We start from the raw sequence: 115,343 nt of genomic DNA on the forward strand, positions 1-115,343 counted from the left end.
TGGGTTTGCTCGAAATGATGCGCGGAGACCTTAATAATACTGTATAATGGAAGCCTTCAAAATTACGTTTTCTCCATTTGCAATCTTTGTAAAAATCAAAAATTGTTCCTGATCTGACTTGATTTTATATTTCTTAATCAAATCCTCAGGCTTTGCCGGATAGTTCCGGACAATTACATTCCCTTTTAAATTTGTCTCCTTTTTCAGTTCTCCCGTGTTTAATATGGCCTCGATTTTAAATATACGTCCAGGAAAATCTGTTTTGATTACATCAGCAGTAAATAACTGCGTTTGATTATATAGTTTTAAAAGATTGTAAGTTGTGCCAATTAAATTAAAAGCACCTGATTTTAATAAAGCAGCATCGGGTTCATATAAGTAATCATCGATATTTAAGCTTTCTGCAAATTGTGCTGAACCATTTGAAGATGATCTGTGAAAGGAAAAATATTTTTCAATTCCATTATTTAAAGTCACAGCTATAATTTTCGTGTCTTCGCTGTAATTTTTATCAATTACCCATAAAAGTTCTTTACACTCGTTTTTTATACTTACAATGTGTATTTCACTCACCTGGCTCAATTCGGCTAATCCAGCTGAAATATCAAGCAATGGAGCTGTTTTAATGATTATTCTTGAAGACTTTTCTAATAATATATCCAGATTGCCTGCAATATCTGGGGTACAATCTTTTAACATAAAAACTTTGCCCTTTTCGGCTCTTCGGGCTGGATCTACATAGATCGTATCAAAAGTAGTATCACTATTTTTAATGTACGCAATGCCATCTACTGCTTTAAATTCGATATTGGTTGCATGTAAGGCCTGTGCATTATGCTGGGCTATGGCAGATAGTTCGAAATTGATTTCGCAATGTGTAACTGTTTTTACCTTTTGCGAAAAGTAATAACTGTCAATTCCGAAGCCTCCGGTAATATCAATCAATGTATCACCTTTAGCAAGCTTTGATTTGTAATTTGCTGTAATTTCTGAAGAAGTTTGTTCGATAGACAATACGGGCGGATAATAAATATTTTCTGTATGGAACCAGGTTGGTAATTTCTTCTCCGATTTCTTTTTTGCGGTAATCTGTGTAGCTAATTCTGCCGAAGTGATACCTTCGAAAGGACTTTTAGCCAGAGCAATCTGATTGACATCAGCATTTAAGTTGGCGCTGATATAATCTTGTACGGCTTTGGCTAAAAGTTTATTGTTCATGTTAGGATAGTATCAGGTATTAGGTAGCGAGTATCAAGACGGAATCATATCTTCTCACCTCGGACTTTCTGCTATTTATTTTTCATCACCATCTGACAGGTGTGCCGGCTCTTCACCTCTAATAAAATATCTTTATCAACTGTTACACGATCGATGGTTTGCTGGTTGTAATAACGGATGGTAACCAGTTCCAGGCCTTTATTATATTTTACGGTAAATTCTTCCGAAAGGTCTTTAATCAGTTTTTCAATCTGGACAGGATGATCATCAACACTTACCGAAAAGCTGATCGCAGAGTTAAGCATGGTATTGATTTTGATCCTGTGTGTATGGAAAAGTTCAAAAATATTGCTCAGATTTTCTTCAATAATAAACGAATAGTCTTTTGGGAAAATAGAAATCAGTGCCTGGTTTATCTTAAAAATAAAAGAGGGGATAGGTAAGGGGTTATTATCTTTGGTAATTGCTGTTCCAGAGCCTTCTGGCTGAATAAATGACCTTACAAAAAGCGGAATCCCTTTGTTTTGAAGTGGTTTTATAGTTTTTGGGTGGATTACCGTTGCACCGTAATAAGTAAGCTCAATGGCATCATGGTAAGAAAGTTGAGCAATTTTTTCTGTCTCATCAAACCATTTTGGATCTGCATTTAATACCCCGGGAACGTCTTTCCAGATCGTTAAAGCCGCTGCATCGAGACAGGAAGCAAATATGGCTGCCGAATAATCAGAACCTTCTCTACCTAATGTTGTGGTGTAATTTTCGCTCGTTCCGCCTATAAATCCTTGTGTTACAATAATATTTTCGACTAATAACGGCAATAAGTCTTTTTGGATAATCTGGTTGGTTTTTGACCAGTCTACTTTTCCTTCTTTATAAGTATTATCAGTCTGGATGTAGTTGCGTGCATCTGCCCAAAGGGTTTTATTGCCCGTTTCATTTAACCAGGCTGCCACAATTTTAGTAGAAACGACCTCACCGATGGATACAATCTGATCATAAATATAATCAGGATTGTTATCTGGTTCATCCTCAATCAACCAATCGATTTCTACAAAGGTATTAGCCACATCATCATAAACAGGATGGTGTTTCCCCTGAAATAGTTCGTCTATGATGCTAAAATGGAAATGTTTAATTTCTTCAAAAATTGCATGTGCCTCATCATTTTGTGAGAGGAAAGCACGGGTTAGGTCTTCCAATCTGTTGGTAATTTTGCCCATAGCAGAAATTACGATCAGCAGATTCCCTTTTTTATAATCGCGAACGATATTGGCCAGATTTTTAACACCTGCCGCATCTTTTACCGAGGCACCTCCAAATTTAAAAATATCCATATTAAAATGCCTTGATCTGTTCTTTAGAGAAAGCCGCGTTTAACCAACCACTTTCCAAATTTGCTTTATATTTATTGTAGAAGTTGATTGCTAGTTCGTTCCAGTCTAATACTTGCCAAACCATGCCACTGTAGTTGCCATTTTTAGCCTCCTCTATTACTTTTTCGAACAATACTTTACCCAAGCCTTTTCCTCTAAATTCTTCTGTTACAATAAAATCTTCGAGGTATAATCTGCAGCCTTTCCAGGTGGAGTAGCGAGTATAGTATAATGCAAAACCTACAATCGTATCATTTACTTCGGCTACGTAAGCTTTCCATACAGGATTTTTACCAAAACCAGCATCAATAAAATGCTCCAGACTAACCGTTACTTCTTCAGGAGCCCGCTCATAAACAGCCAGCTCATTAATCAGTTCCAATATTCTTGGACAATCTTCCGCAGTTGCAAATCTGATATTGAAATCCATATTAGTTGGCTGAAATATCATTCTTGAAATGTTTGATTATCCTTTTTCCGAAAATACTGCTGCCAATGCGGACCATGGTACTGCCTTCCGCGATCGCGATTTTATAGTCGGCACTCATTCCGGTCGATATTTCTTTAAAAGAATCCTCTTTACGGAAGAAACTCACTTTTATGCCGTCAAAAAACACTTTTAACTCATGAAATTCGATCGTAATCTGCTTTTCATTCTTTGTATTGGTGGCAATTGCCATTAATCCGACAATACGAACGTTTTTTAATTCAGCAAACGCTGCATCACGCAAAAGTTCAATTACTTCATCAAAGCCGAGTCCAAATTTAGTGTCTTCATCAGCAATGTAAACCTGTAATAAACAATCGATTATGCGTTTGTTTTTTTTCGCTTGCTTATCTATTTCCTGCAGTAGTTTCAAACTGTCTACTCCATGTATCAGTTTTACAAAAGGCGCAATGTATTTTACTTTATTGGTCTGTAAGTGGCCAATCAGGTGCCATTCGATATCTTTAGGGAGTTGCGCTTCTTTATCAACCATTTCCTGTACATGGTTTTCTCCAAAAATGCGCTGTCCGGCATGGTATGCTTCTAAAATTGATTCTATTGGCTGTGTTTTTGAAACTGCAATCAGTTTTACTCCATCTGATTCAACTTCGCTTTTATATTGTTTAAGATTATCAGCTATGCTCATTTATAACTATTTTTGGTAAAATTAATAACCTTGTCGCAATTTGGGCAAAAAATAATATTTAAATTAAGCATGAAGAGATTAATATGGGTTTTAATGACAGCTATATTATGGTTTGGCTGTAAGCCTGGTATACCTGATGGCATTATTAAACCTGATAAGATGGAGAAGATTTTATACGATATGCATATTGTTGATGGGTATCTTTCCAGCATTTATGTAGTAGATTCTGCGAAGAAGGTAGCCGCAGGTTATTATAAAGGGATTTATAAAAAATTTGGTACAGATTCTGTCCAATACAATAAAAGTTTACTCTGGTATAATACCAATCCGGTAGCGTTGGAGGCTATGTATAAAAACATTCAAAAAATGTTGACTAAGCAAAAAAAAGGAACGGAGCTAGCCGATTTAATGATTAGGAAAAAACAATTTAAAACTGATTCGTTGGTAATAGCAAAGAAATTTAAGGCCGATTCTCTTGCCATTAGAAAAAAAATGAAACCAGATTCTTTATCAAAGGTTAAAGCGGTGGCGGCAATTGCCAAAAAGAAAAAACAGGCCGATTCTCTTATCAATATAAAAAAAGCTGGAGTAGCGAGCGCAATGCCTGCACCAGCCGTAGTACAATAATATGTTATATCCCGAAAATTGTTTAGAACGTTTAGGTTTTGTGGAAATCAGGCAACTGATCAGCAAGCATTGTTTGAGCCCCATGGGCCAAACGATGGTGGAAAAGATGCAAGTGATGAACCGTTTTGATCAGATTGATAAATTTTTACGTCAAACAAACGAGTTTAAGAGTATCCTTCAAAATCAGGAACCCTTACAGATCAATACCTTTTTTGATATTAAATCGCTGGTTGAAAAAATCAGGGTTGAAGGCACTTATCTTTTAGAAGATGAGTGGTTTCAGGTATATACTTCATTGCAAACTGTCTTTTCTGTTCTCCGTTTCTTCGAAGAGCGCGCGGAAGTATACCCAACATTGGAAGCTTTATTTGAGCACCTGCCGATCGAAAAAAACATCCTGCGAAAAATAGAAACCGTAATCGATGCCAAAGGAAAGATTAAACCCAATGCATCAAAAGAATTGCAGGAGATTACCTCCGCTATTTCGAAGGCGGAGCAAGATGTGCGTAAGCGGATGGATTCTATTTATAAACAGGCCATTGCTAATAACTGGGTTGCTGATGGTAGCCTAACTATTCGTGATGGCAGGATGTGTATCCCGGTTCTGGCCGAGAATAAACGCAAACTTAAAGGTTTTGTGCACGACGAATCGGCCACAGGGCAAACGGTTTATATTGAGCCGGAAGAGGTTTTCACTTTAAATAATAAGTTACGCGATTTAGAATTTGATAAACGCCGCGAAATCATCAAGATTTTAATTGCGTTAACAGACGATCTTCGTCCGTATTCGCCATTATTGCTTTCTTACCATGGTTTCCTGACCAAGCTTGATTTTGTGCGTGCAAAAGCATTATTTGCTTTAGATATTGAAGCGGAAATGCCTGGGTTATTAAAGGAACCGAAAACCAAACTGATTAATGCGAGGCATCCTTTATTATCAATTTCTTTTGCAGCCGAAAGAAAAACGGTTACACCATTAAATATCCATATCGATGCCGAAACGCGTATAGTTTTGGTCTCAGGGCCGAATGCTGGTGGTAAATCGGTTTGTATGAAAACGGTTGGCCTTTTGCAGATTATGTTACAGACAGGTTTGTTAATTCCCGTTGACGCCAATAGTGAGGTTGGTATTTTTGAAAATATTTTTGCAGATATCGGCGATGACCAATCGATAGAAAGTGATTTGAGTACTTACAGTGCGCACCTTAAAAAGATGCGTTATTTTGTAGAACACGCCTCGCCAAAAACAATGGTATTGATTGATGAGTTTGGTACAGGTACTGATCCGCAGTTTGGCGGACCAATGGCTGAGGCTGTTCTTGAGGTGTTGAACAATAAAAAGGTGAGAGGTGTAATTACCACCCACTATTCTAATTTAAAACTGTTTGCAGGAAATACACCTGGATTGGAAAATGCATCGATGCTTTTTGATAATGCAAAGATGAAACCGCTTTACATTTTAGAAATGGGCAAACCTGGAAGTTCTTACGCTTTCGAAATTGCACAGAATATTGGCTTACCAAAAGAAGTGATCCAGCTGGCGAAAGAGAAAACAGGATCTAACCAGAACCGGGTTGATACAATGCTTGTGGATCTGGAAAGAGAGAAGAAAAATATTTATGATGCGAAAGTAAGTTTGGCCAATCAGCAGAATAAAGCCAAAAACCTGGTTGCGGAAAATGAAAAGCTAAAAACATTTTTAGAGGAAAATAAAAAAATCCTGATTAAGGAAGCGAAACAAGAGGCGCAAAACATCATTAAAAATGCCAATAAACTGGTAGAAAATACCATTGCCGAGATCAAGGAAAAACAGGCTGATAAGGAAGTAACCAAGGAACTCCGCCAAAACCTGCAGCGCGAACTCGTTAAAAATACTGTACCAAAAGAGCGTCCTAAGCCAGTACCAGTAGTTGTAGGAGGTGAAATTGGAGTGGGGGATCTGGTTAAATTTACAGATAGCGAAACCATCGGTCAGGTTTTAGAAATTAACCGCAATGAACTGGTTTTGGCTATTGGCGATTTACGTTCTACCGTTAAAAAGAGCCGGGTACAAAAGGTGAGTAACCGGGAAGCTAAAAAAGTGGTTCAGAGCAGTGCCAATTCTTTTGCAGGGCGCATGAATGAGGCAGTCTCTGGCTTTAGGGCTGAACTCGACCTTCGTGGGAAGCGAACAGAAGATGCCCTGTTCGAAGTAGAGAAATATTTAGACAAAGCTATTATGCTGGGTTTTCCATCTATTAAACTGATTCATGGTAAAGGTGATGGGATTTTGAGAAAAATGATCAGGGAGTATTTACGGAAATATAGCCAGGTGAATAGAATGGAAGATGAGCATGCGGATAGAGGCGGAGACGGCATTACCTATGTGTATTTGAATTGATTCGGATGGGTATTGTAAGATGTAAAATGGATGATGGAGATTTTTGACTTTCATTCGCCTATTCCGTCATTGCGAGGCACGAAGCAATCTTACCGCTATGGGGGATGGCGAACGTTTTAACATTGCTTCTTCGTTTCTTCTCTCAATGACGACTATTCTTATTTGCGATAAAATCGCAAAATTATTTAAGCGCTCCTTTCTAAGGAGCGCAAGTAGATAAACCTTCATTTCCAACTTGATTGGAAATTTTAACGCCATATAATACTTGAGTCTAAGCTCCTGTCTGCGCAAGAATGATGGTAAGGGTGAAATATTCGTGTAATCGTCATTTCGACCGCAGTGGAGAAATCTTTGAATATGATGTTAAGCACCTTTTAAAGATTTCTCGGCTGCGCTGTGCTTCGCCCGAAATGACGTCTGCCCAATAAAATAATAAAACTTTTATAGTCGTAACTATGTTATTTTTAAAATGTTACGGTTATGAAAAAAATCTTACTCTGCCTTTTTGTGGTATTGTTTGCCACAACTTGCAAAAAGAATGATGACGATAGTAATGGAGACCCAGGTACCTTACCAGATGTAGAATTAAAATCAACAGTTGTTGTTTCTGGATTAACTTTACCATGGGAAATGGTTTACGGACCCGATAATTTCATCTGGTTTACTGAAAAAGCAGGGAAAATCAGCCGTTTGAATCCTTCTACAGGTCAAGTTACACCTTTACTAACCATTTCAGAAGTACGTACCAATGGAGAAGGTGGCTTATTGGGCATGGCCTTACATCCTGATTTCACTACTAATCCTTATGTTTATGTGGTTTATGGATATGGTAGCACTTATAAGGCTAAAGTGGTCCGTTATACTTATGGCGGAGGTAATTTAACCAATCCATTAGTTTTACTCGATCAGATTCCAGCTGGCTCCATACACAATGGCTCACGCTTATTGATCAGCGGTGGTAAATTGTTTATCAGTACAGGTGATGCATCCGATACAGCCAATCCTCAAAATATAAATTCATTGGCTGGCAAAATTTTAAGGATCAATTTAGATGGTTCTATTCCTACAGATAATCCTTACCCAAATAATCCTGTTTGGAGTTTGGGACATCGTAATGCGCAGGGATTGGTTCAGGTGGTGGGCAACAAAATATTTTCCTCTGAACATGGACCGGATTCTGATGATGAAATAAATATTATCGAAAAAGGAAGGAATTATGGATGGCCGAACATCAAGGGTTTTTGTAACGAAAGTGGAGAACAGTCGTTCTGCAGTTTGAACAATGTGGCAGAGCCATTAATCAACTGGACACCTACCATTGCACCAAGCGGTTTAGCATATTACAACAATGATTATATTCCGCAGTTTAAAAATTCGTTGTTGTTAGCGGTGTTAAAAGGCACGAAACTGATGCAGTTAAAATTAGATGATGCACAAACAAAAATTACGGCTACTAAAGATTTTTATGTTAATACGTATGGAAGAATACGAGCTGTTTGCCAATCACCGGAAGGAAAAATCTATCTATGTACCAGTAATGGAAATGATGATAAAATTATTGAAATTGCGAAATAAGCTTATTTAGTTTTATTACCCGGGCACTTTTTACAGCGTTTGCCCTTTTTAAATTTCTCACAACATTTTTTATGCTCAGCCGTGCAGCTAAAAATAAATCCCATGCCCTTCTGGAATTCAGGGTCTGTAGGTAATATAAACAGGCTTTCTTCTCTCTCGTAAATCATTGCAATACAAAGGTAGTGGTTATTTAGATTAATTCCAATCAATTTATATTCCTGATAGATTTAAAAATTTAAATGCTGCATTTTTGAAGGCAATTTGTAATTTAGCGAACTAACCAAAAATTCATAAAATGATAAATAAAGTGGTATCTGGAGCTGAAGAGGCGATCAAAGATATATCAGATGGTGCAACCCTAATGCTGGGTGGTTTCGGGCTTTGTGGTATTCCAGAAAATTGTATCAATGCTTTGGTGAGCAAACAGGTCAAAAATTTAACCTGCATTTCCAACAATGCTGGTGTTGATGATTTTGGTATCGGTTTAATGCTAAAACAACGTCAGGTTAAAAAAATGATTTCTTCTTACGTAGGTGAAAACGCTGAGTTTGAGAGGCAGTTGTTAAGCGGCGAACTGGAAGTAGACCTTATTCCTCAGGGTACTTTGGCTACCCGTTGTCTTGCAGCCGGATATGGTATGCCTGCAATTTTTACCCCTGCAGGTGTAGGAACTGAAGTAGCAGAAGGTAAAGAAGTACGTAATTTTGATGGTAAGGATTATTTGATGGAATACGCATTTGATGCTGATTTCGCTATTGTAAAAGCCTGGAAAGGCGATACCGCAGGAAATTTAATCTTCAGGTCTACCAGCCGGAATTTTAATCCGGTAATGGCTATGGCAGGTAAAGTTACCATCGCTGAGGTGGAAGAGCTGGTGGAAGCTGGCGAATTAGATCCGGATTATATTCATACCCCTGGTATTTATGTGCACCGCATTTTTCAGGGCAAAGACTACGAGAAAAGAATTGAGCAGCGCACGGTGAGGAAGTCTGAAGTATAATAGCAGATTAGAACATTACTCATTCTATCAATCAAAATTCAAACATTTAAATTTATGTTTTCAAAAGAAGAAATCGCACAGCGTATCGCTAAAGAGATAAAAGATGGATATTATGTTAACCTGGGGATTGGCATACCTACACTGGTGGCCAACTATATCCCTAAAGGAATTAATGTAGTATTACAATCAGAAAATGGTTTGCTGGGCATGGGACCATTTCCTTTTGAAGGGGAAGAAGATGCTGATTTAATTAATGCAGGAAAACAAACCATTACCACTTTGCCTGGATCATCTATTTTTGATTCAGCAATGAGTTTTGGGATGATCCGTGCTCAAAAAGTAGATTTAACCATTCTGGGAGCCATGGAGGTGTCGGAAAACGGAGACATTGCCAACTGGAAAATTCCGGGTAAAATGGTTAAAGGAATGGGCGGAGCAATGGATTTGGTTGCCTCGGCTAAAAACATCATCGTAGCCATGCAGCACATTAATAAAGCTGGTGAAAGTAAATTATTGCCAAAATGCACCTTGCCGTTAACAGGTGTGAAATGTATTAAAAAAATAGTTACCGAACTGGCGGTTTTGGATATTTTACCTGAAGGTGGTTTTAAACTTTTGGAGCGTGCACCAGGCGTGAGTATCGAATTTATACAGCAATCTACGGCAGGTAGATTGGTTGTGGAAGGTGATATACCTGAAATGAGACTGGATTAATTAGTGGTTTGTGGCGACACAAACCACGGCAATTAGAATGATCGTCATTCTCGCGCAGGCGGAATCTTAATAGAGCATGTAAACCTATCAGGGCATTACGATTCCCAATCAAGTTGGGAATGACGGTTCCTCTCGCAAAAAAGAGAAGTCAAGTTTTTAAAACTTGACTTCTCTGGTGTTTACTGTATATCCACCAAAATACTATTCCTCAAATCGTTCGAAATATCTTCTGTGATGGCGATAATTTCGTCGGGCTCATTGGTATTATTCATCACTACCTTATTGCATTGTTCGCGGTAGGGTAGCAGGTACTCTTTATAAGCGGGTACTACATGGTTGTGCCATTTGTACAATACGTCATCTTCCGGATAACCTCGTTCTAAACCATCACGTTTAATACGGCGATCTAAAGCAACCTGTTCATCCGCATCAACAAAAATGGTATGATCCAGTAAAGCCGCGATTTCTTTAAAATGGAGGATAAAAAGCCCCTCTACAATAATAATAGGTGCTGATTTAATTTCCAGTATTTTAACTACAGCCAAAGGGTTATTAAAGTTATATTCTTTTTTATAAACCACTTCACCGCTCATTAATTGCTTAATATCTCTCAAAAACTGTTCGCTGTCAATGGTTGAGGGAAGATCGAAGTTGTATAACTTGTTTTCTTCCTGTGTCATGTCACCGGCAGGGATGTAATAATCATCCTGGGATACCAGTGTTACTTCATCCTGTTTAAAATGATGAAGAAAGCAGTTTAAGAAAAATGTTTTGCCCGATCCGCTACCACCGGCAATACCAATTATAAAAGGCTTTTTGTTTGAACTCATTGAGCACTATAGGTTAAATTGCAGAAAAAACGTTTGTCTAAAGCGCCTAATGAATCGGCTACAGCTTTAGTCATTACAATGATAACATCTTTTGTAGATTCGTTCTCTGTAAATTTACCAACAACTTTGGCAAAGGTAGTGCGGTTGGTCATTGGGTTGGTAATTTTAATTACCCTGCCCACAGGCGCTGTACGGTGCAAAACCAACATTTTTGTTCCATCCATATCTTGGTCTTCAATCCAAACTGCAGCTCCTTTTTCTTCGATCTGACTTAAACCATATACGCTCGGATCGCGGCGAAGTTTAGGATCTTTAACCATGGTACTGTCAGGTTCATTTTCCTGTTCTTCTTTTGATAAATCATTTACCGATTTAGGCTGTGGTGGTTTAGGAATGATCAGTTTCTGGCCTACCTTGATGTTGTTATCGTCCAGTTTATTTGCTGTTCTGATCTGATAAGCCGTTAAATTATATTTTTTAGCTATAGAGAAAATGTTTTCGCCAGTGGCTACGGTATGGATAAAACTTTCTTCTTTAGTTGCTACTGGTATATCTTTGGTTTTGGTTTCAGTTTCAGCCTGTTTTTCTTTGGGTACCTGAACATCTGCAATGATGCCGCCAGGAACTTTTAAAACCTGCCCGATAGTAATAGCATTATCAGGAAGATTGTTCATTGTTCTGATCTGATAGGCAGTAATGCCATATTGCCTGGCAATGGTGAAAATGGTTTCGTTCCTTAAAACGGTGTGTGTACCTGCTGTATCGTTGGATTTATTCTCTTGTGTCGGCTTTTCTTCAATAGCAGCTGAAACTACTTTAGTTTCGTCGATGTTTTTTGTCGCCGGGATTTTAAGTTTCTGACCAATACGGAGGTTATTGCCCGAAAGATTGTTGGCTTTTTTTACTTCTTCAACCGTAGTGCCATATTTTTCGGCAATTTTTCCTAAAAATTCTTTACGCGCAACAGTATGCTCAATCATAGTTTGATCTGAAGCCGGAGTATTGTTTACAGGTGATTCTGTATTGTTTTTTGCAGGCGGCGTAACCGTCTCAGGTACTGGGCTCTGTACTCCGTTTTTTGCCGGTATTTTTAAAACCTGACCGATGCTTAAATTACTGCCCTTTAAGTTGTTTAAAGCCTTAATTTCATTTATGGTTGTGCCATATTTTTCGGCCAGCATATTTAAATTTTCTTTTGGCTTAATGGTATGCTCAATCACATTGCCAGTTGCAGTAGTTTGAGTCTGCGTATTGTTAGATGGTCCTGTTGCTGTAAAAGGAATATTTGTAGGAACTTTGATGATCACACCAACCTGTAGATATTTGTTTTCGTTAAAAGCCATAATATCTTTTGGCGATACATTGTATCTTCTTCCGATAGAATAGTAAGTGTCTTTTGCTACGGTTTGGTGAACGATCAGTTTTTTGCCTTTATTATTTTCTACACCGATAGAGTCTCTTGCTGTGTTAGCTTTGGCATTTGCAATATTAAGTGCAAATAACACTACAGCAGATAAATATATTTTATGCATTTATTTTTATCTAATTTTCTAAGTCAAAGGGAGCAATTATACGAATAATATTGTTAACCATCTTAAGTCGGGCTGTTGGTTTTTAAGTAAAACTAAGATGATTTTATTTTTTTTGAATTGATATGTAATTCATATACAAATATTTATAATATCCCTGTTTTGTTTTTGTTAAATATTAAACGATTTAATAAATAACGTATTGTTCAAGAGACAAAATTGAGTAAAACTTTTATAAATTTGGTTTGTTACGTTGACAATAAAAACATTATAAATCATAACAAAATGGACGCTAAAGAAATAAGCTTAAACGAGAAAGAAGTTAAACCAGTTGTAGATCTGTTAAATGATTATTTGGCTAATTACCACATTCATTATCAAAAATTAAGAGGTTGCCATTGGAACATTAAAGGTCAGAATTTTTTTACACTTCATGTTAAGTTTGAAGAGTTATATACCAATGCTCAACTAACTATTGACGAAATTGCTGAGCGTGTATTAACCTTAGGTAAAGCACCGCATAGCCGTTTTGCTGATTATATTAAAGAATCTAAAATCCAAGAGATTGATACCATTGGCATGAAAGACCTTGATATGGTTGATGCCATTTTAGATGATATGGCTGCATTGATCGAATTGGAAAGAGAACTCTTGGAAGCTACTGATACTGCCGGAGACGATGGTTCTAACGATATGGTTAACCGTTTTATGCAGTTTAAAGAGAAAAATACCTGGATGTTACGCTCTTTCGCAGGTAAGAAATAATATCTTATTAGTAGGTTAAGTGGCCCTATATAAGTAGATTTATTGTAAAATCTGCTTATACAGGGCTTTTTTGTTTCATAGAAAGTCTAATTATTTATCTTTGGACATGGCATACAAAAGTTTAGCAGAATGTGTTTCCGATCTTGAAAAGCACGGTCATTTAATCAGAATAAAAGAAGAAGTAGATCCTTATTTAGAAATGGCAGCCATCCATTTGAGGGTTTACGAAAATCAAGGACCGGCACTGTTATTCGAAAAAGTTAAAGGAAGTCCTTTTCCTGCGGTTTCTAATCTGTTCGGAACGTTAGAAAGATCTAAATTTATTTTTAGGGATACTTTGCCGAAGGTACAGCAATTGGTTTCATTAAGAAACGATCCTATAAAAGCCTTAAAAAATCCGTTTAAATATGCAGGTTCTGCAATGTCGGCTTTATCGGCTCTGCCTTTAAAAACACCTTCTGCGAAAAATAAGTTTTTGAAAACAAGCATCAGTCAGTTACCGCAGATTGTAAACTGGCCTATGGATGGTGGTCCATTTGTTACCATGCCACAGGTTTATACCGAAGATGTAGATAAACCAGGTGTATTAAATGCCAATTTAGGGATGTACCGCATTCAATTAGGTGGAAACGATTATATCCAAGATAAAGAAATTGGTTTACATTACCAGATTCACAGGGGAATAGGGGTGCATCAATCGAAAGCAAACGCCCTTGGACGGCCTTTAAAAGTGAGCATTTTTGTCGGAGGTCCGCCTTCGCATCCTTTGGCAGCAGTAATGCCATTGCCTGAAGGTTTGTCGGAAATGACTTTTGCCGGGGCTCTTGGCGACAGGCGCTTCCGTTATTTTTATGATGATGAAGGTTTCTGTATCTCTGCTGATGCCGATTTTATCATCACCGGTACCGTTTATCCAAACGAAAATAAACCAGAAGGGCCTTTTGGCGATCATTTGGGCTATTATAGCTTAACACATCCATTCCCTTTAATGAAAGTGCACAATGTGTACCATAAAAAAGATGCAATATGGTCGTTTACTGTGGTTGGTCGCCCGCCGCAGGAGGATACCAGTTTTGGCGCTTTGATTCATGAGATTACCGGTTCAGCCATTCCGCAGGAAATACATGGTTTAAAAGAAGTCCATGCGGTTGATGCTGCTGGTGTGCATCCATTGCTTTTTGCCATTGGTAGCGAACGTTATACGCCATATTTAAAAGAAAGAAGACCACAGGAAATTTTAACCATTGCCAACCACATTCTGGGTAAAAACCAGTTGAGTTTGGCCAAATACCTTTTTATATCGGCTAAAGAAGATAATCAGCAACTGAGTACGCATCACATTGAAGATTTCATCAAACATATATTAGAACGGGTTGATTTAACAAGAGACATCCATTTTTATACCAACACCACCATCGATACGCTGGATTATAGTGGCGACGGATTAAACAGTGGTTCGAAAGTGGTGATTGCAGCCGCAGGTAATCAAAAAAGAGAATTGTGGAGCCATGTCCCTGAAGGACTGAAACTAAGTGATGCTTTTTATCAGCCCAAAATTGCTATGCCAGGTGTTTTGGTTTTAGCGGCTAATAAATACCTGAATCCAGAGAAAACAGCTGCAGAAATTGCGATGCTGAACATGGCCCTGATCGATCAGGATTTATCCGGCCTGCCTTTGATTATATTGGCCGATGATGCTGAGTTTACTGCTGCAACGATTGATAACTTTGTTTGGGTAGCTTTTACAAGAAGTAATCCGGCAGCCGATATTTATGGTATTAACGATTTTACCATCAATAAACATTGGGGCTGTAAGGGTTCGATGGTTATCGATGCACGAAAAAAGCCCCACCACGCACCTGAATTGATTAAGGATGGAGTGGTAGAGGCTAAGATTGATGAAATGGGTAAAGAAGGTGGAGCGTTATTTGGGGTTTTGTAGTTTTATCACCTAAAAAGCTTTGATTTTAGATTTAGATATTCCAAAATTTATTCCAGCTAATGCGATAATATTATTTGTTTCACTGAAATTTTTTCCAAATGTGGTTGTAAAATAAATGTTATCAGAAAGCTTGTAACTGCCTATTATTGCAATCCTATTATCAGAATCATTGTTTTTAGACAGATTAAATCTTTGCAGATATTCAAGTGAAACACAGATATTTAAAATATCGTAATTCAATCTGGTTCCAATATCTAATAAATCTGCTTTAGCGGTATAATCTTCAAATTTTTCATTATTCATATACCTTGTTAGCGCCGTAATATAAAAATTATCGCCTTTGGGTCGCCAGTTAAAGGATAGCCATGCTGCCCACCTGTTTATTTTTGCATCATGGAAAGAGTTTGTGTTAGAACCTCCACCAATCGCTCCCGCAACATCTATGGTAAAAATTGGGTTTTCAAGTAACCCTGCGTACATTTTTTGTAATACTTTGATTTTTGTTGTATCAAGGTCAGCAAGTGCATCTTCAATTTTAGTTTTAATCGAATCGAGTCTATTAATGATTCCTTTGTTGTACGATTGAAATAATCTTGTTCTGATACCACCAGCGATATAACTAACAGTATCTGTTTTTACTGTGGCCGCCGAGATTGAAAAATTATATAAAACGGGCATTTTATTCTTATACATTTTTTCTGCTGAAAGTTTAGGATGATTGACCAACCAAAAAGGAGCAAATTCCATTGCACCACCCTTACCTTGCAACAGGCCTAATACACTTACCCCAAAGCCCTGGGGTGTAGTAGGCTTTTCAATTGATGATGGTGTTTTATCAAGTAGAACAAAACCCGGCGAGGAGGGTGTTTCTAAATTTTGAAAAGTAATTTTATCTGATACCGATTGTGCGGATACCTTATTGGTGTTAAAACTAAAAATAAACAATAAAAATAATAAGAGCATAAGCCTGTATTTGCCATTAAAGCTTGCAATTCCATTTTCTGGTGCTTCTCCAATATCGATTTTTGTGAATAAAATTTTATTGTCCTGATTGAGAAAGGTCGTCGTAATTACGCATTTATTGGTAAATTGATTTACGTCCAGTACGTTTGTTTCTATCTCTATTTCTTTATTTATTAGATTGTTGGAATCGCCTATAAAAGTGTGTTGCGTTAAATTCCCTTTGGCAAGTTGTTGTGCATCAAGCATAACTTTAGAACCGCCAATCTGTCCGTTTCCAATTTGAATAGACAGAAAAATTTTGTCCTGCTCAGCAATTCCATTGAATTGTCTTACTTCTGGCTCAAGTTGATATTTTTTGATTTCCATTTTAGTTGAATTAAAAGGTAAGTACTTGTAAGAAAGGTTGGTGAAGTGATTTTTGTGAAATTATTTTTTAATCAAATAATTTTAGTTTAGTTATCATCCTGATTGGCAGAAGGAGCCAGTAAGCCTGCCAATGCTCCAATTACCGCAGAACCAATAGAGGCTATTATAGTAATTACTTTATCTGCAGCTTGTATTTCTTTAACATTGATTAAAATACCAGTGGTAACTACTAATAAAACCAAGCTTAATGCACTAACAACCAGTCTGTATATCCAAACATCATTTTTGGGATTGGTGGCTGTGTTTTTGATTAAGGTGTCCTGTGGATTGGCTTCAAATTCCTGTTTTAGTCCTGGCTTTTGGTCAAGATCTTTAATAAAAGATTCGACTTTGTTTAATGAGAGTTTTGTCATGATTTTAGGTTTTTTGGTTTATGATTAATCAACCCATCATATTTTATAATGGGATTCAAAGAATGATCGATTTTACTCTGCTATCTTTCTTACTCAAAGCTAGTTGTACAGACCTATCCAAATCAAGCGTGAAAACGTTGGAATTTATACGCGTGAAAAGCGCAATGATATACCGTAAAATCGCGGTATTTTAAAATAAATGGAAGTAAGTATAATTAACAGTAAATTCAGATAGAAGCTATTTCTGGCAGTTTTAATGCTTGAAAATGAGTTTTTTTGTATGCTCTTTATCAATGCATCGATTTTCTATTTCAAATAAGGTTAGTGTATATTTAGGTGTAAATCATTTTAAAAATCTCAAACTAAATTAAAAGCTATGAATTATCTAAAATTAATTGATCTTGGAAGAAAGACAATCGGTCAAACGCTATTGATGTGTATTATCGCACTTATATTTACCGCATGCGAAGGACGGCAGACAACTACTCTTGCTTCGACTAAAGCAGATTCTTTGTTATTGCCACGTACTTATATAACTACTGATGAAAGTAACAGAAGAGAAGATTGGTTTAATACCCATAAATTACCAATAATAAATGACTTAACAATAGATGATACCGGAGATCCCGGAATGAATAAACTAAATTTCAACAATTTATTTGAGGCCATAGGTTTTTTAAATTTTCTTATTGATAATAAAAGTTATAACGATCAGGACACTATAACCGGTGTTCGTGTTTATTTTGCATCACCAACAATAAAACAGGGGAAATGCGGTAAACTTACTTTGATTTTTAGTCCTACAAGCAATGGCAAACATGACATAAAAAATTACTATGCGTTTAGAAATGGAAAGCTAGATGAAAAGATGCTTGAGCTGGATACTGCAAAAGCTTGGGTCAATAATTACCAATTAAATATCAGAGAGAAACTTTCAGATTCAACAATGGATCCTAAAGATACCTGTAAAAAAGAGACAAAACATATTTGGTTTTCTAAAGAGCAAATTGAATCGATAGTTGAAGAGATGAAATATCAAATCAAAACTCATGGTGATAGTGTTGAAAAATTAGGTGTCCGTTTCATTTCATATACCGATAAAGATTATGTATTTAAACATTTTCCAATTGTTCGTCACCATCAAAGAATGACAATTTGTTTTACTTTTATAAATAAACAAGGTAAGGATGTAGGGATTGAGCAGATTGATTCTGCAGAATTCCAAAAAAGATTAGATTATACTATAAAAAATAAGCGCGCAGGTGACACTTTTGATACAGGGGATCCCACTCCACCTCCATCAACCGGTAATAAGGCAGCACTTGATGTTTCAGATCAATAGTAAATGCTTATTTTAGATACATATTTAAATTTATGTTTCTCAAGAATTTATATCTAGTCTCTTTAGCAATTTCTGCGGTAGCAGGTATCTGCCTGCAATCAAAATTAACAAAGCAACTTAAAGCGGTTGCTTTGTTATGTGTTTATACTTTTCTGCTTGAACTTAGTGTGTTTTTTTTTAAACAAGAATTTGGTTATGAGGGGAATACGTTACCTCAATACAATTTTTTTATTTTGGTGGAATTTATATTTTATGCCTATTTCTTTAAACTGATTGTCAAAAATGTTTACTTACAAAAAGTAATAAAATTATTCTTATTTATGTTCCCGGTTCTTTGGTATACATTTAGTTTTTACAGTTTTAACATATTACAATGGAATAGCTATGCTTTTGTGTTTGGCGGAACATTTATTATCTTTTTTGCACTTATTTATTGCTACGAAAAATTAACTTCTGAAGAAACTACATCACTTTTTAATGAAGGCGAATTCTGGATTGCCATAGGTTTAATTGTTTATTACACCTGCGTTGTACCGTATATGGGGATGTTCCACTATCTGACGGAAAATTACGAGCAACTAGCCGTTAAACTAAAGAAATTAAATTTGATTACTAATATCATTATGTATTGTTTATTTGCCTATGCCTTTTTATGCAGAACGATCAAGACAGAGAAGTCCTCTTTGTAATTATACCAAGTATAATTATTTTTTTTGCACTGAGTAGTGCGATCGTTTTCTTTATGCTCTATTTTCAGAAAAAGAAATTCCAGTATGCAAAAGAAAAAGGAGAAATGGAAAAGCAATATGGCGAGCAATTGTTACAATCGAGGCTCGAAATGCAGGAGCAAACATTTGAAATGATAAGTGAGGAAATACATGATAATGTTGGACAGTTACTAAGTTTGGCTAAACTACAATTGAGCATTCTGGAGCAAAAAGAAACCAGTGATAAATCATTGATCACTGAAATTAAAGGAAATTTGGGCAATGCCCTTACTGATTTACGTGATATTGCAAAAAGTTTGAACACAAGCCGTATCCAGGAATTAAGTTTGTTGCAGGCGGTAGAACAGGAACTACAGCGCATAGGCAGGGCAGGAGTTATTGTTTGCAAGGTTGAGGTAACCGGTAACGAACAGCAGATTGCAGAACAGAAGAAAATCATCATCTTCCGGATTGTGCAGGAAAGTTTACAAAACATATTAAAACATGCCCAAGCCACCACAATTGATGTTGGATTTGATTTTTCGGAACAGCTCAGCATAACCATCGAGGATAATGGTGTTGGTTTTAGTGCAGGTGAAAAAGAAAAACTGGAGACTGGCTTGGGGCTTCAGAATATTGTAAAACGCGCTACACTGATTATGGGAGAAGCTACTATCGATAGTGTGATTAATAATGGAACTAAAATTACCTTAACCATTCCTTATGTCTGACCAGATTAAAAATATAGCCCTAGTTGATGATCATGTTTTGTTTAGAAAAGGGTTGGCCGCTCTAATCAGCTATTTCCCATCCTACAACATTTTATTTGAGGCTGCTAACGGAAAAGATTTTATCAGGCAGTTAAAAATATACGACGTACCTGATATCGTATTGCTTGATATCAACATGCCCGAAATGGATGGATATAGTACGGCTTCATGGCTGCGTACAAATCATCCGGAAGTAAACATACTTGCTTTGAGTACCATGGATGCAGAAACTGCTATTATTAAAATGATTACCAATGGAGCCAAAGGTTATGTGCTAAAAGATGCTGAGCCAGAAGAACTTAAGCGTGCTTTTGACGAGGTAATCAGCAAAGGGTATTTTTATAATGATCTGGTTACGAGAAAAGTCATGCAGTCGCTCAGTTCGTTAGCTACAAATTCCAAAATATCAGACTTCGTAAAACTTACCGAAAGGGAAATGGAGTTTCTGAAATATACCTGTACCGAAAAAACGTATAATGAAATTGCAGCTGAAATGTTTGTGAGTCCACGTACCATTGATGGGTATAGAAATTCTTTGTGCGAAAAACTACAATTAAAAAGCCGGACAGGATTGGCTTTGTATGCGGTGAAGCATGGAATCGTTAAAATTTAGAGGTTTTTAAATCATAAATCTTGACAAACTGTTCTGAAAATTATGTCACTAATTGGAGATAATTTGAGATTATAGCTAAAAATTTCGATTTTTAGCTATATCATCCAAATATGCTTTCAAAATTTCAAATTCTCTTTACCTGTATTGTGCTTTTATTAGTAAAGGCAAAAGCGCAGGATGTAAAACTTGATAGTGTGGCGTTAAATATTAATCGCTATGGCTTAAAAGCGGCTCAATCTAATCTGTTCGTTCATTTCGACAAAACTATTTATACCAATAACGATCAGGTTTGGTTTAGCGGGTACTTGCTAAAAAACATGACCAACTTAGATCAATACCATACACTTTATTTATCGCTAATCAATAATCGTGATAGTAGCGTCGTAATACAGGATAAATTTCTGATTGAAAAAGGATTTGCATTCGGTGCGCTTACCTTGCCTGATTCGCTGCCGGGAGGTTCCTATCGTTTTGTGGCGAATACCAATATTAAAAAGAATAATCAGCCAGATGGAAAATTTGTACAGCCCATTATCATTAGATCTACTACTGTAAATCCATTAACGGCCAATGTTTCTATTTTTAAAGCTTATGATGAGCAAAGCAAAAATGGGATAGCATTGTTGAAAATTTTATCCAGTGACAACCGTTTCGTTGAAAATGCAGAAATAAAATATCATATCGGTAAGGATAAACAAACACTGCTCACCGGTACAGCTAAAAGTAGTGTAATCGGTGAACTGATGATTAACTTTCCTGCGGATAAAATTACAGCAAGTAATAATCAACTTAATGTCTCCATCAAAAAAGGTAAAGATATTAGATACATCAAGTTTAATCTTCCGGTAAGGAACCGCTCTAATTATCAGGTTCAATTTTACCCCGAAGGAGGTTACCTGGTAGATCGCTTAAACTCGAAGGTAGGTTTTGAAATTAAAGACCTGGAAGGCGCTGCAATAAAAGCAACAGGTTTTCTGTACGAAAATGACAGGGTAATTGATACCCTCCAGAGCAATTCTACAGGGCTTGGTTCATTTTCAATCTGCCCACAGCCATCAAAAACATATTACGTTAAACTTTTTGGCAGTGAACAGGAAGGTAACAGTTATCGTTTACCTGCGGCATTAAAACACGGAGCTGTTTTAACAGCGGGCACAGCAATAGCCGAAAATGATTTCAGACTACAGCTGGCGGCCAATAATAATCAAAAAGTTCATGTTCTGGTGCATAATTTCGCTGATGTTTTTTTGCATGCCGATTTGATATTAGCGGCTAACAAAACCCAAAATATAAGGTTTAAATTAGATTCCGTGCCAATTGGATTAAATACCGTCACCATTTTAGATAGCAATTATCGCCCAATGGCCGAAAGGATTTTCTTTGCACATTATGATCAGCTTAATCAGATCGAACTATCCACAGATAAAAATGAGTATAGTACAAGAGATCAGGTGAATTTAAAATTGAATGTAACCGGTAAAAATAAAACTCCACTCACAGCACTGGTTTCTATTGCGTGTACCCAAGCCAATAGGATTTCAGTTGTTAATAACCAGAACATTATCGATTATTTTTACTTACAACAACATTTAAAACCACTTCCTAGCCGACCGATGGGGTTAAAGTATGTGGATCAGGATTATCTGAATGATGTACTCCTGGTTAAAACCTGGAGCAGGTATAAATGGCCTGAAACGGAAGTGATCAATAAGAAAGAAGTGCTCTCGAGCTTTGAATACCATGGCGAAATAACCAGAAAAAATAAGCCATTAGATCAGCCGATTGAGTTAACAATCATCGCCGGAGAAAATCTGAACTTTCTGAATACCGATAGCACTGGGAAATTTAATTTACCCTTTGCCAATCTTGTTATTAAAGAACCAAAGCGGCCTGTTTGGTTAGGGATGACAACAGCTAAGTATAACCTGTATAAAGTTAGAATGGACAATCCACAGGATGAACTAAAGAAATATTTAATAAAGCAAAATTTAGAACAATTAAATGCTAAAAGCGGTCTGTTTAGTGAAGATAATCAAAGTCTAACCTCAATTACTGGTACGCAGCTAAAAGAAGTAACGATTAAGAAAAAAAGGGATGAAAGAATCGAATTTATTAAAAATTCTTACGTTAACAGATGCGGAGATTATGTTTGCATGAATAATATTTTAAATTGTCCTAACCATATGGCCGACAGTGGTAATAAAAACCCAGTAAAAGGTGAAGTTTATGTTAACGAAATTGGACTTGCAATCATGTACCATGGATGTGTGGAGCTTGAGTCTAAACCTAATGTGATTCTCTTGGAAGGAATCAACCTTCCTAAAGATTTTTATGTATCTGATATTACCAATAAAAATGAGCCTATCAATTTTTCGACTGTTTATTGGAACTATCAGATGAAGATAAAAGGTGATACATCCATTAGTTTTAATACTGGAGATTTAACAGGACCGTTTAAAATTATTGTACAGGGCGTAACAGATAAGGGAGCGGTTTATGGAGAGAAAGAGATTATAGTGAAGAGCAAATAAAAATTTTTAGCATAAACAGGTTATACTTTCAACTTCCTAATTAACTACTTTTATTGATGCTACTTTGTGTATCTGCAAATCGCCTGATTTTAACTAACAGAAATCGGTGCTGAAAATCTGGTTGGTGCGAAAAACAATGAGTAGGCAGTAGGCCTAAATATCAATATATTGCTTCAACATCAGTTCAGTTGTTCAAATATTATTTGATTAGATAAATAAATCACAGTTTATTCACTTATTTAAGAAGATTGTAACATTTGCGTTAATTTCTGGTTAATACGTGTTAAAATCAGCATTCTATCTGGCTTTTTATAAGGCTAATTTTGGTCATACTACTAACTAAACTGAATACAATGACCAGATTAAAGATTACTTTGTTCATTTTGACTATGCTCTGTTGCGTGCAGATTTATGGTCAAACGCCGCTGATTAGCGGCAAAATTATAGATGTATCGGGGCAACCAATTCCGGGTATATCGGTAAAAGTTAAAGGAACCGCTGTTGGCAGCTCTTCCGATGCAAAAGGGCTATTCTCAATTAAAAGCGGAAACCCGGCTATACTGGTTTTTAGTGGCATTGGTTATACCACCAAAGAATTTTCGTATAGCGGACAAAGCAACATAACCATCACTTTAAGTGAAGATCAGCAAAACCTGAATGAGATTGTAGTGACTGCTCTAGGTGTAAAGCGGGAAAAACGTAACCTTACCTATAGTTCTCAAGAGGTAAAAGGTGAGCAATTGACCCAGACCAAAGAGCCTAATTTGGTAAATGCCCTGGCCGGTAAGGTTTCGGGTGTTCAGATTACAAGTTCTTCGGGTACTCCGGGTAGTTCATCGCGTATTGTAATCAGAGGAGCCAATTCCCTGTTCGGAAACAACGAAGCTTTGATGGTAATTGATGGTATTCCGGTTAACAATGATGAAACAGGTAATCTCAACTCGGGTCCAGGCACCAACCGTATTGCTGATCTTGACCCTAATATTATTGAAAGCATAAATGTGTTAAAAGGTGGTGCAGCAACGGCGCTATATGGATCTGATGGTGCAAAAGGAGTAATTATCATTACAACCAAAGCAGGAAGCCTGAATAAAAAGCCTTCCTTGAGTTTTTCATCATCGTTTTCTATGGAGAAACCACTTTTGCCCGAAATCCAGAATAAATATTCATTAGGATCTAACGGCGTATATTTTGATGGTGTGAACCAGAAAACAAGTACTTCATGGGGAGCAAGGATGGATACCCTGAAAATTAATGGTCAGCCTGCACAGGTATATGATCAGTCTGACCTATTTTTCAAAACCGGAAAAACATATACCAACACGGTAGCCGTAAATGGGGGTGGAGCTTACAATTCTTATTTTATATCGTATACCAATTTTGCTCAGGATGGAACGGTACCTACCACTTCTTTCGACCGGAATACCGTTTTTGGGAAATTCACCACACAAATTATTAAGGATTTGAATGTTACTTTCTCCTTGAATTACGCCAATACCAAAAACACCAGGTTACCTGAAGGATATGCTCTTGAAAGCCCTGTATGGACTATTTTTACAGCACCAGTTTCCTATAATCTACAGCCTGCCCTCAACCCGGACGGCACGCAGAGGTTGTTCCGTTTTTCCAGGAATAACCCATATTGGGTATTGGATAACATCAGCAATACTTCGGTAGTAAACAGGTTTTTGCCAACTTTTAATGCTGATTACAAAGTATTGAACTGGTTAACTATAACGGAACGTTTTGGTGCTGATGTTTATGTTGAACAGGGCAAATATCATGAATCGTTACTCTCGGTTTCAAACCCTAACGGCCGGATCGTAAACAACAACACCAATTTCAGGCAATATAATAATGATCTGATCATCGGTGCCAACAAAAGTTTTGGTGATTTTACCATCGATGCGCTATTGGGCAACAACATATTATCAACCTATACTGAAACTGCCTATGCCAACGGCTTGGGTATAACCGTTCCGGGGTTTGATAACATTGGATCTACATCAAATATAAATTTTAAGGAAACAAGTTATCTGACCAGAAAAATAGGATTCTATTTACAGTCCAATATCGATTATAAAAAGTTCTTAATCCTCTCTCTTACCGGAAGGTACGACGGTACTTCTGTACTGGCCAAAAACAACAGTTTTTATCCTTATGGTTCTGCTGCTACAAGTTTTATCTTTTCCAATTTCTTTTCGAAAGAACTTTCGGATATCATGAGCTTTGGAAAATTAAGATTATCCTATAGTACAGTGGGGAATGCCAGCATTGGACCATATAGCCTGCTTACGCCGTACGAATCACTGCCGGTAAGAAACATTGCCTTTCCCTATCAGCAACAGGCGGGCTTTTTGATCAGTCAAACCCTAGGCAATCCGAACTTAAAAAATGAGCGGATCAATGAATTTGAGATCGGTTTAGAAACAGGTTTCTTTAAAAACCGTTTAAGCCTGGAGGTTACCTATTTCGATAAAAAGACAAAAAACGGGATTATTCCCACTGTAGCACTGGCTCCGTCAACCGGGTTTAACGCTACGAGTGTAAATACAGCCGTAATGCGCAACAAGGGTATCGAGCTGCTTTTAAATGCAAAACCTATAAAAACTGAGAATTTTAGCTGGGATCTAACCTTGAATTATAGCAGGATTAGAAATAAGGTCCTTTCGATCGGCGGTAATCTGGAGCGCCTCGACAACGGATTTACTACCATTTTTCCAAACCAGCCATATGGGGTAATCTCTGGTACCCATTACGCCAGAAACAGTGAAGGAAAATTGTTAATCGGTAATGATGGGTTACCATTTGCTGCAGATGAACAGGGTATAATCGGCGATATCAATCCTGATTGGATGGCAGGTATAGTTAATAATTTCAGGTATAAGCAGTTTACTTTGAGTTTCTCTTTTGATATGAAAAAGGGAGGCGATATCCAAAACAATGTGGATGGCTACGGCTATTTCTATGGCACACCAAAAGTTACCGAAGACCGTGGCCCACGTGTTGTTGAGGGTGTAAATGCAACTACAGGTTTGCCGAATACAGTGTCTGTTTCAGGACAGGCCTATTATCAGAGGGCCAATGGCGTATTGGAATCGGTTATCCAGGATGGTACTTATGTAAAATTGAGAAATGTTAGCTTAGGCTATAACCTAAAACCAACATGGCTGCAAAAAACACCTTTCAAAACTATTGGTTTGCAGGTTACGGGTAGAAATTTATGGATATATGCACCACACTTTACAGGTGGGGATCCTGAAGTAAGTTCTTTTGGTTCTTCAAACAGATCTCAGGGGATTTATTCCTTCTCAACCCCAACATCCCGCTCGGTAGATTTCAGTTTAAGATTAACATTATAGGCCCAATACATAAAAAAGAATCAACATGAAAAAGATATATTTCATTTTAAGTTTTGCATTTATGATGGCTTTTGCCGGGTGCAAAAAATACATAGATGTTAACTATGACCCCAACAGACCGATAGATGTTAAAGAATCGCTCATGTTACCGCCTCTACAAATGCTGATTTCACAAAATATCAGCGCATCAGGCGACGGGAATTTAAGTGTGGTATTGCAGCAATATTTGCAGGTAATGGCGCTCAACCAGGTGGCACCAAACTTCGGTACTTATCAGATGTACAATATTGATATGGACGGTGACTGGAACAACGTATATGTGCGTACGCTGAACAACCTAAGCCTCCTAAATGTAAAAGCAGCTGCAAACGGCAATTCTAATTATATTGCGATTTCTAAAATACTCACTGCATATACTTTGGGCTACGCGACCGATGCATGGGGAGATATCCCTTACAGTCAGGCTTTCAAGGGAATTGATGTTGCCAATCCTACTTACGATACCCAGCAACAAATATATACCCAGCTACAGCGCTTGTTAGATGATGGGATTGCAGATATCGGTCGCAATGCTGGTTTAGCGCCTGGCAGTGACGATCTGATGTACGCTGGCGATATGGCAAAGTGGAGAAAATTGGCTTATACTTTAAAAGCACGTTATTACATGCACCTGAGTAAAGCACCTGGAAATACAGCTTCTGCACAGGCACAACTGGCTTTGACTGCACTAACAAATGGTATGCAGAGCAATAATGATGATGCTAAAATTGCTTTCGGTGGTGCAGCAGGAGCAGAAAATCCATGGCAGCAGAATTTTCTGCCAGGCACTACATTTGTGCTGGCCAATACCTTTGTTGATGCTTTTACTACCAGAAACGATCCAAGATTAAGCAAAATGGTTAAACCCGCCAAACAAACCGGTTTATATACGGGCCGGCAGATTGGTTTAGACGAAATTGGAAGTCTGGAGGCTTACTCAATCCCTGCCGATTTTTATGCAGGTGCCAACGCCAATAATTACCTGGTGAATTACACCGAAGCATTATTCATAAAAGCCGAAGCTACACTGGTAGTATCAGGTTTTGCAGCTGCACAACCTTTTTATCAGGATGGTATTAAACAGCACATGACTAAGGTAGGAGTAAGCACAACTGATATGGATACCTACATTGCTTCGCGTGGAACACTCAGCAGTACAAATGCACTCCGTTTAATTATGGAAGAAAAGTCGGTTGCTAACTTTCTTAATGCTGAAAATTATACAGATTGGCGCCGTACCGGATTCCCTGCTTTAACCAAAGTTAAAAATGCACTCTCTGAAATTCCGAGAAGGGTACTTTATCCAAATACCGAAATTACTGCAAACCCACAGCCCCAACAAAAGGCTAAAATTACCGACAGGTTATGGTGGGATGTTAATTAAATAGGTGCTAATTATTTAATAACATTGAGGATACCCTATTGGGTATCCTTTTTTGTTGTAAAAAAAGCGCCAGTTCTTTTGTCGAAAACTGGCGCTTTTTAATTATTTAGTCGTTCCTTAAAAGTCATACAAGCCATTGTTGTCAATATCCTGTTGATAAAATATGGTGTTTAATCTGTAAGTTTTTTTATATTTATCTTAAAAGCTCGCAGATATTTATGCTTAACAGACCGATCAATACAGCCCAGTTAGGTTTTTTTTAAGCCTGGATTAAAGGAACAATTGTCGAATAGACATCCTTTATATATTTCAGCTGATGTAATTAACGGGCAATTGTTCGAGGATAGCTTTAAGAAGCATTATAAAGAGAACTTTGGTCGCCCGGCCAAGCGCCGATCCGCCTGATGACAGCCTTGTTGATGTTAAATCATATCCGCAACTTGAGTGATGAAAGCGTGGTAGAGCAATGGGCAAAGAACGCTTATTACCAATATTTTAGTGGAGGGCAGGTGTTTAAAGCAAAAGCTCCTTGCGAGGCTTCGGAACTGGTACATTTCCGTAAGCGTATCGGTGTCGAAGGTGTGAAACTCAACTACAGTAAAGCATCCGTATCAATGGAAAAGGAGGCAAAAAAGCTAAGGCCAGACATAGTGAAATTACCAGAAGAAAGAAGTTACTGACAAGCCGCCTGGGTTTAACAATAATAGCCAGGGAAAATCTTAATTTTCCTGATATCAATAACAAAAATGAATATATCAATTTTCAACTGTTTATTGGAACTATCAAAGATAAAGGTGACAAATCCATTAGTTTTAATACGGGCGATTTAACCGTACCGTTTAAATTATTGTGCAGGGCGCGTAACTGATAGGGGAGTGTTTTATGGAGAGAAAGTGATTACAGTTAGGGATAAATGAAAAGAAGAGGCCGTATCATAAGTCATTTGGTCTTTGAGGACGCGAAATAATATATTTTTTCGTGGCAACCATCTTAACAAAAAACGGCAATTTTCTGTATGGAAAAAATTGCCGTTGGTTGTATATTGTTCCCTTCAGAGACCGTCAAAATTAAATTCTTTTTGCGAATTATGATTTTGACTTATGATACAGCCTAAATGTAAATGGTAAGAAGTTAGAGAGCTAAACCATTACCATGATAAGTATTCAAATTGAATTATATTTTCCGAGGCTCAATTGCAAGATAGATGGTTCCGCAGCTTACCTCATTCGTAATATAATTATATCCAATAACGGTACCATTTCTGCCTGAATAAGTATATTGTTCTTTTTTTAAGATTATTGGCGATCCAAACTCTAATATTCCTTCACCAAGTTCATCAGAGCCCCTTGTTGTTTTATACTGATATGTTGAACTTGATGTCGTCTCTAGGCTTATACCGAATTTATAGCCAACTTTAACTTTCTCCTCGAAGCCTAATTCATAATTGAAATTTGTTGCGAACTTTGAAGATTCATTATAAGTTGTTATGATTTCTTCGGATGGATCGTATTCACTAACAATAAATTTCCATGCTGCCCCGTAATTTTGAAGATCCCATGCTGCTATGGGCTCATTTATAATATAATCTTTTGGCGTTAATCCATCAAACCTAAGTTGCGTACTTCCCGATCGACCTGGTATACCTTCAGTTCTATATTTAATGTCATATAGGTCAGAACCTTTTGCGGATATTACTTTATTTAATTGAGTACCAGCACCATTTTTAGCATTAATCAAAATAGAAATTCTTATATCAAAATATCCATCAGTCCAATTTGTGACGTAGCCACCTCTTTCAGGTCTTGGTTGTACCCATTGTTCACTAACTGTAGGATCTTGGGTCTGATCGCTGATTCTATTATAATTACCATCTTTCATTCTGATTGAAACGATATGTTCGATCATTCTATTATTGAATTTTCCTTTATTAATGCCAAGGTTAGGATTCAAACCATAATATATATAGTCCCTATGCCAATCTAAATTAATATTAAATGCCTCTATTACCGAAGGATCTATTGAGTTAGGTTCATTGGTTAAATTTACATTAACAGTTCTACTGATTTTATTATCGTTAGTTAGGGATAATTTAGCAGAGCTAGACATGTTAACCTTATTAAAAGATGATGTTTTCATTCCATTGAAAGCCTCATTGCTAAAAATGAATTTCATATTATCTTTTGAAAGAAAGCTTGATTGGTTAGATTCAGTAGAATTTCTTAACAATGTCGCCGATATCGGTGATTTATCAATATTGTTAACGCTCACATTAACTCTTTCATTTTCTTTTACTACAACAACTGGGAAGTTCGGTATAGCTCCATATGCAATTTTTGTTAGTTCACCTTTTGAATTATATAAATCAATGTCCTTGAAGTTTTTGTTTTCCGGGGATATCGCTACTTGCGGTACTTCAGATTCTGTTTTCCAATTATTAGGCGTAAAGTTTGGTAATTCTGGAACCATGATCGTTAAAGTGGGTAAGCTATTGATTGCTGAATCTAATTTTTCCTTTGATTTAGCATACTTAGATATTACCTGATGAAAAGTTTGATCGGTTGTAACTTTTTCATCCTTTATCATTTGGAAAAGAACATCGTTATCCCTATCAAATTGCTTTAAGGCCTCGTTTTTTATGAATAATCTTAAATTGGGTTCTTTTTCCAACGCGATAGCTAAGATCTTTGAAAAAATAACTTTAGCATCTTGCTTTTCATTAGACGCTGGAGCAGGAGACAGGTTCTCTTTTTTAATTTCTTTCTTGCATGAGAATAATAGCGCAAGAATCAATAAATAATAGATTTTATGTTTCATATAAGGTTTTTTATTTAGCAGCAATATTAGTTAAAATACCTGATATGTAATTTTTGTTTTTTTATAATGTAAGTAAAAATTTATAAAATTTGTATTTTAATGCTTGTTTTTAATAGTATGTCTTTAAATATTTATAATGAAAAAAAGCCACAAAACTTTTCAGTTTTATGGCTTTTTTTTGGCGTAATTTATATTTAGAACCTAACTCCAAAAGTTAGGAATATATTGTTTCTATTGCTTTTAACCTCAGCAAGAGGCTCGGTACCATCGTTAAGTTCGTATGGACTTGAATAGAAATTGTTTTTGTAGTTTTGATATGCTACGTCGAAGTAGTAATTATCTATACGATACCCAAGCCCACCAGTATAGTACTGACTTTGAAAAAATTTATTATCACCGTCTTTTACACCGTTTCCATTTACACCGTAACCAGCACGTAAACTCAATTCATTGGTTACTTTTACTTCTGCACCAACTCTATAATTAACAGCTTCTTTATATGAAGTTTTGATAAAAGCGTTATTATCGCTTATTGTCGATGGATCTGAGCCATTAGAGGCTGAAAAACGCATTGAAGAATAATCTACATAATCCACATCAGCTGATATTAATGCAGTACCTGCAATCACATAACTGATACCTGCCGAAGCTTTTAACGGTGTACGCAAATTATAAGTAAATGAATAATATTGAGTTGGATTGTTCGATTGAGTTGGTCCGGTATTAGCATTTCCAGCAGTAGTAGCCTGTAAAGTCTCACTGGTATTGTCTTCAATGTTCATCCAGGTTGGTGTTTGGAAATTCAAACCAATCCTTAACTCACTAACCGGTCTGAAAATAGCACCTAATTTTAAATTGAATCCACCGCCTTTAGTTTCTTGGTTTCTAAAGTGGTTAAGACTGTAATTTTCATTTCCATTGTATGTAGGCACCGCATCACCATCATTATAGGAGTTAACCACACCTGATTCTGTGAAAGTAGCATCGCTGGTATATTTCACATTCACAAAACTGGCTGTCGCACCAAGATATACTTTGTTACCAAAATTTAATGCCCCCGCTACGTTAAATTCTGAGGTAGAACCTAAACGTGATTCATCCCAGTTTTGTTTAAAATTAGCATTGTTATAGGGTTCTGCAGAAAATTGATTTGGAAAAGTAGGCGTGTTTTTATTGATCAGATAACTGCTGTAAGCATCGCCAGCGATGCTGTTTGTTATGCCAGAATTATTGGCCTGATCTACGTAAGAATCCCTGATCGAGCTGTTTGTATTGGTACCGTTGTAACTGATATTATTTAAAAAGTCGTTATTGCGGGTATAGCTTAATCCAAATACTGTACTCACTAAACCTTTATCTACATCAGATCCTTTCATTTTGGCAGCAGGGCTGTAAAACACTGCGCCAATATTGTTCAGATTAATCTGACTTTTATTAGCTTTCGTATTATTCCCTAAATATCCGCTATTATTAGATACTGAATTAAATTCTGGAGTGATGCTAAATTCCGATTTGGTAAATAAACCTAAACCAGCAGGGTTGGCATTAATTGAACCAATATCGCCACCAACACCAATTTGTGCGCCGCCCATTCCTTTAAACCTTGCCGAACTTCCATAATTGGTTTGCGAAAAACGGAACGCATCGGGTGCATAACTTTGGGCATATGTTGTTCCCATAGCAGCTACTGTAGCTACTAGAGAAGCCAGGATGATTTTTTTCATTTGTGTGTTTAGATTTTATAATTAACCTCTTCCAGCTCTTGATGGTCTTGAACCACCACCGCCTCCGCCGCCATTAGAACCACCGCCTCCGCCATTTGATGGTGGGGGTGAATAACTTGGTCTGCTCTCTGTTCTTGCAGGAGGAGTATAGCTCTCGTTTCTTGTAGGTCTGCTGCTTTGTGTACCTTGAGGTGAGTAACCATCATTCCTGGTAGGTCTGCCACTTTGATTTCCCTGGTTTTGAGTATAACCACCCTGGTTTCTTGTTGGTCTGCCTGCATTATTGTTTGGTGCATAAGATACACCGTTTGGATTGCTTACACCAGATCTACTTGGTCTGCCTACGTTTCCTGCATTACCGTTTCCATATCTTGGCACGCCCCTGTCATTACTTCCAGGTCTGGGTCTGTAACTTCCTCTGTTGGTATAAACGCCACCACCATAGTAGCCGCCTCCAATACCCCAGCCTCCGCCGTAGTATCCACCGCCACCCCAACCGTAACGGTCGTAGTATGAATTTGGTCCCCATGAGTTCCAGCCATAAGGATTGTTCCATCCGTAACCATAATTGCCATAATAGAACGGGTTATTCCAAATGCTTCCGTATCCATAACCAACACCGAATCCACCGCCCCAGCCACCTAAGCCATAACCGTTGCCCCAGCCCAATCCAATCCCTAAATAATTGGATGGTCCGTAACTGCTGCCGTAATAATAATTGTCAAAATATGGATCATAGTAGCCTTGAAAGCTGTATCCATTATAAAAACGGTTAATCCTCGAAGAATAATCCATGTCGTAATATGGATTACTGGTGCCATAATATTCATCATATTCTTCCTGACCCTGGGCCTGATATTGCTGGCCTTGTCGGTTCTGAGGTTGAGGTGCCATTTCCACCTCCCTGGCTTTCGCCACAGAATTATAAACATCATCAGCAGGCTTAGTTTGAGCCAACTTTGATGTAGAGCATGAGGCCACCAACCCTGCAGCGGCAATCATGACAATTGGTAAAAATTTAATTGGTTTCATTGTGTTTATATTTAGTTGTGTGTGTTCACGAATTTAATAAACAAGTTCCAAAAGTAGTTAATTCCTAACTATTTACTTATTCTAAAAATGTTAAATCACAATTGATATTAATTGTTGATCGTTTGTAGGCATAAATTTATAAATTTGCCATCGAATTTTACACTTTTTAACTTACAAATTACGTTCCAAATACATAAGATGAGCAAAGAAATTACAAGTAGAGAAGCCGATTATTCCCAGTGGTATAATGATATTGTGTTAAAAGCGGATTTAGCAGAGCACTCTGCTGTGCGTGGTTGCATGGTTATAAAGCCAAATGGCTATGCTATATGGGAAAAAATGCAGGCAGTACTGGATAAAATGTTTAAGGATACCGGGCATCAAAATGCCTACTTTCCATTATTCATCCCAAAGTCATTTTTCTCTAAGGAAGCCTCTCATGTTGAGGGGTTTGCGACAGAATGTGCAGTTGTAACACATTACCGGTTAAAAAATGACGGTAATGGAAATATCGTAGTTGATGAAACTGCCAAATTGGAAGAAGAATTAATTGTTCGCCCTACATCTGAAACCATCATTTGGAATACTTATAAAGGCTGGATCCAGTCATACCGTGATTTACCCATACTCATCAATCAATGGGCCAATGTGGTAAGATGGGAAATGCGGACAAGATTATTTCTGCGTACAGCCGAATTTTTGTGGCAAGAAGGGCATACTGCACATGCTACAGCTGAAGAGGCAATTGAGGAAACAGAACGCATGTTGCATATCTACGCCGATTTTGCCGAAAACTGGTTAGCCGTTCCGGTAATCAGGGGTCGTAAATCGCCAAATGAACGTTTTGCTGGGGCTTTAGATACTTATTGTATTGAAGCCTTAATGCAGGATGGTAAAGCTTTACAAGCAGGAACATCTCACTTTTTAGGTCAGAATTTTGCAAAAGCCTTTGATGTTAAATTTACAGGTAAAGATGGAAAATTAGATCATGTTTGGGCTACTTCGTGGGGCGTTTCTACCCGTTTAATGGGGGCATTAATTATGGCTCACAGTGATGATTCAGGATTGATTATTCCACCAAAACTGGCACCAATTCAGGTGGTTATTGTTCCGATTTATAAAGGGGATGAAGATTTAGCCAAAATATCAACTTATGTAAATGAATTGACCATGCGTTTAAAAGGATTAGGCGTTTCGGTGAAATATGATGACAGGGATACACAACGCCCGGGATTTAAATTTGCTGACTATGAACTAAAAGGTGTGCCGATCCGTATTGCAATCGGTGGCCGTGATTTGGAGAATAAAACAGTAGAAGTTGCCCGCAGGGATACCAAATTAAAGCAGACCATACCTCAGGAAGGATTGGATATTTACATCGTAAAATTGTTGGAAGATATTCAGCAAAGTATGTTCAACAAAGCATTAGCTTATCGTGATGAGCATATTACTGAAGCTAACAGTTACGAAGAGTTTCAGGAATTGTTAGATACCAAAGCTGGTTTTATTTCTGCACATTGGGACGGAACGCCAGAAACGGAACAAAAAATAAAAGAAGAAACGAAAGCAACTATACGTTGTATTCCTTTAGATAATAAACTGGAAGATGGGGTTTGTATTTATTCAGGCAAACCATCAATCCAGAGAGTGTTGTTTGCAAGAGCTTATTAGGTAGGTTTGAGATGTGAGATTTGAGAAGAAATATAAATCTCATATCTATTGTCTCAAATCTCATGTCTATTGTCTCAAATCTCAAATTAAAAAAAATGAAATTCGCAACTAAAGCTATCCATGCAGGCCAGGAGCCTGATCCAACAACAGGTGCCGTAATGACACCAATATACCAAACCTCTACCTATTGGCAAAAATCTCCCGGAGATAACAAAGGGTATGAGTATTCGAGAGGCACCAATCCAACGCGTAAAGCTTTGGAAGATTGTTTGGCTGCTTTGGAAAATGCTAAATATGGTTTGGCATTTTCGAGTGGAATGGGCGCTACAGATGCGGTATTAAAGTTACTGCAGCCAGGCGATGAAGTAATTACCGGAAATGACCTTTATGGTGGTTCTTACCGTATTTTTACTAAAATCTATGCCAAATACGGAATCAAATTTCATTTCCTGGATCTTTCTAAACCAGAGAATATGCTGCCGTACATTAACGATAAAACGAAACTGGTATGGATTGAAACGCCAACCAACCCAACCATGCAGATTATCGACATTGAAGGGGTAGCAAAAATTACCAAAGAGAAAAATTTAATATTGACAGTTGATAATACTTTTGCGTCGCCATATCTGCAGAACCCTATCGATTTAGGCGCTGATATTGTGATGCATTCGGTAACCAAATATATTGGTGGTCACTCTGATGTGGTAATGGGCGCTTTGGTAACCAATGATGAGCAATTGTATAAAGACCTTTGGTTTATTTACAATGCCTGCGGTGCAACGCCAGGTCCGCAAGATGCTTTTTTGGTTTTGAGAGGCATTAAAACACTTCATTTAAGGATGAAAGCACATTGCGAAAACGGCGAACGTATTGCGCACTATTTAAAAACACATCCAAAAGTTGATAAAATCTATTGGCCGGGTTTCGAAGATCATCCTAACCATGATGTAGCTAAAAAACAGATGCGTGGCTTTGGAGGTATGATTTCGATTACCTTGAAAGGCGCTGATCTGGAAGAAACATTTAGGATCTCCTCTAATTTTAAGGTGTTTACCCTTGCTGAATCTTTAGGCGGCGTAGAATCACTGATCAATCACCCGGCTACTATGACACATGGTTCTATTCCGAAAGAGGAAAGAGAAAAAGTTGGTGTTACCGATAACTTACTTCGTTTAAGTGTTGGGGTAGAAGATATCGATGATCTTTTAGAAGACCTGGAAAGGGCATTGGCATAAAACTTCAATCGGGCATTATGATCAGCATTTGCCCGGTTTTTTATTTTTTTGTAAAGCCAGTTCTGTTCTATAATTTAATGTTTGTTCCGGCTTTACACTAATCTTTTTTGTTGAAGTGCCTGCTTCATTAAAATCTGCAAAACAAAAAAGGATACCGTTTCAATCCGGTTTAGGTGGCCAGTGTTGTGCTGCTATTTTTGTTTAAATAATTACTGATATGCAATTTCTGGAGCTGAAGAATTTTCTTGATAGCAAAGTTGAACAATATAACCAGCCTAATTTTATAGCAAACGATCCGGTTTGTATTCCGCATCTTTTTGAGAAAAAACAGGATATTGAAATTTCGGGTTTTTTTGCTGCGGTTTTGGCTTGGGGGCAACGTAAAACAATTATCAATAAATGCCGGGAGTTGCTTGACCGGATGGATAATGCACCCCACGATTTTGTGTTAAACCACAGTGATGATGATTTAAAACGTTTGCTGAATTTTAAACACCGCACCTTTAACGATACGGATCTGCTTTATTTTATTTCGTTTTTTAAACAGCATTATGAAAATTTCGAGAGCCTGGAACAGGCTTTTATTCCTCAGCAGGATAATTATAGAGCTGAATACCTGGAGATTTCTTCAACAGAGCGGAGCGTAGCGCTTTCTTCTGAAGTTTGTTACACCGCCGATCTTAATTTTTCAATAGAGCAGGCACTGAACCATTTCAGGTCCTATTTCTTCTCCTTGGAAGATTTTCCGCACCGTACCAGGAAACATATCTCTTCGCCGCAACAAAAATCGACCTGCAAACGCTTGAACATGTTTTTAAGATGGATGGTAAGAACTGATAATAAAGGTGTCGATTTTGGGATCTGGAATACGCTAAACCCTAAAGATCTGATTTGCCCATGTGACGTGCACGTAGACAGGGTTGGGCGCTTGCTCGGTCTCATTAACCGGAAGCAAACGGATTGGTTAACCGCCGTAGAACTAACCACTCAATTAAGAGCGTTTGATCCTTTAGATCCGGTTAAATATGATTTTGCTTTATTTGGTCTTGGTGTTGAAAAGGAGTTTTAGCTGTTTTTAAATTATAAATAAATAAAAACTTCTTTTTTAAAATCAATGTTCTTATTATTACGCAATAATTCTATTATTTAAAAGCGAGGATCGTCTATCCAAGCAATAATTTCTATGATCGCAGTTAACTTGTCTGATGAGGAGAGGTGGAAGGAATACAATAATTTTTCACCTTTAATTGATGTTTTTAAAAAGTTTCATCCACTAAATGATGAAATAGAAAGTCGCATTAACCAACATACATTTCCCGTTAGTTATAAGAAGAATAAATACCTGCTTTCGCCACTTGACCGCAATAAATTCTTGTTTTTGATTGTAAAAGGGGTGGTAAGGGGATTTATAAAAGATGGAAGTACGGAAATTACCACCTGGATTTCAAAAGAAAACGAAGTGGTAGGAACGATACGTAATTTATGGGGGGAAGGCGATTCGGAAGAGTATTTGCAGGCATTGGAAGATGTAGATTTAATTGCTATTCCGCATGTTTTATCAGATTACCTGTTTGAAAACTTCACTGAAGCCAACATTGTAGGCAGGAAAATGATGGAGTTATATTACCGCTCGGCAGAGGAGCGTGCTTATCTTTGTAGAATTTCTTCTGCTGAAAAAAGATATAAACGATTCCTGGCTTCTTTCCCTGACCTGATAAACCGCGTTTCTTTAAAACACATTGCATCTTTTCTGGCCATCAGGCTGGAAACACTCAGTCGTATCCGGGCTAAGCTCTAATCATTATTTTACAAATTCTCAGTAATCAGTACCAATAGAATAGGGATTGTAACCCATTACCATTCTTTTTTGCATCTGAAGTTTGGTGCTTAAAATTATTCTGCGTCACTGATTATATAGCTTCATCGGGTGTTCCTCAAGTCGATACTACTTGACGTATTGGCAATGGTAACAGCTGTACAATTGATTAGGCATTCGGGGTATCATTACTGCTTGCCTATTAATTGCCACAATATCTTAGCATTGACTACAGGTTTAAGAGCTTTGGTATTAAATTATAGTATTATGACATTTGGTAATACTATTTTGACCGTTAACAACTGCGGTTACACTTACGATTTCTCAGTTGGCTATTAATAGGTTATAAGAGTGGAATGCATGAGATTTTCTAATCCAAATTCGTCTATTAAGTCTAACATTATATTGGCAACTCTTATGTTTTATTAACAAAATTATTGAATTGTGTATAATAATATTTACATTTTTCACCGAAAAATTAGCTACAATTGCGTAAAAAAATAACTTTTTACTAACTTGCGCAATATCCTTAATTATAATGAAAACAAAAAATGCCGTAAGTACTTTCACTGTACTCATCGCTGATGATCATGAAATCATCCGGCGTGGATTAAAAGGTTTAATATCAGACTTTTGGCCTGGTGTTGAAATCATTCATGCATCTACTTTAGAGCAGGCGCTTGTGGAAGTAGAAAAATCACCAAGTTTAATCATAATTGATGTAAACTTGCCTGGAGGTAACAACCTTAAGGTAATCGATCAAATTAAGTTGGTTCAGCCTAATGCTAAAATCCTGGTATTTTCTTCTTTAAATGAAAATATTTATGCTGTTCCTTATTTAAAGTCGGGGGCTTCTGGTTACCTGACCAAAAATGCTGAAGAATCGGAGATTGTGACTGCAATTACTACAATTTTAGCTGGTAGCCGCTACTCAAGCCGAAATGTTAAAGAGAATATGTTCAACAGCATATTAGGTAATGATGCCGATAATCCTTTCACTAAACTTTCGGGCAGAGAACTTGAAGTGGCAGAACTTTTAACAAAAGGTATTGGTGTATTGGAAATTTCTAACCAGTTAAAGCTTCAAATGGGTACCGTAAGTACGTATAAATTGAGACTTTTTCAAAAGTTGAAAATAAAAAGCATTATAGAACTAGCTGAAAAGATGAGTATTTACGAAAGATAAAAGAGTATAATACTCTTTTATCTTTCTAAGCTTTTTTGCTTTTATCTACAGTACCAGGTCCACTCTCTCCTGATTCATTAGGTGTAGAGCCGGCCTGACCAAATTTTTCTGAAGAACCCTTCCCATTTTGATCGAAGGAGGCCTTTTCTTTTGAGCTTCCTTCACTTTTATGATTTTTTTTTGGCGTGTTTTTATTGTCTTTAGTTTCCATAGTATAAATGTTTATTACTAGCTAACATTTTAAAACAGACAAAGTTTTTATTAACTCTTTGAGTTGATTGCATTCCCACATTCCACTGTGTTATTTTAGTGCTTCTTATATGTTCGTGAGTCTGGGTACTTATTAACCAACGATCGTGATGGTTTTCTAGCGAATATCAAACATTTTAGTAGTCTTATAACATTTCTAGCTCGCTGTAGTATTACGCTAAAAACTAAAATTGTTAGTATTTTGTTAGGAATTAATCTACTTTAAGCCTTTGTTAAGCTAAAATTATTAGTAATTTTGATTTCAATCATCCCCTTATAATACGAGAATGGATAAAGAAAGGCAGATTATTCATATGGATCAGGATGCATTTTTTGTATCTGTGGAAATCAGAAAAAATCCCAGGTTGTTGGGTAAACCTGTAATCATCGGTGGCGGCGGCGACAGAGGGGTGGTAGCTTCTTGCAGTTACGAGGCCCGCCAGTACGGCATACATGCTGCGATGCCCGGCAGGACGGCAAAATTATTGTGCCCCCAGGCTATATTTTTAAAAGGCGATATGGAGGAATATTCCAGGGCATCGCACGAGATTACCGAGATTATTGCCGATAAAGTTCCTCTTTTCGAAAAAGCCAGTATTGATGAGCATTATATCGATATGACGGGTATGGATCGCTTTTTTGGCTGCATGAAATTCGCATCAGAACTCAGGCAAACCCTTATTAAAGAGATGAAATTGCCCATTTCCTTTGGTTTGTCGATCAATAAAACCGTAGCCAAAATAGCCACCAACGAATCTAAGCCCGGTGGTGAACGGCAGGTTACTTTTCCTGAGTTGCGGCCCTTTCTCGATCCCCTGGCTATTCATAAAATTCCGGGTATTGGCCATGCTACCTATAAAAAATTAAGCGAAATGGGTGTTCGTGAAATCCTTACGCTTACGCAGATTCCACAACAGCTCATGTTTAAAATTTTAGGGCAACATGGTTTAAGTTTGTGGCAAAAAGCAAACGGGATCGATCTTTCGCCCGTGGTGCCTTACCGCGAAAGAAAATCAATCGGTACACAGGCCACGTTCGAAAGTGATACCATGGATATGGCTAAATTGAAGGCTATTATAACCGGAATGGTTAGCGGACTAACCTTTCAACTGCGTAATCAGAAAAAACTAACCGCCTGCATTACGGTAACTGTGCGTTACACCAATTTTGAAACCGTTACCCAGCAGGAGCGAATTCCTTATACCTCGCTTGATTCATTTCTGATTAGCAAAGCACATAGCCTGTTCGAAAAGGTATATTCAAAACGGATGCTGCTGCGCTTGGTGGGCGTAAAACTTTCGCACCTGGTGAGTGGTTACGAACAGATTGGTTTATATGATATCGCCGAAGAAGAATATAGTCTTTGCCAGGCCATGGATAAGGTGCGTAACAGTTATGGTGCCGAAGCCGTAGTAAAAGCCTCTATTGTTACCCAACCACCCCGCGATGAAAAAGGAAAAATAATTAAGTACAATCCCCGTAAAAAGAAAATTTTAATCGAAAACCAAACAGAAGAAGAAGAGCCGGAAGTAAGGAAACGTTCGAAAATCAGGAGTTTTATGAGCGAAAAAGGAATAACAGGTACCAAATCTTACGAGTAGTTATGTTTTTGAATATTCATTCTTCTTACAGCCTGAAATATGGTACGCAGAGCATTGATCAACTGATTGCTACTGCACGGCGTTTAGGGATTCATCAAATGGTTCTTACCGATATCAACAACTCAACCGGTGCAGTAGAGTTTATTCGCGAGTGTTATAAGCAAGGCATTGCCAAAGAAGCCGACGAAATACACAGGGGCAATATTCCTTATCAGATTAAACCTGTTGCCGGAATCGAATTTCGAATCGATAACAAGCTGTTATATGTAGGCATTGCCAAAAACAGAGAAGGCATGCGCGAGCTGAATGAATTTTTAAGTCACCACAACATCTACAACCTTCCATTGCCAGAGCTTCCGCCCAAAATGGAAAATGTGTACATTATTTATCCCTTTCATAAAACTTTTAATCAAACGTTAAAAGCAAACGAATATATAGGTGTGCGTGGAAAACAGCTGAATCTTTTGTACAAACATCCGCTTTTGGGCCAGAAAGAAAAACTGCTGGTGTGGCATCCCGTTACGGTGGGCGACAAAATTACTTATCGGTTACACGAATATTTAAGGGCTATAGAACGCAATACGCTTTTAAGTAAAGTAACTGATGAACAAAAATGCGATCCCGATGAATTTCTGATTCCTGAAGCCGAACTAACCCAGCAATTTGAACAATATCCTTTTATTGTTCAAAATACGCAAAAGCTGATCAATAGCTGCGATTTAAGTGTTTATTTTGAGGATGGTAATACACCTACCTCCAAAAACAAGTTTTTTTATACAGGAGATTTCGAAGGAGATAAAAAAATGCTTCGGGAGCTGGCCGAAGAAGGACTTAGATATCGTTATGTCGAAAATAATGAAGAAGCCCTTAAGCGTTTGGAAAAAGAACTGCGGATTATCGAACTTAAAAATTTCTGTGCCTATTTTCTCATTACCTATGATATCGTACATTATGCAATGTATGAGCGGGGTTTTTATCACGTAGGCCGTGGCTCGGGCGCCAACAGCATTGTAGCCTATTGTTTGCGCATTACTGACGTAGATCCGATTGATCTCGATCTGTATTTCGAACGGTTTTTACACGAAAAACGGACAAGCCCACCAGATTTTGATATCGATTTTTCATGGGATGAAAGAGAAGTGATACAGCGTTATATTTTTGAACGCTATCCTAAATGGCATGTTGCTTTTTTGGGTACCATGAGCACTTTCAAAGACCGGGCAATCATCAGGGAGATTGGTAAGGTTTTAGGTTTGCCCAAAGGCGAAATAGATAGTTTTACCGATCCTACTAAAGAGCGTGAAAATTTGCTTAATGCCACTTACCAGAAGCTTTTGGCCGTGCACCGCTATATGAAAAGTATGCCCAATCAACGTTCTATCCATGCAGGAGGAATTTTAATTTCAGAAGAGCCGATTACCTATTATACCGCATTGGATATGCCGCCAAAAGGTTTTCCAACAGTGCAATGGGATATGTATGAGGCCGAAGCCATAGGTTATGAAAAATTCGATATTTTAAGTCAGCGGGGTATCGGACACATCCGTGAGGCCGTGCAATTGGTCAAAAAGAATAAAGGAACAGATATTGATATCCACGATTTTCCAGCTTTTAAAAAAGATCAAAAACTAAACAATATCCTTAAAGAAGGGCAGCCCATAGGGTGTTTTTACATCGAATCGCCAGCCATGCGGCAATTGCTTAAAAAGCTGAAATGCGATAACTACCTTACCCTGGTGGCCGCCAGTTCAATCATCCGTCCCGGAGTGGCCAGTTCTGGTATGATGAAATCGTATATCGAGCGTTACCATGCGCCCGATAAAGTGGTGTACCTCTGCGAGGTGATGAAAGAGCGGCTTAGCGAAACCTATGGCGTAATGGTGTATCAGGAAGATGTGATCAAAGTTTGCCATTATTTTGCAGGCTTAGATCTGGCCGATGCCGATGTGTTGCGCAAGGCCATGAGTGGTAAATACCGATCTAAATTGGCTTTTGATGAATTGGTGAACAAATTTAAGGTTTCGGCCCGACAGCAGGGGCATTCAGAAGAATTGGTTAACGAAGTATGGCGTCAGATTTCTTCTTTTGCCGGCTACAGTTTTTCAAAAGCGCATTCAGCTTCCTTTGCCGTTGAAAGCTACCAGAGCTTATTTTTGAAAACGTATTACCCCATGGAATTTATGGTTGCGGTACTAAATAACTATGGTGGTTTTTACAGTCGATGGGTTTACGTGCACGAACTGCAAAAAACAGGCGTCAGGGTGCATTTACCTTGTGTTAACCATAGCGATGAAGTAGTGAATATAAAAGGTGAAGACGCCTATCTAGGGTTTATCGGCGTCCAGGGATTAGAAGAAAAAAATATCAAAATCATCCCGCACGAACGTAAGGCAAACGGTCCATATCTCGACCTCGAAGATTTTGTAAAACGGAGCTGTATTTCGCTGGAGCAAGCGATTATTTTAATTCGTTTGGGCGCGTTACGTTTTACCGAAAAAGACCGGAAAACCCTGCTTTGGGATGTGCATAACTACCTTGGGTTTAAACAGAAGAAAGTGAATCATGCCGAGCTTTTTAAGCTGAGTTACAAAACCTATCAGCTCCCCGTACTGGCCGATTCCGAACTTGAAAATGCTTACACAGAACTAGAGTTATTGGGTTATCCACTCAATTATAAAATGTTCGATTTTCTGAAAACACCTTATCGAGGCGATACCATGGCAGCCGATATGCATAAACATTTGGGTAAAACGGTAAGGATGGTAGGAAACTATGTTTGCGAAAAAACGGTACACACTATTAAAAATACCAAAATGTGGTTCGGCACTTTTTTAGATGCCAACGGAGATTTTTTTGATACTACCCATTTTCCCAATACAACTCCCATGTATCCTTTTAAAGGAAAGGGCTGTTACCTTATTTTAGGTAAAGTGGTAGAAGATTTTGGCTTTCAGAGCATTGAAGTATTAAAGTTTGCAAAGTTAGATATCCAGATGAACCCGGTGGCAATTTAAATCGTTTCATTGTCATTGCAAAGGCTTTTCCAGCCGCCGAAGCAATTTTATAACGGTCGCCACAAGCGTACGCTTTAATATTGCTTCCCCAAAAAACAGGGATAGGTTGTGCCGCGCAATTACGGCTAATCCTATTAAGGCCTGTCATTCTGAGCGTAGCGAAGAATCTTTCTTAATGAAGTGAGCGTGCAAATGGTGGCAATTTCGACTGCAGCCGAGAAATCTGCTCCACTGAATATAAGGTAGAGATCTCTCCGATTCGCGTTGCTTCATTCTATTCGAGTCTGTAAATGGCGACAGACTCGAAGGATCTTTTCATAACAAAACTTATATGTTCCTTAAATGTCTTATATGGTCAAAACAATAAAAGTTCAATCGTTATAACTTTTCAAAATACATTAACATCATGAGCCGATTAATCTTGCTAATCGGCTCATGATTTGGCTTTTTTTTGAGCCGATTATAAGTACGACGGATTGTCATTTCGAGTGCAGCCGAGAAATCTGCTCCACTGAATATAAGGTAGAGATCTCTCCATTTCGCGGCGTTTCATCCGATAGCTATCGGATCGAGATGACGAAATTTCTAAAGTTTACGTTGTTTCTAACGGGTGCACAAAAATAGCCTAACCATTTAATCGTTTACTTGTTTAAACATAATTTTTATCTTTAAACCATGATGCACTTCAAAGCAGAAATAGAGCGTTTCGAAACCATGGGCGAAAAAACCGGCTGGAGTTATGTGTTTATTCCGGCAGCACTGGCCAACGAAATAAAACCCGATTGTAAAAAGAGTTTCAGGGTAAAAGGAACGATAGATCAATTGGAGATTAGCGGTATGGCAGCTATGCCCATGGGAGAGGGCGATTTTATTATTGCCTTAAAGGGCGAAGTCCGTAAAAAATTAAGAAAAGAAGCCGGAGCAAGTGTCGAACTTTATTTAGAAGAAGATAAGGATTTTAAAATCGAAATGCCTGAAGACCTGGAAATATGCTTGTCAGAAGAAGAACATTTAATCCAAAATTTTTTAAAACAGCCTAAATCGCATCAGAACTATTATATCAACTGGATTAACCAGGCTAAAACTGAACCTACCCGTACCAAAAGAATTGTAATGACGGTTAAAGCCATGGATAAAGGACAGGATTTCGGCGCAATGATCAGAGAATCTCAAGGGAAGTCTTAATTTATTATCTTAAGTCTTTGGTCCTTAGTAGGAAGTGAATAGAACCAGGCGATGTGGATTTAAGACTCTGGACTTCGGACTCCTGACTTAGGACTCCCGACTCCTGACTCCCTTTTATAACTTCTAAACCAGCTCCAAACTTTCATCTGGATTACACCTAAAAAAGCTTCTCTGAAAATACGGGTACTCATTTTTGATGTTCCTTCGGTACGATCGGTGAAGATGATAGGAACTTCCACTACTTTAAAGCCAAATTTAATGGCGGTGAATTTCATTTCGATCTGAAACGCATAACCAACAAACTTAATTTTATTTAATGGAATGGTTTCCAGTACAATTTTACGGTAACATTTAAAACCCGCCGTAGCATCCTGAATGTTGATCCGGGTAATCATACGCACATACATTGAAGCAAAATACGACATTAGAACCCTGCCCATTGGCCAGTTTACTACATTTACACCCTTAACGTACCTGGAACCAATGGCTACATCTGCACCATTTACACAGGCTTCGCGTAAGCGAGCCAGATCATCCGGGTTGTGAGAGAAATCGGCATCCATTTCAAATATGTAGGCATAATCATGTTGTAATGCCCAGTTAAAGCCATAAATATATGCTGTACCCAGGCCTTGTTTACCCGCACGCTCTTCAATAAATAAATGCCCTTCGTATTCTTTTTGCAACGATTTTACAATTTCAGCAGTTCCATCAGGAGAACCATCATCAATAATTAAAACATGAAAAGGTTGTGTTAAAGAAAAAACCTTTCTAATGATTTTTTCGATGTTTTCCTTCTCGTTGTAGGTTGGAATGATGACTAAACTATCTGACACGTTTGTTGTGGTTTTTAATAATATAAGCTTTTGGCCTTTGTATTTGATATTTGTAGTTGGCAATTGCTTTTAAACTGCGAAAGTAAATATTAAATATGAAACCGTTATGAATTTTCATGAATTCCACGTAATTTATCCCCCGCGGTAGTCATCCTGAACTTGTTTCAGGATCTATTTAATGCCGTTATTCCTCAATATATCTTAGGCCTTATTGTTTCCCGCTGATTTCGTAGATCTGCGCAGAATTAGATTTTAAGTCACTGAACCGTTGTTCCTAAACCCGACAGCAGCGGTAGCTCCCGATTGAAAAGAGGGACTATAGCGAATGGCGGGACAGCAGGCCTCCAAGAACGACTGTCCGTTCATTTCCAAATCTTATTGAATATGCTTCTTAAACAATGTCAGTCTGAGCGTAGTCGAAGACTCTTTTATTTACACTTTATACGATATAAAAAGATTTGCTCCGCAGAGCCTTCGGGTTCTTCACTACGTTCAGAATGACAAAGAACTATTACCGTACTTCCTGCATCAATCTCTTAACCAGTTGGGAAAAAATAATCAATGCCAAACCTGCAATTAAAGAATATAAGGCTAATGCTTTGTAACCTTCGGTATAAGCCATTAATTTAGTTGGTAGTGAAGCATTGTCGATACTTGACATTTCTGCACCCAGTTTTCCGGCAGCCAATTGACCAAAAGCACTTGATAAAAACCAAAGTCCCATCATCATGCCGAACATTTTCTTTGGCGAGAGTTTCGTAATAATCGACATCCCAATTGGCCCCAAGCAAAGCTCGCCAAGGGTTAACAATAAATAAGCTAGCGTAAATACATTTAACGAACTAATGCCCTGTACATTGGCGAAGAACCTTGTGGCATAAAAAACGTAAAAACTCAAAGCCAATAAAAGAAAACCGATTCCAAATTTTACCACGGTATTGGGCTCTATTTTACGCTTGTAAAGGCCTAGCCATAAAATGCCTACAATCGGACTAAAAACAATAACAAAAAACGAGTTGACACTATTGTTTACCACATTGGGGTCGATATTAAAAAAGAGGATTTTATGATCCAGGTTATCTTTTGCAAACAATGAAAGCGAACCGCCACTCTGTTCAGATATGGCCATAAAAATGAAGTAACAGAAGATAAAGACGAATGCCGCCAATAGTTTATATTGTGCTTTTTTATCTTTTATTTTAAAGGTTTCGTATAGGAAATAAACCAGAGCAACAACACCTATGGTGTACATGAAATAATCAGTAAAGGCCGTGTTTTTTACCATGATATAAATCAATGGAATACAAAGTATCGAACCCGCATAAACGACTATTTCCCATAACTGCTGTTTTGATTTTTTAAGATGCAGCAACGGTGAGCTCCCGATAGGACCTAAGTGTTTTTTTGTAAAAATGAACGTGCCTAAGCCAAACATCATTACCAGTGCGGCAGATAAAAAACACAAATGCCAGTTGTAATATTTACCCAGATAAATACACATGGCACCACCCAGTAAGCCACCTACATTAATACCGGCATAAAAAAGTCCGTATCCTGCATCTCTGCGATTATCTTTCTCGTGGTATAATTCGCCAACCATTGATGAAACATTGGGTTTAAAAAAACCGGTTCCGATAATAGATAGGGTAATACCGATATAAAATAAATCGTGTGGAGAGAAAGCCAGGATTAAGTTTCCGATGATCATTAGCGTTCCACCCCAAAAAAGAGATTTTCTGAATCCTAAAATCTTATCGGCAAAAATGCCACCTATAAAAGTGAAGGCATAAACAAAGGCTTGTATAGCACCGTACTGCAAGTTCGATTTTTGGTCGCTTAAACCCAGTTGTTCTACCATAAAGAAAGCCAATACTCCCCGCATTCCGTAAAAGCAGAAACGCTCCCACATTTCTACCAACGATAAATGCCAGAGCTGTTTCGGGTATTTTCCTTCAAAATTCTGAATCTCTTCTATTGAAACTGTTTTTTCCATTAAATAGGTTTAAAAATTAAAAGCCCGATGAAAATCGGGCTTTTGGGTAAAAGTTATTTTTTTTATTAGTGAACACCGTGCATCCATTTGCGCAGAATAGGGCTTATGGCAAACATAATTAAACCTGCTACAATTGGTATTATGGTGAATATCAGGAAGAAAGTTGAAATTGAATAAGCGGCGCTTATTTTGTCAATTAATGATCCTGTAGCTCCGGCCAGGTAGTTACCAATAGCAGTACAGGTAAAAAATACACCAAACATTAAACCCACAAGGTTCGAAGGTGCAAGCTTACTTACATACGATAGTCCAACGGGAGAGATACATAACTCGCCAACAGTATGGAAGAAATAGGCAAAAATTAACCAGAATAAACTTACTTCTGCTGAAGTGGCCCCTTGTGGAATAGATGAACCGCCATAAGCTAAGCCTGCGAAACCAATACCTACAAAAATTAAACCGAAGCCAAATTTTACAGGCCCGCTTGGGTTAAATTTGGTTTCCCATATTTTGGAAACAATAGGCGCCAGTGATACGATAAAGAATGAGTTTAATACACTAAACCAGGAAGCCGGAACTTCGGTACTTACCGATCCCATTTCTCTGCTTACTTTCCAGATGGCCAATACCCAGATAATGGCAAAACTCAATAACGTAAATAAAATAGTTGCCGGATACTTCTTGAAAATTTTGCGCGCTAATGAAAACAGCACAAAAGTTACGGCTACCAATGGAAATATGGTCAGGATGGCATCTACCCATTTAAAGGTTGTAGCTGCTCCTCCTGTTAAGTTTCTTAAGGTGTAATCTTTTGCAAAAATCGTCATCGATCCGCCTGCCTGTTCAAATACCATCCAGAAGAAAATGGTAAAAATAGACAAAATGGCGATTACCCATAAACGTTGACTTCTAACTTTTTTAGGAATTTCTTCTACCGTTGGATCTGCTTTTTCTACGGCTTTAGTTTTATCAACTGCCGAACCGATTACGCCGAATATTTTTTGTCCGAAATAGAACTGTAGCATTCCGAAAAGCATAAATACGCCAGCTAAACCGAAACCATAATGCCAGCCTACTTTTTCGCCGATATAACCGCACATCAACATCCCGATAAATGCACCGGAATTAATACCCATGTAAAATATGGCATAAGCACTATCTTTTTTATCGCTAATAGGTGGATAAAGTTTACCTACAATTGAAGAAATATTTGGTTTAAAAAATCCGTTACCAATAATTAATAAAAGCAAACCAACATAGAAAAAATTGGTGCTAACCCCTTCAAGAGCCATTGCGGCATGACCGAGCGTCATAATAAAAGCACCTATGATCACTGCTTTTCTATAACCTGTAAATCTATCGGCAATTAAACCACCAAGTATTGGTGTAAAGTATACCAAACCGGTATAAATAGCATAAAGCTGTAAGGCTTCCGGCCGTGGCCAACCCCAACCGTTTTTGCTCAAATCGCTAATCAGGAACAAAACCAAAATGGCCCGCATTCCGTAATAACTGAATCTCTCCCACATTTCGGTAAAAAAGAGTACAAAAAGGCCAACCGGATGGCTAAATAATTTTTCTGGAGAAACCCCTTGACTGGTTAAGTGGAGGTTTAGTTCCTTATCATGGTCAATACTAATGGTTTCATTAGATGTTTGCATAAAACATTTGTTGGTTTTAGTTTATGAATTCAGAATTTGTGTGTTGTTTAAGCTAGTTAGCAGGGCGCAATATAGTGAGCGATTGCCAAACTCACAAATTTTTAAGTAAGGAGTAAGGTAAATGGTTTGTTAAGAATTAAAACTTTCTGATGGGTTTAACATTTTTCTTTGGATCTGCATAAAACTCATCACTCGAATTTGGATCATTGTTAAGCGTAATATCTTCTTGGAATTTCAGCCTTCCACCGATAATTTTAAAGCCATCAAAAGTGCCGTCTGATCCATAATATTCAAACTTTCCCTTAATTTCGGGATCAAAAGAAGCAAGATGGTCAAATACAATCATGCCTGCTTTCAGATCCGTTTTTAAAGTCATCGCATTGGATTTAGCATACTCAAATATGATCCTGTTTTTTCCTTTTAGTTCTTTGCCGTCAAAAACAGGCGCACCAAAGGTGAGGTTATCCTTATCGAAAGAAAGAATATCGATTACCTTTTTAGTCGTTATTTGTGTATTACCCTTCCAACCTAAAATTACATAATAAGGCAAGCGGTTTCCGCTGGTTACCGGAACAATTTCATAATACCTGGCACCGAACCATTTCTGATTATTAGTAATGCTGTTGGCATCGCCAAGATTATCGGTCTGATCGATTAAGGGGTAAAGTTTCAACGGGCCGCTTTTTGTATTCATCTGGATGGCGCCATAATAGCGGTATGTACCGTTTTCGAGCAGTACATACCAACTTAAAACCCTAAAAGCTTGATCTGGTGATTTAATTACAGATACATTTTTAAGCGAATCGAAAGGGTAAGAAAAAGAATTGGAAACTTTTAAAGCTTCAACCAATGTTTTCACAAAATTGCCGTTTATTTCTAATTTTTGAGCATCGTTTTGCGCAGCAACAACTCTTGCCGATATTTTAATCAGTGTATCCTGTAAAACATTTAAAGTGTTTGGTGATTGCTGTGCTTTTACACTAAAGCCTAGCGTTCCAATGATTAAAAGGATGTAAAATCTGATAACTTTCATACAATCAAATGCGCCATACGCTGCAAAACCAAAGATTACAATTTCTCGATAACGAGGGCACTTGCACCACCACCACCATTACAGATTCCGGCTACACCGATTTTTCCGTTATTTTGCGCCAAAACCGAAAGTAAGGTAACTACAATCCGGGCGCCCGATGCACCAAGTGGGTGACCTAAGGAAACGGCACCACCATTAACGTTAACCTGGCTCTCACTTAACTTTAAAAGTTGATTATTTGCGATAGAAACTACAGAAAATGCTTCATTGATCTCAAAATAATCTACATCTTTTATGTTGATACCGGCTTTGTGTAATGCTAATGGAATTGCTTTTGAAGGTGCAGTTGTAAACCATTCTGGCGCTTGTTGTGCATCAGCGTAACCCAAAATTTTAGCCAAAGGTATTAAACCCAGTTCTTTTGCTTTATCTGCACTCATTAAAACCAATGCTGCTGCGCCATCGTTTAAAGTCGAAGCATTTGCTGCAGTTACAGTTCCATCTTTTTTGAAAACCGGTTTCAATGACGGGATTTTATCAAATTTGACCGCTGTGGGCTCATCATCGGTATCAACCAATATAATCTCTCCTTTACGGTCTTTAACCTCAATGGCTACAATTTCATTGGCAAATTTACCTGAGGTTTGTGCGGCCTGTGCTCTTTTGTACGATTCGATAGCGAAATTATCCTGTTCCTCGCGACTGATGCGGCATTCGGTAGCGCAAAGTTCGGCTGCAGCCCCCATGTGGTAATCGTTGTAAACATCCCAAAGGCCATCTTTTACTAAACCGTCTGTAATTTGTCCGTGGCCCAGGCGATAACCGTTTCTTGCCTTATCCAGGTAGTATGGAACATTGCTCATGCTTTCCATGCCGCCGGCAACAATAATTTCATTATCGCCATTTGCAATACTTTGTGCGGCAAGCATGATTGCTTTAGTGCCCGAAGCACATACTTTATTTATGGTTGTGGCAGGTAAATCTGGTAATCCGGCAAATTTTGCAGCCTGTGTAGCAGGTGCTTGTCCAACGTTAGCCGATAAAACATTGCCCATATATACTTCCTGGATCTGTTCTGGTTTTAGTCCAGCTTTTTCAATGGCTGCTTTAATGGCAAAACCACCGAGTTGAGTAGCGGAAAATTGAGCTAATGAGCCTCCAAAACTGCCTATAGGCGTTCTCACAGCTGATACAATTACAACTTCTTTCATGTAAACTAATTTTTATGAATTTTTTGGTTAGGCCGCTAAGTTAGTCAAACCTCGCAGGTTTCCAAAACCTATTGAGGTTTAAAAATAACGTTGAGGAAATGATTTTAGCGCATTTGAAATAATAAGTTTTGGAAAAGTGCTTTAGTAGTACTTGGGTTTATTCAGTCCTGCTTCGCTTTAGCCCTCATAATCGGGGCTGCCGCTGCCATTAGGTTTAAATTACCTTGGCTGGTGCTGCTTGGGTAGAAATAAAACCTCGCAGGTTTCCAAAACCTGCGAGGTTTAAAATACGGTATAGGAAATGATTTTAGCACATTTGAAATAATAAGTTTTTAATAGGTTTTGGAAAGGTGCTTTAGTAGTGCTTGGGTTTATTCAGTCCTGCTGTTCGCTGTAGCCCTCATGCTTCGGGGCTGCCGCTGCCATCAGGTTTAAATTACCTGGGCTGGTGCTGCTTGGGTAGAAATAAAAACCTCGCAGGTTTCCAAAACCTGCGAGGTTTAAAATACGGTATAGGAAATGATTTTAGCACATTTGAAATAATAAGTTTTAATAGCTTTTTGGAAAGGTGCTGTAGTGTTTCTTGGGGTTAGTTCAGTCCTGCTGTTCGCTGTAGCCCTCATTCTTCGGGGCTGTCGCTGCCATCAGGTTTAAATTAATGGGTTTGGTGCTGCTTGAGTTTGGTTGCTGGGTGGAGGAAATTTATTAATGTACAAACCTATCAGGTTTCAGAAACCTGATAGGTTTTATTTAAACTGTGGGTTCGCGTTAGGGATTGTAAGGGTTCAGTACCGATCCTTCATCGGTACCGGAGCGAAGCGCAGCCCTGAAATGCCCGACCCTTGCGCAGCTTGGGGAACGCCCAGATATTAACAGACTTCCGAAGTTTGCTGATGCCCTGGGCCTTGAAAACTTCGGAAGTCTTGCTTTTATTCCTCTTTCGCCTTGCCTTTCTTTCTCGATTTTAATGCCTGAGTAAGTAAAAATTCAATCTGTCCGTTTGTACTTCTAAACTCATCGGCAGCCCAGGTTTCTACTTCTTTTAATAAAGCAGGACTAATTCTTAATACAAAAGCTTTTTTATCTTTCTCCGCCATTCTTATTGTATTGCTTGTATATTATACCTCGTTTTTAAATTAATCAAAAACATCTCCAGATCCTCTATTTTATTAGAACTGAACAACAGCTTTTTGCCGTTTTTAAATTCCAGTTGCAACCCTCTGTTTTTATCGTTTAATAAATAAGCCTTATCTTTAAATTTAAACCAGAGCCGGTTTTTTATGCCATAGCCCCCGTATTCAGAAAATGCATCGTACTTTCTGATGTAAGCTTTTTCAATGCGCTCCCAACGGAAATGACTTGATGTGAAGTGAAAGGGGGGATACCGGAAAGAAACCTCTTCAGTTGTTATTTTTAGGGTGAGCTTATGCTGTTGCACTAAAAAAATGATTAAAAGCGGAGATAGGAGCGCTAAAACCGGGGCGAAGTACATCTCTTTAAGTTCAGCGATACTTAAGCTATTATTCTGAAAAATAAGTAGGGCCGCTGTTGGAAATATAGTGGCCGCTGTAACCAGATAAAGCCACCAGATCTTCAATCCATGTTTTTCTTCAAATTCCATTAGCTTAATTATACAAAGTTCCGGTGTTTACTACAGGTTGTACATGGCGATCTCCGCATAAAACCACCAATAAATTGCTTACCATAGCTGCTTTACGCTCTTCATCCAGTTCAACAATTCCTTTTTGCGATAATTTCTCTAATGCCATTTCTACCATACCTACGGCACCTTCTACAATTAATTTACGGGCTGCAATTACTGCTGTGGCCTGTTGGCGCTGTAACATGGCGCTGGCGATTTCCGGCGCATAAGCCAAATGCGAAATCCTGGCCTCTAAAACTTCGATGCCTGCGCGGGATAAACGTTCGTTCAGTTCGTTTTCTAAAAGTTCACTTACTTTTTCAGCGCCATCTTTCAAGGTAATGCTGGTTTCTTCCCCTTCAGCATGGTCGTATGGGAAGATATTGGCTAAATGCCTTACAGCTGCTTCACTCTGGATGTTTACATATTGCATGTAGTTTTCTACAGAGAAAACGGCTTTGGCAGTTTCTTTTACTTTCCAAACCACCACGGCGGCAATTTCGATCGGGTTGCCCAGTTTATCATTAACCTTTAATTGCTGCCCGTTTAAATTGTTGGCTTTTAATGATAAGCGTCTTTTTGTGGTTAAGGGATTTACCCAGAAAAAACCATCGGCTTTTACTGTACCAATATATTTCCCGAACAGGGTAAGTACCATCGATTGGTTGGGGTTAATGATTAAAAAGCCCGGAAATAGTAAAAATATATCTATGGCTAATAAAATTCCTCCCCAGAGAAAAATTTCTGAAACAAAACAGAAAATGGAAGCAGCCAGCAACAATATGCTTATTGCGAATGTTAAATAGCCAGATGGCGGATTGATAATTTTTTCTTGATACATAATTGATATTAATTTGATATCATAAAGTAAAATATAAAATCCGGTAATTGCAAACAAAACCGGTAAAATGTATATTAGATAAAAATGCTATTTTTGACAGTACAATAATTACATCGTTTTGGCTAAAATCAAGAGAAATTCACACAAGATCCTTTACCGGAAATATTCATCAAACCTGAAATATGTGATGATGATATTTACCGTTTTCATTATTACGCTATTCCTGCCCAAACAACCCCGGTTTAGATATGAGTTCGAAAAAAATGCGGTATGGAAAAACAAGGATCTGATTTCGCCTTTCAGCTTTGCTATTTTAAAAACCAACCCGCAGGTTAGTGCAGATAAAAAAAATGCCTTAAAAGATATTTTGCCAGTTTACCAATTGGATAGGGGCATTACAGCAAATGCATTGGAAGAGTTTGCCAATGAATTTGATGTGAAATGGAAATCAAAACAGCTTAACGAAAAAGACAGGGATATATATAAAAGTGCTGCCTATAAATTGTTGCAGCGTATTTACCAGAGAGGAATTATTGGTTTGAATGTGAAACACCAGGCCGGGGGTAAAAACTACGACTTTTCTTTGCTTGAAAACAATGTGGCACAGGAGAAAAATACACAGGATGTTTTTACCGCAGAATCGGCCCTGATGTTTTTTAAAAATAATTTTAAGGCCCCTAACCAGGTAATGGGCGATCTGGTGGCAAACCTCGCAATTGATCATATCACTCCGAATATTGTATTTGATGAGCGGTTAACGCAAACCATACAGGATAATACAGTTAACAATATCTCTACTACGAAAGGGATGGTGCAAAAAGGAGAACTTATTGTGGCCAAGAATGATGTGATTGACGAAGAAATTTATCAAAAACTGGAATCTTACAAAGCTACTTACGATGCACAAACCAAAACAATCGGCAGCAGGGCATTGGTTTACCTGGGGCAGGTGATATTGGTTGGCTTTATACTGGCTATTTTAATGTCGTTCCTTTTTCTTTTCCGGAAGGATATTTTTGCCGATAACCGTCAGCTCTCCCTAATCCTCATTGTAACTACAGGGATGCTGCTTGCTTTAACCTGGGCCATTAAGATGGAAATCCCAAGTTTGTACTACATTCCGTTCTGTGTGGTGCCTATTATCATCAGGATCCTGTTTGATACGCGTTTGGCACTTTACCTCCATATGCTGGTGATTTTAATTGCCGGTTTCTTTGTAGCCAATAGTTTCGAATTTGTATTTTATCAGGTTACTGCGGGTATGGTTGCCATATTCAGTATAAAAAACTTTGTCAAACGCGAAAGATTCCTGGTTTCGGCCTTATTTATTCTGCTGGCTTATTTTGTTTCTTTTGTAGGTATTGCCTTACTCCGCGAAGGATCTTTCCGCGAAATAGAATGGTTGAATTTTATTCCTTTTGTTTTTAGTGTACTTTTATCGCTTTTGGCTTATCCGTTAATTTACCTGTTCGAACGGATTTTTGGTATCACTTCGGATGTGGCCTTAATTGAGTTGACCAATACCAATAATAAACTGTTAAGAGAGCTTGCTTTTAAAGCGCCTGGAACCTTTCAGCACTCTTTACAGGTGGCCAACCTTGCTGAAGCTGCGATATTTAAAATTGGCGGTAATTCTGTGCTGGTAAGGGCAGGGGCCTTATACCACGATATTGGTAAAGTAGATAATCCACAGTATTTTATTGAAAACCAAAATACGGCTGTGAGTCCACATGATAAATTACCTTATGAGCAAAGTGCGCAGATCATTATTCAGCATGTGCATAAAGGAATTGAAATTTTAAGAAAAAATCAGATTCCTGAAGCGATTATCGATTTTATCAGAACACATCATGGAAATACCCGGGTTGATTATTTTTATCAATCGTTTTTGAAAAATACACCTGAAAAATTTGTCGACGAAAACATTTTTCGCTACCCCGGCCCTATACCTTTTAGCAAAGAAACAGGTGTGTTAATGCTCGCCGATTCGGTAGAAGCTGCCTCAAGAAGTCTGAAAAATCCCGATGCGCAGAACATAAATGACATCGTTGAACGTATAATTAACTACAAATTGGAGCAAAATCAGTTAGATGACTGCGATTTGACGTTAAAAGATATTGAGACTATCAAATTGATATTCAAGACGATGCTGATGAGTATCTATCATGTGCGTATAGATTATCAACAAATTTTATAATTTTTTTTTGTTGGATAACTTGTTTTACTATATTTGCAGACCTCAAAACAACGCCGGTAGGGCAGAAATGAGAGGTTTGAAGGAGAGGTGCCTGAGTGGCCGAAAGGAACAGTTTGCTAAACTGTCGTACTGGTAACGGTACCGCGGGTTCGAATCCCGCCCTCTCCGCAAAGAATAAAAATTTGCAAATAAAAATGGAATTGTCAATTTAAATCCGTTACTTTGCAATCCCTTCGAAAAAGGGAAATAAAAAAAGAAGATACCAAGTTCGGGATGTAGCGTAGCCCGGTATCGCGCCTGCTTTGGGAGCAGGAGGTCGTAGGTTCGAATCCTGCCATCCCGACAAAAAGTTGATCCACTTTTAAAACAGGATTAAAAGATCGATACCAAGTTCGGGATGTAGCGTAGCCCGGTATCGCGCCTGCTTTGGGAGCAGGAGGTCGTAGGTTCGAATCCTGCCATCCCGACGAAAAAACGGATTTAAAATCCAATGAAAACCCTCTAAATCAATTGATTAGAGGGTTTTTTGTTTTTATTTCATATCAGTTAGGTGCTAAGAAAAACAAGATATTTGGCACCTATTTCAGCACCAAAATCTTATTTCTATCATTGTAGAATTCCGAGTCGGATATTTTTTTAATCCTTTAAAAATAATTTGCACGATATTGCTATTACTTGGCTTTTACTGTTTTCCAGGTGCTAGAATAGGTGCACAGCTTAGGAAGAAACCCAGCACACTTTCGCCCTCTCATTCTATTTAAAGAGGGAAAGCGAGGTAAGCTGTGTACCTTGTTAAAGATTTGGTATTGGTTGCTCTTTATATTTGTTTTTATTTTCGTTATATTTGTAAATAATATGCAAGAAAGGTAAAAATGATTCAGTATATCAGGATAAAGAACTTTGGCCCTATCAAAGATGAGGTCGAACTCAGCTTCGAAGCCAGCCTGCCCGGCGAGCTCTCGGATGATAGTTATTCGGTAGTGATGCCGGATGGGGTGCGTATATTGAGACTTGCCTATATCTACGGGGCAAACGCGTCGGGCAAAACGACCGTGCTCAATGCTCTGGAATTTCTGAAAAGATTGCTACTTAGTCCGCTCTATGATAAATCCGAAGGATTGGATTATGAGCCATTTCTTTTTTGCGCCGAGCCTAAAAAATCTCATTCCACTATTGAAATGGCTTTTTATGTTAACGCCGTTCGACATATTTATGAGGTTGTATTCAATTACGAGGCTGTGCTTGACGAAAAACTGGTGTTTTTTAATTCGGCCAAACCTACCGAACTTTTTAGCCGCAAAACCGATGTTGATAAAAGACTGGCGACTATTCAGTTTGGGAGCCGTATAAAGGTTCCGGCGAAGGAACGTGACCGTCTGGAAAGCAATACGTTGCATAACAATACCGTTCTTGGTGCATTTACCAAGACTAATACCGATATCCCTGAGCTGGAAGAACTGAACGTCTGGTTGAAAACGTTTCTATTAGGCATGATTAGCAGTGCGACCAATGTAGTTGAAGAAACAGCTATGATGATTGCGGGTAATCCCAAGGCGAATGAATGGATGGATAGGTTTATGAACAAAGCCGATCAGCAGATCAGCGGGGTCAGGGCGGAAAAGGAGAAGTCTTTGGGCAAGAAAATCAATATGGCCGCAACTACAGGATCAGAAGTTATTGAGCCGGTTATCCGTGGGGTTTCCATTAAGTCATCACTTGGTAGTTCAGTAACAGGACGTTTTCTTGGAAAGATGTATGGGGGGAGCGATGGATATGAATTCAGAAGGAAAATCGAATTTACGCACCTTACCGAAGAAGGGGAATTTAAGTTGCCTATTCAGGTGGAAAGTGCTGGGACACAACGTTACTTCTCGCTAGGCGGGCCACTTTATAGCCTGGTTCACAGTAATGCAATCTTACTGGTGGATGAGCTGGAAAGTTCACTGCATCCGGATCTGATGAAGCATTTTCTGCAGACCTTTTTGGCCAATGCTGGACAGTCACAGATGCTCGTTACCACCCATAATGTAGCGCTGATGGAAGAAATTGATTTTATTCGCCGGGATGCATTATGGTTCAGTGAGAAGAAGGCAGACGGTTCAGTTGATCTTTATTCTGCTGCCGATTTTGACAGTGGTGTGCTGCGCAAGGGTGCAAGTTTGATCAATGCGTATCGTTCGGGAAGGTTGGGAGCAAAACCAAACCTTGGCTCACCTTTTATTGCTGCTAAATAATGGGTAGAAAAAACCAAAAAAGACAGGTCCGTTATACCGTGGCCCTGGTTGGGGACGGTTTTACTGAAAGGATTTACTTTTCCGATTTCAGGGACACCGAGCGTCCTGCTAACCTGCATATCCTGCCGGATTATCCGGGAAAGATAGGGAGTTTTAAAGGTGTTTTGGAAAGGGCAGTTGAACTCAGTGCTGATTATGCCCGGGTATATGCCCTAATTGACATGGATGCTGTGATTGCCCAGAGTCAACAACAATCATATGCCAGTTTAAAACGGGCGGCTGAGCGTCGTGGTGTTATTGTGCTGGAAAACAATCCCTGCTTTGAGTTCTGGCTGCTCCTGCATTTCCGTAGGACGGGAAGGCTTTTCCAGAACTGTGAGCAGGCCGTTACAGAACTGCGCAAACACATCCCTGGTTATGATAAAAGCATGAGGTTTTTGGAAGCGGCAAGGTTATTTGCGAACCTACAGGAAAGACTGCCGCAAGCAATCAGGAATGCTGAACTGCTGGAAGAAAACAGGGATGAACATGATGAGTTATATCCAAGGGCTGAAATTTATAAATTTTTTGAGTGGTATACCGGTTATAATAACGGAAACCAAGGTTAAATTCGTATTACACGGCCATTAACCTCTCTGGATAGGAGATTGGGATAGTCGTATCTTTAAAATGATAAGTTTTGCTCGAATCAAATAGATCAAGATAATTTTTGGCTACATGTGTTTTACACAGCTTCATTTTACCTACAGCCTGTACTAAATGATGTTGTCCTTGTTAATAATGTCATTTTTAACCAGGATTCTAATCAGCCCCACTCTGCTTTTAACGTTGAATTTCGAAAATATGGATTCGCGGTACTTGTCTATTGATTTATAGCTTACCCCCATTTGGTCTGCCATTTCCTGATAATTCATTTCTGTAGCTACAAGTTTGAGAAACTGTAGCTCTTTTGAATTTAGCTGATCAATTACATCTGAAGCCTCAGCTATTTTTGAATAGGGGTTTAATGCTCGAATGGCAATATTCGAGATCCATTCGGGAAAGAACTGGCCCTGTTCATGAACCTGATTTAATGCATGTATTAATTCTCCTGGCGTAGTTTCTTTGAGTAGGTAGCTTTTTACACCATGTTTTAACATCTTTAATACCGCATTTTCATCCTCGAGCATTGATAACACCAATACCTTGACGCTAGGATAATTAATGGCCAGTAGCCTTGCCGTTTCGATACCGTCCATTTCCGGCATGTTGATGTCCAGTAGCAAAAGTTCCGGGATGGTACCCGAGGCGAGTTTTTCCATCAGTTGGATACCTGATGCTGCTTGAAAAAGCATGTTATAACGGCCTGGGGCGGCTTCTTCTAGGAGGGTCGAAAGGCCGAGGCGAAAAAGGGTGTGGTCATCGACAAGGGCAAGTGTGATTTTTTTTCTCATGGTGTCAGGTTTTATGTGTTGTTTAATTCCCGGTTGGAGTTGGTCAGTAGTTTTATTTTCATGTTTGTTCAGGAGTAGTGCGCTAATGAGCGGGATACAGATTAGGAGTACTCGCCATATCCAGAAGCCAGTGATATCGATCAGTACGGCACGGCGATCTACCGGACTGATACCGCTGATATCAATCCTTTTGCTCTTGTAATGGAAGGGCTGGTCAATGGAGTTCTTTTTCATTTCAGGAGCTCTACTCGTTTTATAACTTGATCTTAATTGTAATACGGGTACCTTCACCCGGAATACTCTGTGTTTTGAGATTTCCATGTAAAAATTCGACCCTGGATTTTATTGTTCTAAGGCCCATGCCTCGTTTACTGCTTTTGCTTTTTTCCATAGCATGGTAATTGAATCCTATACCATCATCTGCAATTGTCAGAATCAGGGCTCCGAACTTTTTTTGAACGCTCACGTCAATTGTGGAAGCTTTTGCATGTTTTACAACATTATTGATGATTTCTTGGCAGATCCTGAAGAGCACAAGCCCGGTCTGGTGCACAAGCGTGGCTTTGTCGCCTTCGAGAAAATAATTTACTGATAATAGTTTGGAATTGGTCAACCTGTCCAGTTCCATTTCTAGGCAATCGTAGAAATCGAAATACTCCATGTCAAATGCCTGCATACTCCTTGATATATTCCTTATTTCTATTGAGGTTTTTTCTGCGAGCGAAATAGCCTCATCGAATTGCACTCTGTTTTTTTCGTCTGCATTAACTCTAAGCCTTTTTAGCGACATTAACAGAAGGCTTTGATAGGAACCGATGTTGTCATGTAGTTCAGAGGCAATGTTGTGGGAAACCTGTTCCTGGATTTCGATCCTGGTCTCCAACAATTCCTTGTTATGGTATCTGACCAGCTTTTTGATCTTATCAGAAAAAATCAGGTTCATGAAGAAACCAACTAGGCAACCAACCAAAATATTTATACCTAGTTCCGAAATAAAGCCGATCATTCCAATTATCAATTAGTTATTGTAAAGTTAGGGAATAATCCATTTGGAACTAAGGAAATATCCTAATTTATTTTTTGTAAAAATAGGAAATTTCCTAATTATGTGAGAGGGTGATTTCCTTTTTTTTATTTGAGCAAAATTCATTTAGAATATTGTTCCGTATCAAGGCTTAAGAGGTTTCCATAATGAAGATTTCAGGTAAAGATGGGATTTGATTTTTTTACAGTTGGTTAATCCAGTGGTTCACACTATTCTAATAAGCCCATTTCGATATTATTTATGGTTAGGTGTAACTCGGCATTTATTGCGCAGACGATACTGACGATAAGTTCCGATGGAATATCCGATAGTAGCTGTTCAAGACTTGGTATCTCGCCTGGAAATATATCCTTATATGTTATAACCGGGACCATGTTCATATTGTAGAATTAAAAGTAATGATAGTGTATAATAAATAGGTGATCAAACGCATCAGCGGCAACGAAAACTATAACGGATTTTCGAGATATCCTCTGAATCCCGAGAGGTTCAGGAAAATCTTGAAGTGTATTAGCATCGTTCGGTAATCTGTACCGATATGATGTTCCTTTATCAGCCTAAGCATGGTGCCTGGTACAAACCAGACACTTTGATGCCAGTTTGAGCTGACGCCACGTGCACATAGTGCACGTTGGAGCATTGAGTTTATATTTGCGCTGATTTCTGTACTGCTGAAGGCATCAAAGAGATCCGGATCAGTGAGTACCGCCCCATAGCTGTTTGAAAATCCCGCAACTTCGGACGCGACCAGGCCTTTCTGTTTGATCACTGATTTATTTTCATGGGTTAAAATACCTTCAGAGAACCTTTTCTCCCCATCCCGCTGAGCATGTCCGGGCCGTTCATCCTCATAGGTTTTTATGGGAAAACCCATTGTTTTGAGCCTATTAACCTGATCATCATTTGCTTCCAGAGATATCGAATAGCCATACTGCCTGACGATCCTGCGGAATTCCCCGTTGAAATCAGAGTTTAGCAAATTGGTGACATCCCGTAAAGGTATGCCCCGGTCGTAGTTATGGTACTTGAGCAGCTTCCCAACGCCGATCTGGAATAAACCGATAGGAAATACATTGATAAACCTAACTGGCAGCTCAAACCAGTCTATGATGAGCGCTTCGGGATCAAAAGCAGAGATCAGATCTGCCAAAAAAGATAGGGGGTGCTGGACGATATACTCTTGTAACAGACTATGGTAACCTTTCTCAGATATCTCCTGCAGGTGATGGATGAAACCGACCGATACCTTCCAGTCGATGATTCCCTTCTCTTCGAAAACGCTGAGTACCTGATCCAGGCAGTTAAGGGAGTGGTCACGGCGGATATAGTATTTTGTCCAAAATGTCGACAATGCGCCGATCTCCACCTTCCTTTTTTGCTCCAGGGCAAGTCTGAGATAACTGTGGATGCCATTGCACAGTGTAAAGCTGCTTTTATCCATATGCCTGGCAATATACTCGGGTAGCGAAAGCAAAAGGAAGTCGTTTTCATCTTCAAGATGGCCCAGGGACTGTAGGTTCTTTTTAACGTTTTCCAATATCCAATCCGGTTGGTGCGGAGAAAGATAGGGTAGGCGTTCCTTTAGTTGTTGTTTACAAGAGTTGTCTCCTTTCAGATAAGTGGATACAATATCTAAAAGGTCGCCATTCTGTTTCACCTTTTTCCTGTATATGTAAAGATTCTCTAAGATATAAACTAGGTCTTGTTCCCAGTGGTGGTTTTTAGTATCCGCAAGGGCCCGTTTGATACGCACGGGGCTTAGTATCCTGGTATGCCGGTAAAAATAGTCGACCTCTTCCTGTACCTCTGACCTGAGATTCCGGTAAAAATCCTTGATTTCGTAATTGCTATCAGCATTAAGGTTGAACATTAGAGTACCGTCATCAGTCCTTATAAAATATAGCATCGCGAAAAGATAGCCACTGCTGGTCACATCTTCCTCATGATAGCCATTTTCCAGTAAAGCTTTGACTAGGGTAAAATGAAATGCATTCATCGCCGAGATGTGATCACGGATCACAATGTTCAAAATCATGCTAAGATCAAAGTATCCCACAAGGTCCAGATCCTCCGCTTCCATTTCGTCAAGCCAATCCCGAATATGTCCATAAAATCCCCTTACTGCTTCAAAATCTACGACACCCGACATCAGTTCCTCAAAATAACAGATATTTGCATATTGCCTGATGATGACCAGGCGGTCAGCCGGCTCGATCTCAAAAAGACCGAAACGGGACTGGAATCTTTTCTCTCCGTTGCGCAGTGAATCGGCGACGATCCTGCCCACATGCAATATCAATTCGTTATTGCCGATACCGGTTATCCTCAAGAAAGTGAGAAAACTATCATGGAAAAGTGACACCCTGTTGAGCCTGATTTCAAACAGATAGGGATGCTCCTGGATGAATTCCCGTACATAGGAGGCGGGATATTGTTCAAGGAATATGTCCAGCTCACTGAGCATCAGGAAACCCTTGCAACACAAGAAAACTGCCAAGGCCTGCTTGCCTTTCTGGCTTTTGATCAGTCCGTTATAATAGATATTCACATCGCTGATCTGCTTCAATTCCGGCAAGCTACCGTCCCTCCTGAAATGCTCTGCAATGTAACGCACCAATATCGGATAGCCCGCAGTGATCAGGTAGATATCATTGCAGGTCTGATAACTATCAATCCGGTAGAGTTCGGCCAATACCCGTCTGGTCTCCACCTCATTCCAGTTTGCCAGTGCCTGTTTTTTCCATTCCAGCTTCCTGGTCAGCGGCCTGCTCAGGACGATGATCTTGACCAGCTTACTAGCCTTTTCGATAAAGGAGATAAAATCTTCCAGATCCTCAGGTTCATAATTTTCCACGTGGTCCAGTCCGTCAATGATCAGCGTTTTTCCTTTTTTAATTAGTCCTGCGATAACTTCGTCCCCGGATCTGCGCAGAATATCGTCAAAGAGTTTTTTGCTCACGTCGGACAAGAAGTTGGCAAACCGGAGCCTTTCGCGGTAGTCCTTATCCTGGTTGGAGATCCAAAAACGGTAAACCAGTACAGGGTCTAGGCGCTTTTCGAGGTTAGCTACTAAGTGGCTCTTTCCTGAGCCCGGTTTGCCTTCGATCAGCAGTAGATTCTCAAAGGCGAGTACCTCCCTTGCCAGATCGATCGTTGGTTCAATTAGCACTGTACTGAATACTTCGATGCTCGGCAGTTGACTGGAGGAGATTTCGAACTCCCTTGCATCAAGCCTATCCTTTAAAAACCGGTCCAACCTAAATCTCGAAGAATAATTGTCACTATATAATTCTTCCAGCAGGTCCTCCATTTCCAATCGGTCCATAGAGACCAGGTGTAAGCCATAGAAGTCTTCCGCCTGAAAACCGAGTACCTGATGGTCTGCCTTAAGTTTAATACCCTTTGCAAAAAGGATGTTCACACCATCCGAGAGCAGGTGGGGTTTGCCACGGATCAAGAGTGCATTTCCCTCAATCTTGAGATCCGAGCGTTTAAGGTCAAAAATATCCTTGGTCTGGAAACAGTAGCTTACCCCTTCCAAAGTGATTTTAACATCATCGAACTGATGCCCTTCCTGAGCCTCCATAACTAGGGAAGATATCTTTCGTTCTACGTCCATCTTTCCCAAAAGCAGGCTGATCACTTGCTGCTGATAAGTGTAACCAATAAGTGCATTTCTCATATGAATAGAAGCTTTTGCTTAGAATTAACCTTATGGCATTTTTAGGCTTTTGTTCCCAGTTCAGCCTGAGGCTTCAAAGATAACCAAACCACTGAGCTGCTTCTAAAAGAATTATCCACACGGGCCGACAGAACAATGTTTATTGTGTTTTACACTTAGATTAATTCAGGCTATCCAACTTAGTCAGGATTTTGAGAATGAAAGCCGACTGTCTAAAGACTAAATTAATAAGCGATGGAGAATGGAAATTTATTTATATTGGAGTTGTCTGTAAGTGTAGATAAGAAATAGGTAAAATTTTGACTAAAAATGTGCTATTTTAATTAACTTTATGCCAGTTAAATAGTTTTAGACCTGGGAAAATACCCTGGTAGAAATGTTATTTTCCTGGCTGAAATTGGGCTAAAAATAGGCAATCCCCTATTATAGCACCACTAAAATTATGGGTGAGTAAGATTCTGATATTCAATTTGTTATATAGATGGGTTTTCGTCCTGCCATTCCGACACAAAATGTTAAAAACTGAAAAAAGAGGCAAAAGCCTCTTTTTTCGTTTATACAGCTCAGTAATGGCTATTTTTCTGAAATTCGAAGTAAATTGCACCTGATTTTTAGTATTTTTAAAGTGGCTTTAAGCATGTTTAATTGATGTATTGATCTATTTTTATGGATAGACTTAATAGGATTCGAACCCTTTTAACTTTAAAAAGGTTTCATTATGCTAAAGCCCCGAATAGCCGTTTATTGCCCCTTTGTGCGGGCTGCTCCGACACAGCTATACACCAACAATACCTTAGGTTAACTTTCTCCTTACCTTTCATTTAGCTATAGTTAACCCGCCAATCAAAAGTGACGCAAATCTTTGACCTACCGAATCTACACGAGGACTATAACTCAACCGAAGCAAGTGTAAAGTTGAGTGCAAGCAGGTACGAAGCAGACCTGGCCGGAAGGCGGCCTGAACGTGGGGTAAATGTGGCGTGAAGGTGGAATTTGGAATATTGTTTTTGGAGTTTTTTAATCAGATGGATCGATTTGGGTGATCATCCCTTGTTGATTATCCTAAGATACTAAAATTTTGGTTTTTCGGGGTTGTCATGATCAAAATTAAAGGGCAAACGGGGTCTTGTTTCTGCTTACCTCGTCATGGAATCCTATCGGGGAATTAGGGCGTTCAATTGGTCCTCCTTCTCTCCTCATCATTTCCAAACTCCCTTTGTTTTACCTTGATATCTTTATTGCCAAAGCTATAGGCGAACGACAGCCTGAAATAGCGGCTGCTATTGTTCTCATTGTATACCTGCCTGGTACCGTTGACCACAGAACTATAGTTCCTGAGGTAGGCCCGGTTGAACACGTCGTTGGCCAACAGCGACACCGAAACCTTTTCCTTCCACAGGCTCTGTCTGAGCCCAAGGTTCAGACTGAAAAGATTGCCAAAACTATAAAGCCCCCTGGTATAGGCAGTGTGATAGCGGTAGTCCACCTGTACCTTGGTACTCTTGCCAATGGAAAGACTATTGTTGCTCGACAGATAGAGCTGTGCCTGATCAGAAGGAATGGCATTGATGCCATTGATGAAACTGGTCCTGGAACCCAGCAGGTAAACCAGGTTCTGGCTCTGCCACCAGGGCGTGATGTCGTTGGTCAGGGTTACCCCCAGGCCATAATCAAGACCCTTATAGTAGTTCTCCCGGGTGATGACCAGCGTGTTGCCGTCAGAATTGGATGTGAATATCGGACCAAACCCATTGGCGGTCCTATTGATAAAGAGCTCCGTCCTGATCAGCCCCTTATAGCTGTGGGTCAGGTCGAAATTGTCACTGAAGGAGGGCTGCAGGAAAGGGTTTCCCTCCGAATAGCTGTTGCTGTTGATATAGGAACGGAACGGATTGAGAAGGGCAAAGCCCGGGCGGGTGATCCGTCTGCCGTAGTTGATGCTGAAGTTATGGCTGCTACTGGCCTTAAAGGTGATGTCCAGGGTGGGGAAGAGCTTGAGGTAACTGGTCTTTGTCGACCGGGCCAAATCGGCGGAACGTCCGGTGGTCTGGGTATTCTCGAGCCTCAGTCCCAGGTTCAGGCCAAACTTTGGCCCGATGTTTCCCGCACCGCTGAGATAAACGGCCTGGTTGTTCTCCCGGTAGGAAAAGGAATTGGACCTGGAGGGATCAGGAACCGGTGAGCCGCTGATGGTATTGAAATACCGGACATCGGCACTGCTGGCAATGCTGCTGAGTTTTGCGCCATAAGCCAGGTTCAAGCCCTTTACCGGATGTTCCATGTCTACCTTTGCACTGTAGTTATCAATATGCTGCGCAGAGCTGTTATTCGCGCTCTGGTCATTTCGGACAAAGTCCATTTGAGGAGTAAAGACGGTTGCTCTGAAATCGTTATCAAAGCCTGAACGGAAGCTAAAATAGTCAAGATCAAAGGAGAGTATTCTTTTCATCGTATCCAGCGTAGAGACCAGATGCGCATTGTAGGTATGGCTGGTCGAGCCCAGCATCCTGGTGCCCTGGTTAACCAGCACCGAATCCAGCCCTCCAGAAGCATTGTGAATCAGTATATCGGTGTGGTCGCTGGTGCCAGGGGTCTGGCGGCTGCCAAAATACTGCAGACCTACCGATGTATTTTTACTAAGGTCATAATCCAGTGCCAAACGGCCTAAGTGCTTATTTTCGTCCTGCTTTCCCGTATAGTCCAGGTTCCACAAACCGGAAGGATAATAGGTATCCAGGCGCTGGGAAACTCTGGAATGGCCCAACTGGCCGTTGCCACTTAGGGACAGCCTGAACCTTTCCCTATTGTACAACAACACATTGCTGAGCGAAAGAACGTCATAGCTGTTCCGGTCATAGGTTGCCGTGGTCGAGTTCTTCCAGGAATTCCCGCTTCCCTTTTTCAGGTTGATATTGATGAGGCCCCCGTTTCCGGCAGATTGATATTTGGCCGGGGGATTGCCGATAACCTCAATGTTCCTGATGTCGGATGAAGGGATCGATTTCAGGAAGCCCATCAGTTCGGCTCCCGACAGCTCGACCATGCGCCCGTCTACCATGACCCTTGAAGCCCCTTTGCCCAGCATGCTGACCATATTGTTCTCCACGATTACCCCTGGCGCGGAACTGAGGGCATTGACCGCATTGCCCCCGCTGGCAGCAACACTGTTCTGCACATCGAACACCAGTCCTCCCGGCGTGAACTGCACCAGTTTCCTGCGCCCGATAATGGAAACCTCCGACAGGCTTTTGGTATCCGCCCTAAGGGAGATGTTGCCCAGACTGGTATCGCCCCGCAATAGCAGGGCGTTTCGAAAATCGGTATAGCCGATCGCAGAGATCCTGAGGGTAAAACTGCCCGTTCTGACTGCAGCTCGAAAGAGCCGTCCTCTTTGCTCGTCGTTCCACTGGCGATCTTGCCAACACTGTCTAACAGCATCACATTGGCCCATCCAAGGGCGGCCTGTTTTTCATCGGTCACCCTGCCGCTCAGTTTGGCCTGTGGTTTGGCCAGAATCGGCAAAAGCAGCAATATCACAACCAGGTTCTTAAGCATTGTATTTTTCATGTCTCATTTTTTTGAATGTGACAAAGGTGTGGCCAGCGCAGGCCAAAAACGTCCGAATGCGGAAAGTCGAACCAATTTAGTGGTAGTACTTTTAGCTAATCCACTGCTGGAGCGGTGTTCCGGTACTGCCTGGGGGTAAGGTTGGTCAGCTTTTTGAAAGCGGTGTTAAAGGAGGACTTGGAATTGAAGCCTACCTCATAGAAGATTTCCTGCACGGTCCGTTCCCGTTGCAGATCATCCCGCAGGAGTTCCATGGCCTTACGTACACGGTAGCCGTTGACAAAATCAAAAAAATGCTGGCCCAGGTGCAGGTTGATCAGAACGGACAGTTCCTTCATCGGCATCTTTAGCTGCCTGGCCAGTTGCTGGATGGTGAGCGAGGGATCAAGAAAAGGCTCCCGCTCGAGCATATATGTCTTCAGTAGATCGATCTTTTGCCGGGTTTGTTCATTAATGGCCGTTACGGCCTGCCGCCTCAGCGGTTCCAGACGGAAACTGACCCCCCGGAACAGGTCCGGATTGTAAAGTGCCTTGAATACGAACCAGCACAGGATGAACACCGCATTGATCCCCACCAGCAGCTGCAGGCTGTCCGACCAGCTGCCCCAGTTGCCTAGTTTCAACAGGTCCTTGGCCAGCACGATGCTATGGGCAACGGTATCTACCATTACCAGCTGGAACAACCAGCGGTAAGTGATGATCGCCGGATCGGCATAGTTTTCCTGGTACAGCTTCCTGTACTTTTTCAGCACCAGGAATATCGCGGTGATATAATAGACGAACTGCAGGTTCCCGATAACGATCAACCATCCAAGTTCGGGTATGCTGGCGTAGCTTTCGAGCATACCGAGCTTTTCGCCGTGCCCCGCCAGATAGAACCTCGGAATCAGCTCAACGTTGATCAGGATAAAAGGAACGGCATGCCATAAATGCACAAGCCGGAGCCTAAAGTCCGAATCGCAGGCCGATCTTGCATACAGGTAAAAAACAGGGTTGTTCAACAGGGAGACGGTGATCAGCAGCACCAGCGCACCAGGGTATTGCTGAAGCCATTGGCCCAGAAACAGCATGCTCAGGTCCAGGCCATTGATCAGGATAAATGCCGCCAATAGCACATTGCTAAGCTTGTGGCGTGTGCTGACCGTAAATAGAAAAACGCCCAGGATCAGCGAAACCGCCACGGCGACAACCGCCAGCACACGTATGAGATCCAGACCGTTCATTCAGTTCAAAATATTTCCGCTAAGGTAGGTAATATTTTTGCCCGGGCCATCAGCCTCATCGACCAAATATGGAAAACAAAAAGCCGGGAACAGGAATTTATTCGGAAATTTATTCAGCATAAAACACTGAATGCATGGAAACCGCCGAAAAAACATCAAACAGTTGGCACAGATCAGGAGCATGATCTTTTATAGCTGAATCACCTAAGTGGAATACAATGCCAGATCACAGGGCAATAGGGATACATCGGACAAGTTAAGGTATACAAGGGAAGAAAGAAGGAAATATTTATTACTGCAGCCGGTGCTGATGGCGGTGACAGTTATGAGGTAGCATAGTGTATAAAAAATAATAAGGTTTTTACGATGACTGTGATGCAAACCATACCTTAGCTAATAATAAGAAACATGATGATAGATAGTAAGTGGTTTATCGCATTTCTGGCTTTGTTGATAACAACCGGGAATATCAATGCGCAGTCAGCTCTTAAGCCTAAGCAAACAGATCAAAAAAGATTTGAAGGACTATGGACAAATAAAAAAACAAGCAGGTGTCTTGAAATATATTTTGAGTATGGTTATGCCACCATCATGGATTGGACACCAAAATTTCAGAAACGTGAAAGTGCTGATGTGTACAAGGCTCTGCCGAAAAATGGAAAACTCGTTATGCCCGAAGAAACTGAGCACCATGCGCCATACAGTGAGATTGTAATAGCGCATAACAGGGTGATTTACTTAACCAAACAGATGGGAACAGGCAAAAAGCCGGCCTTTGACAAAATAGTTTTTACCAGAACTATAAATAAGTAGTAATATGATCATATTAGCGATATTACTTTTCGTATTGATTGCCGGGGTGACGGTATTGATTTTCAGGCAGTTTAAGAAGATTATTCGTCCTGCGGGCCTGGGCTTGATGATTGCTTATGTATTTTCGATATGCGCATTTTGCATTGGGCTAATGACGCACCAGGCAGATTATTTCACTGCAATTGATCCTGTAGATGGTATGTGTTACATCCCGTTTGGGGAAAAACATATTTTGAGTCTCGCATGCTATTGTTTTGCTTTTCATGGCGCGCTAATTTTGATTTGGCTTAAAGGCACCCGTTTGCCACCCCTGGCCACTGTGCTGGCACTTAGCTTTATCATTACAGGTATTGTAATTAATGTACTGATTTTAATGCAAATCTCGGAGCACAACACAAAAAGTATTGATTGGTATGATCGGTCAGATCACATTTTTTTGTTTCTGTTTACACCCGTACTAGGTATTGTAATAGCTGGCTTAACGGTTTTACATGTGCTTAGGAAAGATGCTGTGGCAGCCCGTGAAAGGGTGTACGCTAATGCGTTTTTAAACAGGGTGAATCTTTATCTGGCCCGAAAAAGTAATCTTCCGCTGTGGGGGCTGATCCTGCTCATTCCGGTGATGTTGATTACGACAGTTTTACTATTGATATTGGGACAGGATGCAGACAGTATGGTTAAAGTCTTTACGGATACGACGACCTGGAGGTTTTCGAGGCAAATGCACCCACCTGTTCTGGATCACAAAGGACATTATTTGTGTACTGTTGCAGTGTCTGGGAGTCCAAAGCTGGTAAAACCTCTTCGGCTGGGTGTTAGGGGTGGAAGGACGATTGTGGTAAACCGCCAATTGCTGATTGCCAATGCATTTGAAGAAATGATCCAGGACTTTTCGCCTCGTATGCATAGGATCATCAGACGTAATTACGACAGGTATGGATATAATTTATCAAAAAAAATCAATAATGAAGGCTTATCAAACCTAACCTATTTGCTAATGAAACCTTTGGAGTGGATTTTTCTGATCTGCTTATATCTTTTCACAGAGAAGCCTGAGCTTCGGATCAGCAGACAGTATTTAATGCAAAAAGGCCAGGCAACTACATAGGCCGTCTTTTATTTCTATTGACTATAAACAAAATAACAACGAGAATTACTCCTGCCAATACCACCCATACTATCGCCTGACCGACAATATATCCTAATCCAAATGCTACATTTCCAATTTCGGAAGCACCTTGTTGTCGGCTCGCCTTATTTGCGGTAATCTTTAAGGAATTGAAAAATCGCTCCCGGGCGGGTTTAGACCTTTCGTCTTTATCTTTATCCGTCCAGAAATCAACATAAAGCATTTGATTGTTCAGGAACAGCATCCTTTTAAACCGTAAATTTGATAGATTAGGATTGTTGGTTACATATTTAATCTCATATCCTTGTAATCCATCGATATGGTAAGGCTTTTTACTTACAAGTTCGCCCTTTGATGTGTTTAATGTTCCTCCAATAAATCCGGAATAAATGCTGTCAAGTTCGTTTTGACTGAAACCTGCACCGCTTTTAGTAGTAAGATCAGCAAAACCGGCAAGATAAAAGCCTGATGAATCACTATAATGATGTAAATGTTGGCCTAAGGTATCAGTGGTTTGAGGTTTGTCCGGAAAGTCGATTGCGGCTATATCGCCCAGTGTTTGATGGAAAAAGCCTTTCCTAAACGAGCATAAGGCGATAAATAGCACAAAAATTGTAAATATTTTTTTAGTCATAAAGGCTGTTCGGGTCATTTCATAATGGATTGAACGATGAGGAATACGAATACAAGGTAATCATTGCAGCCAAAATGCACGAAGAATTGCGCATCTATATTCTATGGTTTAATATCAATATACTAGAGCGTTAGCAGAAGTCAGGGCAACTACTCTATGATCCTATACAACCCGAAATCGGGGGAATAAAGGTGTTTTATGTCATGCAACTTAATCACTTGTGGCAGAATCAAGTTCTCCACCTTGAACTTAAGGTCGCCTAACTTATAATAATACATGTATACCGGAGAGGGGAGCGTGCCTTGCTTCCATCGAATTAGCACATCGTCATCAAATTTCTTCACATCTTTTGCAGTTCTTGAAAATTCACTGTTAAAAAGATAGTCATTGCGCACAAATAGTGTTTCATCTTTTATTTCAAAAATATTACAACGTTCCTGATGCACAGTTACATATTCACAAGGTTTGTAACCGTATCTTTTTAAAAGTGTTGTTTCATATTTATGAAGTGCCAAAAGTTTTAAACTGTCATTTTCAATGTTAAGTTCTTCCGACTTTGCACTCAGGCTGTCTGCAAAAACTACATTTTTGAAGTCCTGGGATTTGCGATAATCCGGATAGAAGTATTTCTTGCGATTAAAATAAAGATTACCCTTCTTATCTATGAAAAAAGGAAGGTCCCAATCATAAGTGTTTTCAAAAATGATCCGTTTGTTTACGTCCATTATTTTAAATGGAGCGTCACTTCTGTCTGGTTTCAAAAAAATTCTGTCATCTTCTAAAAAGATGATTTCACTTAAATTTTGCATGTCTGTAACCAGCTTAAACTTACGCTGATCCTTAAGTAATTCGGAAATTAAAGGCACTTCCGGATGGCTATCTTTTTTTGGAAATGGATTACATGCTGAAGCAAACATCATAATAACCAAACCGGCAAATTTACTTCTCATGGTGCGTTTTTTTAGATTTGGAATTATAACAAAAACTGAACCATAAGCATGATTGCCGGTTTGCTAAGCATCTGGTATGTTTGGCTCTACAAGTTTAATGAGTTTTTCAAGAGATTCCTGCCAACCAAGATAACACATCTCCACAGGTATCATCGCAGGTATGTTTTCCTGCAATATTTTTAAGTCCGTACCAACCGATGTTTTAGTGAACCAGATGGTGTTTACAATGGTGCCAGTCAGATTTGAATCTTCAACCTTATCTGTGTATTTTAACAATTCATTCGGAACGACCTCTAAGTATTCTCCACCAAACGCGTTAGTACTTCCTGTAGTGAAATTCTGGAAAGACATTTTAAATGTGCCGCCCGGCTTTATATCCATGCCATGAATGATACCGAGAAATCCATAAGGCGGCATCCACGATGCAAGTGCTGTAGGCTCGGTAAAAGCACGGTAAACCTTCTCCGGTGATGCTTTAATCACTCTGTGTAATGAAACGCTGTTGTCTGACATACAATTATTTTTATTTTAGAATTAGCGCCTGTTTAAAATTAAGTAAAATTTATTTCGTATGTCAGTCTGAGCGTAGTCGAAGACAATTTTTTATAGTTAAGAGAAGCATTCGACTTCGCTCTTGTGACAAACTAGGAGAAGTAATGTAATTGAATAAAATTTAAACAGGCGCTAAATATGTTTAACAAATATGATGTTATTACCGGATAATTTACAGGGTGATATACGACAATTTACAGGGGATATGGAACAATATCTTTCTTTGACAACATGGTGCTGGCCAGCTTTCGGCGTAGCGACCACATATACCGAACCTGGATTTTTAATGTTATGTGATTGAGTTATGGTGGATGAATTTTACCCGAACCGGGGTAGGCTAGGTATCACAACTTACATCATCCCAATCTTGTTCTCCATACCTGATTAGCCAATTTAGGGCGTAGTGCCTTTCATATACCACGCCAGAAATAGCTTCTTCAAGTTGGACGTTTGCCAATCTTGCATCTACACAAGCCCAGTCGATTCTGTAGTAAAGGTCATTTGCATCCAGAATTTCAGCTGCAGATCTTGTTTCAGATATGGAATTTATAAAAGCATTGGGGTCTTTTCCCGCACCAACAGGATAATCTTGTTCAGGGATATCATTTAAATCGCAAAGTTGGTCAGGGAAATTAAGTTCATCAATCTTACCTAAGGCCCACATCAGCGTGTAAATACATTCGCTTTTCCAACTTTCCGTATTTTTCCGCTCTTCTGTAGGATGACCAAGGAATTCTTTTTCTTCAGGTGTGGTTTCTGCCCATAAATCGTATTGCTGCAAATAGGCAATTGCAATATCTGCCGGTATTACATTATTTGCCACAAAATTGGTGACGGCCAGAATGCACAACCTGGTCGCAATTTCTTTTGGTGTCCTTATTAAAGTTTCAGTTTCAGCATCGATGCAGGGTAAATTTGCATTAACTTTGATGCCTCTTACTTTCAGTATTGCTTCACTTCTTTCTTTTCTTCTGATTTGATCGTCAGACAATTGAGATTGTTCCTTGTCAAAATATTTCAACTCAATATGAACACTAAGTTTTTCAATTTCTGAATTTCCTGAGGTATCCAGGATTAGATCTAAATTGTTATCCAAAAAGTGTTGTCCGCCAGACTTGCTGATTAAAGTGCCTGGCTGTGTGAATATAATCGCATCAAACTCAGTTGCTAGTTTTTGAAGCAGTGGTATGATGTCTTTGGTCTCCTGCGGTTCCTGTTCTACAGAAAACTCGCTATTTATAGTAGAGACTTTAGCCAACAGCAAATGTTTTAACTGTTCATTTGTTGCCGGTAATGCTGTAATATATCCGTAAAGGCCTTTTAAGTTTGCCGTTAGCGGACTGTCGTCAATTTCCGGAAGCTGGTAGGATGGGAATGCCCCAAGATATCTTCACATACCTATGGTTTTGTGGTTGAGTACAAGCGATGATAAAGTGGTCGCTAAGGACGATGAGCTTGCAAAAGCAATCGGGCTGAATATTGAGGCAGATAAGAACTGCCGGACATCATATTGGTTGACCTTGGCGCTAAGAACTCTGTCTTGGTCTTTTTAGAGGTTGTAGCCAGGGACGATCTGCTCAGTGACCGAAGAAAAGAAGCTTTATACTAGCCTACCGATACTGCTGGTTTTGTTAGGGGCTCAGTTACATTTGTAACGGCATACCTAAGCAGGGAAGTTCAGGATTTTAAAAAGACCGTGCCTGCTATTACCTGGAATTCATTTGTCTGGTTTGTTTCTGAACCTAAAAACCTTGTTTTCTTCACAGAAGGAGCAGTCCACTTGACATCATTTAGACCCTAAAAGGTAGATGGGAGGAGTGCTTCTACTTCGCATATTTATTAAGTTATTAAGTACTTGCTTAGGTAGAATAGTTGAAGACCAGAAAATATTACTGGTGGCTCATCAAAGTATTGTTTACCTGCATTTGCACCTTTTTGTTTTCTTTGCAGATTTTATAACTGCGGTGTTATTTTTCGTTTGTCTGACGTTGACGACAACGGTTATTGAGTCATGGTAACAGCATGTCTTGACTTCCCTCTCCACTTTCTTTTCAGCAGCCTTGCCCTTAGAAGGAAAATTATTTAATGTAAAGACGATCATAAATGACATTCCCGCAATGAAGAATAAAATTGCTGCAACCGTAGGGATTTTAATATTACCGTCATAGATGCCTTCAGGGCTTGGATTAGCACTGGTATTCTTTCCAATAGTATTTGCTGTGCCGATGATGGCAAATAAGGCCCAGAGACAAGATGCAATGGACACCATTATCAATCCCCAACTTGCGAAGAGGCAGCCCTTGGATTCCACCGGATTTTCTCCGATCATGTCTTTCATAAAGGCGATGGTAAAGGCCAGTACACCAGTAGCAAGCGTAAGGATCAGCTTCAGTGCCTCGTTGGCAAAATCGAAGGATTTTTCTTTGAAATCTCCCATGGTTAACAGAACGGCCAGATGGGACACAAGCGTTGCAATGTCCTTCGGATATCGTTTTCGGTTATCGTGAAAGTATATTGGCTTTTCATAATTTCATGTGTAAGAATCAGAATGCTGTGATGCAGTGGTGTCATCCTTATGTATCTAACTCTCGTTGAAGCCTTCTTTCCTCTTTGATTGAAAGACGGAGATCGATGTGTTACAGCTCTTAGGCTCGTGGCATGTTGACCGACAGATTTTACATTTGTTTGAGGGCGGCCGACAGCAAATTGCTCTGATGGGTAACCTTTAAGTGAATTGTCTATAGCCTCGGCAATGACCTTGTCTAAGAAAGATCTGCCATCTTCACTCAACTGAAATTGATTATAGTTGAGTTGTCTTTTTGCTAGGTTATATAAAGCAGTTTCCTGGGATGATTGTCTTTTAGAATAGGAATGAGGCATTGTTGAAAATTTAAATTGTGCAAATATAGGAGATATCTTAAATAAGCTGCAATAAAAGCAAATGTAACTGGACTCGTATCGGTGAGCACCTATTTATAAATATTTTATTTTTAATCTCCAATGCGTGTTTTGGTTTCCTTTACTTAGATGTATCAGATTCGCTGTAGATTTTATTATGAAGGACACGCAGTGTTTAAGATTTCTCAAATAATCTGCTAATGTATCAGGTTCAGTTTGTCTTCGACGATAATCAATCGATACCGCTGACCTCTAAGTCAGTAATTTCAAATTCTGAACTCATTTCATCCTTCCGAAGATCAAAGTTGAAAAGCACTTTAAAAGTTAAGTATTTTTCACCAACGCAGGAATAGCGGTCTTCTCCGGGATCTCGAACAGGATTATACTGTAGTATTTCAACTTCACAGCTCACATAAACTAATCCCGATACAAGTGCCCTGTCACCGAATATTTCATATTCAATGTCCTCACATTCTAAGATATCGCATCCATAAGCAACCATTTGTCCGTCAAAAAAGTAGTCATCGGAAAGGACATCTGAAGGATGTAAGTTATCAACTTTTTTATGGGTTTCATCTTCGATCTCCTTTTCGAAATTTTTCGTTAAAATCTCCAACACAAATTTTTCATTGATTACAATCTGATTGACATAAGCCTGGAATATGTTCTCGGGACTTTCAAGGGTAGACCCATGTGATTTGATAAAATCAAAGGCTTGATTAATAACCGAAAATCTCTTGGAATCATACTCCAGATCGGGGTGGATTTTGGATTTATCCTGCCTTGCACAAAAGTCGGATGTGTTATTGGTCAATAAAATACAATCTGCTGTATCGTTATCCTCCACGTATTTGGCATATGTTTTCCAGATTATAGCATCTTTGAGCTCAGATTTTTCTTCTGTAAAAGGTTTTCGTCTATGGATTGCCCTGTCCACAAGATCAGGTAGAAAATCATTATGATATGGCAACAAATTAAAATTATCGTTTAAATTTAACTGTTTATAAAACCTGTCAAACTTTGCCAGTTGCTGGACAACATCAATCACGCGCATTTCACTTTCAATTCTCAGCCTGTCTGCGTCTTTGATAATTTTTTTTATTTCCCTGTTCTTTTCTTCGATCTCTTTTTGAAATTGTCTCCTTAATTCTAGCCGGACAATTTCTGACATGTACAGATTCAATAATCCATTCCTGCAATAATCCAGTAGCTGTTTATTAGACTTGTTTTCAAAAAAATAGTCGTGATAGAGGACGTTTGAGTCCAAAAAAATGTTCATCATAACTTAATTGTGTTATTACTAGGAACCACCAGTTTTAAGGCTATCGATTGCTATTTAAGTGTTTAAATGTATAAAAAAAATGTAATATCCGCCGGGGGATTGCAAAATTGCGTCAACTTTATCAGATCGAAGGGAATATTAAATCGTTGGTCTTTATTTATCTCAGGCTTAGACGTAATTTATAATGGATTGCCCATGGACATAGTCCATTTCTGGCTGATATCCTTTTGTGCTAGGTAGATCAGTTTAGCAGGATCAAGCAAAAAAGTTGAGGGCAGGCATAATATGCTTTTTTAACAAGAACCAATCAAACCAAAATTAACAATCAATATTTCCGTTCTCCAGGTGGGCGATACGGAATATTTCCTTTGTAATGATTGCTATATTTTCTTTTAGCTCATCCAAAGAGCAGTTTATGGTGCCTATAGGAATAGGCAGTTCCATAAGTTCTTCCAGAAATTCTATTTTTAACGAACAGCCTGGAACATCTTCTGCGCTTCCTTTTAGCAGTGAGAAAATTTCGCTGGCTTCTTTTTTGTCTTTGCCAAGAGAAAATTTGCCATAGGTGATTTTTCCACCTGGTCCCTGAAGGCTGATGTTGATGGTGAAACGGGTTTCCATAGCTAAATGTTGCATTTTTTTAACAGATTTGGGTACATGATCAATAAAAAGTGCCGCGTTTAGCGGCACTTGGGAAATTATTGTATTTCGATCTGTCTGGCGATCGCTTTAGCCTCTTCCTTTTTTGGAATGTTGAGTTTGAGTACGCCATCCGTATAAGCAGCCTGAATTTGCTCCACGTTAGCACTTTCCGGAAGGGTAAACGATCTGGTAAATGCAGAGTAGCTATATTCCCTTCTGTTGTAGATTTTACCTTCAGTATTGTTTTCTATACGCTGCTCAGTAGAAATGGTCAGCATATCCCGCTCTACAGCTACCTTGAAATCTTCTTTTTTTAATCCGGGTGCCGCAAGTTCAATGTGGTACGCTTCATTCGACTCGGAAATGTTAACCGCAGGCACGCTGCTTAAGCGACGGTCGTTAAAAAAGGTATCGCCTAATACTGATTCAAAGATGTCATTAAAGCCTGGCAATAATGAACTGTTCTTTTTTTCTGGATTGAATTTAACCAATGTCATAGTTTTTTCTCCTTTTAATGTTTTAATAATAAATGGACTATAAATCAATTAATTTAACGCTTTAACCTTTTTCAAAAGGTTACATCTCTGGTTAATCAAGCGCCGTGCCAAGGCGTTCAAGGCAGGTTGGCGAACGGTTTTACCTGAAAAATTTTCATTTTTTATGAAAATTTTTCAGTGCATTGCTGAAATTTTTTCAGTTTTACCCTTCTGTGCCTGGGCGCTCTTAAATTAGCTAAATGAAGTAATTGTAGCGTTGATGGCCAATGCAGTTCAGCGTATTTTATCTGCTTTCTCCATTTTTGCTTATTCTTAAAGCATTTCAGCAGGCTGCATCGGATAAGAGCAACCAAAAACCACATATATTATGCGCATAAACATCTTTTTTGAACCCCTGCCAGGCTAATCAATATCACTGCGTACGTTCAAAGTAGATGATATGATTATCGAAGTTACCCTGATAAGGATTCCCTTTTGCCCGGAAACCATTGGCTACAAGAAATCGCTGACTGCTGGGGGTTGCGGTAGTAGAAAATATAATACCAGGGTGATCACTGATTTTTTTGAGTAACATCCTTTTTAATGTGCTGCTGATTCCCTTTTTACGAACTGATTCACGAGTGAATGAATAACCGATTTCTAAAAATGGTTTGTCTATGTTCGTGATAATACCAGCTTTTTTATACACTTCTTCCAGGTAAGATTGACCTGGCCTTTTAATAGCCGAAATGCCGACCAGCTTTTTGCCATTGTAGCAGAATGCAAGGAACGCTGTATTTAAAATCTTTAAGGGCAGATCAACAGGCGAAACTTTATTTCCCTTTCTCAATAATAAATAGAAGTGATGGAGCTGGATCATCGAACAATCGCAGGGTCTTTTGATTTCAAAAAGGCAATTGCGGAGAAAATTCGGTTGCTCATGATAGTCCTGGTCAAATACCAGGTTGGTAGATATATCGTGGTTCATCAGAATAAATTTAGGTAAGGGTAGTAATAGCCGGTTTTTGCGGCAGCTTATTTATTTTTGATACTTAATGATGTACGTAAAGGGCCTGATAAGGCAAGCATTTCGCATACTTTATCATTCCAGTCTATCAATGCATCTTCTGGTGAGGTTCCAAGGCCTGAAACATCGTGTTCCTCTTCAAAAGATAATACCGCATAAAAGCAATCACCATCCTGATATACGGAGGGTTTAAACTGCATCACAAAAGTGGGTAACCTGTATCTGTTATAATCAAAATCTACCAGTTTTCCTGGTATCGTTCTGGCTTGCTGTTTCATCGCTTAATGTTTTATAGAAACATTGTTGTTTACCTGTTTTTTACTTATGGTAAGCAAACGTAATTGTAAAGTAGCCAACCAATGTCTCCTTAAGGTTAGCCGATTATTGTTTGTTTGTTAAGTATTTGGTAGAGATGAGTTCTGGAGGAAAAAAGCCCTGGTTATATGTTTTCAGAAGGGTAGGGTAATGTCGTATTCCCATTTAAAAAAAAGAAAACATTTTTTTTAAATGGGTTGCGGAGCTTTCCTGTTAACATGCTTGCAGTAAATGAAGATAATCAATCTTTTAACAGAGACGTGATGAACGTGATGACCAATAAATATAAATTTCTGCTGTATTAATCCTTTTGATATAGATGCAGTCGAATGCAATTAATATGGTACTACCAATGAAGCCTGGAAAGAAAAAATCAGACACATTAGATGAAACCGGGAACGAAGAGAATAAAGACATCTTCCCCAAAAGGATGATATTTTTTATTCTTGTGCTCAGCGCGCTACTGATGATCCTGATCTTGTTTAAAGTTTAATTCAGATCAGTTCATAGTGATTCAAGGCATCGCTGGCTGATCCTGAAGATAAAAGATCAATTCTCCTTCCTGAATCAGCGATTGGTGGGTAATTTGATTTTTGGTAAAAGATTTTCCGTTTAAAGTGATTTTTGAGATGTAAATAGATTTTTTAGTCTTTTTTATGGCTGTTATGGTTAGTTTTTTGCCATTGTTAAAGGAAATTACAGTTTGGGTAAATAAAGGGCTCGTTAATTGGTAGTTTCCTGAAACAGGATCTACCGGATAAAAACCCATTGCTGCAAATATATACCATGCCGACATTTGTCCGGCATCGTCATTGCCACTTAAACCGCCAGCTCCTTCATCATACTCTTCTGCTAAAATACGCGATACCTGCTGCTGGGTCTTCCAGGGAGAAGCGGTATAATTATACAAAAAGGGGATCTGGTGACCAGGCTCGTTGCCATGCCAGTATTCCTTTTTGTCGAAAAGGGAATCCAGTTCATTTTCGAGGTTTTTACTTCCGCCCATTAATTTAATCAATCCAGGCATATCATGTGGTACGTAAAAGGTGTATTGCCTTGGCGTTCCTTCCGTAATATAGGGTTCACGGTGATCAGGATAAAAAGGCTTGTACCAACTGCCATTGGCAAAGCGGCCCCTGGCCATTCCCACCTGTTGATCGAATACATTTTTATAACTAGAAGCCCTTTCCATTAGCTGTTGATAATCCGCTGTTTTACCCAGATCTTTCGCTACAGTAGCCAAAGCATAATCATCATAGGCATACTCGAGCGTTCTGCTCACCTGTTCCCGTTTGTGAAAAGCATCCGGAATGCTGTCTTCCATAGGGATATAACCATATTTCAGGTAACTGTTAATCCCACGGCGGCCTTTGCCATTGAGATAATCAGCCGAATCGGGCATTTGAAAGGCATTCTGGCGCATCAGGCGATAGGCTTCCTTTACATCATAACCGCGAATCCCCTTGTTATAGGCCGAAGCCAGAAAAGCAGTAGCGTGGTCGCCAATCATGGCTGCAGTATAATTATTCCAACAGGGGAAAATGGGCAGCCAACCACCTTGTTGTCCTTTTAGCACCAACGAATTTGCAAAATCGTTGGTCAGATCGGGTTTTAAAAGTTCTGTAAGGGGTAATTGGGCACGGTAGATATCCCACATTGAAAAATCATCGTAATAATTTCCTTTTGTCAGTGTTTTTTTTGCGTAATTGCCTGCAAATTGAGGGTACCCGCCGTCTACATCATTAAATAATCGGGGGTGCTGCTGTGCATGGTAAAGTGCCGTGTAGAATATGCGCTTATTTTTTTCATTAGGGTCGTTAACCTTAACCTGGCTAAGCGACTGCTCCCAAATGCGACTTGTTTTAGCCACAACGGTTTCGAAACTGGCCGTATTGATCTCGGCTTCGAGGTTAAGTTTTGCTGCGGCTATACTGGTAAAAGAAGTACCAGCGTAAATACTAATGCTTTCTCCTTTTTGTAGTTTAAAGCCCAGATAGGCACCTAAATCTATCTGGTTTTCGATGGATTGATGTGCTGAAACATTGCCCCCGCTAAATACACCACTTTTTGTAAAACCTTTTTTAATGCGGATGAAAAAATAGCCGCTAAAGCCTGCTGCTTTTCCCCAGCCCTGGTAAATGCGGTGAACAGGATTGTAGCCCGAGATTTCACCTCTTTGGCGGTCAATTTTAATATATCCTTTACCCTGATCGCTATTTGGGGTAATTAACAGATAAACACTGTCTGCCTTTAATGCTGTGATTTTAATCAGGCCACAACGCAAGGTGGCGGTAGCTTCCATAAGTAGGTTATAGCGAGGTAAATTTGCTTTGTAATAAGCAGGTGTAGCTACTTCACCCTGATGTGTATAATCAATTGCATAATCTGTTGGGCTGGTTTTCAGTTTACCAGAAATGGGCATAATGGTAAAGCTACCATAATCTTGCGTACAGGAGCCGCTGATCCAGTGGCTGGCCCTGATGCCATAAAATTTCTTATTGTTATAATAATAGGGGGCAAGGCATTTCTTTTCCGAAAGCTGAGTTTGTGGCGTCCACTGGGTCATGCTAAAGGGGGGCGCAACGGCTGGTATGGTATTGGCCAGCCTTTCTGTTTTGTCTTCTATATGCTGGCTGGCGAGTGTGGTACTTGCGGATGTACCCGAAAATGGCTGCACATATTTGATTACAGATTGCTGCGCGAAGGCCTTGCTGCCAACAAGCATAAAAAGCAATGAAATACTGGTATAAAATGTTAATCGGGTGGCCCGGTTTTTACTTCGTTTTGTAAACAGTTTAATCATTTTTATATCGGAAAAGTTAATCATGGCAGCGTTTTTATTGCCTCTTTCTGGTCAATGGGTAGTTTAATATTTTTAATGGATACCTGGTCTGTTTTTTTCAAAATAATAATATTATTATGCGCTGCTTTTTCAATTTCAAGCCCTTCCAAATTTATCGTATGCACATCATCAAAAATAACGGCAGGCCTAAAATCAGGATTCTTATAGTTTAATTTAACATTTTTAAGCGATATGCCTTTCGCATGGTGTACATAAAGGCCCCATGCCGGCAATTCGCCAAACATACTAAATTCGGGGTAGCCAGCTTCATTTTCGGTTACCGTATCCAACGCATCAACCGCAATGTGGGCAATTGCTTTGGATGCACCACCGCCGTAGGTAATTTCTATATTTTCGAGCACCACATTTTCGATATCGTGTCCGGGGATGCCTGCAATGGCTGCTGGCAATAAATTATGCGGAGCTGATTTGGGTAATGGTCCTTCAATGGGGTAACCGGCATCGGGTTTGGCATTTGGGATATCGGCTTTTAGATTCGCAATGCGGATGTTCTTTACCGAGCTGTATTGTGTACCTTTATTCCGGTGACCCAGGCGTATAAAAATGGCGTTGCCTGTATACTTTGCCGTAACACCATCAATATCTACACCATCAATAAAGCCACCATCTACAGCTTCGAGTGCTATCGCAGAACGATAGGTATTGTAAACGGTAATATTTCGCACTTTAATGTTGCGGAAACCACCATAAGAGCCTGTTCCGATTTTAAAACCACTGGCGCTTGAGCGGATGGTACAATTGGCTATATAAATATTCTCGCAGGTTCCGGGGCGCCCTTCCGATTTCAGACAAATGCCGTCATCAGCTGCATCGATATTACAATTGCTAATGTTTACATTTTTGCTATTTACAATATCAATTCCGTCGTTGTTCCAGTATTCGGTGCTTTCTACTGTTACACTATCAATGGTTACTTTGTTGCATCCGGCAAAGTCTTGCACCCAGCCTGCGCTGTTTTTAATTTTAACATTTTTTACCTTAATCTCTTCGCAATTGTTAAAGGCAATTAAACGGGGCCTGTTATATTCGGAAGGACGCTTAGTCATCCAGGTTTCATCTTGCAAAGTACCATTATGCAACAATTGCAATAAACTTTTAACCACTTCGCGGCCCCTTCCGTTAATAGTACCTTTGCCGTTTATGGTAACATGGTGTTGACCATTGGCCGAAATAAGTGCACGGGCCGCCGCCGGACCGTAATCCATCCGGTTGGTACTGCCTAACAGTTCGGCACCTGCTTCAAGGTAAAGCTCAACCCCCGATTTTAGTTCGATTGGACCGGTAACAAATTGCCCTGGTGGAACAACTATCCGTCCGCCCGATTTACCGGCGACATTAATAGCATTTTGGATCGCTTTTGTATTGAGTGCTTCCAATCCGGGTTTTGCTCCAAAATTAACAATGTTGAATGCTTTAGGTTGTGCATTAACCACCAGACTATGAAATAAATACACGAAGGATAAGATCAGGAATCTCATGGAATTTGAATTACGTTTACTGGTGTATTATCCCAATGGTTTTACGGTATTTCTGATACATTTCCATGGCAACATTTACCGGGTTTCCAACAGTTTTGGTTGGGTAGTCTTTTCGCTGATTAACCCATTTCCATTCCCAGTTACTTACTTCTTCATTAAATTGGCTGGTATTAAAATCGCTTTGCTGTTTTAATGCTTGTTCGGCACGGGTAAGGAAAAGCTGCCACCTTGGTTTATAAAAATCAGTTAACAAGCCGCTCCATTGCCTGCAGGCATACTCATTCAAGGGGCTTTTCGCATCTCCCCATAGGGTAATCAGGTCTTTGGCATTCATTTCGTAAAGTGCTTTTTCAGCTGGAGTTTCTCCCCATTTCCTCGCATCACTTACCCATGGCCCAAGCATAAAATCTTTTCTGGTGGCCAACAGCCTGTCCATATCATCAATCAGCTGTATAAATTTGCTGCTTTCTTTTTTAAAGGTAAGCAGGTCTTTTTTGCGGTAGGCCGTCACCATGTTTCTTTGTACAGGCAAGGCATAATTGGCCATTACCTGTCGGGTGATATCAACCAGATCGTATTGAAAACCATCGCTGGTTTTGCAAAGCGGTGCGGCTCTTACAAATTCATCCCAGGCCGGAAGCAAATCTTTTTCCTGGTAATTTAAGGTGGTTTTTGCCCAACGGGTTAACGAATCGAAAGTAGGTCGTGCCTGAATAATCGATTCTGCACCATCTCTGATATATTTATCAGCCGGAACGTTGTAAACGGTTTTACGCAATATTTCCCAGCCTTTTAACGCATTTGCATTACTTTTTCCGTAGCGGTTGCGCACAAATTTGGGTAACCAGGTTTTTAAATCTATGGGTTTAGACTGCCAGGCATTATCCATCATTAACTCATAAAGTACCGGATTTTGTTCTATGCCTTCCATGCTCAGTCCAATACCTTTCATTTTACCACTTTGTGGATCATTGAGCGCCTCGGCAGGGGCAGTTGCCACTACATCCATCCGCCCAAAAAGGTTGGTATTGCCACCAAAATTGTGCAACATATTCCAGATCCATGGTTTACCATAAAAGCCTTGTGTCCTTTTCCAAACCGGTTCTATTTCGGTAGCCAGGTCAAGTAAAATCATCTTATCGTTTGGTACAGCCTTTAATAAAGCCTCTGTTTGCGGCTCTTTCCAGAATTTCCGATCACTGTAGAATAACCATCCCTGCATTACCCAAATGGCTTTCGGATCTGCTTGCGCCATACCGTCGTAAATCCTTGCGCTTAGTTTACCTAAAAACTCCGGATCGGAAGAAGGCGGCTCATTCTCGTTAAAAGTGTCGGCTGAGTAAAGGTGATCGGTGCCCAATAATTCGGTTTGTTTCTGCAGGAATTTCTTCCCGATCTGCGCAAACATCGGATCTTCAGAATCAAGGATATAAGTATCGGCAAAGCCATTGGTCCAGTTGGTGGCTTTTAACTTTGCTTGTGGGAATTTGTTTTTAAATGCAGCCGGCACGTGTCCGGTAAAGGCAGGCAGTACCGGTTTCATCCCCAGCGACCTTTGCCTGGCTAAAATTTTCTTTTGCAGTTCAAAGTGACTTTTCATCCAGCTTACCGGAAGTGGACCAGCCCAGCCATCAATATTACCCATCCAAAACCAGGAGAAATAAGCAGGTCCGGTAAAAAAACCTTTAAGTTCTTCATCCGAAAAGCCCATTTCTTTGTATAAAAGGTACCAGGTATATTCTTCGCCGGTAATGGCAAGAGGCATATTGATACCATGGAGGGCCATCCAGTCTATCTCTTTTTCCCAACGCGGCCAATCCCACCAGCTCATACTGTAATTAAAAGTACAATAGTTTAAATAGTAACGATAATCGTAGGGTGTTTCTTTTCTTAATTTTGTTTTTACTGCAGGCAGGGTAGCAGGCAGATTTAAATTGGTGCCATTCCAGGTAATCTGGCAGTGCGCATATTCGGTCAAATAATAATAAAAAGCCGAAGCCAGGGCAACACCGCTGCTGCCACTAAGTACAATCTTGTTGTTTTTGCTTTCAATTTCAAAAACATCTTTACCGTTTGCTTCAGCTATACTTTTGGTAACGAATGCCTGGTGTTGTTTTGGTAAAATCCGCGCAATAAGTTGATTAGACGAGACCAGGTATTCCTGAGACCACAGGTTAGAGAACGATAGTACGAGCAGCACTATGAATAGCATTTTTATTTTCATATCAAATTTTTAGGAACCACTTTTTATCGAAGAGGAACTTTAAGCCAAACAATTGTATTAGGAGTACACCTGTCCATACGCCAGCCTGTTGCCACGTAGTTGGGATGGTATTGATAATTCCGCCGAAGAGGAAGTTAGAAGTAGATTCGAAGTTAAACAGACCGTGCGCAAAAATATAAATTAATATGGAATTGGTGCCCATCCACACCATAGGCATACACCATTTTTGATAACTGCACACATCGATAAAATAATAGAAAAGTGCAAAAAGTATGATGCTCCAGCCACCTGCAAAGAGTACAAAGGTGCTCGTCCACATGGTTTTGTTGATCGGGAAAAGGAAGCTGCCAGCGAGCGCAATTAGCAGTAATGCAATGCCCGCAATGATTAAATACAATACTTTTTTATTTGGATTGGGGCATATTGTTTTATTCTTGATAAATGTGCCGGTAAATATACCCAGCATGGCTGAGCAAATGGCCGGTATAGTGCTCAGTAAACCTTCGGGATCGTAAACTACCCGATGAAGCTTACCTGGAAGCAACAAAAGATCTATATATGCAGAAAGATTGCCCTCTGGCGTAAAGATGCCACTGCCAAAGCCTGGAACGGGTACAAAGCGCATAATGAGGTAATAGCCAACGAGGATAGATACTAACCAGATGACCTGTTTTTTAAGTGAGGTATTCAGGTATATTAAAGCAGCAAAGAAAGTGGCCAGGCCAATACGCCCCAGTACACTGGCAAAACGGATCTGCTCATAACCTTTCCATTGCAACATGCCATTAACTACAGCACCTAGTAAAATTAAAATCAGGGTTCTTTTAATCAGGGCATAATAAATCTTACCTGTTGAAGCCTGCCCGGTCTCTTTTTCCATGAAATACTTCTGATAAGAAAAAGGCATAGATACCCCCGAAATAAAGATAAAAAGCGGGAAAATAAGATCGTAAAAGGTAAAGCCATTCCAGGGCGAATGGTGTAGCTGGTTGCTTATACCCACTAAAATCTTTTCGAACAGGGAAAGGTTTGGGGTGCTTGCTATGGTCCAGTTGTGCGGATCCCGTATCAGAGCATGATCTTCTTTAATACCATTGGCCAATCCATGAAAAATACCTTCGCCACTCACAATCCAAAACATATCAAAGCCACGTAAGGCATCCAGCGAAAGCAGTCGCCTGGGTTTATTTGCTAGGGGTGCTGTTGAAGATATGGTACTGGTTGGTTGATCCATGATTCAGATTACTTTTTAATCAATGTATTATAAATAATCTCACCCTGATCGTTAATGGCTTGTACGCGTAATTGGTTGTTAGTAACCGAGAATAACATGAAGCCATATTCAGATGCCACCATTTCAGCATCGGTAATGAGTTTTACAGGTGTTTTTTCAGAAGCTGAACCAGAAATAAAATAATGTGTTTTTCCGGCAGGTTTAATATACTGCATACTATGTTCGTGACCGGTAAGATACACATCTACGCCATATTTTTCAAAAGTTGATTTTAAGGAATTACGCACTGCTTTGGTATCATATGCATCAGTGCGGCTGCCGCCTGTATAAATAGGGTGGTGGCCTACAACAATTTTCCACTTAATTGAAGGATCTGTATCTGCCAGTGTTTTGGCTATCCAACGTTTTTGCGCCGTGGTATCTTGCCCTTTAACATTCGGACCATATTCTGCATTGCTGTAAAATTCGGGTATAAGTGGGTTGGTGTCAATAAAAGCAATGAGTACCTGGTTATTGAGGTCGCCATTGATGGGGAATTTCTTAGCGTAATACCGGGCCGGCATTTTCCACCTGCGGCTGATTTTTGAATAATCTACCTGTGCATCAGGGTTTGACTTATAATCGTGGTTGCCCAGTACAGGGTACCAGTCCCATTGTAATGAAAAATCGGTATATATATCTTCGAAAGAATATTTAAAAGAAGGGTCTTGAGCGCTGATTACGCCACTTGGATAAAAGTTATCGCCGGTAGAAATGATAAAATTAGCCTTTACATCGGAAGCCGTAATGCCCATTTGCTTGGCTACCTGTTTTTGATGATCGGCACCATTCCGTCCCCAATCGCCCATGGCGATGAAATTTAAAGCAGTTGGATCTTTGGTAAGCACCTTTGTTGCCGTAATATTTTGTGAAGGGCTTTTGGTTATAGTTTGAGCATATAATGAACCCGAAATAACAAGGGGGAAAATCAGTAGTAATTTTTTAATCATAAAGGCAGATTTTAGCTATTGCAAGTTTAGGATAAAAATAAGAAGAGGCTATTTCATAAATCAATTTATCTTTCAATTTTGTCACGTTGAGCTTGTCGAAACGCCTTAAAAGACACTTTCACAAGTCATTCGACAAGCTCAGGATGACATGATGTATTTATGAGACAACCTCTTCTTATAAATTTGCAGGATATTTCTAATTGTATCCGGGATTTTGTTTTAATTTAGGATTTAACACCAAAGCTGATGATGGAATCGGCATAAGTCGGTGAAAGGTTTGTGCATCGGTTTTAAAGCCCCATGTACCTTCATACTTGCCAAAGCGAATCATGTCGTTACGGTGCCAGCATTCCCACGAGAGTTCTCTGCAACGTTCTTTATACAAATCTTCCAGGGTTACTGAAGTCCAGGCTGGTGAAGTAGTACGAACTGCTCTTAATTGATTAACCAAAGATAAAGCTGTTTGCCCTTGTGTAGGCGTTGCACCTCTCAATATCGCTTCCGCTTTCATTAACAAAATATCAGAATACCTGAAAACAGGTACATCATTATTTTGGTTTCTGGTTAATGAAGTACTGTCACAATAAAACTTGTTATTTCTGTAACCCATATTCCAGGCTATTTCATCATTTCCTGCATCGAATGGTCTTGATGCATCTCTTAAGGTTACATTTGGCGTAATATCAACCTGATAAGTAATTGCATTAGAGCCATCTGAGCCTGCGTAAAACTGGTCATAGCCTTTTTTGGTTGTCGCAACTTGTACAGGGCGTCCGTCGTTTAAATACTGTAAACCTTTAATCCACTGTGCATTTCTTTTATCATTAGGATCGTTAAAGTTTGCATAAAACTCGGGTAAGGTGCTCATTGGTGCACTTGGTACAAAATTTAAGCTGAATTTTTCTTTCAACGAACGTGGTAAGGAGTAACGAGAATAAATCATGGTACCGTTACTAAAACCCGGATCGAAAGGAATTGCAAATATAAATTCTTTGATTTGCGGTCCGTTATTAATGAAGAACATCTTTTTAAAATCGCTTTCTAAACTATAAGGAGAACCTGAAGCACCTATAATGGCATCGCACATGGCCACCGCTTCATTATACTTCGCTGTACCTGTGTAAACCTCCGCATTTAAATACATTTTAGCTAAAATAGCATATGCCGTGTAGCGGTTTGGTCTGCCATAAGTTTCAGTACCGGTTGCTGTGCTCAGGTTGGGTATTACTTCTTTCAGTTCAGCCTCAATAAAGTTAAATACTTCCGCTCTTGGTTTTGTTTCTGGTGGGGTGGTCTCACCAAAAGTGGTCACAACAGGAATATTTCCCCATAAATCCATCATCATAAAGAAAGCCAATGCCCTTGTTGCCCTAACTTCGGCCACGGCCGCAGTTTTTGCCGGTGATTCAGGCGCATTTTTTAACAAAAATAAACTTTGGTTCGCTTTACTGATTACCCCTGAAAGCCATCCCCAGCCACTATTCACATGTCCGTTGTCTTTGTTCCAGATGTGTTTGTGATGTGCTTCGTAAGTACCTCCATCATACCAGTTACCGCCTCTTGCAGGCATAATAGCTTCATCTGTACTCAGGGTTTGCATAAAAAAGTAATCGGTACTCCAGTTTTGACGAAACTGCACGTAAACCTGACCCGTTAACTGTATAAAGTGTTGTGCGGTTTGGGGAAATGTTTCCGGAGTTAACTGAGTTTCTACCTTTAAATCCAGTTTGTGGCAGGAGCTTAACACACCTAATGTTAAAGCTGCTCCTGCAATGTATTTAGTAAGATTTTTCATCTCTTATTGATTTAATTAAATGATACGTTTAAACCGAACAGGAATGTCCTGGTTTTAGGATAAAAGTTATTGGTGTCTACGCCTGGAGCAGTACCACCCTGGTCAATTTCCGGGTCAATTCCTTTGTAACCGGTAATTACAAATAAGTTATTCGCCGTTGTGTATAGACGTAGCGCGCTAACACCTGGTATAAGTCCCTTCTTAAAAGTATAACCTAAGGTCGCATTATCCAGTCTCAAATAACTTCCGTTTTCAAGGAAACGGCTTGAATACTTGTAGGAATTAAAATCGGCAGCAGATTCATTCTCCACCTCAATCGGAATATTGGTAAACTGAGCCGTATTCGGACGGAATAAATCAGCACGGGTAACATTCATAATCTTATTACCCAATACAGCCCTCATGAAGATGCTCAAATCGAAATTTTTATAACGTAAGTTGTTACTCCAGCCAATTAATGCTTTCGGCTGTGCATTGCCCAGATTGTAATAATCGGTTTTGGTGAGTGGGGTCTTTGTTATGTTTCCGGCAGCATCATAATATTGTGAAACGCCATTGGCATCTTTACCTGCATATTTATAAGTGAAAAATGTTCCAATAGGCTGGCCTGGTGATAAAATTTGTAATGTCGCACCACTCTGCCCTGCACCATCAGGTGCAACAGTCAATCTGTCGTCAATATTAAATTTGCTATCTGAAAGTGTAATTATTTTGTTAACATTATGAGCAAGGTTAATTCCTGTTGTCCAGCTGAAATTATCCGTAATCACAGGGCTACCATTTAAAACGAATTCAAGACCTTTATTGCTTAATTTTCCAACGTTCGCTGTATATGTAGACGCTGGATAAAGTGATGGGTCTACACCGAAAGTTAAAATCAAGTCAGTCGTTTTTTTATTATACCAGTCCAATGATCCAGTTAATCTGCCATTTAACAAGCCAAAGTCTACGCCAACGTTAGTGGTTGCTGTTTTTTCCCAACGCAAATCCGGATTTTCATTTTGTATGGCACCAAAAGCACCTTCTGTCGGTGCACCATTGTAATAGAACTGGCCAACCTGACCATAAATTAGTTTAGTTGTTAACGGTGCAAAACCCAATGAGTTTCCGGCAATACCATAACTTCCACGTAACTTTAATGTTTTGATTACGTTTTGATTTTTCAGGAAGTTTTCCTGGTCAATGTTCCATCCGGCTCCAACAGAAGGGAAATAACCCCATTGTTCGTTTTTGCCGAATACGTTGGAACCATCTCTTCTGATCGATCCCTGAAGTAAAAATTTATTTTTATAGTTATAATTTACTCTGGCAAAGTCAGAAATCATTAAAATCTCCTGATAGGTAACACCCGGGTTAAAATCAACCCTAAAAGTTGGAATTCCGTAAGGATTTCCTAAACTTAAATTGTTATAACTTACTTCGTTTACAGGAAAATTGGTTGAGGTAGACTGGAAACCATCATTATTAAGCGACTGTTGGTAAGAATAACCAGCAACTGCATTGATCTCGTGGTCACCGAACTTTTTATTCCAGGTAAGGTAGGTTTCTAAAATTTTATTGGTGTTTTGATAGGCATTTCTTACGGCCAAACCATCTTTACCTAGAAGGGTTACGAATGTCGGATTTGCAGGTGGATCAGGCGTATTTCTTACATTATTGTAACGGGAAGTATAGATGTTGTTGTAAAATGCACCATAAACATTTTGCGTGTTTTGGTAAGATATATTTACATCATAGGTAAAACCAAACGGCAGTTTTAAGTTTGCACTCACACTACCTAAAATGTTTTTCGTTTTTAAGTTTTCCTTTGCATTTTCCAACATGGAAACCGGGTTGTAATAGTTGCTTTGAATCAGGTTGTCAAAATAACTTCCGTCAGGATTTTTAATCGGAGCAGTTGGCAAATAGGTAAGCATCTGTGATAGAACCGTATTTCTGTACGGAACTAAATCTGCGTTACTTACCGAGTTGCTTAAATTGAATGAAAGCTTCAGTTTATCGTTTAGCGCTTTTTGTTCTACACCTACACGACCAATAAACCTATCTAAACCACTAGTTTTGATAATACCTTTTTGGTTGAAATAGTTAATGCTCGCATTATAAGTCGTTTTCTCTGTACCACCGCTCAAAGAAACATTATGATTATACGACATGGCATTGCTTCTTTGTACCTCATCCTGCCAATTGGTATCTGCACCTTTGTCATTTGCAGGCGTTAATGCAGAATTGGTTTTTGCTAAAAAGGCACGCAATTGATCTGCGTTCATCATATCATAACGATTGGAAACGTTTTCTACTCCAAAATAGCCGTTGTATGAGATTTGAGTTTGTCCGGAAACTCCCTTTTTGGTTGTTACCATGATTACACCATTGGCAGCCCTGTTACCATAAATGGCAGCAGCTGCAGCATCCTTTAATACATCGATTGATGCAATATCATCAGGTGCCAGAATGGAAATATCTGCACCAACTACACCATCAATTACAAATAACGGCGATTGCGCACCATCGCGAAGGGTAGATGCACCACGCATGATGATTGCCGCATTACGGTTTGGATCGCCACTACGGCTGATGTTTAGTCCCGGTACTTTACCTTGTAACATCTGGCCAACATCACTAATTGCCCCTTTATTTAAATCATCACCTTTAACCGTAGAGATGGAGCTGGTTAACGCCTTTCTTGAACTTTTACCATAACCCACGACAACCACATCATTAAGAGCGGCGGTAGATTCTAAGATAGTAACTTTATAGGTAGACGCTGTACCTACGGTGAGTTCTTTAGTTTGGTAGCCCAGGAAACTGAAAAGAATTTTGTCACCGGTTTTTGCTGAAATGCTGAATGATCCATCTGCACCTGTAGAAGTTACTTTCGAAGTACCTTTTACTGAAACAGACGCACCGATTACAGGCAGGTTTGTATTATCTAATAAATTTCCAGTAATTTTTCGTTCAGTTTGCGCGTAGGCAACGTTGAACACCTGGCTGATGAGTAAAAGCAGCATAAATAGGCCACTATACTTTAAGCGTGTACATTTAAATCTCATGATTTTTGTAAAATTAGATTCATAAATTGTTTATTTGGTTATTAATGTTTGGAGATAGAATTAAAATTTAATAGTAGCCGGTAAATATTTAGCCACCAGTGCTTTGTAATAAGGTTGCAGTTCTTCCCAGCTTTTCTGATTGGGGTTTTTAGAATATAAATCGTAAGGGTTAAACAGGTTAACCCATTTAAACATTTCATGGTCTTTTTCATTCATCAGGTGATCGTATGCATTTTCCCTGTGCTGTGAATAAAAAGAGTGGTAACGGAGCATATATAAACCTGGTTCTGGCAAGTAGGGCTTCATCATGTGGTATACATATTCATCATGCCCCCAAGACATATCTACATTGTCCAGCCCACAATTTTGAGTGTAAACACCCAATTTGGTTTGATAAGTTTCATTGTTGTAATCGGGATTCTGACTGAAAAATTCAGGATAAACAATTTTATCTGAATACGCACAACCTACCGGGAAAGTATCGCCAACTACAGCCCATTGTGGCTCTCCGAATAAACAAAGCACTTTACCCATATCGTGGATTAAGCCTACCAACACCATCCAGTCGGGGTGGCCGTCGTTTCTGATCGCCTCAGATGTTTGTAACAAATGCTGCATTTGGTCTAAATCGGTATCAGGATCAGAATCGTCTACTAACTTATTCAAAAAATCAAACGCACTCCAGATAGGCATCTCTTGTTTGTCGAACTTTAAGTAATCTGCTTTTTTCTGCTTTACGAAATCGTATGTTTGATAGGTATGGTTAAGTCTGTAAAATTCTTTTACACTATCTTTTTCGGTTTCTTCGTAATTTCTGAACTGCTCTTCTTTTTTGTCAGCATTTATGTTTTTAGGATCCGGATAGCGGGTTAATATATCATCTTCCCATTGATCAAGATTTTGCAACGGATTTTGGTTGTCCTCTGAAGATGCACTTTGGTTTCTCATAAGGCTAGAAATTGAGTTGAATAAAATTTTGTTGGTTGTTGGGTTAAAGTTGAGTTTTTGAAAGCTTAAAATTTTATGTTTGGCCAACTTTATTTACTTAAACGATTACGTAAAATCTTATTTAGGACTGCGGAATACGAATTAAAAAGTTTAATTTAAGTGGTTGCAATTTGTTGCTGATTTAGCAGATGCTGCCCGGCATGGGTTTATGTTAGCGAAACGGGCGAAAGAAAAAAATTGACGATGATGTTGCGATTATTTTATATTTGCGTGTGCGGCCAGCTATTTATTCATAATTGAAAAGATATCGGGCTGCTGAACCAGCTAACTTATTTTTAACTTCAACTTCCTCTGTTTATATCCGTATAGCCAGGAAGCTACTGTTTTTGATGAAGGTGCTGATGAAGAAAAGAGCGGGTTTGGCCTATCGTATTTCTCGCGGTAAGGCCGGGTAAACCTCAAAAAACTAACAAACAAAATTAAATACATGGCGGAAACAGTTAATATTAAGCGGTTGGCTCAGGAATTGAACATTTCTATCGCAACCGTTTCTAAGGCCCTCAACGACAGCCATGAAATCAGTTTAAAAACCAAAAACAGGGTGTGGACTTTGGCTAAAGAACTGAATTATACACCAAATCCGGCAGCGAGTAACCTTCGGAGCAATAAAACAAAAACTGTTGCAGTAGTTATACCCTGCGTAGCCAATAATTTTTTCTCCTTATCCATCATGGGAATTGAAGAAATAGCCCGGCAGTATGGTTACCATGTACTCATTTATCAAACCCACGAAAATATAGAAGCAGAAAAAGCTTTTACCAACAGTTTATTAAACGGAAGGGTAGACGGTATTCTTACTTCGGTATCAAGCAGTGAATACAATAGTGAATATTATGCCAATCTGGTCAAGAAAATTCCGCTGGTATTTTTCGACCGGGTGTATGAAAACCTGGATGCGGTTAAAGTAACTACTGATGATTATGAAATTGCTTTTCAGGCCACTGAACATTTAATTGAGTGTGGCTGTACTAAAATTGCCTATTTATTTGGTCTCGAAAATCTTCCGGCAGGTAAAGCAAGGTTTGCGGGCTATCTCGACGCACTGAAATCACATGGGCTGGCGCCTTCGGATGAACTCGTGATTAAATATCATGATGATGAAGAATTTAACCTGCAACAGATCAAGGAATTGCTTGGGAAGTATAAACCCGATGCACTTTTTTCTTCTATTGAAGAATTCATCATTCCTGCTTATTGTGCGTGTAGAGAATTGGGTTTGCAGATTCCGGATGATGTTAAAGTACTCAGCTTTTCTAACCTGAGTACGGCAAAGCTCTTAAGCCCTTCGCTTACAACAATTTCACAACCTGCTTTTGAAATTGGACGTGAAGCAGCAAAATGCCTTTTCAAAATCCTTCACAATAAACAACTGGACGATGAACAGAATATCATATTGAAATCGGTGCTGACCAAACGCGAATCTACAGGTTGTTAACAGGCTAAATTTAGCTTATTGCTGGCTGATACGCGAAAACGTTTACGTAATTAAATAATTGAATTAAACCTTCAACATTGGGATTTTTTCTGACTTTTAAGAAAACCAAATGTTAAAAATCTTTATGAATCACTTATCTGTATTCGATTATGTTGTTTTTTTAATGTATTTTATCATTGTTTCGGCATACGGCTATTGGGTTTATCGAAGCAAGAAAAAAAAGCGTACTGATACGAAGGATTATTTTTTGGCGGAAGGCTCACTTACCTGGTGGGCAATTGGTGCATCTATCATTGCTTCTAATATTTCTGCCGAACATTTTATTGGTATGTCGGGTTCGGGTTTTGCAATGGGGCTTGCCATTGCCAGTTACGAATGGATGGCCGCCGCTACATTAATTATTGTAGCCATATTCTTTCTGCCCATTTACATTAAGAACAAAATTTACACCATGCCACAGTTTCTGTCTAACCGTTATAATAATACGGTAAGTACATTAATGGCTGTTTTTTGGTTACTTGTTTATGTATTTGTAAACTTAACTTCTATTTTCTTTCTTGGTGCCATCGCTATTGAAACAATTACAGGTATTCCTTTTAATATCTGTATCATTTTTCTGGCCATTTTTTCAGCCATTATCACCCTTGGGGGCATGAAGGTAATTGGTTATACCGATGTAATACAGGTTTTTGTTTTAGTGGCAGGCGGACTGATTACCTGTTATATGGCACTTAAACTGGTAGCTGAAAAACTGGATGCACCCAGTGTTTTGGCGTCGCTTCCTTTGTTGCGCAGTGAAGCATCTGATCATTTTCATATGATATTTTCTCAAGGAGATAAATTTTACAATGAATTGCCTGGTATTGCGGTACTGGTAGGTGGTTTATGGATCAATAATTTAAATTATTGGGGTTGTAACCAGTATATTGTTCAGCGGGCATTGGGAGCCGATTTAAAGACCGGGCGTAGCGGATTAATATTTGCAGCATTTTTGAAATTACTTATTCCGGTAATTGTTGTTATTCCGGGTATTGCAGCCTATGTGCTTTATCAACGTGGTTATTTCCATTCCGAAATGCTTGATGCAGCCGGGACAGTTAAACCCGATCATGCTTATCCGGTCCTGATGAATTTATTGCCAGCAGGAATTAAAGGACTGGCTTTTGCTGCACTTACTGCGGCTATTGTAGCCTCACTTGCCGGAAAATGTAATAGCATTGCCACTATTTTTACACTTGATATTTACAAGAAGTTTATTAAACCTGAAGCTTCAGAAAACCGATTGGTTTCGGTTGGTCGCTGGTCTGTGGTTGTTGCATCTTTAATTGCTATCGTTATCGCTCCGGCACTACGGAGTTTCGATCAGGTTTATCAGTTTATTCAGGAATATGTTGGTTTTATTTCGCCGGGTGTTTTTGCTATCTTTTTACTGGGCTTTTTCTGGAAGAAAACCACTTCACGTGCAGCGCTTACCGCTTCTTTATTAACCATCCCTTTATCTACTTTTTTTAAATTTCTACCTACTCTAACCAATGGCGCTATCGCACCGATTCCTTTCTTAAATAGAATGTCGTGGGTATTTGTGATTATAATGGTTTTAATGGTTCTGGTAACCTTAACCGATCCTAAAAGTAAAAATAACCCTCAGGGATTGGAAATTGACAGCAGTATGTTTAAGGTTACTCCTGCGTTTACCATTGCCTCGGTTATTATCTGTGGTATTCTTGCAGCGCTTTATACCGTCTTTTGGTAAGCTAGGAGTTGCTTAAAATAACCTATTGTGTTTATCCATAACGAATTATAAAATGAAGATAAAAATTTTACTCTTTTTTGCACTGCTGATTTCTTTCGGTGGGATGGCCCAGAATAAAGTATATAATATTAAAAATTATGGTGCGGTTGGCGATGGCAAAACCAACGATGCAGCTGCCATTCAGAAAGCTATCAATGCCTGTTCTGCAGCAGGGGGTGGACAGGTAATTGTACCCGCCGGGAATGTGTTTTTAGCCGGTCCTTTTAACTTAAAATCGTTTGTGGAATTAAGGGTAGAAGGTGGTGCTAAACTCCTGGCCAGTCCTGATGAAAAACTGTATACGCAAAGTGCTTTTAGAGACAATAAAGGTGAGGGTACCATCTGGATAGGCGGAGAAAAACTAGAACAGGTAAGCATTAGCGGAACAGGGGTGATTGATGGGAATGGAATTTCGTTTATGGGGGAGGAGCTTAGCGACTCGTATGTTTTAAAACCTTTTAATATTGTAGATCCGCGACCGCATTTGCTTACGCTAACCGGCTGTAATAAACTGAATATAGATGGGGTAACTTTTCAAAATTCTGCCTACTGGACCGTTCATTTAATCGGTTGTAATGATGTTTCGATATCCAATATAACATTACTGAACAGCATTAAAATCCGTAATAGTGATGGAATTGATCTGGATCACAGTAAAAATGTGCGGATTACCAATTGTTTTATCGAATCGGGTGATGACTGTATCTGCTTAAAAAACAGGCGTGAATTTGAAGAATATGGTGCCTGTGAAAACATTGTAGTCAGTAACTGTACCATGACCTCCAGCTCATGCGCCATTAAAATAGGTTCAGAAAATATGGACCGGATTAGCAATGTACTGATCAATAACTGCAATATCAGAAAGAGTAACCGCGGTATTGGTATTCAAAACCGTGATGAGGGTACCGTAAATAATGTGATTTTTTCTAACCTGTTTATCGAATCGAAACTTTTTTCGGATGTATGGTGGGGCAAGGCAGAGCCGATTTATATTACCGCTTATCCAAGAGCAACCAGCAACAATAAAGATGCTGGCTGGCGTTTGCCGAAGGGCCAAACCAAGGGCAAGGTTGGAGCAGTTAAAAATATTTATTTCAGTAATATCCGGTGTACCGGAGAAAGTGGTGTATACATCAGTGGCGAAAGTCCTGATAAAATTTCTGAGATCTATTTTGATCAGGTTAGTGTTTACCTTGATAAAACAACAAAAGAAGCAGGCGGAGTATATGACCGCAGGCCAAGCAATGTTGAGGGGCTCGTTAAAAGTGCGATTGCGGGGTTTTATTTTGAAAATACCGGATACATCAGCCTACTTAACAGCAATGTAGTATGGGGTACAAATAAGCCAGACTATGCAGGAAAAGCTTTGGAGGAAAAGAATGCGAGTAAACTTAAAACAGTTAACTTTAGCGAAACTACAGTAGAGAAGTAAAGAAATTTAAATACCTGGGCTACGTTTGTGAGCCAGCCCTGTTGCAATTTATATATTAGTTTATCTGTTGCTTTCCGGTGTTATTGGTGTCAATTTCGGCTAATGCAGCTGTAATTTCATTAATGGTTTTGATACTGAAAACATGTCTGCCAATTAACCACCTTTTGATTTCATCAGGATTAATATCCAATATAGAAGCAAGTTCGTTTTCAGTTGAACCTTTTACGGCAAGTAATGCTGTCGTTTTAAGGGCAACTTCCAGGTTTAGCTGTTCTAGTTTCTCAATTGCAGGATTTCCGGTTTCTTCCAGCCAGATAGAAACAAAATCGTTTTCTTCCATTTTAGTCTTTTTTAACTTTTAGCAAAGCGGTTTGCCTGAACAAACAACCCGCTTTTAGGGCGGCAAATTTAGTGATTAAGCGTATCATTGCAAACCAGAATCAACAGAAAGATTTTAATCAAATTAAAGTTTAAATTAAATCAATCATTGTTGTCCGGTAAAACTGGGATTAATGTTTTTTTGTTAGCTGCTGTACTCTGAGGGGTTATTTTGTTGTTGTTTCGTAACTTCAAAGGTAAAACTAATGGGTTGGTGCTTGCGCCAACCCATTAGTTTTACCGGACAACAGTGTAAGTAATATAAATAATTTTTCGATCGTAAAGAGAGATTATTTATTTTGTAAAAATATACAGTGTATGAAATTTTGATTTTTTGGTTTTAAACATTAGTTTGCAAAAACTAATTACAAATTGTACTTTATGTTATATTTCAAAAAAATCATTGAACACTGCTTGAAAAAATACATTATAATAAAGGTATTTTTATTTGTAACGTTAATCTCAACGGTTAATGCTCAAACTTCATTAATCAAATCCTTGAATAAAAATTTACTTGAAATAGGTAAAAGCCATGATGGAAGCGATTCAGTAAATTTCGCATCATTCACTCCTAGTCTATCTTCTAACAAGATAATTGCATTAGGGGAGGAAACCCATGGAATTAAAGAATTTACTGATTTTAGAGGTCAAATAATTAAATATTTAGTCTCACACCTAAATTATAAAGTTATTGTTTTGGAAGCTGATTTTTATGGTACACAAACGCTTAACGATTATATCCAAAAAGGTAAGGGGAATAAATATTATGCTTTGTTATCAACCGGTATGGGAATCTACCGTACACCGGAGTTCCTAAATATAGTTGAGTGGCTTAAAGAGTATAATTTTAATAAACCCAAGGCAGAAAAAGTCAGTTTTTATGGATGTGACATGCAAAAGTCGGCAGCCATAGCTTATATCTCCACGGGTAATTTCAAGCTTAGCAAGGAATTAAGTGCTTCAGCCAAGGAAGGATTGAAATTACTGTTAGGACCTATTGGCTCTCATGTTAGTGGTACAGATAAGAGAAAATTAAATCAATTGACCTCTGAATTAAGAGAGGAACTTTCTTCTCACCAGGACACTTCGATAATAGCTAGGTCATTGATGACTATCTTGCAGTATGATGAGTATTTTCAAGAAAAATACAATTACAATAGATCCAAGATCAGAGATAGGTATATGGCAGATAATGTTATCTGGATATATGAACATGAAATAAAGAAACCTATGATATTACTTGCGCACAATGGTCATATTTCCAAGTCGCCTATTGGCACTGACATAAAGAATATGGGAAGCTATCTAAATGAGAAGTATAATGAAGGTTATTATGTATTAGGCATGAGTTTTTATACCGGAAGTTTCTCTGCAGGAAGTGCAAAAACATCTCAGATGGAAGTGTTCACCATGCCTGAAGTGAAGGATCCCGAGTCCTCGGAATTTATATTCAGCCAATGCAAGGCGCAGAATTTTATTCTAGACTTTAAAACAGCAAACAAGGATACCGAAATAAATAATTTTTTAAATAAAAAGACATATTCGAAAAATATTGGGGCTACTTACGAGTCCAGCCAAACTGAGCTCAACAGAGTATTTATGCCACTCGGTAATAAATTCGACGGTCTGGCTTTTTTTAGAAGTATTTCACCGCTACCATTTCCATTCAGATGGGACAAAAGATAATGACGAACAAATCCAACGAACTTGATGTGAAACTTCTGGACATGGTCCGAAGAGAGCTCCAAGAATTAAATAAATATTTATTAACTGATTCGCCCCCGTCCGCAAAAGAAGGTATCGGGTTATATAATGGACTTTCAGGCCTTTGCCTTTATCTCTATCAAAATTATAAGATATCGAATGATGAAGAGATTTTAGTGCAGCTCTACAGCCACTTAGATCGATTATTGGATAATATTGATCGTAGAGAATATATAAACGGAAGTTTTTCTTCAGGTATGGCGGGCTGTAGCTGGATGATGAAATTTCTATCTGAAAATGATATTATTGAAGAATTGGAATCTGATCTAATTGAAGAGATTAATTTAGTTTTATTTAATAATATGAAACAAGAGTTATTAGACGGAAATATTGACCAATTAAATGGTGCTATAGGTATAGCCAGATATTTTTTAAAAGCGGAAAAATATGATTTTGTTGAGATGACGGTATTGCATTTGAAGAGTATTTCTATAACGAATGACGAAGAGACTAAATGGTTGTCTGAAAATTGGATCAATAAAGAAAACTACTATAATTTCAGTTTAGCTCACGGTACCACAGGAATAATACAATTCCTACACCAATGTTATTTACAAAACATTTTAAAAGATGAATGTGAAAATTTAATAATGGGTGGTGTGAAATTTTTGTTGAGCAATATACAAGATTATTCGAAAGGCGATTCCTTCTTCCCAAACTCTATTAAAGCAATAGACTATCGAAAAAGTCAGAATGCTTTTCAGTTTAGCAGAATGGCTTGGTGTTATGGTGATTTGGGTATCTTTTATACCTTGTTTAATCTAGCTCCACTTATTTCATCAATAGACTTAAAAAAAATAGCAATAGAAGGATTTTTAAAATTGTCAGAAAGGATAAGGCCTGAAAGCACTTTGCTTGTTGATCCAGGTTTTTGCCATGGAACTGCAGGTGTTTCGTATTTATTTCTTAAAATGTGGTTAGCAACTGGCGAAAAAAAATTTAAGGAAACAGCTGAGTTCTGGTTGTGGAAAACTTTGAAATATAAGAAGAATAATGAATATATTTTTCTAACCGGTAATTTCGAAAATCGCGCATTTAAAGGCAGCAGAGCTTTTTTAGACGGGGCTTGTGGGGTTGCGATGATTTACTTAGCGTTCTTAGATACAAGTGACACACGATGGGACGAATGCGTTTTATTAAATTAGTATAGATCATTGATTTTAAAAATGCTTAATAATTATGCATTGCAAAATTTTATTAGTTCAAAATTACCTATATTGAAAATATTAACATGATAATCTGTTAATGGCGGTATCCGAAAAGCCAGTAGAGTAGGAAGCAACTTAAACCAAAACCAAAACCAAAATGCAAAAGAAAAAATTAACGTTGAACAAGTCGATTGTTTCTAAATTGACAAATGAGGAATTATCTAAGGTAAATGGAGGAAATGCGGCATATGGCTCATCAAAAAAGGATTGTACAGGATTTTTATGCTGTGATCCAGATGTACCAAAATTAACTGAAGGCCCTGAAGACTTTTGCCATCGCGATCATACTTCTCCGCTAGATACGTGTGTCTCTGCTAATTGTCCGTAACTCGTGTTGCATTTGAGTTAACTTAATCTTTAAGAATTCATTAAGGCCGTGCAAACCAAAGTACGGCCTTTTCAAATTATAAGTTGTGAATTATAGTATATTATCAGATATAGTCATTCGGACTCCATTAAAGCCTCATAAAAGTTCGTTTTCAGAAAAACAATTGACGCACTTATTAGATGATAGGGAGTACATTGAGGCATTATACTTAGCGTCACCGGTACTGCAGGCAGAGTTAACTAAACTGGAAGAAGCCAGTTGCAGTAAAAAGCAAAAAGATTTATTAATGCTTTCGCTAGCCAAATATGCCCTTCGAATGCATAATAGATGTACGCCCTTTGGGTTATTCGCTGGGTGTGGTGTTTCGAATCTGAATGAATTAAATGAAATAATTATTGATGGATGGGGTAGGCATACTACTTTGGATATGAACTTTGTTTTCTCACTTGCACAGGAACTTTCCAAAGATAAAGGAATGCAAAATGAATTATTATTTTATTCAAATAATAGTATATACGTTTTTGGCGATTATTTGAGATACGTTGACTATATCTATAAAAATGGGAAGCGTAATTATAGGATTTGTTCGGTTGATAATAGCGAATATTTGCAGAAAATCCTTAATAATGCAATCAATGGTTGTAGAATAAATGATCTTGTAGATATTTTGGTTAGGGAAGAATTAGATAAGGAAGATGTTGTGTCATTTATTGATGAACTAATTGAAAATCAACTATTGGTGAGTGAACTGGAACCAACAGTGATTGGAGATGATGCACTAAACCAGATGCTATTTATACTAGAAAAGTTAAGCAGTATTGAAAGAACGCAGCTCCCGGATCCTATATTGAAAACACTTAAATTGATACAGGAGGAGCTATCTCGAATCGACAAAAAAATCGGTAATGAAGTCGAAGTTTACAAAGCATTAACTGAGAAACTGTCCGAATTCGATGTTCAGATGATAGATGGAAAAATGTTTCAGACAGATCTTTTTATTAAAACATTTAAAAAAGTTGATGACAGAAAGTTTCCATTTAATCTCGAGGAAAAGCTGAAATTAGCATTTAAGGTTCTAAGTAAATTGAAGGTACAAACTCCCGGAACTAAATTGAAAGATTTCGCGATAAAATTTCAAGAACGGTATGAAGATCAAGAAGTCCAATTGTTACAAGTTTTAGACAATGAATCAGGAATAGGATACTTTAAATCAACATACGATTCGGGTGATGACAATCCTCTAGTTGACGAATTGGGTGTTTCAAATGAAGTGGCAAAATCTACTATGAGGTGGAATCAGAGAGAATCGTTTTTGCTTAAAAAGATGATAAATGCTTATAAAAATGACGACTATACAGTCGAAATTGCGGAAGAAGACCTTGAAGGGTTTAATGATCATGAGATAAATCTCCCAGTAACTATGGCAGCCTTTTTCAGCCACCTGGGTTGGAATGATGGAAAAGAAAGTATTTATTTAAAGACAATAGGAGGATCCAGTGGCGTTAATCTAATTGGGAGGTTTTCAGGTAAAAATGATAAGATGCTTAAACTTGCGAAAGAGTTATCTACTCATGAAAGTAATTTTTTTAATGACGCTATAGTAGCCGAAATATCTCATTTGCCTCAGAATAGAGTAGGCAATGTGATTGCCCGACCCGTTTTTAGAGAATTTGAAATACCTTATTTAACGAGAGCCTCGTTGGCTAATGATGCACAGATAAATGTTAACGACTTATTTCTTTCTGTACGTAATGGCGAATTGTACCTGAGGTCAAAAAAATTAAATAAGCAGGTCATTCCAAGATTAGGGAATGCTCATTCTTATTCGTACAATAGTTTACCGGTCTATCATTTTTTGTGCGATATGCAATTACAAAATACACAGCAAGGTCTATATTTTGATTGGGGTATTTTAATGGGCGAATTTAAGTTCCTTCCAAGAGTACAAGTTAATGATATTATCTTGTCTCCTGCTAGGTGGCAATTGACTCAAAGTGACTTGAAAATTTTAATAGATGAAAAAAATGAATTAAAGCAAACCGCAAAGAAATGGGCATCAGATTATAATATTCCCACATTATTTCTGATCGTTGAAAGTGATAATGAATTGTTAATAGATATCGATAATGAGCTAAGTGTTAAATTATTGTTGTCAATTGTAAAGAAAAAAAGTAAAATTCTTTTAGAAGAGTTTTTATTCACAAATAAAGATTTTTTATTGAAAGACAATTCAGGCAATAATCACACTAATGAAATTATAGCATTTTTCAAAAAAGATGGTATTAGCCCTGTTATGAAGAAACATGAAGACATCTTCCAAAATCCTGCTGTGCAAAGAAAGATGTCCCTAGGCTCAGAATGGTTAAGTTACAAGTTCTTTTGTGGGGTTAAAATTGCTGACCTATTGCTTACTGACATATTTAGTCCACTACTAGATCAACTAATAAATGAGCAATTAATTGACAAATGGTTCTTTATTCGCTATGTTGATTCGGATTTCCATATAAGATTAAGATTTCATCTCAATGATAATTTGTATGTAGGGAAAGTAATTTTTAAAATCAACGAAGTGCTTAAAGTTATTGAAAATCAGGGTATTGTTTGGAAAATACAGAATGAGACATATAACAGAGAGTTGGAAAGATATTCAAGCACCCACATTTCCGAAATGGAATCCGCATTTTGGTTCGATAGTTCATACGTGCTTAATGTTTTGAAAAAAATCGTTAATGATGAGGAACGGTGGTTGGTTGCTTTGATTTCGGTTAATGAACTACTAAGTAATATGGGTATGCAGGAATCCGAAAAGCTAACCTTTGTTAACATTCATAAACAGGCATTCTCAAAGGAATTTCGTCTCCAAAAATCCTCAAAGATATATTTTGACCAAAAATATAGAAGTCAAAAGAGTAAAATAATTCAGGTTCTAGAACAACGCAGTGGCTTAACAAGTCACGATATATTTATTCATTTAGAAACAAGAAGTATATCAATATTGAAAATATTTTCGAAGATTAAAAAAGATATAGGCCAAATTAACAACGGATTAATATCATCACTAATTCATATGTCAATTAATAGAATATTTAGAAGTAAAAATAGACTAAATGAAATGGCTATCTATGAGTTGCTTTCCAGATATTATAAGTCAAAAATCAAGAGAAATATTGCTCAACTGCAGAACTGACCTAGACAACTGATCAAAGCATAAATGTGCTTCGCATAATGCAGTAATTGAATCAGTATTATTTGATGCATGGATTTCGCTTAAAAAAGTATGGTCGTAGCGGACTACCGCACTATAACGGATCAAACAGTGGATATTTTCGCTCTTCTTGATAATGTTATACACCTTGATGCTGCTTTTTTTTCTGTAATGGATATGCCTTACACCCTTTAAAATATCCTTAAACAAGGTTATTGTGTTAGAATCCATGATATAAAGACGTTTCATATCTGAATCACTTAACCGGCTATCCGCTAAATTAGAGCAGTTGCGAAGATAAACCTCAATATAAATCTTTCCGAAAATTTTACTACTGCGCCAACTGTTTGCTTCTGAGAGTGTACTACGCCGAACAAGGTAACCTAAACCGAGATGACTCAGTTTATGAGGGTTGGATAGAAGCCTCACAATCACCTACCGGGTAGACTGATAGCCCTCAAGGGTTAGGAAAACATGACCACAACATGATTGCTTATTTTTCTGATTTGGCCTTTATCTAAATAAATCAATAGTTGATTCAATATCGGCTGTCCGCTAAAATTTGTATTTTTAGCCATAGTTACTTTATAAGTGTCGTAACTTTAAAGGTAAACTAATGGGGTGGCGCTTGCACCAACCTTTTTATAGTTTTACCGGACAACAGTGTAAATCAATTTACAAATGGCATCAGATCAGAAATTCGTGGACTTTGTTATCGATCAGATTGGTTATTCCAGACAGGTTACCTGTAAGAAAATGTTTGGTGAATACGGTTTGTATTTTGACGATAAGTTATTTGCACTCGTGTGCGATAACAAATTGTTTATTAAGCCTACTTTATCTGGAAGAGCGTATATAATTGACGTTGTGGAGGCACCACCTTATCCGGGTGCAAAAAATCAATTTCTAATAGAAGAGCAGTTGGAAAATAGCGATTGGCTAAAAAAACTGGTAAGCATCACAGTAGCTGAACTACCCGAACCAAAGCCCGGGAAAAAGAAATAAAGGCAGGATTTAACTTTAGTCCTGATGTATGAGTTCCTAAAAAACTTATTGGCTGTTGTAATCATGCTTAAATTCCGTAACAAGCTTGTTTTATTGCCTTAAATTAAGGGGGGTTAGTACTGACGCGGATTGTTGTCGTACATATTTTAGTTATATTAGAAGTATGAAAAATTTAGTCCTGTTTCTATTATTATCACTTTTTCTTCGTCCTTTATTCGCACAGCAAACGCAAAAGCCGATGCTTTACGGTAACAGCTGGATGGCCATCACCGGAAAGCCGATGGCAGCAACAGCAGGATCAATGATTTTTCAGCAAGGAGGAAATGCTGTTGATGCGGCATGTGCTATGTTGGCTGCTACTTGCACCATGTGGGATACCTTGAGCTGGGGAGGAGAGACGCAGGCGCTGATTTACAATCCGAATACCAAAAAGGTAATCGCCATAAATGCGATGGGTGTTGCCCCAACCGGAGCAACCGTAGCCTTTTTTAAAGCTAAAGGGTATAGTTTTCCACCAGAATACGGTCCTTTGGCCGCCACCACCCCGGGTACACCCGGCGGCTTGATCTACATGCTGAGTAAATACGGTAGCATGAGTTTGGGGCAGGTTTTAGCACCTGCCATGCACATGGCCGCAGGTTATGCCATAGAAGCACAGGCTGCAAACAGTATGGAGCGCGATAAACAGTTAATTAAAACCTGGCCTTACAGTAAAAAAGTGTTGTTGCCACATTTGGGCGAGAAACGTGAGGCGCCAGAAGCAGGGGAGGTTTTTGTTCAAAAAGATCTGTTGGCCACCCTAACCAAAATGGTTGAAGCAGAACAAGCAGCGTTAAAGAAAGGAAGCACCCGACAAGACGCATTAATGGCCGCTTATGATCGTTTTTATAAAGGAGACATCGCGAAAGAATTTGTTCGCGGAAGCAAAGAACAAGGTGGTTTAATTACCATGGATGATCTTGCGAAATGGAAACCGGTTGAAGAAGAAGCGCTAAGCACCGATTATAAAGGAATTAAAGTGTATAAATTAAAACAGTGGACACAGGGTCCGGTTTTACTCCAGGCATTGAATATACTAGAGAATTTTGATCTAAAAGGAATGGGCTATAATAGTTCAAAATATATCCATACTGTTTATCAGGCTATGAACCTTTCGTTTGCAGACCGTGATTTTTACTATGGAGATCCTAATCAAAATCCTGCTGAACCGATAAAAGGTCTTTTAAGTAAAGAATATGCAAAACAACGGGCCTCACTTATTCAGGCAGATAAAAATGATGCAAACGTAGGTCCTGGAGATCCTTATCCATATGAGGGTAAGAGTAACCCTTACTTAAATCTGTTAAAGAGCAGGGGTTTTAACCTTGATACAGCCAAACGAAATTTTGCACCGAAGCACGATCTGGGTAACAATACACCAAAAGAAATTTATGAAGACCGTTTATGGCGGGGAACAACCTCTATAGAAGCTGCAGACAAAGCAGGTTGGGTAGTATCAGTTACTCCAAGCGGAGGCTGGCTTCCGGCCTGTATTGCCGGTAATACTGGTATTGGAATGAGTCAGCGCATGCAAAGTTTTGTGCTTGATTCTGCCTTAAATCCCTTCAATGTTGTTGCACCTGGCAAACGACCAAGAGTAACCTTATCGCCCTCCTTATTTCTCAAAGATGGTAAACCTTTTATAGCTGCCGCAGTTCAGGGTGGTGATACCCAGGACCAGAACTTGCTGCAGTTCTTTTTAAATATGGCTGAATTTGATATGAATGTTCAAAGGGCAACCGAAGCAGCTAATTTTAACACCAACCAGCTCTGGCTTTCTCTAGGTGGAACTAAGACGAGCGACAGAGCACCAAAGCCCGGGCAGATCTTGTTAAATGCCAACACCAAAGAGGAGGTGCGGACCGAACTAAAAAAAATGGGATATATGCTTAGTTTTTCAGAACGTACCAGTGGCCCGATCAATGCTATTTATTTTGATTGGAAACACAATAGTTTACAAGGTGGCTCGAGTAACCATGGCGAAGATTATGGCATTGCATGGTAATACATTGGTTTGATTATTAATCTGCACTGTATTTTTTTCATTGCTAACTAAAAATAACACTTTGGTCTTCGGCTCTTTTTGGTTTCAATATAATAGCCAACTGAGATTTCGTGCGAGCCATAATCATAATTGCTCAGTTTATTGAGACTGTAATCATAACCATAACCAATACGCAGGTTAGATCTGATAAATAATTCGCTGATGAAACCAATAGCAGATTTACTGGTTAATCCAGGTTGCAGGTTCTCTTTAGGGTAAATTTTCACTGAAGTGCGATAAACTGCGCCAAGCCAGAAACGCTCTTTTACCAGTAAAAAGGCATTTAAATCCAATGAAGTTGGCCCATGTAAATCATCTTTAATTAAAAAGGTTGGTTTAAAAACAAAATCATTATTCAGAGGTAATGCAACTCCTGCACTCAGGTAAAAATGAGGCTGAATTTTAACGTTTAGCGAATGGTAATCGTCAAATACTGATAAGGCTTTTGACAAGAGATTATTTGCCGAAAAACCAATAAAAAACTTCTCATTTGAATAATGAATACCAGCGCGAATATCAGGCATGGTCTGACTTATTGACCCTGTTGGGATACGATTATCGTCCATTTCAATAGGGTCTAGTAAATTGCCGTTTAAGGCTGTCTGTATTACACCTACGCCTAAACCGAATGCTAGGATATTGGTTTCCGTACGATCGAGTTTTATCCTGTAAGCGAAGTTTGCCGATGCATTTAAAGTATTTTGTGCACCTATTTTATCCTTGGTTACAATTAGCCCCATGCCCAAACTTTCATCATTTATTGCCTCATCTGCTGATATAGAGAGGGTTTGTGGTGCTCCCCGAACGCCGGTCCATTGTGCTCTGACAAAAGCCTGGAGGTAAAGCTCTTCCTTATAACCCGCATATGCAGGATTGATATACATACCATTAAAAACATATTGCCCAAACTGGGCGTCTTGCTGCGCAAAACCCTTAACAGATGATATCGTAATGATCAAAAAAAGAAGTATCCTTTTCAAAATGTTCATTTTTGTATTTTGCTTTATTTACCTGATTACTGTGATATAACCTTTGTAATCTTGCCAGGTTGTTGTTCCATTTCTAACTTTAACTATATAGAAGTAGGTTCCATCTGCCAATCCCGGAGCAGTCCAGTCGTTCAGATAGTGATTGGATTGATAAACGGTACTTCCCCAACGGTTAATGATCGTTACCTCGTTCGATTCAAAAGATTCCAGGTGTTCAATATAAAAAGTGTCGTTCTTGCCATCCCCATTAGGCGTGAAAACATTTGGAATTCTTAAACCTGAAATCTCTTTTTTATCGGTTGATGTATTATTGGCCAGGTTAGGGTCAAATTCTATTGCAGTTACAGTAGCTGTATTAGTTACCATGCCCAATTGCTTAGACCTTACCTTAATTACCAGTTCGGCAAACTTGCCATTGGCCAGTAAGGGAATATTCCAGTTAATGGTTCTGTTGATCTGGTCGTAGGTCGCCATTCCATCGGTTGGCTGGGCCAGGTTTTCTAAAGAAAGGTTATCTGGAAGAGCATCCCTGATCATCAGCTGGGTGGCATCATCAGTACCATTATTTCTAACATTTAAGTAGTACTCAAAAACCTGATCGCTCACTACGGGTTTTGCTTCTGAGCGTTTTGTGATGGCAACATCTGCAATAGCTTGTGGCAATACCAAAACTTCTATTTCATCTGAAATATCGGATGTACAGCCAAATTGATTTGAGGCAACTACTTTATAAATACCAGCTGTTGCCGTAATCAGCGTTGGATTATTTTGTCCTTGCACCAACACATTATCCTTATACCATATAAATGATGCTGTCTCAGCCGAGTTTGCACGCAAAACCACTGACGATCCTGGTCTGATCGAAATGGTTTGCCGCCCGTTGGGTGCAATTTGGCCCTTTGCTGTTTGAATAAAAAACAACAATATAGCCAAAGCCAGAAAGGAATATATCCTTAGCTTCATCTATACATCAATATGCTGAAAACCGAGACTTTACTTAGAAAGTAACTACTGGTGCCGTGCCATTAATGATTCCTGGCGTAATGGTTGGTTTTACAGGTTTAGCTGTTACCTTAACATCATGATCTGCCCACTGCGGACAATATTTATTGCCATTAATTACATAACCTACTTTTAACCGGTGTGTTTTTATTCCAACAGTTGCCGGGGCAGATGGTGTATAATCTTTTGTTGTTTGACCAGGAATTGCAGTTTCTATAGTGCCATCAACTGTGTACCATTGGTAGGCAAAGGCCTGAGTATTAGCATCAGGACTAAATACGTTCCCTATTTGAGCGAGCGGACTTTCCAGACAGAAATCAGCAGGCGTAAAATTAACAACCAAAGGTTCTAGCACATATACCGGAATTTCCTGTAATTCAGATTCGCAGGATCCATCCACTGTTAATTTTGAACTTAAATAATAATACCCGGTTTTTAAATCTGCCGCTGCGATTTTATTTCCCGAAACTAAAGGAACACCTAGATTTGGTGTTGTGGTTTGTGTTTCACTATATTTAACAATCCAGTCTGCACCAGATGGGGGAGGTAAAGTAAGATCCGATCCTTTGCAAAAAAGGCTAACTCCGCTTGTGGTTGGTAATACCTGAGCCGATACTGTTGAAAATGTGCCGATTAACAGGAATGTAATGGCTAAAATTGCTTTTGTAATTGATTTGTTCATGGGGATGATTTTTTTGTTTGTTAATATTGTGAATTGGTTTGCACCGACACATGTGGTGCTGATGGTTTTGGATTTATTTTAATGTTGAAATTAATTTGAGTGCTGCAACCCGCTGCATTTTCAATGGTTAACACACCAGAATGGGTATCCGCTGCAGCATTGACAGGAATGTTAAGCGGAATATTTCCTGCTGGCAAAGGTTGATTGCTAAGAGGATTAAAACCTTGTGTATTCCAGGTTATGCTATAGGTTGTTGGATTGTTTAATGGGTTGGTATAAGCGAGAGATGCAGCGGTAAAACCCTGACAGATTTCGGGTTCGGTACCCAATGTTAAATTTGGAAGCCCGTTTACGATTACAATAAAGTTGGTCGTTTTCTCTGTACAGCCCTTTGCTGTGGCTGTTATAGTGGCTGTTCCCGTAAATGTATTATCCCAGGTTACCTTACCATTGTTTGCATCAATAATACCTGCCGCTAAGGGTAAAATGGAGTAGACTATGCCTGTTGCATTTGTTGCCGTTGCAACATAGGTATCAGTTCCGGCACCCATACAGCGTTTATCGGTTAATCCGGTATTAAAAACAGGAGTACTTACATTTCCGTTTACCGTTATTGAACCTGTTGTAGTGAATGGCGTTCCTGTAGTATTAGAAACGGTATAAGTCATGGGTGGGCCTGCAGTAGTTGGCGTACCAGAAATGATAAGTTTTTTAGCAGATAGATTATAGGTTATCCCGGTAGGTAGATCCGTAACCTGGACACCGTTTGTACCTGGTGGAATATCAAAAATAATGTCGTTTATGGCAGTACCTACACATACTTCTCTATCACCAGAGCCGGTGATGGTTGTAGCCGAACTCTGATCGTTATTGCTTACCTGATCGGGTTGCGAACCAGTAATGGTAGCGGTGTTTATATTTACGCCTGTTTTTATCACTTTTGCGGTAATTTTTAAGCTAATACTGGCATTACTGGCCAAATCGCCAATAGTCCATATACCCGAAATAGGATCGTAACTTGTACCTGATGGCGTTGCACTAGACACATAAGAAAAACCATCGGGAAGCAGATCTGTAACCGATACCCCAACCGCATTTCCATTACCTAAATTTTCGGCCTTAAGGGTAAATACCACATTGCTGTTTAATTCCGGGTAAGCCACATCAATCGTTTTAGTAATGGAGCGGTCGATATTACAAAGTGAAATATTTAAAGGGAGCGAAGGCGCGCTAATGCCACAATCTAAACTATAACTTACTGAATAATTGCCGGAAACACTAGCCACATAAGTATTGGTGTTTGCACCACTTATCGGAACTCCGTTAAGGTACCACTGATAATTGGATGCATTTGGAGTTGCGGTAAGCGTTGCTGATGCACAGTTGCTTTGTGATACCACTGGCTGAGCGCCTTTTTCAGGGAAACGTGAAATAAAGTTAGACATAGAAAATGCATTACTTTGCTGAACCATGGAAACAGTAAGTCTATTGGAACTTGTTATTATAATTGTACTTGGTGATCCAATATTGGTACGTGTAAAACTAACCAGAGATAGGCCTGTGCTGCCTAAGGATTTACGGGTACCTATACCTGCTATGGTTTCTATATCTTCATTGTTGTAAATAGGGTTGCCATTTGTGCTTAGATAAATTCTATCCGCACTACTGGTAATGATATAGCCAAAGTAGTCGAGGTTAGTACTTTGTACATAGGCAGTAAACTTTGAGGTTTCAACTCGCTTTGAGCCCGAGCAACTTGATATTGGAACTAACGTAGCCACATCTACTTCGCAACCTGCACCACCAGAGGCACCTGCCGTACCAGAAAATACTTCAATATTTTTTGTTGCCGAAATCCAGGTCGAAGAATATCTTCCTGTATTACTTGCGGGGTCGTATGGGCTACTCAGATAACCATGATTAAAGGTCTGCTTATCTCCCGCTTGCGCCAAATTATAGGTTGTGGTTCCTTTTTGAACGCCATTTTGATCAAAATTTATCACCGTAAAACTGGTGTTTACTTCAGTTGCAATTACAGTAGTTTGCTCTGCAATCATATTACCTTCACCTCTTACCACCACATATTCTCTACCCAACGAGGCAATAGGCGGAATTGGATTATAGGCGCCGTCTCCACAGCCTCCGGGAGCATCCAGGTCTGCTGCAGTATTCATTACCGCCGATCCTGATGATTCTACCAAGGTTCCCATTGGTGCATTGAAAAGGTAACTCTGGCCGGCGTTTAATGTTGCCTTTGCTACACCCGCTATTTTAACAATCGTGTTATTTTCAATGGCCATAATGCTATAAATCGGTGGATGCGCATTATTTGCAAGATCACCATCCCGATAGTAACCTACACGAAAGGAGGTTCCAATTGCCGCATCACCAAAGCTAAAAAGAGAGGCGTTACCCTTAATGTCTGTATCCGAGCCGTCATTTCCCAAATTATCAGATGCTACATTTCTTAAATTCACTGAAATAGATCCGGTAGCCTCTACTATTAATCCGGCCCCGCTCAGCACCTTATTTAATTCATGCGCAGGTACGTCTTTAGGTATTCCGTTAAAGCGATAAACAAAAGGCGTTCCTTGAGCGCAAGTAAAGGTTGTAACAACAGTACCATCGCTTTTATATATTGTTCCGGTAACAGTGCCGATATCTGATGTAATAACAATTTCATTGGCTTTACTCCAATATTGCCATGGGGCAGGCGCAATGTAATGTTTAGAATAGCTACTTGCCGATAAACGTTTTACAGTGTTTGTGCTGGTTTTTGAAGAAAAAGGAAAGGATAAATTATTAGCGCCAGCGTTTGTTATGGTTTTAATTTCATGGCGTGCAAATGCAATATTTGCTGAGCAGAGCAATATTAATCCCAGTAACCCGCTAAATAAAAACACCAGAAATGCCCTGATCATAAATAAACTGTTGGAACCCATATATGGCTTAAACATGGATCTAATAATTCATTAAAGGC

85 protein-coding genes, 3 tRNA genes and 1 pseudogene are annotated in these 115,343 nt (G+C 39.1%); 41 read left to right on the top strand and 48 right to left on the bottom strand.

Going from position 1 to position 115,343, the window contains the following annotated elements; genetic code table 11:
• Positions 1-30: 30 nt before the first annotated feature.
• The 4 genes from IM793_RS18045 to IM793_RS18060 all read right to left on the bottom strand — a co-directional run bounded on the left by IM793_RS18045 (position 31) and on the right by IM793_RS18060 (position 3,724).
• Positions 31-1,218 carry a class I SAM-dependent methyltransferase gene (locus IM793_RS18045; protein ID WP_193423755.1) on the bottom strand — a complete coding sequence of 396 codons (1,188 nt, stop codon included), beginning with the start codon at positions 1,216-1,218 and terminating at the stop codon, positions 31-33.
• A gap of 71 nt (positions 1,219-1,289) precedes the next feature.
• The gene (locus IM793_RS18050; RefSeq protein ID WP_193423758.1) at positions 1,290-2,552 is read right to left on the bottom strand and encodes an aspartate kinase; all 1,263 of its coding nucleotides are present in this window, start codon (positions 2,550-2,552) and stop codon (positions 1,290-1,292) included.
• 1 nt (position 2,553) lies between these two features.
• On the bottom strand, positions 2,554-3,021 hold the full coding sequence (locus IM793_RS18055) for a GNAT family N-acetyltransferase (RefSeq protein ID WP_193423913.1): 468 nt from the start codon (positions 3,019-3,021) through the stop codon (positions 2,554-2,556).
• A gap of 1 nt (position 3,022) precedes the next feature.
• Entirely contained in the window at positions 3,023-3,724 is a 702-nt protein-coding gene (locus tag IM793_RS18060) for a YggS family pyridoxal phosphate-dependent enzyme (RefSeq protein ID WP_193423761.1), read from the bottom strand.
• 93 nt (positions 3,725-3,817) lie between these two features.
• Between IM793_RS18060 and IM793_RS18065 the strand changes: the two genes are divergently transcribed.
• The 5 genes from IM793_RS18065 (at position 3,818) to IM793_RS18085 (ending at position 10,020) form a co-directional block, all read left to right on the top strand.
• Positions 3,818-4,351, top strand: a complete 534-nt coding sequence (locus IM793_RS18065) for a DUF4296 domain-containing protein (protein WP_193423763.1) — start codon at positions 3,818-3,820, stop codon at positions 4,349-4,351.
• 1 nt (position 4,352) lies between these two features.
• Complete coding sequence (locus IM793_RS18070) at positions 4,353-6,731, top strand: endonuclease MutS2 (RefSeq protein ID WP_193423765.1); 2,379 nt, start codon at positions 4,353-4,355, stop codon at positions 6,729-6,731.
• A 480-nt stretch (positions 6,732-7,211) separates the two neighbouring features.
• On the top strand, positions 7,212-8,306 hold the full coding sequence (locus IM793_RS18075; protein WP_193423767.1) for a sorbosone dehydrogenase family protein: 1,095 nt from the start codon (positions 7,212-7,214) through the stop codon (positions 8,304-8,306).
• A gap of 295 nt (positions 8,307-8,601) precedes the next feature.
• The gene (locus tag IM793_RS18080; RefSeq protein WP_121283164.1) at positions 8,602-9,306 is read left to right on the top strand and encodes a CoA transferase subunit A; all 705 of its coding nucleotides are present in this window, start codon (positions 8,602-8,604) and stop codon (positions 9,304-9,306) included.
• A gap of 54 nt (positions 9,307-9,360) precedes the next feature.
• Positions 9,361-10,020 (top strand): CoA transferase subunit B, encoded by a 660-nt coding sequence (locus tag IM793_RS18085; RefSeq protein WP_193423769.1) that lies wholly within the window; start codon positions 9,361-9,363, stop codon positions 10,018-10,020.
• A gap of 179 nt (positions 10,021-10,199) precedes the next feature.
• Here the strand turns inward: IM793_RS18085 and IM793_RS18090 are convergent, their stop codons facing one another.
• Positions 10,200-10,850, bottom strand: a complete 651-nt coding sequence (locus IM793_RS18090; protein WP_132396224.1) for a uridine kinase — start codon at positions 10,848-10,850, stop codon at positions 10,200-10,202.
• A complete protein-coding gene (locus tag IM793_RS18095; RefSeq protein WP_193423771.1) occupies positions 10,847-12,382 on the bottom strand; it encodes a LysM peptidoglycan-binding domain-containing protein in 1,536 nt (511 codons plus the stop codon). Before IM793_RS18095 ends, IM793_RS18090 begins: the two co-directional genes overlap by 4 nt.
• Before the next feature lie 282 nt (positions 12,383-12,664).
• Here IM793_RS18095 and IM793_RS18100 point away from each other — a divergent pair, with 282 nt between their 5' ends.
• Together IM793_RS18100 and IM793_RS18105 are read left to right on the top strand one after the other, a co-directional pair.
• The gene (locus IM793_RS18100; RefSeq protein ID WP_132396220.1) at positions 12,665-13,144 is read left to right on the top strand and encodes a Dps family protein; all 480 of its coding nucleotides are present in this window, start codon (positions 12,665-12,667) and stop codon (positions 13,142-13,144) included.
• A gap of 106 nt (positions 13,145-13,250) precedes the next feature.
• Positions 13,251-15,086, top strand: a complete 1,836-nt coding sequence (locus IM793_RS18105; protein ID WP_193423773.1) for a UbiD family decarboxylase — start codon at positions 13,251-13,253, stop codon at positions 15,084-15,086.
• A 9-nt stretch (positions 15,087-15,095) separates the two neighbouring features.
• On the opposite strand, the gene IM793_RS18110 is transcribed toward IM793_RS18105, so the two are convergent.
• Together IM793_RS18110 and IM793_RS18115 are read right to left on the bottom strand one after the other, a co-directional pair.
• Positions 15,096-16,415 carry a hypothetical protein gene (locus IM793_RS18110; RefSeq protein WP_193423775.1) on the bottom strand — a complete coding sequence of 440 codons (1,320 nt, stop codon included), beginning with the start codon at positions 16,413-16,415 and terminating at the stop codon, positions 15,096-15,098.
• A gap of 86 nt (positions 16,416-16,501) precedes the next feature.
• A complete protein-coding gene (locus tag IM793_RS18115; RefSeq protein ID WP_193423777.1) occupies positions 16,502-16,828 on the bottom strand; it encodes a hypothetical protein in 327 nt (108 codons plus the stop codon).
• A 376-nt stretch (positions 16,829-17,204) separates the two neighbouring features.
• Between IM793_RS18115 and IM793_RS18120 the strand changes: the two genes are divergently transcribed.
• The 8 genes from IM793_RS18120 to IM793_RS18155 all read left to right on the top strand — a co-directional run bounded on the left by IM793_RS18120 (position 17,205) and on the right by IM793_RS18155 (position 28,256).
• Positions 17,205-18,170 (top strand): hypothetical protein, encoded by a 966-nt coding sequence (locus IM793_RS18120; RefSeq protein ID WP_132396214.1) that lies wholly within the window; start codon positions 17,205-17,207, stop codon positions 18,168-18,170.
• 32 nt (positions 18,171-18,202) lie between these two features.
• A complete protein-coding gene (locus IM793_RS18125) occupies positions 18,203-18,859 on the top strand; it encodes a hypothetical protein (protein ID WP_193423779.1) in 657 nt (218 codons plus the stop codon).
• Entirely contained in the window at positions 18,823-19,608 is a 786-nt protein-coding gene (locus IM793_RS18130; protein WP_193423781.1) for a sensor histidine kinase, read from the top strand. Before IM793_RS18125 ends, IM793_RS18130 begins: the two co-directional genes overlap by 37 nt.
• Positions 19,601-20,260, top strand: a complete 660-nt coding sequence (locus IM793_RS18135) for a response regulator transcription factor (RefSeq protein ID WP_121283175.1) — start codon at positions 19,601-19,603, stop codon at positions 20,258-20,260. Before IM793_RS18130 ends, IM793_RS18135 begins: the two co-directional genes overlap by 8 nt.
• Before the next feature lie 110 nt (positions 20,261-20,370).
• Positions 20,371-22,791 (top strand): hypothetical protein, encoded by a 2,421-nt coding sequence (locus IM793_RS18140; RefSeq protein ID WP_193423784.1) that lies wholly within the window; start codon positions 20,371-20,373, stop codon positions 22,789-22,791.
• Between the two features lie 353 nt (positions 22,792-23,144).
• The gene (locus IM793_RS18145; RefSeq protein WP_193423786.1) at positions 23,145-26,153 is read left to right on the top strand and encodes a SusC/RagA family TonB-linked outer membrane protein; all 3,009 of its coding nucleotides are present in this window, start codon (positions 23,145-23,147) and stop codon (positions 26,151-26,153) included.
• A gap of 25 nt (positions 26,154-26,178) precedes the next feature.
• Entirely contained in the window at positions 26,179-27,576 is a 1,398-nt protein-coding gene (locus tag IM793_RS18150) for a SusD/RagB family nutrient-binding outer membrane lipoprotein (protein WP_193423788.1), read from the top strand.
• Positions 27,577-28,016: 440 nt separating this feature from the next.
• Complete coding sequence (locus tag IM793_RS18155) at positions 28,017-28,256, top strand: transposase (protein ID WP_255512114.1); 240 nt, start codon at positions 28,017-28,019, stop codon at positions 28,254-28,256.
• Positions 28,257-28,749: 493 nt separating this feature from the next.
• Here IM793_RS18155 and IM793_RS18160 read toward each other — a convergent pair whose 3' ends face one another.
• The 3 genes from IM793_RS18160 to IM793_RS18170 form a co-directional block, all read right to left on the bottom strand.
• The gene (locus IM793_RS18160; protein WP_193423793.1) at positions 28,750-30,390 is read right to left on the bottom strand and encodes a hypothetical protein; all 1,641 of its coding nucleotides are present in this window, start codon (positions 30,388-30,390) and stop codon (positions 28,750-28,752) included.
• 194 nt (positions 30,391-30,584) lie between these two features.
• A complete protein-coding gene (locus tag IM793_RS18165; RefSeq protein WP_193423795.1) occupies positions 30,585-32,114 on the bottom strand; it encodes an OmpP1/FadL family transporter in 1,530 nt (509 codons plus the stop codon).
• A gap of 21 nt (positions 32,115-32,135) precedes the next feature.
• Positions 32,136-33,146, bottom strand: coding sequence for a hypothetical protein (locus IM793_RS18170; RefSeq protein WP_132396200.1), 1,011 nt, complete (start codon positions 33,144-33,146; stop codon positions 32,136-32,138).
• Between the two features lie 198 nt (positions 33,147-33,344).
• On the opposite strand from IM793_RS18170, the gene proS reads away from it, so the two are divergent.
• The 5 genes from proS (at position 33,345) to IM793_RS18195 (ending at position 39,054) form a co-directional block, all read left to right on the top strand.
• Complete coding sequence (gene proS / locus IM793_RS18175) at positions 33,345-34,817, top strand: proline--tRNA ligase (RefSeq protein ID WP_193423798.1); 1,473 nt, start codon at positions 33,345-33,347, stop codon at positions 34,815-34,817.
• 95 nt (positions 34,818-34,912) lie between these two features.
• Positions 34,913-36,052: a cystathionine gamma-synthase gene (locus tag IM793_RS18180; RefSeq protein ID WP_193423800.1), complete on the top strand. Its 1,140-nt coding sequence runs from the start codon at positions 34,913-34,915 to the stop codon at positions 36,050-36,052.
• Positions 36,053-36,269: 217 nt separating this feature from the next.
• Positions 36,270-37,121, top strand: a complete 852-nt coding sequence (locus IM793_RS18185) for a TIGR02757 family protein (RefSeq protein WP_193423802.1) — start codon at positions 36,270-36,272, stop codon at positions 37,119-37,121.
• 114 nt (positions 37,122-37,235) lie between these two features.
• Positions 37,236-37,850, top strand: a complete 615-nt coding sequence (locus tag IM793_RS18190) for a Crp/Fnr family transcriptional regulator (RefSeq protein WP_193423804.1) — start codon at positions 37,236-37,238, stop codon at positions 37,848-37,850.
• Between the two features lie 556 nt (positions 37,851-38,406).
• The gene (locus tag IM793_RS18195) at positions 38,407-39,054 is read left to right on the top strand and encodes a response regulator transcription factor (protein WP_132396194.1); all 648 of its coding nucleotides are present in this window, start codon (positions 38,407-38,409) and stop codon (positions 39,052-39,054) included.
• Positions 39,055-39,079: 25 nt separating this feature from the next.
• Here the strand turns inward: IM793_RS18195 and IM793_RS18200 are convergent, their stop codons facing one another.
• Positions 39,080-39,265: a hypothetical protein gene (locus tag IM793_RS18200; protein WP_193423806.1), complete on the bottom strand. Its 186-nt coding sequence runs from the start codon at positions 39,263-39,265 to the stop codon at positions 39,080-39,082.
• A gap of 325 nt (positions 39,266-39,590) precedes the next feature.
• Here IM793_RS18200 and dinB point away from each other — a divergent pair, with 325 nt between their 5' ends.
• The 3 genes from dinB to IM793_RS18215 all read left to right on the top strand — a co-directional run bounded on the left by dinB (position 39,591) and on the right by IM793_RS18215 (position 45,103).
• Entirely contained in the window at positions 39,591-40,904 is a 1,314-nt protein-coding gene (gene dinB, locus IM793_RS18205; RefSeq protein ID WP_193423808.1) for a DNA polymerase IV, read from the top strand.
• Between the two features lie 2 nt (positions 40,905-40,906).
• Positions 40,907-43,918: a DNA polymerase III subunit alpha gene (locus IM793_RS18210; protein ID WP_193423810.1), complete on the top strand. Its 3,012-nt coding sequence runs from the start codon at positions 40,907-40,909 to the stop codon at positions 43,916-43,918.
• Positions 43,919-44,593: 675 nt separating this feature from the next.
• Positions 44,594-45,103: a YdeI/OmpD-associated family protein gene (locus IM793_RS18215; protein ID WP_193423812.1), complete on the top strand. Its 510-nt coding sequence runs from the start codon at positions 44,594-44,596 to the stop codon at positions 45,101-45,103.
• Positions 45,104-45,162: 59 nt separating this feature from the next.
• Here IM793_RS18215 and IM793_RS18220 read toward each other — a convergent pair whose 3' ends face one another.
• The 8 genes from IM793_RS18220 to IM793_RS18255 form a co-directional block, all read right to left on the bottom strand.
• On the bottom strand, positions 45,163-45,939 hold the full coding sequence (locus IM793_RS18220) for a polyprenol monophosphomannose synthase (RefSeq protein ID WP_193423814.1): 777 nt from the start codon (positions 45,937-45,939) through the stop codon (positions 45,163-45,165).
• 511 nt (positions 45,940-46,450) lie between these two features.
• Entirely contained in the window at positions 46,451-47,932 is a 1,482-nt protein-coding gene (locus IM793_RS18225) for a peptide MFS transporter (RefSeq protein ID WP_193423816.1), read from the bottom strand.
• 65 nt (positions 47,933-47,997) lie between these two features.
• Positions 47,998-49,593 (bottom strand): peptide MFS transporter, encoded by a 1,596-nt coding sequence (locus tag IM793_RS18230; protein WP_193423818.1) that lies wholly within the window; start codon positions 49,591-49,593, stop codon positions 47,998-48,000.
• 136 nt (positions 49,594-49,729) lie between these two features.
• The gene (locus tag IM793_RS18235; protein WP_193423820.1) at positions 49,730-50,626 is read right to left on the bottom strand and encodes a hypothetical protein; all 897 of its coding nucleotides are present in this window, start codon (positions 50,624-50,626) and stop codon (positions 49,730-49,732) included.
• Positions 50,627-50,661: 35 nt separating this feature from the next.
• Positions 50,662-51,837 carry an acetyl-CoA C-acyltransferase gene (locus IM793_RS18240; RefSeq protein ID WP_193423822.1) on the bottom strand — a complete coding sequence of 392 codons (1,176 nt, stop codon included), beginning with the start codon at positions 51,835-51,837 and terminating at the stop codon, positions 50,662-50,664.
• A gap of 929 nt (positions 51,838-52,766) precedes the next feature.
• Positions 52,767-52,934 (bottom strand): Arc family DNA binding domain-containing protein, encoded by a 168-nt coding sequence (locus IM793_RS18245; RefSeq protein ID WP_083488688.1) that lies wholly within the window; start codon positions 52,932-52,934, stop codon positions 52,767-52,769.
• Positions 52,935-52,936: 2 nt separating this feature from the next.
• Positions 52,937-53,458 carry a hypothetical protein gene (locus tag IM793_RS18250; protein WP_193423824.1) on the bottom strand — a complete coding sequence of 174 codons (522 nt, stop codon included), beginning with the start codon at positions 53,456-53,458 and terminating at the stop codon, positions 52,937-52,939.
• A gap of 4 nt (positions 53,459-53,462) precedes the next feature.
• The gene (locus tag IM793_RS18255; RefSeq protein ID WP_193423826.1) at positions 53,463-54,320 is read right to left on the bottom strand and encodes an SPFH domain-containing protein; all 858 of its coding nucleotides are present in this window, start codon (positions 54,318-54,320) and stop codon (positions 53,463-53,465) included.
• 190 nt (positions 54,321-54,510) lie between these two features.
• Here IM793_RS18255 and IM793_RS18260 point away from each other — a divergent pair, with 190 nt between their 5' ends.
• The 6 genes from IM793_RS18260 (at position 54,511) to IM793_RS18285 (ending at position 59,359) form a co-directional block, all read left to right on the top strand.
• On the top strand, positions 54,511-56,517 hold the full coding sequence (locus tag IM793_RS18260) for an HD family phosphohydrolase (RefSeq protein WP_193423915.1): 2,007 nt from the start codon (positions 54,511-54,513) through the stop codon (positions 56,515-56,517).
• Positions 56,518-56,598: 81 nt separating this feature from the next.
• A tRNA-Ser gene (locus IM793_RS18265) sits at positions 56,599-56,685 on the top strand.
• Positions 56,686-56,786: 101 nt separating this feature from the next.
• Positions 56,787-56,860, top strand: a tRNA-Pro gene (locus tag IM793_RS18270).
• A gap of 50 nt (positions 56,861-56,910) precedes the next feature.
• Positions 56,911-56,984, top strand: a tRNA-Pro gene (locus IM793_RS18275).
• Positions 56,985-57,389: 405 nt separating this feature from the next.
• Complete coding sequence (locus tag IM793_RS18280) at positions 57,390-58,751, top strand: ATP/GTP-binding protein (RefSeq protein ID WP_193423828.1); 1,362 nt, start codon at positions 57,390-57,392, stop codon at positions 58,749-58,751.
• Complete coding sequence (locus tag IM793_RS18285; protein ID WP_193423830.1) at positions 58,751-59,359, top strand: RloB family protein; 609 nt, start codon at positions 58,751-58,753, stop codon at positions 59,357-59,359. Before IM793_RS18280 ends, IM793_RS18285 begins: the two co-directional genes overlap by 1 nt.
• A gap of 147 nt (positions 59,360-59,506) precedes the next feature.
• On the opposite strand, the gene IM793_RS18290 is transcribed toward IM793_RS18285, so the two are convergent.
• From IM793_RS18290 to IM793_RS18310, 5 genes are all read right to left on the bottom strand, one after another.
• A complete protein-coding gene (locus tag IM793_RS18290) occupies positions 59,507-60,418 on the bottom strand; it encodes a response regulator transcription factor (protein WP_193423832.1) in 912 nt (303 codons plus the stop codon).
• Positions 60,419-60,437: 19 nt separating this feature from the next.
• A complete protein-coding gene (locus IM793_RS18295) occupies positions 60,438-61,190 on the bottom strand; it encodes a sensor histidine kinase (RefSeq protein ID WP_193423833.1) in 753 nt (250 codons plus the stop codon).
• Positions 61,191-61,677: 487 nt separating this feature from the next.
• Positions 61,678-64,911 (bottom strand): hypothetical protein, encoded by a 3,234-nt coding sequence (locus tag IM793_RS18300; RefSeq protein WP_193423835.1) that lies wholly within the window; start codon positions 64,909-64,911, stop codon positions 61,678-61,680.
• A 1,174-nt stretch (positions 64,912-66,085) separates the two neighbouring features.
• Positions 66,086-68,362, bottom strand: a complete 2,277-nt coding sequence (locus IM793_RS18305) for an outer membrane beta-barrel family protein (RefSeq protein ID WP_193423837.1) — start codon at positions 68,360-68,362, stop codon at positions 66,086-66,088.
• Positions 68,363-68,573: 211 nt separating this feature from the next.
• A complete protein-coding gene (locus tag IM793_RS18310) occupies positions 68,574-69,701 on the bottom strand; it encodes an AraC family transcriptional regulator (RefSeq protein ID WP_193423838.1) in 1,128 nt (375 codons plus the stop codon).
• 408 nt (positions 69,702-70,109) lie between these two features.
• Here IM793_RS18310 and IM793_RS18315 point away from each other — a divergent pair, with 408 nt between their 5' ends.
• Positions 70,110-70,514, top strand: a complete 405-nt coding sequence (locus IM793_RS18315; protein WP_193423839.1) for a hypothetical protein — start codon at positions 70,110-70,112, stop codon at positions 70,512-70,514.
• 4 nt (positions 70,515-70,518) lie between these two features.
• Positions 70,519-71,622, top strand: coding sequence for a DUF6688 family protein (locus IM793_RS18320; protein WP_227256311.1), 1,104 nt, complete (start codon positions 70,519-70,521; stop codon positions 71,620-71,622).
• Here IM793_RS18320 and IM793_RS18325 read toward each other — a convergent pair.
• The 4 genes from IM793_RS18325 to IM793_RS18340 form a co-directional block, all read right to left on the bottom strand.
• A complete protein-coding gene (locus IM793_RS18325) occupies positions 71,615-72,277 on the bottom strand; it encodes a hypothetical protein (protein ID WP_193423840.1) in 663 nt (220 codons plus the stop codon). The two genes, IM793_RS18320 and IM793_RS18325, sit on opposite strands and share 8 nt — an antisense overlap.
• A gap of 149 nt (positions 72,278-72,426) precedes the next feature.
• Positions 72,427-73,227 carry a hypothetical protein gene (locus IM793_RS18330; protein ID WP_193423841.1) on the bottom strand — a complete coding sequence of 267 codons (801 nt, stop codon included), beginning with the start codon at positions 73,225-73,227 and terminating at the stop codon, positions 72,427-72,429.
• Positions 73,228-73,290: 63 nt separating this feature from the next.
• On the bottom strand, positions 73,291-73,740 hold the full coding sequence (locus IM793_RS18335; protein ID WP_193423842.1) for an SRPBCC family protein: 450 nt from the start codon (positions 73,738-73,740) through the stop codon (positions 73,291-73,293).
• A gap of 376 nt (positions 73,741-74,116) precedes the next feature.
• Positions 74,117-75,037, bottom strand: a complete 921-nt coding sequence (locus IM793_RS18340) for a DUF4272 domain-containing protein (RefSeq protein WP_193423843.1) — start codon at positions 75,035-75,037, stop codon at positions 74,117-74,119.
• A gap of 390 nt (positions 75,038-75,427) precedes the next feature.
• Between IM793_RS18340 and IM793_RS25170 the strand changes: the two are divergent.
• Positions 75,428-75,580 (top strand): annotated as a pseudogene (locus tag IM793_RS25170) (BsuBI/PstI family type II restriction endonuclease); the annotation flags it as partial.
• 114 nt (positions 75,581-75,694) lie between these two features.
• Here the strand turns inward: IM793_RS25170 and IM793_RS18355 are convergent.
• The 14 genes from IM793_RS18355 to IM793_RS18420 form a co-directional block, all read right to left on the bottom strand.
• On the bottom strand, positions 75,695-76,216 hold the full coding sequence (locus tag IM793_RS18355) for a hypothetical protein (protein WP_193423847.1): 522 nt from the start codon (positions 76,214-76,216) through the stop codon (positions 75,695-75,697).
• Between the two features lie 693 nt (positions 76,217-76,909).
• Complete coding sequence (locus IM793_RS18360; protein ID WP_193423849.1) at positions 76,910-77,959, bottom strand: PIN domain-containing protein; 1,050 nt, start codon at positions 77,957-77,959, stop codon at positions 76,910-76,912.
• A 318-nt stretch (positions 77,960-78,277) separates the two neighbouring features.
• A complete protein-coding gene (locus IM793_RS18365; protein ID WP_193423851.1) occupies positions 78,278-78,595 on the bottom strand; it encodes a hypothetical protein in 318 nt (105 codons plus the stop codon).
• A 62-nt stretch (positions 78,596-78,657) separates the two neighbouring features.
• Positions 78,658-79,098: an Hsp20/alpha crystallin family protein gene (locus tag IM793_RS18370; protein ID WP_193423853.1), complete on the bottom strand. Its 441-nt coding sequence runs from the start codon at positions 79,096-79,098 to the stop codon at positions 78,658-78,660.
• 412 nt (positions 79,099-79,510) lie between these two features.
• Positions 79,511-80,065, bottom strand: coding sequence for a hypothetical protein (locus IM793_RS18375; protein ID WP_193423855.1), 555 nt, complete (start codon positions 80,063-80,065; stop codon positions 79,511-79,513).
• Between the two features lie 47 nt (positions 80,066-80,112).
• A complete protein-coding gene (locus IM793_RS18380) occupies positions 80,113-80,382 on the bottom strand; it encodes a hypothetical protein (protein WP_121283211.1) in 270 nt (89 codons plus the stop codon).
• Between the two features lie 551 nt (positions 80,383-80,933).
• Entirely contained in the window at positions 80,934-83,246 is a 2,313-nt protein-coding gene (locus IM793_RS18385; RefSeq protein WP_227256312.1) for a GH92 family glycosyl hydrolase, read from the bottom strand.
• Entirely contained in the window at positions 83,243-84,760 is a 1,518-nt protein-coding gene (locus IM793_RS18390; protein WP_193423857.1) for a glycoside hydrolase family 28 protein, read from the bottom strand. The genes IM793_RS18385 and IM793_RS18390 overlap by 4 nt, the downstream gene beginning before the upstream one ends.
• 16 nt (positions 84,761-84,776) lie before the next feature.
• Positions 84,777-86,984, bottom strand: coding sequence for an alpha-N-acetylglucosaminidase (locus IM793_RS18395; protein ID WP_193423859.1), 2,208 nt, complete (start codon positions 86,982-86,984; stop codon positions 84,777-84,779).
• 1 nt (position 86,985) lies between these two features.
• Positions 86,986-88,218 (bottom strand): acyltransferase family protein, encoded by a 1,233-nt coding sequence (locus IM793_RS18400; RefSeq protein ID WP_193423861.1) that lies wholly within the window; start codon positions 88,216-88,218, stop codon positions 86,986-86,988.
• An 8-nt stretch (positions 88,219-88,226) separates the two neighbouring features.
• Positions 88,227-89,207, bottom strand: a complete 981-nt coding sequence (locus tag IM793_RS18405) for a metallophosphoesterase (protein ID WP_193423863.1) — start codon at positions 89,205-89,207, stop codon at positions 88,227-88,229.
• 196 nt (positions 89,208-89,403) lie between these two features.
• The gene (locus IM793_RS18410; protein ID WP_193423866.1) at positions 89,404-91,002 is read right to left on the bottom strand and encodes a RagB/SusD family nutrient uptake outer membrane protein; all 1,599 of its coding nucleotides are present in this window, start codon (positions 91,000-91,002) and stop codon (positions 89,404-89,406) included.
• An 11-nt stretch (positions 91,003-91,013) separates the two neighbouring features.
• A complete protein-coding gene (locus tag IM793_RS18415) occupies positions 91,014-94,052 on the bottom strand; it encodes a TonB-dependent receptor (RefSeq protein WP_193423868.1) in 3,039 nt (1,012 codons plus the stop codon).
• A 60-nt stretch (positions 94,053-94,112) separates the two neighbouring features.
• Entirely contained in the window at positions 94,113-95,000 is an 888-nt protein-coding gene (locus IM793_RS18420; protein ID WP_193423871.1) for an inositol oxygenase family protein, read from the bottom strand.
• Between the two features lie 487 nt (positions 95,001-95,487).
• On the opposite strand from IM793_RS18420, the gene IM793_RS18425 reads away from it, so the two are divergent.
• The 3 genes from IM793_RS18425 (at position 95,488) to IM793_RS18435 (ending at position 99,719) form a co-directional block, all read left to right on the top strand.
• Entirely contained in the window at positions 95,488-96,495 is a 1,008-nt protein-coding gene (locus IM793_RS18425) for a LacI family DNA-binding transcriptional regulator (RefSeq protein WP_193423874.1), read from the top strand.
• 124 nt (positions 96,496-96,619) lie between these two features.
• Positions 96,620-98,248, top strand: coding sequence for a sodium/sugar symporter (locus tag IM793_RS18430; RefSeq protein WP_193423876.1), 1,629 nt, complete (start codon positions 96,620-96,622; stop codon positions 98,246-98,248).
• Between the two features lie 52 nt (positions 98,249-98,300).
• Positions 98,301-99,719: a glycoside hydrolase family 28 protein gene (locus IM793_RS18435; protein WP_193423878.1), complete on the top strand. Its 1,419-nt coding sequence runs from the start codon at positions 98,301-98,303 to the stop codon at positions 99,717-99,719.
• 55 nt (positions 99,720-99,774) lie between these two features.
• Here the strand turns inward: IM793_RS18435 and IM793_RS18440 are convergent, their stop codons facing one another.
• Positions 99,775-100,059 (bottom strand): hypothetical protein, encoded by a 285-nt coding sequence (locus tag IM793_RS18440; protein WP_193423880.1) that lies wholly within the window; start codon positions 100,057-100,059, stop codon positions 99,775-99,777.
• Between the two features lie 452 nt (positions 100,060-100,511).
• On the opposite strand from IM793_RS18440, the gene IM793_RS18445 reads away from it, so the two are divergent.
• The 6 genes from IM793_RS18445 to IM793_RS18470 all read left to right on the top strand — a co-directional run bounded on the left by IM793_RS18445 (position 100,512) and on the right by IM793_RS18470 (position 109,651).
• Entirely contained in the window at positions 100,512-101,783 is a 1,272-nt protein-coding gene (locus IM793_RS18445) for an erythromycin esterase family protein (RefSeq protein WP_193423881.1), read from the top strand.
• Positions 101,783-103,006: a lanthionine synthetase LanC family protein gene (locus IM793_RS18450; RefSeq protein WP_193423882.1), complete on the top strand. Its 1,224-nt coding sequence runs from the start codon at positions 101,783-101,785 to the stop codon at positions 103,004-103,006. Before IM793_RS18445 ends, IM793_RS18450 begins: the two co-directional genes overlap by 1 nt.
• Before the next feature lie 160 nt (positions 103,007-103,166).
• Positions 103,167-103,397 carry a class I lanthipeptide gene (locus tag IM793_RS18455; protein WP_193423883.1) on the top strand — a complete coding sequence of 77 codons (231 nt, stop codon included), beginning with the start codon at positions 103,167-103,169 and terminating at the stop codon, positions 103,395-103,397.
• An 85-nt stretch (positions 103,398-103,482) separates the two neighbouring features.
• Complete coding sequence (locus tag IM793_RS18460) at positions 103,483-106,584, top strand: lantibiotic dehydratase (RefSeq protein ID WP_193423885.1); 3,102 nt, start codon at positions 103,483-103,485, stop codon at positions 106,582-106,584.
• A 699-nt stretch (positions 106,585-107,283) separates the two neighbouring features.
• A complete protein-coding gene (locus IM793_RS18465) occupies positions 107,284-107,607 on the top strand; it encodes a TfoX/Sxy family protein (RefSeq protein ID WP_193423887.1) in 324 nt (107 codons plus the stop codon).
• Between the two features lie 163 nt (positions 107,608-107,770).
• On the top strand, positions 107,771-109,651 hold the full coding sequence (locus IM793_RS18470) for a gamma-glutamyltransferase family protein (protein WP_193423889.1): 1,881 nt from the start codon (positions 107,771-107,773) through the stop codon (positions 109,649-109,651).
• 47 nt (positions 109,652-109,698) lie between these two features.
• Here IM793_RS18470 and IM793_RS18475 read toward each other — a convergent pair whose 3' ends face one another.
• Genes IM793_RS18475 through IM793_RS18490 form a run of 4 tightly spaced genes read right to left on the bottom strand, consistent with a single transcriptional unit; the run spans position 109,699 to position 115,320 of the window.
• The gene (locus tag IM793_RS18475; RefSeq protein ID WP_370629817.1) at positions 109,699-110,670 is read right to left on the bottom strand and encodes a type IX secretion system membrane protein PorP/SprF; all 972 of its coding nucleotides are present in this window, start codon (positions 110,668-110,670) and stop codon (positions 109,699-109,701) included.
• Between the two features lie 27 nt (positions 110,671-110,697).
• A complete protein-coding gene (locus IM793_RS18480) occupies positions 110,698-111,642 on the bottom strand; it encodes a gliding motility-associated C-terminal domain-containing protein (protein ID WP_193423891.1) in 945 nt (314 codons plus the stop codon).
• A 34-nt stretch (positions 111,643-111,676) separates the two neighbouring features.
• A complete protein-coding gene (locus IM793_RS18485) occupies positions 111,677-112,363 on the bottom strand; it encodes a hypothetical protein (protein ID WP_193423893.1) in 687 nt (228 codons plus the stop codon).
• 20 nt (positions 112,364-112,383) lie between these two features.
• A complete protein-coding gene (locus IM793_RS18490; protein WP_193423895.1) occupies positions 112,384-115,320 on the bottom strand; it encodes a DUF11 domain-containing protein in 2,937 nt (978 codons plus the stop codon).
• Positions 115,321-115,343 lie beyond the last annotated feature (23 nt).

It is taken from the genome of Pedobacter sp. MR2016-19 (assembly GCF_014947265.1).
Lineage (GTDB): Bacteria > Bacteroidota > Bacteroidia > Sphingobacteriales > Sphingobacteriaceae > Pedobacter.

Bases quoted from the DNA above. Each gene is read 5' to 3' on its own strand.
- IM793_RS18380 (WP_121283211.1), bottom strand. From the start codon at position 80,382: ATGAAACAGCAAGCCAGAACGATACCAGGAAAACTGGTAGATTTTGAT.
- IM793_RS18165 (WP_193423795.1), bottom strand. From the start codon at position 32,114: ATGAAAAAAATCATCCTGGCTTCTCTAGTAGCTACAGTAGCTGCTATG.
- IM793_RS18060 (WP_193423761.1), bottom strand. From the start codon at position 3,724: ATGAGCATAGCTGATAATCTTAAACAATATAAAAGCGAAGTTGAATCA.
- IM793_RS18285 (WP_193423830.1), top strand. From the start codon at position 58,751: ATGGGTAGAAAAAACCAAAAAAGACAGGTCCGTTATACCGTGGCCCTG.
- IM793_RS18130 (WP_193423781.1), top strand. From the start codon at position 18,823: ATGCAGAACGATCAAGACAGAGAAGTCCTCTTTGTAATTATACCAAGT.
- IM793_RS18080 (WP_121283164.1), top strand. From the start codon at position 8,602: ATGATAAATAAAGTGGTATCTGGAGCTGAAGAGGCGATCAAAGATATA.
- IM793_RS18425 (WP_193423874.1), top strand. From the start codon at position 95,488: ATGGCGGAAACAGTTAATATTAAGCGGTTGGCTCAGGAATTGAACATT.
- IM793_RS18365 (WP_193423851.1), bottom strand. From the start codon at position 78,595: ATGCAACATTTAGCTATGGAAACCCGTTTCACCATCAACATCAGCCTT.
- IM793_RS18465 (WP_193423887.1), top strand. From the start codon at position 107,284: ATGGCATCAGATCAGAAATTCGTGGACTTTGTTATCGATCAGATTGGT.
- IM793_RS18140 (WP_193423784.1), top strand. From the start codon at position 20,371: ATGCTTTCAAAATTTCAAATTCTCTTTACCTGTATTGTGCTTTTATTA.
- IM793_RS18330 (WP_193423841.1), bottom strand. From the start codon at position 73,227: ATGAGAAGTAAATTTGCCGGTTTGGTTATTATGATGTTTGCTTCAGCA.
- IM793_RS18185 (WP_193423802.1), top strand. From the start codon at position 36,270: ATGCAATTTCTGGAGCTGAAGAATTTTCTTGATAGCAAAGTTGAACAA.
- IM793_RS18180 (WP_193423800.1), top strand. From the start codon at position 34,913: ATGAAATTCGCAACTAAAGCTATCCATGCAGGCCAGGAGCCTGATCCA.
- IM793_RS18255 (WP_193423826.1), bottom strand. From the start codon at position 54,320: ATGTATCAAGAAAAAATTATCAATCCGCCATCTGGCTATTTAACATTC.
- IM793_RS18120 (WP_132396214.1), top strand. From the start codon at position 17,205: ATGAATTATCTAAAATTAATTGATCTTGGAAGAAAGACAATCGGTCAA.
- IM793_RS18235 (WP_193423820.1), bottom strand. From the start codon at position 50,626: ATGAAAGTTATCAGATTTTACATCCTTTTAATCATTGGAACGCTAGGC.
- IM793_RS18370 (WP_193423853.1), bottom strand. From the start codon at position 79,098: ATGACATTGGTTAAATTCAATCCAGAAAAAAAGAACAGTTCATTATTG.
- IM793_RS18470 (WP_193423889.1), top strand. From the start codon at position 107,771: ATGAAAAATTTAGTCCTGTTTCTATTATTATCACTTTTTCTTCGTCCT.
- IM793_RS18090 (WP_132396224.1), bottom strand. From the start codon at position 10,850: ATGAGTTCAAACAAAAAGCCTTTTATAATTGGTATTGCCGGTGGTAGC.
- IM793_RS18295 (WP_193423833.1), bottom strand. From the start codon at position 61,190: ATGATCGGCTTTATTTCGGAACTAGGTATAAATATTTTGGTTGGTTGC.
- IM793_RS18210 (WP_193423810.1), top strand. From the start codon at position 40,907: ATGTTTTTGAATATTCATTCTTCTTACAGCCTGAAATATGGTACGCAG.
- IM793_RS18375 (WP_193423855.1), bottom strand. From the start codon at position 80,065: ATGAACCACGATATATCTACCAACCTGGTATTTGACCAGGACTATCAT.
- IM793_RS18225 (WP_193423816.1), bottom strand. From the start codon at position 47,932: ATGGAAAAAACAGTTTCAATAGAAGAGATTCAGAATTTTGAAGGAAAA.
- IM793_RS18440 (WP_193423880.1), bottom strand. From the start codon at position 100,059: ATGGAAGAAAACGATTTTGTTTCTATCTGGCTGGAAGAAACCGGAAAT.
- IM793_RS18050 (WP_193423758.1), bottom strand. From the start codon at position 2,552: ATGGATATTTTTAAATTTGGAGGTGCCTCGGTAAAAGATGCGGCAGGT.
- IM793_RS18245 (WP_083488688.1), bottom strand. From the start codon at position 52,934: ATGGCGGAGAAAGATAAAAAAGCTTTTGTATTAAGAATTAGTCCTGCT.
- IM793_RS18110 (WP_193423775.1), bottom strand. From the start codon at position 16,415: ATGGAAATCAAAAAATATCAACTTGAGCCAGAAGTAAGACAATTCAAT.
- IM793_RS18085 (WP_193423769.1), top strand. From the start codon at position 9,361: ATGTTTTCAAAAGAAGAAATCGCACAGCGTATCGCTAAAGAGATAAAA.
- IM793_RS18490 (WP_193423895.1), bottom strand. From the start codon at position 115,320: ATGTTTAAGCCATATATGGGTTCCAACAGTTTATTTATGATCAGGGCA.
- IM793_RS18280 (WP_193423828.1), top strand. From the start codon at position 57,390: ATGATTCAGTATATCAGGATAAAGAACTTTGGCCCTATCAAAGATGAG.
- IM793_RS18065 (WP_193423763.1), top strand. From the start codon at position 3,818: ATGACAGCTATATTATGGTTTGGCTGTAAGCCTGGTATACCTGATGGC.
- IM793_RS18055 (WP_193423913.1), bottom strand. From the start codon at position 3,021: ATGGATTTCAATATCAGATTTGCAACTGCGGAAGATTGTCCAAGAATA.
- IM793_RS18310 (WP_193423838.1), bottom strand. From the start codon at position 69,701: ATGAACGGTCTGGATCTCATACGTGTGCTGGCGGTTGTCGCCGTGGCG.
- IM793_RS18325 (WP_193423840.1), bottom strand. From the start codon at position 72,277: ATGACTAAAAAAATATTTACAATTTTTGTGCTATTTATCGCCTTATGC.
- IM793_RS18485 (WP_193423893.1), bottom strand. From the start codon at position 112,363: ATGAACAAATCAATTACAAAAGCAATTTTAGCCATTACATTCCTGTTA.
- IM793_RS18195 (WP_132396194.1), top strand. From the start codon at position 38,407: ATGAAAACAAAAAATGCCGTAAGTACTTTCACTGTACTCATCGCTGAT.
- IM793_RS18305 (WP_193423837.1), bottom strand. From the start codon at position 68,362: ATGGGCCAATGTGATGCTGTTAGACAGTGTTGGCAAGATCGCCAGTGG.
- proS (WP_193423798.1), top strand. From the start codon at position 33,345: ATGAGCAAAGAAATTACAAGTAGAGAAGCCGATTATTCCCAGTGGTAT.
- IM793_RS18300 (WP_193423835.1), bottom strand. From the start codon at position 64,911: ATGAGAAATGCACTTATTGGTTACACTTATCAGCAGCAAGTGATCAGC.
- IM793_RS18430 (WP_193423876.1), top strand. From the start codon at position 96,620: ATGAATCACTTATCTGTATTCGATTATGTTGTTTTTTTAATGTATTTT.
- IM793_RS18395 (WP_193423859.1), bottom strand. From the start codon at position 86,984: ATGAAAATAAAAATGCTATTCATAGTGCTGCTCGTACTATCGTTCTCT.
- IM793_RS18190 (WP_193423804.1), top strand. From the start codon at position 37,236: ATGATCGCAGTTAACTTGTCTGATGAGGAGAGGTGGAAGGAATACAAT.
- IM793_RS18240 (WP_193423822.1), bottom strand. From the start codon at position 51,837: ATGAAAGAAGTTGTAATTGTATCAGCTGTGAGAACGCCTATAGGCAGT.
- IM793_RS18260 (WP_193423915.1), top strand. From the start codon at position 54,511: ATGATATTTACCGTTTTCATTATTACGCTATTCCTGCCCAAACAACCC.
- IM793_RS18450 (WP_193423882.1), top strand. From the start codon at position 101,783: ATGACGAACAAATCCAACGAACTTGATGTGAAACTTCTGGACATGGTC.
- IM793_RS18415 (WP_193423868.1), bottom strand. From the start codon at position 94,052: ATGAGATTTAAATGTACACGCTTAAAGTATAGTGGCCTATTTATGCTG.
- IM793_RS18405 (WP_193423863.1), bottom strand. From the start codon at position 89,207: ATGATTAAAAAATTACTACTGATTTTCCCCCTTGTTATTTCGGGTTCA.
- IM793_RS18230 (WP_193423818.1), bottom strand. From the start codon at position 49,593: ATGCAAACATCTAATGAAACCATTAGTATTGACCATGATAAGGAACTA.
- IM793_RS18390 (WP_193423857.1), bottom strand. From the start codon at position 84,760: ATGAGATTCCTGATCTTATCCTTCGTGTATTTATTTCATAGTCTGGTG.
- IM793_RS18135 (WP_121283175.1), top strand. From the start codon at position 19,601: ATGTCTGACCAGATTAAAAATATAGCCCTAGTTGATGATCATGTTTTG.
- IM793_RS18170 (WP_132396200.1), bottom strand. From the start codon at position 33,146: ATGAAACCAATTAAATTTTTACCAATTGTCATGATTGCCGCTGCAGGG.
- IM793_RS18335 (WP_193423842.1), bottom strand. From the start codon at position 73,740: ATGTCAGACAACAGCGTTTCATTACACAGAGTGATTAAAGCATCACCG.
- IM793_RS18100 (WP_132396220.1), top strand. From the start codon at position 12,665: ATGGACGCTAAAGAAATAAGCTTAAACGAGAAAGAAGTTAAACCAGTT.
- IM793_RS18410 (WP_193423866.1), bottom strand. From the start codon at position 91,002: ATGAAAAATCTTACTAAATACATTGCAGGAGCAGCTTTAACATTAGGT.
- IM793_RS18075 (WP_193423767.1), top strand. From the start codon at position 7,212: ATGAAAAAAATCTTACTCTGCCTTTTTGTGGTATTGTTTGCCACAACT.
- IM793_RS18480 (WP_193423891.1), bottom strand. From the start codon at position 111,642: ATGAAGCTAAGGATATATTCCTTTCTGGCTTTGGCTATATTGTTGTTT.
- IM793_RS18095 (WP_193423771.1), bottom strand. From the start codon at position 12,382: ATGCATAAAATATATTTATCTGCTGTAGTGTTATTTGCACTTAATATT.
- dinB (WP_193423808.1), top strand. From the start codon at position 39,591: ATGGATAAAGAAAGGCAGATTATTCATATGGATCAGGATGCATTTTTT.
- IM793_RS18385 (WP_227256312.1), bottom strand. From the start codon at position 83,246: ATGATTAACTTTTCCGATATAAAAATGATTAAACTGTTTACAAAACGA.
- IM793_RS18200 (WP_193423806.1), bottom strand. From the start codon at position 39,265: ATGGAAACTAAAGACAATAAAAACACGCCAAAAAAAAATCATAAAAGT.
- IM793_RS18150 (WP_193423788.1), top strand. From the start codon at position 26,179: ATGAAAAAGATATATTTCATTTTAAGTTTTGCATTTATGATGGCTTTT.
- IM793_RS18455 (WP_193423883.1), top strand. From the start codon at position 103,167: ATGCAAAAGAAAAAATTAACGTTGAACAAGTCGATTGTTTCTAAATTG.
- IM793_RS18125 (WP_193423779.1), top strand. From the start codon at position 18,203: ATGTTTCTCAAGAATTTATATCTAGTCTCTTTAGCAATTTCTGCGGTA.
- IM793_RS18215 (WP_193423812.1), top strand. From the start codon at position 44,594: ATGATGCACTTCAAAGCAGAAATAGAGCGTTTCGAAACCATGGGCGAA.
- IM793_RS18105 (WP_193423773.1), top strand. From the start codon at position 13,251: ATGGCATACAAAAGTTTAGCAGAATGTGTTTCCGATCTTGAAAAGCAC.
- IM793_RS18435 (WP_193423878.1), top strand. From the start codon at position 98,301: ATGAAGATAAAAATTTTACTCTTTTTTGCACTGCTGATTTCTTTCGGT.
- IM793_RS18315 (WP_193423839.1), top strand. From the start codon at position 70,110: ATGATGATAGATAGTAAGTGGTTTATCGCATTTCTGGCTTTGTTGATA.
- IM793_RS18360 (WP_193423849.1), bottom strand. From the start codon at position 77,959: ATGATGAACATTTTTTTGGACTCAAACGTCCTCTATCACGACTATTTT.
- IM793_RS18400 (WP_193423861.1), bottom strand. From the start codon at position 88,218: ATGGATCAACCAACCAGTACCATATCTTCAACAGCACCCCTAGCAAAT.
- IM793_RS18250 (WP_193423824.1), bottom strand. From the start codon at position 53,458: ATGGAATTTGAAGAAAAACATGGATTGAAGATCTGGTGGCTTTATCTG.
- IM793_RS18145 (WP_193423786.1), top strand. From the start codon at position 23,145: ATGACCAGATTAAAGATTACTTTGTTCATTTTGACTATGCTCTGTTGC.
- IM793_RS18355 (WP_193423847.1), bottom strand. From the start codon at position 76,216: ATGGGAGATTTCAAAGAAAAATCCTTCGATTTTGCCAACGAGGCACTG.
- IM793_RS18115 (WP_193423777.1), bottom strand. From the start codon at position 16,828: ATGACAAAACTCTCATTAAACAAAGTCGAATCTTTTATTAAAGATCTT.
- IM793_RS18290 (WP_193423832.1), bottom strand. From the start codon at position 60,418: ATGAAAAAGAACTCCATTGACCAGCCCTTCCATTACAAGAGCAAAAGG.
- IM793_RS18320 (WP_227256311.1), top strand. From the start codon at position 70,519: ATGATCATATTAGCGATATTACTTTTCGTATTGATTGCCGGGGTGACG.
- IM793_RS18160 (WP_193423793.1), bottom strand. From the start codon at position 30,390: ATGAAACATAAAATCTATTATTTATTGATTCTTGCGCTATTATTCTCA.
- IM793_RS18045 (WP_193423755.1), bottom strand. From the start codon at position 1,218: ATGAACAATAAACTTTTAGCCAAAGCCGTACAAGATTATATCAGCGCC.
- IM793_RS18420 (WP_193423871.1), bottom strand. From the start codon at position 95,000: ATGAGAAACCAAAGTGCATCTTCAGAGGACAACCAAAATCCGTTGCAA.
- IM793_RS18070 (WP_193423765.1), top strand. From the start codon at position 4,353: ATGTTATATCCCGAAAATTGTTTAGAACGTTTAGGTTTTGTGGAAATC.